Consider the following 113,064-nt stretch of genomic DNA (forward strand, 5'->3'; position numbering starts at 1 on the left):
CGACCCCGCCCAGTCCTCCTGGCCCGACCCCGAAGAGGCGGTCGCGGCGCGCGAGGAGGCGCTCGGCAGCAGGCCGCGCCGCCGCTTCCAGCTGACGGTGAACTACCGCAACCCCGCCGAGATCGCCGAGTTGGCCGCCAAGGTGCTGGCGCGCGCCATGCCCGATATGGAGTCGCCGACCGCGGTCCGCTCCACCGGTGTCGTACCGCGCTTCACGGCCGTGGGCGACGACGACCTCGGCTCCGTCGTGCGCAAGGAGACTGAGCGGCTGCTCGACCGGGTGGACGGCACGGTCGGTGTGGTGGTCGCCATGAACCGCCGCGAAGAGGCCGCGCGCTGGCTGGAGGGGCTGGGGGAACGGGCGGTGGCCCTCGGCTCGCTGGAGGCGAAGGGACTGGAGTACGACGCGACGGTGGTGGTCTCGCCGGCTGAGATCGCGGGGAACACCGCGGCCGGTCTCAGGGTGCTGTACGTCTGTCTCACCCGGGCGACGCAGGAGCTGACGGTGGTGTCGGGGCGGCGCGACGCTCCCGACGGCGAGGGCGTGCCGGAGCTGCTGCGGGACTGAGGGCGGCGGGACTGAGAGCGGCGGGCACGGAGTGCGCGGGCCCCGAGGAGGCGGTCCCGCGTGACCGCCTCCGTACGTCCCGCGTCTTTCTTGGTACGTCTCCTCGTACGGTGCCGTTGCACGGGTTCCCTACGGGCTTCGTAGGGGCCGGCTTCCGGGGCCGCGCGCTCCGGTCCTTCGATGCCGTCCGAGTACGCCACGGTGGACCCGCTCCTCGATTTCGTGCGGGACCCGCTCCTCGATCCCGTGCCGAACGGAGGCATCCTGGTGACTGACACGGAGTCAACGTGCGCGGGGGGAATCACTTACCGGGGTGGTTTGTTAGCCTGGTTGTGACACCGGCCCGATCCAAGCCCCCGGGCCCAACCTTCGTCGCTTCGAGCGACCACTTGCCGCGAGGCGAGCATGGCGGGTCGGTGTCATCTCTTCTTTTGCTCCGCCGTGAGGCCCACATCACCTACCTGGTGACGTGGGCCTTTTCACATATGGGCCGGATGGAGCTCTCATGAGGTCCTCATAACGCCGGGTCCATCACCTGAACGGCCACATCGAGGCCATGAATCTCGTATCGTGGAAGAGTGATTCCGGAAACAAAAGGACCATTATTACCTGCTACCCGCAGGTAGGTGCGACCATCGGAATGCATCCGCCGGGGGCTGCCCCCGCCGCGGAGGCATAGCAATGAAGCTAGGGAAAGCAGAGGAACCCGGTCATGGCAACGGCGCCCAGCGTCTCGTACTCGATGACGGTCCGGCTGGAGGTGCCCGCGAGCGGAACCGCGGTCTCCCAGCTCACCACGGCTGTGGAGTCCTCCGGCGGTTCTGTGACCGGTCTGGACGTGACCGCGTCCGGCCATGAGAAGCTGCGGATCGACGTCACCATCGCCGCAAGCTCCACCGCGCACGCCGAAGAGATCGTCGAGGGTCTGCGCGGCATCGAGGGAGTCATCCTCGGCAAGGTCTCGGACCGTACGTTCCTGATGCACCTCGGCGGCAAGATCGAGATGGCGTCGAAGCACCCCATCCGCAACCGTGACGACCTGTCGATGATCTACACCCCCGGTGTGGCGCGGGTCTGCATGGCGATCGCCGAGAACCCCGAGGACGCCCGTCGCCTCACCATCAAGCGGAATTCCGTCGCCGTGGTCACCGACGGCTCCGCCGTCCTCGGCCTCGGCAACATCGGCCCCAAGGCCGCCCTTCCGGTCATGGAGGGCAAGGCCGCCCTGTTCAAGCGCTTCGCCGGCATCGACGCCTGGCCGCTCTGCCTGGACACCCAGAACACCGATGAGATCGTCGCGATCGTCAAGGCCATCGCCCCCGGTTTCGCCGGCATCAATCTGGAGGACATCTCCGCCCCCCGCTGCTTCGAGATCGAGGCACGGCTGCGCGAGGCCCTGGACATCCCCGTCTTCCACGACGACCAGCACGGCACCGCGATCGTCGTCCTCGCCGCGCTGACCAACGCCCTGCGGGTGGTCAGCAAGGGCATCGGTGACGTCCGGGTGGTCATGTCCGGGGCCGGCGCCGCCGGTACCGCCATCCTGAAGCTGCTGATCGCGGCCGGCGTCAAGCACGCCGTCGTCGCCGACATCCACGGCGTGGTGCACGCGGGCCGCGAGGACCTGCGCGACGCCGCGGCCGACTCCCCGCTGCGCTGGATCGCGGACAACACCAACCCGGAGGGCGTCACCGGCACCCTCAAGCAGGCCGTGGCCGGCGCGGACGTGTTCATCGGTGTCTCAGCGCCGAACCTGCTCGGAGCCGACGACGTCGCCGGCATGGCGAAGGACTCGATCGTCTTCGCCCTCGCCAACCCCGACCCCGAGGTCGACCCGGCAATCGCCCGGCAGACCGCGGCAGTTGTCGCCACGGGCCGTTCCGACTTCCCCAACCAGATCAACAACGTCCTGGTCTTCCCCGGCGTCTTCCGCGGACTGCTGGACGCCCAGTCCCGCACCGTCAACACGGAGATGATGCTCGCGGCGGCGACAGCGCTTGCCGGCGTGGTCACCGAGGACGAGCTGAACCCGAACTACATCATCCCGTCCGTCTTCAACGACAAGGTCGCGGGAGCGGTCGCCGGAGCCGTCCGCACCGCCGCGAAGGCCGCTGGCGCCACTGTGACGGGTCCCACGTCTCCTTGAGCTACGGCGCGTCGCGAGATGCCCGGCCCTGACCGCCGATCTAGGGTGGCGGACCATGGCCCCAGTGGCTCCGAGGAGTTCCCACCCTGTGGACGGAACGTCACCACGACGTGGCAGTGGCGCTTTTCGTGTGACTCTGGTGGGTGCCGGATTGGCGTTCCCGCCGTTGGTGGGGGCAGGATGCGTAACTGGGCGCGAGGGTCTGACGTAGACCCTGGTCCGGGGACTGTCAGTGGGCCCTGGCAGCATCGGCTTCGATCTCACGCCTCATAGGCAAGAAGAAACACGGGAGTAAGAACATGAACCGCAGTGAGCTGGTGGCCGCGCTGGCCGACCGCGCCGAGGTGACCCGCAAGGACGCCGACGCCGTTCTGGCCGCCCTCGCCGAGACCGTCGGCGAGGTCGTCGCCAAGGGCGACGAGAAGGTCACCATCCCCGGCTTCCTGACCTTCGAGCGCACGCACCGTGCGGCTCGTACCGCGCGCAACCCGCAGACCGGCGACCCGATCCAGATCCCCGCCGGCTACAGCGTGAAGGTTTCGGCCGGCTCGAAGCTGAAGGAAGCGGCGAAGGGCAAGTAAGCGGTTACTGCTTACGCCACTTGGCGCTACAAGGGCGGCTCCCCGTGGGGAGCCGCCCTTGTGCATGCCATGCAAGGACCCTGTGTCGCCCGTGGACGCTCTCCCGCGGGACGGCCGACCCGGAGTGGGGCCCTGGGCGGGCCGGGGCTCCGTAGGCCCTGTTGAGCGCTTGGAGTCGATCGCGGCTCCCCGTTGGACCGGCCCTCCCACGGCGTCGGACGGATCGGCCCCCGTGTGCTCCCGTGGCCGGCGGTGGGGTCATGAGGGTGTGGAGGGGCATGGGGGACCGCGCTCCAACCAGCCTTCGAACCGGTTGTCGGGCCTGCCACCGAACGGCCCGTCGAACCGATGGTCGAGGCCCGGGAGGGCGGCGTGGACTCCTCGGCCCGTCCCGCGGGCCATGGGCGTCCGAGTCCCTCGTGCAGCGCGTTGCTGGGGCCTTTCGGGTGGAAACACGGAACGCCGGGTGGGCTGGAAGCTCCAGCCCACCCGGCGTCCGTCACCGTGTGAAGAACCGGTAAGTGCGGCCGGTCGGCCGTGGCGCACACACCACCGACCGCCGCACCGGATACGACCTAGGCCAGGCCCTTGCCCGGCAGTTCGACCTTGGCGCCGAGTTCCATCAACTTCGCCATGAAGTTCTCGTATCCGCGGTTGATCAGATCGATGCCGTGCACCCTGGACGTCCCCTGGGCCGCGAGGGCCGCGATCAGATACGAGAATCCGCCCCGCAGGTCGGGAATGACCAGATCGGCGCCCTGGAGCTTCGTCGGTCCCGAGACCACCGCCGAGTGGAGGAAGTTCCGCTGGCCGAAGCGGCAGTCGGAGCCGCCCAGGCACTCGCGGTACAACTGGATGTGCGCCCCCATCTGGTTGAGCGCCGAGGTGAAGCCCAGCCGCGACTCGTACACCGTCTCATGCACGATGGACAGGCCCGAAGCCTGCGTGAGCGCCACGACCAGCGGCTGCTGCCAGTCCGTCTGGAAGCCCGGGTGGACGTCCGTTTCGAGCGCGATGGCGTTCAGCGACCCACCCGGATGCCAGAAGCGGATGCCCTCGTCATCGATCTCGAAGGCGCCGCCCACCCGACGGAAGGTGTTCAGGAAGGTCATCATCGAGCGCTGCTGGGCGCCCCGCACATAGATGTTGCCCTCGGTCGCCAGCGCTGCGGACGCCCAGGACGCGGCCTCCAGCCGGTCCGGGAGCGCCCGGTGGGCGTAGCCGCCGAGCCGGTCGACACCGGTGATCCGGATCGTCCGGTCGGTGTCCACCGAGATGATCGCGCCCATCTTCTGGAGCACGCAGATCAGATCCTCGATCTCCGGCTCCACCGCGGCGTTCGACAACTCCGTGACGCCCTCGGCGAGGACGGCTGTGAGCAGCACCTGCTCGGTCGAGCCGACCGAGGGGTACGGCAGCCGGATCTTGCAGCCGCGCAGCCGCTGCGGTGCCTCCAGGTACTGGCCGTCCGCCCGCTTCTCGATCTTCGCGCCGAACTGCCGCAGCACGTCGAAGTGGAAGTCGATCGGCCGTCCGCCGATGTCGCAGCCGCCGAGGCCGGGGATGAAGGCGTGGCCCAGTCGGTGCAGCAGCGGGCCGCAGAACAGGATCGGGATGCGCGATGAACCGGCGTGGGCGTCGATGTCGGCGACGTTGGCGCTTTCGACGTACGTCGGGTCAAGCACCAGTTCGCCCGGTTCGTCACCGGGGCGAACGGTCACGCCGTGCAGTTGGAGCAGTCCGCGCACCACCCGCACATCGCGGATGTCTGGCACATTGCGCAGTCTGCTCGGCTCGCTGCCGAGGAGGGCGGCGACCATAGCCTTCGGCACCAGGTTCTTGGCGCCGCGGACGCGGATCTCGCCCTCTAGCGGGGTTCCGCCGTGGACAAGCAGTACATCGTCTGTGCCGGTCATGAATCTCGCGTTCCGGAGGGGGTCCCCCAGTGCAGCGAGGGGGATGGCGGGCAGAGGGTCAGAGAAAAGGGTAAGGGGCCTTCGCCCATGTCCTGTATGGGCGAGGACCCTCAGCGTCGTAATGACTTCGGTACAGCACACTGGGTCCACCAGGGCTTGCACAGTGTCACGCTCTGTACGGGAGCGTGGTGGTTCGGTCTGTCCTGTCCTCGGCCCTGTCCTCGCCGACTGTGCCAACCCTGCCCCCGTGGACGCCGAACATGCGGGATCATGTGTCGCATGACCGAGGTGTCCTCGCTCACAGGCCGACTGCTCGTCGCCACCCCAGCCCTCGCGGATCCGAACTTCGACCGCGCCGTCGTTCTGCTGCTCGACCACGACGACGAGGGTTCCCTCGGCGTGGTCCTCAACCGTCCCACCCCCGTGGGCGTCGGTGACATCCTCGCGTCCTGGGCGGGGTTGGCCGGTGACCCCGGGGTGGTCTTCCAGGGCGGTCCGGTCTCCTTGGACTCGGCGCTCGGCATCGCGGTCATCCCGGGAGACGAAGGCCCCCTCGGCTGGCGCCGGGTGTACGGGGCGATCGGCCTGGTCGACCTGGAAGCGCCTCCCGAACTGCTCGGACCCGCCCTCGGTTCGCTGCGCATCTTCGCGGGGTACGCGGGATGGGGCCCTGGCCAACTGGAGAGCGAACTCGGGGACGGCGCCTGGTACGTCGTCGAGTCGGAGCCCGGGGATGTCTCGTCACCGCGGCCCGAGGGCCTGTGGCGGGAGGTTCTGCGCCGACAGCGCAGCGAACTGGCCATGTTCGCCACGTACCCCGATGACCCTTCGCTCAACTGATCGGTTCCGGTGGTGGCCCGGTCGTACGAGGTTCCCGGGGGTGTCGGGACGGGCGGGGCCGGTGCCGTCGGGAGGGCCGCGTCGGACGGCCAGGGCAGGGGAGCGGTGACGGGTCGGGGCCGCTGCAACCCGGGGGGGGTCGACACCCGGGTATTCTTGGAGTTCATGAGCACTCTTGAGCCCGATCGCGGGACTGGGACGGGAACCCTCGTAGAGCCGACGCCACAGGTGTCGCATGGCGACGGCGATCACGAGCGCTTCGCCCATTACGTCCAGAAGGACAAGATCATGGCGAGTGCCCTCGACGGCACTCCCGTGGTGGCACTGTGCGGCAAGGTCTGGGTACCGGGGCGCGATCCCAAGAAGTACCCGGTCTGTCCCATGTGCAAGGAGATCTACGAGTCGATGGGTCCCGGTGGGGACAAGGGCGGCAAGGGCGGCAAGGGCGGCAAGGACTCCTGACCGGCTGACGGCTCCGCCTCGGTTTTTCGACGTTTCGGCTCCGGGGGCGCGCGATCATCGCGACGCCCCCGGAGCCGTTTCGTATGCGCCGATCGGTTGGTGTGTGCCGACTCGCCGACCGGTTCAGCTCCGCCGATCGGCGGGGGCGCTCGCTCAGCCACCAGCCACCAGCCATCAGCCACCAGCCACCAGCGGGCGGTGGGCAGCCGGCTGGTGGCTCGCGCGATGGCCGTTGGGCTTCTCACGGACTTCAGGTCCTCTTGTCTTCCCCTCGGACGCGTCTCCTGGAGCGGGGTCGGAAGCGCGGTTCACTCCTGTCCCGGTGATATCACCGTGCCCCGGCCGCCACTTTGCGGACTCCGAAGTTCTTTTCCGGCCTGTCTCCGACAATCCGGACTCTGAGATTCCGAGGCGTCGAAGCCCCGAGTCGCGGCTCGATGGGCGGCACACGCGCAGGCCACTCCAGCCCCTGGTGACTCAACTGCCGCGTTGCGGAGGATGCATCTGCACGTCACAGAGTGGTTGAGACCTCTTGTCCCCGTCTTGTCCCCGCTCTAGCCTCCTCTCTGTTGTGGAGAACGAAACGCGCGTTGCGTATTTTGCAACGTCTACTTGTAGGGGACCGCCCAATGAAACTCAGCTCCCGCTTCGCCGCCCCTGTCGCGGCGCTCGTGCTGGCCGGCGTCACGGCCACCGCCTGTGCACCCCAGACCTCCGACAACAGCGCCAAGAAGGACGAGAAGAAGGGCACCCTGCGCGTCTGGCTCTTCCAGGAGGTCAACAACGACCCCAAGAAGAAGGTCGTCGACGAGGCCGTGGCCGCCTTCACCGCCAAGAACAAGGGCTCCAAGGTCGAGGTCGAGTACATCCCCGTCGAGACCAGGGCCCAGCGCATCAAGGCGGCGTTCAACGACCCCAAGAGCGCACCCGACCTCATCGAGTACGGCAACACGGACACCGCCGGCTATGTGAAGGACGGCGGGCTCGCCGACATCAGCAAGGAGTTCAAAGCCTGGGACGAGGCCAAGGACACCGACCCGACCGCCACCCAGTCGGTCACCGTCGACGACAAGGTCTACGGCGCCCCCCTCTTCGTCGGCGTGCGCGCGCTCTACTACCGCACCGACGTCTTCAAGGAGCTGGGCATCCAGCCGCCCAAGACCCAGGACGAGCTGATCTCCACCGCCAAGAAGATCCGCAAGGCGAAGCCCGAGCTGTACGGCATAGCCGTCGGCGGCGCCTACACCTACGGCGCCATGCCGTTCCTGTGGTCCCACGGCGGGGAGTTGGCCACCGGCGACGCCGGGTCCTACAAGTCGGCCATCAACAGCGCCGAGTCCCAGAAGGGCATCAAGGCGTACACCTCGCTCTTCAGCGACGACAACTGCCCGGCCGCCAAGTGCGCCACCATGGGCGGCAACGCGACCGTCACCGCCTTCGCCTCGGGCAAGGCGGCCATGGCCATCGGCGGTGACTTCAGCCACCAGGCGGTCGAGGACGGCGTGGTCAAGGGCAAGTACGCGGTGGTTCCGCTGCCCGGACTGAAGGCGGGCGAAATCGCCCCGGCCTTCGCGGGCGGCAACAACCTGGGCGTCCTCAAGAGCAGCAGCCACCGCACGCTCGCGGTCGACCTGATGAAGGGCATCGCCGGCAAGGACAGCCAGCGCAAGCTCTTCGACGCCATGGGCTTCCTGCCGACCTACACCGACGTGCGTACCGAGGTGGCCCAGAAGGAGCCGTTCGTCGAGCCCTTCGTCAAGACGCTGGGCGCGGGCGCCAAGTTCGTCCCCGCCTCCGCGGGCTGGGGCCAGATCGACGCCTCCCTCGTCCTGCCGACGATGTTCCAGGAGATCGTCAGCGGCAAGAAGGACGTGGCCACCGCCTCGGGCGAAGCGGCCAAGAAGATGGACGCCGCCTTCTCGTCCGCAGGCTGATACGAGCGGCTGACCGAACATGACGCACCAAGCGACAGCCCCCGGGCCGGCCGCGGTCGACAAGACCGCGCCGGCCCCGGAGGGCCGCTCCAAGAAGCGCCGCCCCACGGGTCGGCACGGCAGCCGCTGGACGCCCTGGCTCTATCTGGCGCCCGCGATCGTCGTCCTTGCCGGACTGCTGGTCTACCCGATCTACCAGCTCGGCCTGATCTCCTTCCTCGAATACACCCAAGTCCAGGTCAGCGGTGGTGAACCCACCACTTTCAAGGGACTCGACAACTACCGGGAACTGTTCGCCGACGACCAGTTCTGGCAGGTCCTCCTCGCCACGGTGGTCTTCGCAGCCGCCTGTGTGATCGCCACCCTCGCCGTCGGCTGCACCATGGCCGTCCTGCTCACCCGCATCCGGGCGATCCCCCGACTCGCGCTGATGCTGGCCGCCCTCGGCGCCTGGGCGACTCCCGCGATCACCGGTTCCACCGTGTGGGTCTTCCTCTTCGACCCCGACTACGGACCCGTCAACAAGGTCCTCGGACTCGGCGACTTCTCCTGGACCTACGGCCGCTACAGCGCCTTCGCCCTGGTCCTCTTCGAAGTCGTCTGGTGCTCGTTCCCCTTCGTGATGGTGACCGTGTACGCGGGCATCAAGGCCATCCCCGCCGAGGTCCTGGAAGCGGCCTCGCTGGACGGCGCGTCCCAGTGGCGCATCTGGCGCTCCATCACGGCACCCATGCTGCGTCCCATCCTGGTCGTGGTCACCATCCAGTCGATCATCTGGGACTTCAAGGTCTTCACCCAGATCTATGTGATGACCAACGGCGGAGGCGTCGCGGGCCAGAACCTCGTGCTCAACGTCTACGCGTACCAGAAGGCGTTCGCCTCGTCGCAGTACAGCCTCGGCTCGGCCATCGGCGTCGTCATGCTGCTGATCCTGCTGGCCGTCACCCTTGTCTATCTGCGCCTGCTGCGACGTCAGGGAGAAGAACTGTGAGCCGTATGAGCCGACTGCGCATACGCCGCCCCTGGCGCCTCGCCGCCGAGGCGTCCGCGCTCGTCATCGCCGTCGTGGTGGCCTTCCCGCTGTACTGGATGGTCCTCTCCGCCTTCAAACCGGCGGGGGAGATCCAGTCCACCGACGCCAAGCCCTGGACGCTGTCGCCCTCGCTCGACAGTTTCCGACGGGTCTTCGAGCAGCAGGACTTCGGCCGGTACTTCCTCAACAGCCTCTTCGTGGCGAGTGTCGTGGTCATCGCCTCCGCGCTGATCGCGTTTCTCGCCGCGACGGCGGTCACCCGATTCCGCTTCAAGTTCCGCACGACCCTGCTCATCATGTTCCTGGTGGCGCAGATGGTTCCGATCGAAGCGCTGACGATTCCGCTGTTCTTCCTCATGCGGGACACCGGTCAGCTCAATACGCTCTGGTCGCTGATCATTCCGCACATCGCCTTCTCGTTGCCCTTCGCGATCTGGATGCTGAGGGGATTCGTCAAGGCGGTTCCGGAGGCGCTGGAGGAAGCGGCCTACATCGACGGCGCCAGCCGCACCCGATTCCTGTGGCAGATCCTCTTTCCGCTGGTCTTCCCGGGCCTGGTGGCGACCAGCGTCTTCTCGTTCATCTCCACCTGGAACGACTTCCTGTTCGCCAAGTCGTTCATCATCAGCGACACCTCGCAGTCCACACTGCCGATGGCGTTGCTGGTCTTCTTCAAACCCGATGAGAACGACTGGGGAGGCATCATGGCCGGCTCCACCGTCATGACGGTTCCCGTACTGATCTTCTTCATATTCGTCCAGCGACGCCTTGTCTCCGGACTCGGCGGCGCCGTCAAGGACTGAGCCCCACCCGAGATTCGGGTTGTGTGCCCCACCCGCGACACGATGGAGGACCGACGTCATGCCCCCCGAAACCCCCGCGCAGCTGATCCCCGCGCCGAGTGCCATCGACGGCACCCACCGCGGTGGATTCACCCTCGACGCCCGCACCACCCTGTCCGCGGGGCCGGGCACCGAGACCACCGAACGGTGGTTGCGCTCCACCCTCGCCCCGGCGCTCGGGCTTGCCCTGGCCCCGGGGGACGAGGGGGCAGGGGCGGTGCGCAACACCATCCGGCTCGTCGTGGACGAGACGCTGGAGCCCGAGGGCTACCGGCTTCGGATCCGTGCGGAAGAGGGCGTCGAACTGCGGGGCGGCAGCGGTGCCGGTGTCTTCTGGGGTGCGCAGACCCTGCGTCAACTCCTGGGCCCCGAGGCGTTCAGGCGGGCGCCGCTCATGGGTCACAAGCCCACGGTCATCGCCGAACAGACCATCGAGGACCGACCGCGGTTCTCCTGGCGCGGTCTGATGCTGGACGTCGCCCGCCACTTCACCCACAAGTCCGACGTCCTGCGCTACCTCGACCTGCTGGCCGCACACAAACTGAACGTCTTCCATTTCCATCTCACCGACGATCAGGGCTGGCGCATCGAGATCAAGCGCTATCCCAAGCTCACCGAGATCGGCGCATGGCGATCCCGTACGAAATGGGGCCACCGTTTCTCCGACCTCTGGGACGAGAAACCGTACGGTGGCTACTACACACAGGATGACATTCGGGAAATCGTGGCGTATGCAGCCGCGCGTCACATCACCGTCGTACCCGAAATCGATATCCCCGGACATTCACAGGCGGCCATCGCTGCCTACCCCGAACTGGGAAACTCCGATGTCGTCGACACGGCCGCCCTCGCGCCGTGGGAGACCTGGGGGGTCAATCCGAACGTCCTCGCCCCGACCGAGCACACCATCGAGTTCTATGAAGGCGTGTTGGAAGAGGTCCTGGAACTCTTCCCGGCCGACACCTCTCCGTTCATCCACATGGGCGGTGACGAATGCCCCAAGGACCAGTGGAGGCAGTCCCCGACCGCCCAGGCCCGCATCGAGGAACTCGGTCTCGCCGACGAGGACGAACTCCAGTCCTGGATGATCCGTCACTTCGACGGCTGGCTCACCAGCCGAGGGCGACGGCTGATCGGCTGGGACGAGATCCTGGAGGGCGGCCTCGCTCCCGGCGCGACCGTCTCCTCCTGGCGCGGGTACGCGGGCGGCATCACGGCTGCCGAAGCGGGTCACGACGTCGTCATGTGTCCCGAACAGCAGGTCTACCTCGACCACCGTCAGGGCGGTGGCACCGACGAGCCGATGCCCATCGGCTACGTCCGCACCCTGGAGGACGTCTACCGCTTCGAACCCGTGCCGCCCGGGCTGAGCCAGGAGGCCGCCGCCCATGTGATCGGCACCCAGGCCAATGTATGGACGGAGGTCATGCAGGACCGCTCCCGCATCGACTACCAGGTCTTCCCCCGACTCGTCGCCTTCGCCGAGGTCGCCTGGTCCGCGCTGCCCACCCCCGAGGCACGGGACTTCGAGGACTTCGAGCGACGGATGGTCGAGCACTACCGGCGACTGGACGCCCTCGGTGTCGACTACCGTCCGCCCGGCGGGCCGCTGCCCTGGCAGAAGCGGCCGGGAGTGCAGGGATTCCCGCGTGAGGGAGCACCCCCGACCGTGTGAGCCCCCGGCGCACGCCCCGGATCGAGCCCCCTGCCGCATGTCTCCGTCGGGTTCCGGTCCATCGCCCCGCGGGCACGGGCGGGCGCCCCCGGTACGGTCGGCGATCCGGGGCGCGCCCTCGCCCCGGTCAACTGACCCACCCACGCCACCAGTCAAAAGACCCAAGGCGGGCAAGGCGGGCAAGTTGCATAGGTGTCGTGGAGTTCATCCGCCCCCGGCAGCCCCAAAAGGCCCCACAGCAGCCTCAAAAACGGGTCAACAGCACAACAAAGGTGCATCCGTCATGGATGCATCCTTCGTGGACCCTCTCGCCGGTCGTCTCAGAAGATGTGCCAGAGTTGCCACGTCCGGACCGTGAGCACGTACGGTACGGCAACACAGGCGGGATGGCCGGACACCGGGAAGGGGCAGCTGGGTGACCACGCACGCACCGCAGACACCGCGGTCGGTGACGCTGCCGACCTCGCTCGACGAGGCCGTCGCAGCACTCACCGCCATGCCCGCGGCCGTGCCCGTCGCAGGTGGAACCGACCTGATGGCAGCCGTCAACAAGGGCCAACTCAGGCCCGCGGGACTGGTCGGCCTCGGCCGCATCAGCGAGATCCGCGGCTGGCGCTACCTCGACGGCCACGCCCTGCTCGGCGCAGGTCTCACCCACGCGCGCATGGGCCGCCCCGACTTCGCCGCGCTCATCCCGGGCCTGGCCGCCGCAGCTCGCGCGGCAGGCCCGCCGCAGATCCGCAACGCGGGCACCCTCGGCGGCAACATCGCCTCCATCGCGCCGACGGGCGACACCCTGCCCGTGCTCGCAGCCCTGGAAGCGGACCTGATCATCGCAGGCCCCGACGGCGCACGCCGCGAGGTCCCCGTCGCCCATCTCCTCGCCGGCCGCGACATGCTCGCCCCGGCGGAGCTCATCGGCTACGTACGCGTGCCCCTGCTGCACGCCCCGCAGATCTTCCTCAAGGCGACCGGCCGCACCGGCCCCGGCCGCGCCACCGCGTCCGTCGCGGTCGTCCTCGACCCGGCGCGCCGTGGAGTGCGCTGCGCGGTCGGAGCCATCGCCCCCATGCCGCTGCGCCCCCTGGAGGCGGAGCGCTGGATCGCCTCCCTCATCGACTGGGACGGCAGGCGCGGACTGACCACCGAAGCGTTGACGGCCTTCGGGGACTATGTGGCCGCTGCCTGCATCCCGGACCCGGAACCGGCCCTACCGGGTGAGGAACCGCCACAACACCCGCCCGCCGTACTGCATCTGCGACGCACCGTCGCCGCACTGGCCCGTCGTGCACTGGGGAGGGCGCTGTCATGAGCAACGAGGAGCACCCGCAAGGGCACCCGGCCGCACCCCCGGGGCACCCGTACGAGCACGGCGGATGGCAGCCCACGCCGCACGGGGAGTACGATCCCGAGGGCACGGCCTTCGTCCAACTGCCCGCCGAGGACGTGGCGCACGCCGCACCGCTGGAGGCGCCCGGTCACGGCTATGTGCCGCCGACGATCACGCCGCCCACGCCCAACGGCCCTCCGTCCGCGCCCGCGTGGCCCACGGTCCAGCACACCCAGGGCCACCCCGGTGAGTACGGCTGGCCCGACCCCGCCGGCCATCCGCAGGGCGCCCCCAACGAGGACCCGCACGCGACCGGCCAGTGGAGCATCCCCACCGCCGAGCACCCTCCGCAGGCACCCGAGTCAACCGGTCAGTGGACGATCCCGCTGGCCGGGAACGACGTACCGGACGAGACCGGCGAGTACACCACCGCGATGCTCCAGTCGCAGTGGAGTTCCGCACCCGCCACGCTGCCCGGAGGGGCAACGGCGCCCTGGGCGACCGACCCCTCGGCCACGCTGCCCGGAGGGGCCCCGGCCCCGTGGGCGACCAACCGGCCCGAGCAGCAGGAACCGCCCACCGACACGGCCCAACCGGAGCCCGACCGCCCACGGCAGGCCGCCGCGGGAGAGACACCGGTCGAACACGCACTGGTGGCTGACGGGGCACCGGCGAACACATCCCCGGACTCCGAGGACGCTGCGCTGCCCGAGGTGTCCGCCGAGGGACATCCGTCCGACCCGGCCCCCGCTGACGTCGACGCAGACGAACGCACCGACGACGAGGCCGCCGACGCTCCGACCACCGCAGAAGGTGGCCCACAGCCGACGGCACTGCGGGAGCCCACCGACGAAACCGCTTCGACGGGCGGCCCGGACACCTCGCCCGAACTACGCACCGAGTCGGCCGAAGACCTCGAAGCGGAGGTCGTGCAGGACGCGACGGCCGAGGACCCCGGCCGGGCGAGCGCCGCCGACGAACACCCGCCCACCTCGTATGTCCTGCGTGTCAACGGCACCGACCGTCCGGTCACCGACGCCTGGATCGGCGAATCCCTGCTCTACGTACTGCGCGAGCGCCTCGGTCTCGCCGGAGCCAAGGACGGCTGCTCACAGGGTGAGTGCGGAGCCTGCAACGTCCAAGTGGACGGCCGGCTCGTCGCCTCCTGCCTCGTCCCCGCCGCGACCACCGCGGGCTCCGAGGTCCGTACGGTCGAGGGCCTCGCCACCGACGGCGAACCGTCCGACGTCCAACGCGCCCTCGCCACCTGCGGGGCCGTCCAGTGCGGCTTCTGCATCCCGGGCATGGCGATGACCGTCCATGACCTCCTGGAGGGCAACCACAAGCCCACCGAGTTGGAGACCCGTCGAGCGCTCTGCGGCAACCTCTGCCGGTGTTCCGGCTATCGCGGCGTGCTCGATGCCGTGCGCGAGGTCGTCGCAGGTCGCGAGGCCAGCGCGGCAGCCGCGGCCGAAGCCAGCGAAGCCGCCGCCGACGCGGCTCCAGAAGCCCGCATTCCGCACCAGGCGCCGCCCGGTGCGGGTAGTGTGCAGCCCCACCCGCATGACGGAGGCATGGCGTGAGCAACGACGCGGCCACCACCGCGACGCCCCTGGCGGCCGGTTCGGTCTCCGGCACCGGCGCCGGCTCCTCGGGGGGCCCGCGATCCGAGCCCGCGGCCATGGGCCTGGGCATCTCGCTACCGCCCGCGGACGCCCGGGCGAAGACCGAGGGCACCTTCCCGTACGCCTCCGACCTCTGGGCCGAGGGTCTGCTGTGGGCGGCCATCCTGCGCTCGCCCCACGCCCACGCCCGCATCCTCGCGATCGACACCTCCGGCGCACTCGACATGCCGGGGGTTCGCGCCGTCGTCACCCACCAGGACATTCCGGGTGACGCCTCGTACGGCCGAAAGATCGCCGACCGTCCCGTCTTCGCCTCCGAAATCATCCGCCACCACGGCGAGGCGATCGCCGCAGTCGCCGCCGACCACCCCGACACTGCACGGCTGGCCGCCGCCGCCATCGTCGTCGAGTACGAGGTCCTGGAACCGGTCACCGACCCCGAACGGGCCTTCGAGGCACAGCCCCTGCACCCCGACGGCAACCTGATCCGCCATATCCCGCTGCGATACGGCGACCCGGATGTCGTCGGAGACGTCATCGTCGAGGGCCTCTACCGCATCGGCCGACAGGACCCCGCCCCGATCGGCGCCGAAGCCGGACTGGCCGTACCGCGCCCGGACGGGGGTGTGGAGCTGTACGTCGCCTCCACCGACCCCCACACCGACCGCGATCTCGCCGCCTCCTGCTTCGGGCTGGACCCCGACCGGGTCAAGATCGTCGTCACCGGCGTTCCCGGCGCCACCGGGGACCGCGAGGACCCGGGCTTCCAACTGCCCCTCGGCCTTCTCGCGCTGAAGACCGGATGCCCGGTCAAACTGACCGCCACCCGCGAGGAGTCCTTCCTCGGGCACGCCCACCGCCACCCCACCCTCCTGCGCTACCGCCACCACGCGGACCAGGAAGGCCGACTGGTGAAGGTGGAGGCCCAACTCCTCCTCGACGCCGGCGCCTACGCAGACTCCTCATCCGAGTCCCTCGCGGCGGCCGTGGCCTTCGCCTGCGGGCCCTACGTCGTACCGCACGCCTTCATCGAGGGCTGGGCCGTCCGCACCAACAACCCCCCGTCCGGCCACGTGCGCGGCGAGGGCGCGATGCAGGTGTGCGCCGCCTACGAGGCCCAGATGGACAAGCTGTCCACCAAACTCGGCCTCGACCCGGTCGACGTCCGGCTGCGCAACGCCCTGGCCACCGGAGACATCCTCCCCACCGGCCAGACGGTCACCTGCCCGGCCCCGGTCGCCGAACTCCTCCAGGCCGTACGGGACTACCCGCTGCCGCCCCTGCCCAAGGACACGCCCGAGGACGAATGGCTGCTCCCCGGGGGCCAGGAGGGCGCGGGCGAACCAGGCGCGGTGCGCAGGGGCGTCGGCTACGCCCTGGGCATGGTTCACATGCTCGGCGCCGAAGGCACCGACGAGGTCTCGACGGCGACGGTGAAGGTGCAGGACGGCGTCGCCACGGTCATCTGCTCGGCCGTGGACACCGGCTCGGGCTTCGCGACCCTGGCCCGCCAGATCGTGCAGGAGACCTTGGGCGTCGAAGAGGTCCACGTGGCCTCGGTCGACACCGACCAGCCCCCCGCCGGACCGGCCGCCCACGGGCGTCACACCTGGGTGTCGGGAGGCGCGGTCGAGCGCGCGGCGAAGATGGTCCGTACGCAACTGCTCCAGCCGCTGGCGCACAAGTTCGGGATGTCGACCGAACTCCTTCAGATCACCGACGGCAAGATCACCTCGTACGACGGGGTGCTCTCCACGACGGTGACCGAGGCCCTGGACGGCAAGGAGCTCTGGGCGACCGCCCAGTGCCGCCCGCACCCCACCGAGCCGTTGGACGAGTCCGGTCAGGGCGACGCCTTCGTGGGCATGGCGTTCTGTGCGGTACGCGCGGTGGTGGACGTGGACATCGAGATCGGCTCGGTCCGGGTCGTGGAGATGGCGGTGGCCCAGGACGTGGGCCGTGTGCTCAACCCCGCCCAACTGGCCAGCCGCATCGAGGCCGGAGTGACCCTGGGCGTCGGAACGGCCCTCACCGAGAACCTGCGCACGGCCCGCGGACTGCTCCGCCACCCCGATCTCACCGGGTACGCACTCCCGACATCTCTGGACGCGCCTGACATTCGCATCGTGAAACTGGTGGAGGAACGTGACGTTGTCGCCCCGTTTGGGGCGAAGGCGGCAAGTGCGGTTCCTGTGGTCACTTCTCCTGCCGCGGTGGCCGCCGCGGTACGCGCTGCCACGGGCCGCCCCATCAATCGTCTCCCCATCAGGCCGCAGGCCGCCGTGTCCGCCGTGCCCAACTCATAACCTCAGTAAGGCATTGCAGCTGCAATCCAGAGGTGCGGGCTGTCGGCGGCGCTCGGTAAAGTGATTCCCCTAGACGCAAGTCAACGGGGAGGCGTTCGTGGCAGAGGACGACGGGACGGGGCGGCCGGTACACGGCCGGCCGACGCCGATGCCCAGCAAGGGTGGTAGTGGCAAGGACCTGGATGTCGACGCCGAAGAGCTGCTGAAGTTCAAGGACCGCGTCGACAAGTTGCTGGTCAAGCTGGAGAGTTCACCGGCCGCACCGACGAGGATGACCGACGGCCAGGTCCCCGCGGGTGACCTCGGCGTGGGCTTCGGCGAGGCGACCGCACTGCATGGGATCTATCAGAAGGTCCATGCCGAGCTACAGAACCTGTCGAAGGGTCTGGCGGGCCAGATCGAGGGCCTGAGCATCGCGGTCCATGGCTCGACCAAGGGCTACCAGAACATCGAAGAGGACATCAAGGAGCGGATGCGCACCATCAGCAAGGACGCGCGCGAGGCGTACGACCGGCGCGAGGAAGAACGTCGCGGGTCCGAGCCGGCAGAGCCAGCGGAGCCGGCCGAGCCGAAGCAGCCGGGGGCCGAACAGCCTCCGCAGCCGGGGGCCGGCGACACGAGCGGTGGAGCGTCCTGATGGTGAAAGTTACGGGGACCACGGGGACACGGGGAAGGGTGGGGTGACGTCATGGGCGCTGAGTCGACACCTGGTGTTGGGGGTTTCTTCTCTCCACTGAGGATTCTGGGCAGTCTCTTCGGAACCACGGATTTCGAGGCCCACACGCACGAACAGCTGCTGGCCATGGTGGAGGCGGCCAATCCGAAGTCGCTGGAGACCCTCTCCGCGCAGCTGGTGGATGCGGCGAAGACCATCACCGAGATCGGTGAGGACCTGAAGACGTACATCACCACCGTCCCGTGGGAGGGCGAGGCCGGCAAGGCCATGGAGACCTGGGGCGAGGGCGCCTGGAAGGCCACGCTCCAACTCGGTGAGTACAGCAACGTCGGCGGCAAGTGGATGGGCCTGGCGGCGCAGACACTCCGCGAGGTCAAGCAGAACATGCCCCCGGTGGACGCCACGGCCAAGGGCAACGTCGAGTCGGCGCACAAGTACCGCAACATGCCGGACTACAAGGAACTACTGGGCCCGGCACAGGCCAAACTGCGCGAGGACAAGGCGCAGGCTGTTCAGCAGATGAACAAGCTTGCGCAGTCGTACTCGCTCTCGACGTTCGTGATCAGCGCTGCGGAGGCTCCGACTTTCCCGCCGCCTCCGGACGATTTTGTGCCGGGTGAGCGTCGTGTAGGAATGGACAGGATCGACAGATCTGCGCAGCGCGAGGCCCAGTTTGGCAACCCGAATACGGAACGATCTCGACACGTCGGTCAATCTGCTGATGCCGAGCGCGGCACCATGCAAGACACGTCGAACTCTGCTCTTCCTCCAGGCACTCAGAACTATGTTCGACCTGGCGAACAACCAGTGACTCATCCGACTGGTCAGCCGGTGGGTATGGAGATCGACAGTGTGGATACGCTGCCGCCCGCCACTCCATCGCAGACTCCGGCGGGCACTGGTTCGACGACGCCTTCCAAACCCGACGTAGGCACCACAGCCGTGCCTGGCTCCGTCCCGCCGACGTTCGCCAAGAGCCCTGGCCCCAGCAGGCTGCCTGGATCGGGTGCCGGAGCGGGGTCGGTCAAGGGAATCACAGGTGGCCGTGGTGCGCTTCCGCCTGGACAGGTCGGCCCCGTGGGTCCAATCGGCTCAGTCGGGCAGGTCGGTTCGTCCGGTGTCGCAGGTTCCCGTGTGCCGCTAGCGCGTGAAGGAGGGATCGTCGGTGGCAAGCCCGTCATGCCCACCACCAACAATCCGACCGGCGCGATTCCTCGGGGGACGGTGATTGGTACGGAGAACACGACTGGTTCGCGTGGTGGCGGTGCCATGGGGCGTGGCATGGCCGGTATGCCAGGAGGCATGTACGGCGGCTCAATGGGCGGCGCCGACCAGAGTGGCGTCTCTGGCGGTAGGCGGCTGGCATCCGAGTCCGGAGGAGTTGTCGGAGGTCGGCAACAACAGGGACAAGCGAACGCCCGTCCGTTCACACCTGGTGGATCCGGCTTGGTCCGGGCGCACGGAGATCAGAACCAGCCCGGTCGTGCGGGTACGGGCGCGACTGGGGCGAACAGGTCCGCGTCCTCCCGCGAAGATGAGAGTGGCGAACGGCCGGACTACCTTTCGGAAGACGAAGAGACCTGGCAGCAAAGCAATCGCCGCGTCGTACCGCCTGTCATCGACTGAAAATCGCCCACACAACAAGAAGATGGTCTGAGGAAGCGGATGCCTACCAGCAGCAGTCGGGTCGCTCGATACGGTGGATTGGTGTCGGGTGCAGTCGGTTTGCTGCTGGTAGGCGTTGCAGCGACACCTGCCCATGCCCAGACAATCCGGTCCATGCAGTGGCATCTCGACACCATGCGTGCGGACGCTATGTGGAAGACAAGTACCGGTAATGGGATAACGGTTGCCGTACTAGACACCGGTGTCGGTTCTCTTCCTGAGCTTGAAGGCCGTATTGCTCCTGGCGGAAAAGACTTCACCAACATCGCCGGTGATGAGGGCGATGACTACGACAACCACGGCAGCAGCATGGCGTCCCTCATTGCAGGGACTGGCAAGGGGCCGGGTGGTGACGGAGCCTATGGGCTAGCGCCTGGAGCGAAGATCCTTTCCGTTCGGGTCCCTATGGGTGGCGGAGGGGGCCTCTCGGCAAACGAGGGAATCGCGCAGGCCATCCGACACGCGGCAGACTCCGAAGCTAAGATCATTAGCATCTCCATGGGGAGCCCATCCAGCGGCGAGGAGTTTCTCCCTGATGCTGTGAAATATGCTCTTGGGAAAGGAAAGCTAATCTTTGCCTCGGTCGGCAATGACGGTTCAGATTCTCCAGTTGAGTTTCCAGCTGCCACACCTGGTGTTGTGGGTGTCGCCGCCGTCGACAAAGCGATCAAGGCAACCAAGCAGTCCCACAATGGCTCAGAAGTTGACTTGGCGGCCCCAGGGGAAGGCATCACCTTCGGCTGCATGGGAGATGCAGGGAAGACTGAGTACTGCAAAGGCGACGGCACCAGTGCAGCCACTGCCCTAGCGTCTGCATCTGCCGCGCTCATCTGGGCCAAGTACCCCGAGTGGACCAACAATCAGGTGCTCCGGGTCATGCTCAACACCGCCGGTGGGCCCACCAGTGGTGCCGAGCGCAACGACGTCATCGGCTACGGCATGGTTCGGCCGCGGATCGCGCTGACCGAGCCCGGGGACCCGGGGCCCGCCGATGTGTATCCGCTTCCCGATCTGGCCGCTGCCGCACCCAAGTCCCCCTCTGCGGCGGCCTCCAAGCCCCCGGCCGACGGCAAGCAGGCGGAGCAGCCCACCGAGGCCGCCGCTTCCGCTGCCGATGAGGACGACAGCAACACCGGTCTGTGGATCGCCCTCGGGGTCGGTGCTGCCGTGCTCATCGGGGCGGCCGTGGCCGTTCCCGTCGTTCGGTCACGGCGACGGGCCGCAGCGGAACCGGTGCCCGTCCCGGCCGGGCCTCCCGGCTATTCGCAGCAGCAGTATCAAGGTGGCCAACCGTCCTACGGCCCTGCTCATCCAGGTGCACAACAGCCTCCCGGACAGTCGTATCCGCAGCAGGGAACGTATCCGCCCTACGGTCCACCGGCGGCGGGACAGCAGCAGAACAACCCGCCTTATCCCGGACAGCAGTGACGCATTGCTGGATTGCGGACGTATGGACTGAGTCCTGGCCGACGGGGTTGCCACCGAGCCTGCGGTTTCACAGAATCCCCACCAAACGCCGATCATGTGTGCGGGTCGCCGTCCTACGGTGGGGCCACTCCGTCCCACCGGAAGGCCGACGGGGGCCAACGTCGCTTCCGCCGACGTGCACCATCACAAGACAGCAAACGGGGATTTTCCATGTCGTTCGACCAAGAGTGGGTGTCCACTCGCTCCGCCTCCACAGTGAACGTCAGCATGCGGCTGAACCAGGTCGAGTCGTCGGGGGGCGGTGGCGGCGGCGGAGGGGCGGACCTCGGCGTGAGTCAGGACCAGCTCGGTGCGCTCGGGAGCGCCGCCTTCAAACTGCACGGTCAGCTTTCGGCTGACGGGAAGCATGCCGAAGCCAGCACCACCGAGGCCGGTACGACCATGACGGTGAACGGCTTTCAGACCGGTGCGGCGATCGGCACCGTGCAGAAGACCTGGACCTCGCAACTGAAGACGCTTCTTGACGCCTGCGCCCATATATCGAACCACCTCGACTACACCTCCGCCTCTCACGTCAATGAGGAGAAGGACATCCAGACGGCCTTCCGGACGTCTCAGATCACCGAATTCCTCAAGTAAGGCGGGGGCCGAAGATGCTGACGTTCGACAATGTGTATCAGGCCCCGCTGGGCAAACTGAATGCGGCGGTCGGTGACTGGGCGGCGATGGTGACCAAGCTGGAGAAGCTCGCCGAGGACGCGCGTACGACCATGGCGAGCAAGGCCAAGGACGACTACTGGCGTGGTGTCAACGCCGAGGTCACGAAGCCGTTCATCGACAAGACGGCCAAGGAGTTCGACGACGCCGCCAAGGCCGCCAAGGGCATCAAGCAGATCCTTGAGGACGGCCATCGTGAGTTCAAGAAGTCCCAGGACGAGCTGAAGAAGATCGTTGATGTGGACGCCCCAGCCCAGGGGCTCGTCGTGGGGGCGCACGGAGTGGTTCGTCCGCAGCACGATCTGGCTCAGGACCGCACGTACCGTCGCGATCCCGACTACGAACCCGCACTCAGGGAGCAGCGGGCCAAGGTCGAAGCCATGCAGGCCCGTATAGAAGCGGTGCTTGAGACGTGTACCGACGCCGATGTGGCGACGTCCAACGCGCTCAAGGCGAACATCACGAGCGACCAGCACAACTTCAGCGCGCCCAAGTACACGAGCATCGATGCGGAGGAGGCGGCCCGCGCGGTCGATCTCGCGAACAAGGGCCGCGATCTCACCCACACCGAGCTCCAGGCGCTGAACGAGCTGCTGAAGGACAACCACGGCTCGCGTGAGTTCTCCCGGGCGTTCTACGACACCATGGGGCCGAAGAAGTCGCTGGAGTTCTTCGGTCAGTTGTCCACGGACACCTACAACTACAGCAAGCAGGACAAGGAGCGGTTGAAGGACGTCCAGGAGCTCCAGCGCAATCTGGGCCTCAATCTGGCGACTGCCACCGGTTCCTCCGGAGCGAACGACGCATGGGGTCAGCGCTGGTCCGACGAGATGCGCAAGTTGGGCACCGAGCGCATTCCCCTTGCCAAGTACGACCACAACGGCCCGTTCGGCTATCAGCTCCTCGGCGGCATCATGCGGTACGGGAACTACGACCCCAAGTTCCTGACCCCGATCGCCCAGCATGTGACGCAGCTCCATGCCAAGGACCCGTACATGTTCGCCGAGAACAAGAGCACGTCGAGCTGGGACAAGAACCCGTTCAATCCCTCGGGCAAGAACGGCTCCGGCTATGACCCGATGCTGAGCATGTTGGAGGCACTGGGGCACAGTCCCGAAGCCTCCAAGGAGTTCTTCTCCTCTGATCCGAAGGCGTTCAACGACGACGGCACCGTCAAGGGCGGTCTGCCGAAGGACGAGGACGGCAAGGAGATCAAGAGTTATCTGGACTACTTCGGTGACAAGGACTTCAAGTCCTTCCCCGACATCACGGGCCATGACCCCGATGAGATGGGCAAGTCGCTGAACCACATGCCCGACGCGTTCGGGCATGCCCTGGAGGCCGCCACGCTCGGCCATGCCTACGACGACCCCAACCCCAAGCTGATCCGGGACGAGACCTCCTCGAAGATCATGGAGGAGGTCGTCGAGAAGTACGGGGGCGACGCGGGGCTCCTCAAGCAGCAGGAGGCGATGGCCGACAGCCTCGGACGCATGGGCGCCGGCTATGTCGACGACATCAACTGGGCGCTCAACGAGAACAAGCCGGACAGCCTCTTCGCGCCGGGCAAGGACGCCGAGGCGCACGCAGAGTTCGGTCGTGACAACGCGCGCCAGTTCCTGAGCACGCTCGGCCAGCATCCGGATGCGTACGCCTCCGTCTCGGTGGCCGAGCGCATCTACACCACCAGCATGCTGGAAGCGCAGGTCGGCGAGGGCGGGAAGGTCAACGAAGGCCACGCCCGGGAAGTGGTCCGCACCGGTGCGGAGGTGCAGGGCATGCTCGACCAGTCGCGCGCCGATCAGGTCGACGCGACGAACAAGAAGAAGGACGAGGAGTACAACAAGGCGTTGGAGGAGCGTTCGGCCTGGGTCAACTTCGGCGCCGCGGCGGCGATCGGTGCGGGTGTCGCCTTCCTTCCGGCCACCGTCGCGGGCGCGGGGGCGGCGGCGATCCTCGTACCGCTGGCCGTGGAGACCGGTAGCGGGGCTCTGGAGACCCAGATCGGTCAGGTGATCGGTGACTGGACCAAGACCGAGCAGCAGGACAGTTCCGAGAAGACCCAGGAGACGCGTAACGAGATCTTCCGCGCGGGTGAGATGACGGCCGAGTCTCCGATGGAGAAGTTCATGCAGCAGCACCGGATCGATCCGAACAGCGACTTCGGTCAGGACCTCGAAGAGGCGCTGACCAACGGCTACAGCAAGGGAACGCTGGGGCAGGGCCGACACGGCACGACCCCGCAGACATGAGGGATGTGAAGGTCATCAAGGCGTGGCAGGCGGCGGCATCCGTGCTCCTCGTTGGGGCGCTCGGTCTTTCCCTGGTCTCCTGTTCGGGGAAGGACGGCGACGGCGGTGACGGCTCGGACCAGAAGCTCGTCGGCGCCGGTGAGATCTGTGAGGGGGTCTTCACCGCACCCGCAGCACGTCAGGCCCTGACCAAGGTCACCGATGCGGATCGCTTCGCACAGAACAGCGTTGCGAACGGTCTGGACAAGACGGTCTCCAACATCGTCTTCGACTATGAGTCGTCCGGTCCGAGCAAGGGGAGGGAGTCCAGCGTCTGCCATGTCTACGCAGACGGGCCTTCCGACCTGGAGGACGTGTCGTTGGCGTTCGCCCTGGACGACGGCGAGTTCCTCGACAGCAAGGACATCGCGGCCAGGCTGACCGCATATCAGCTCGGTCGCCGCGCGCTGGCCGGCAACAACTACGCCTCCCAGTATTTTCTTTGTACGAGCCCGAAGCTGGGCAGCACCCAGGATGATCCCGCGGTCGTGCGGGGAGAGTTGCGCGTCAGATCGGAGCCGAGTGGGGACGTGCGTGAACTGAGCGAGGCCAATATGACCTTGCTCAACTCGGCCGCGTTCGCCGTCGCCAAGAAGCTCGGCTGTACGGGAGACGGCGGACTGACCGCTGCGCCCGTTCTGAAGCCGGTGGCTCCCAAGCCGACCGCCGGCTAGTTGGGCCCCTGCGGTGAACGGATCCGAGGGGCGTGACGGAAAACCGGGGTGAGAGTGACGACGAGGATGGTTAGCGTCCTGGGACATGAGCGAACCACTGAAGTCCTCCGTCGTCCTCATCACCGGGATCATGGCCTCCGGTAAATCCACCGTTGCGCAGAGCCTGGCCGAACGTCTCCCGCGGGCCGCTCATGTCCGCGGGGACGTCTTTCGGCGCATGGTCGTCTCGGGGCGGGCGGAGATGGGACCGGACCTCGACCCCGAGGCCGTCGCGCAGCTACGGCTGCGGTACCGGCTCGCCGCCATGACCGCCGACAGCTATGCGGAGGCGGGATTCACCGCTGTCCTCCAGGATGTCGTCATCGGCTCGGAGTTCGCCGGGTACGTCCGCCTCGTCCGTACCCGTCCGCTGTACGTGGTCGTCCTCGCGCCGCGCCCGGATGTCGTCGGTGTCCGGGAGGCGGGTCGACCGAAGAGCGGATACGGCGAGGGGTGGACGGCGGAGTCCTTGGACGCGGAGCTCCGGGAACGGACGCCCAGGGTGGGGCTGTGGCTCGACACCAGTGAGCAGACGCCGGAGCAGACCGTGGACGAGATCATCGCGCGGCTGCCCGAGGCGTCGGTCAGCACCTGTCCGTAGTCGGGCCCGGTCCCCTCACCGCCGCGCGGGGTGATCCCCGTCGTACACAGCGGCCCGTTCACCACGCTCGGAGTGTGAGGTCACTCACCTCGGACTCGGGGCGGGGAGTGGTGGGCCGCTCCGGGAACCGCGGCACCGGGGCGAGGTCCGGGCCCGCAGCCCCATCGCCCGGTACGGAGGTGAGTTCCCCTCTCGCGGATGCCGGATGCCGGATGCCGGATGCCGGGTACGGCATGCGTCTGCGGCTCGGAGCCGACAACGACAACGTCCCGAACTTCGACTGTGGGGAACCCCTCAGCCGAAGTCCGGGACGTCCCGGCCTGGAGACCGCGACCGGATTCGAACCGGTGTAACTCGAGTTGCAGTCGAGTCCCTGAACCACTCGGGCACGCGGTCGTGCGTTGCTACTGATGATGACCGTAGGCCGTCGGTCGTCGCCCGCTCAAGACCACCGGGCACACTGCAATACAGCCGCCACAGGGCGTTCACAGTCGTACGACCAAGGGACCAGGGCAGGTCGGACCCTGCGACAGGGTTCAAGCCGGTCCACGCCCCTTACTCTTGGGTCATGACCGCCCTGGACCCACGTGACGCCGACGTCACGACACCGACCCCTGCGCCCGACGCACCCACCATCGACGAGCAGCCCCAGGGCGGGGTACTCGGCCGGAGCTATCGAGCGCTCAGCGTGGGCATCGTCTCCGTCGTCCTGCTGATCGCCTTCGAGGCGACGGCCGTCGGCACCGCGATGCCGGTGGCTGCCCGTGAGCTGAACGGCATCGGGCTGTACGCCTTCGCCTTCTCCTCGTACTTCACCACCAGCCTCTTCGCGATGGTCCTGTCCGGGCAGTGGGCCGACCGGGACGGTCCGCTGAGGCCGCTGGCGACCGGCATATCCGCCTTCGGCGTCGGACTGCTGCTCTCCGGCACCGCGAGCACGATGTGGCTGTTCATCCTGGGGCGCGCGGTACAGGGCCTCGGCGGCGGCATGGTGATCGTCGCGCTCTACGTGGTCATCGGGCGCGCCTACCCGGAGCGGCTGCGGCCGGCGATACTCGCCGCCTTCGCCGCGAGTTGGGTGATCCCCTCCGTGGTCGGACCGCTGGCCTCCGGAACGGTCACCGAGCAGCTGGGTTGGCGCTGGGTCTTCGTCGGCATCCCCGTGCTCGTGGTCTTCCCGCTCGCCCTGGCCCTGCCGCAGATTCGGCGCATGGCGTCCGGGCCCGCCGATCCTTCAGCGCCCCGATTGAGCTTCGACGCCCAGCGCATCCGACTGGCCCTCGGCATCTCCCTCGGCGCCGCGCTCCTCCAGTACGCGGCACAGGACCTGCGGTGGCTCTCCCTGCTGCCGGCGGCCGTCGGCGCGGCGCTGCTGGTGCCCGCGGTCCTCGGGCTGCTGCCGAAGGGCACCTACAGGGCCGCCCGGGGGCTGCCGTCCGTGGTGCTGCTGCGCGGTATCTCTGCGGGCTCCTTCATCGCCGCCGAGTCCTTCGTCCCCCTGATGCTGGTCACCCAGCGCGGGCTGTCCCCGACCATGGCCGGCTTCTCGCTCGCCGCGGGCGGGGTGACCTGGGCGCTCGGGTCGTTCATCCAGTCCCGGCCGCGGATGGAGCCGCACCGGGAACGGCTGATGGTGTTCGGGATGGTGCTGGTGGCCGTGGCGATCGCCGGTGCTCCGACCGTACTGATCGAGTGGGTGCCGGTGTGGATCGTGGCCGTCTCGTGGGCCATCGGCTGCTTCGGTATGGGCATGGTGATCGCGTCGACGAGCGTGATGTTGCTCAAGCTCTCGGAGCCCGAGGAGGCCGGGTCGAACTCGGCGGCGCTCCAGATCTCGGACGGGTTGTCGAACGTCATCCTGCTCGCCGGCGGCGGCGCGGCCTTCGCGGCGCTCGGCGGCGCCTCGGTGGCCGGCCACGGCGCGATCACCGAGGCCGGTGCCTCGCACCCGGCCGCCTTCGTGGTGGTCTTCCTGCCCATGGCGCTGGTCGCCCTGGTCGGAGCATGGGTGTCGACGCGGGTCCGGGTCCAAGAACCCGTGTGACGCGGCGCGAACCGGCCGGTACCGTCCGGGCATGGCCGGTCTGCACATACAACTCACCGAAGAAGAGTCCCGGGCACTGCGCGCGTGCGCCGATGCGGACGGCAAGAGTCCGCAGTCGTTCGCGTACGACGCGATCGTCCGGGCGGTCCAGGAGCACTCGCGGCTGTTCGACGAGGCGGCCGAGCACGTGCTGAAGGTCAGTGCGGAGTTGAACCGGAGGCTCGCCTGATGCGCCATCCGACCCGCCCCGAGCTGCTGGACCTCACCGAGCGGCTCGGCACCCGAGAGGTGCGCGACCACGGACTGATCGACTCGGCTCTCGCCCGTCCGCGGTCGAGTGCATTCGGCCAGGACGCGTATCCGGACGTCTGGCACAAGGCGGCAGCGCTGATGGAGTCGCTCGCCCGCAACCATGCGCTGGTCGACGGCAACAAGCGCATCGCCTGGTATGCGACCTGGGTCTTCCTCCAGTTGAACGGCCACCGGCTGTCCACGACCTTCGACGTGGACAGTGCGGAATCGTTTGTGCTGGAGGTGTGCCAGGGCGCGCTGGATGTGCCCGGGATCGCTGCCCGGCTGCCCGAATTCGCTCACTGACCCCGAATCCGCTCACTAAGCCCGAATCCGCCCATCGACACGGATCCACGACCCTCGGTGTCCAAGCCTCTCCCCGTGGTGGTCTTCGCCACCCGGGGGAGTGGTCGACACCCGGGAGGAATCCCCCGATGAGGGTGAAGTGGGCCGTCGTGGCGGATGCCCGTGAGGTCCATCTCACCGTCCGCGGGGGCGTCGTCCGGAGCGGACCGGCGTGGTCACACAGGTAGGGTGGCCCGGTTGTCATACCCGTACACCACCCGTGGCACCCCCCGCCGCGTCGTGCCCTGGACGAGCGTCGAACCGGAGACCGTGACTACTACCGCCTCCCACTCCCACCACCTCTCGCCCGCCTTCCCAGGCCGGGCCCCCTGGGGTACCGCCAGCAAGCTGCGTGCCTGGCAGCAAGGGGCGATGGAGAGATATCTCCAGGAACAGCCCCGCGACTTCCTGGCCGTCGCCACCCCCGGCGCGGGGAAGACCACCTTCGCGCTCACCCTCGCCTCCTGGCTGCTGCACCACCACGTGGTCCAGCAGGTGACCGTCGTCGCGCCCACCGAGCACCTGAAGAAGCAGTGGGCCGCGGCAGCCGCGCGGATAGGGATCAAGCTGGACCCCGACTACAGCGCGGGCCCGCTCAGCAAGGAGTACCACGGCGTCGCGATCACCTACGCGGGTGTCGGCGTACGCCCCATGCTCCACCGCAACCGCTGCGAGCAGCGCAAGACCCTCGTCATCCTGGACGAGATCCATCACGCCGGTGATTCCAAGTCCTGGGGCGAGGCGTGCCTCGAAGCCTTCGACCCGGCGACGCGTCGGCTCGCACTGACCGGTACGCCCTTCAGGTCGGACACCAACCCGATCCCCTTCGTGACCTACGAGGAGGGCAACGACGGCATCCGACGATCCGCCGCCGACTACACCTACGGCTACGGCAACGCCCTCGGGGACGGCGTCGTGCGGCCCGTCATCTTCCTCAGCTACAGCGGCAACATGCGCTGGCGCACCAAGGCCGGGGACGAGATCGCCGCCCGCCTCGGCGAGCCCATGACCAAGGACGCCATCTCGCAGGCGTGGCGCACCGCGCTCGACCCGCGCGGCGAGTGGATGCCCAATGTGCTGCGGGCCGCCGATCAACGGCTCACCGAGGTCCGCAAGTCCATCCCGGACGCGGGCGGTCTGGTGATCGCCTCCGACCAGGACTCGGCCCGCGCCTATGCCAAGCTCATCCGTGAGATCACCGGGTCCAAGGCGACCGTCGTCCTCTCCGACGACACCGGTGCCTCAAAACGCATCGACGAGTTCAGCGAGAACGAGGACCGCTGGATGGTCGCGGTCCGGATGGTCTCCGAGGGCGTGGACGTGCCCCGGCTGGCCGTCGGCGTGTACGCCACCACCATTTCGACCCCCCTGTTCTTCGCCCAGGCGGTGGGCCGTTTCGTACGGTCCAGAAGGCGGGGCGAGACCGCATCGGTCTTCGTGCCCACCATCCCCATGCTGCTCACCTTCGCCAATGAGATGGAGGTCGAGCGTGATCATGTGCTCGACCGGCCGAAGAAGAACGGCGATGAGGACCCGTACGCCGAGTCCGAGAAGGAGATGGACGAAGCCAACCGGGAGCAGGACGAGGACACCGGCGATCAGGACATGCTGCCCTTCGAGGCGCTGGAGTCGGACGCCGTCTTCGACCGGGTGATGTACAACGGGGCCGAGTTCGGGATGCAGGCCCATCCGGGCAGCGCGGAGGAGCAGGACTACCTCGGCATCCCAGGGCTGCTGGAGCCCGATCAGGTCCAGATGTTGTTGCAGAAGCGTCAGGCGCGGCAGATCGCCCACAGCCGTAAGAAGCCCGATACCGAGGCCGATCTGCTGGAGCTGCCTGCCGAGCGCCGTCCGGTGGTCTCGCACAAGGAACTGCTGGAACTGCGGAAGCAGTTGAACACGATGGTGGGCGCCTACGTCCATCAGAGCGGCAAGCCCCACGGTGTGATCCACACCGAGTTGCGCCGGGTGTGCGGCGGGCCGCCGAGCGCGGAGGCGACGGCCGGACAGATCCGTGAGCGGATCAAGAAGGTCCAGGAGTGGGCCACGCGGATGCGTTGATGTGACCGTCCGTCCGGGACCGCTGAGGCGCTCCCGGCGGACGCTCGACGGGCGTGCGGTGCATGCCGTACGTCAGGGCAGATGTGCCGTACCCGCGGAGGCAGGTCTACTGATCTCGGCCGGTGCGGACATCTGCCGCCGTCTGCGGATATCCGCCGACGGTCGGGATTCGGTACCGGTGTGCGTACCGGGCGTGGCGGCGACGGCTGCCCGTGCGAGGCGCCCGTCCGGCCAGGACCCACCGCGACCGTCCGCCCAGGACCCACCGCGACCGTCCGCCCAGGACCCACCGCCACCGCCTGGTCCGGCCCGCCGCACAGACCACGATCGACTGGCACACGGCCGCGATCGACCTCTTCCCGGGGCGGTGGTTCGCCCCTTCGAGCCCACTTGCCCAGGCCCTCGACCCGGTGCCACTCCCACTTCTCCCGAGCACAGGGGGCGATGAGCCGTGCTCAGGTACTTGTTGGCGCAATCCGGTATGAGCGGGTCGGGGGCGGATGTACTGTTCGAACGGTTGCCAACCCACCCAATATCACGGGTGGGCATCCGGATTCTGGACGAGGTCTTCCGCTGAGCGGACCGGATCGCTACTGTCCGGGCAATACAACCGCTCCCGTGGCAGCACGAGCCGCGGAGCCCAGCCGGTGTGCCATGGCCTGCCGGCGGCCTCTGGGTGCGGTGCCGACGCGACCGGCACCGCGGACACGACCGCGAGGATCCGCCGTCACTCACTCCGAAGGAGAGGGCGTCGTGACCGCGGAGACCTCCCAGACGCTCGACCGAGGACTGCGCGTCCTCAAGCTGCTCGCCGACACCGATCACGGGTTGACCGTCACCGAGCTGTCCAACAAGCTCGGTGTCAACCGGACCGTGGTCTACCGTCTGCTGGCCACCCTGGAACAACACGCCCTGGTCCGGAGGGACTTGGGCGGGCGGGCCAGGGTCGGCCTCGGTGTGCTCAGGCTCGGTCGACAAGTCCACCCGTTGGTGCGCGAGGCGGCGATGCCCGCGCTGCGGGCCCTCGCCGAAGACATCGGTGCGACCGCGCACCTCACCCTGGTGGACGGCGCGGAGGCCCTCGCGGTCGCCGTCGTCGAGCCCACCTGGACGGACTACCACGTCGCCTATCGGGCCGGTTTCCGTCATCCGCTGGACCGGGGTGCGGCGGGCAAGGCGATACTGGCCGCGCGACTCGGCCACGCCGACGACCCCGGCTACACCCTCACCCACGGCGAGTTGGAGGCCGGTGCCAGCGGCGCGGCTGCACCGCTCGTGGGAGTCACCGGGATAGAGGGGAGCGTGGGTGTGGTGATGCTCGCCGACTCGGTTCCCGAGCGAGTGGGCCCACGGGTGGTCGACGCCGCCCGCGAGGTCGCCGACGCCCTGCGCTGACCCTTCCCCCGCCCGTGGGGCCATGAGCTCGGCGGGTGCGGGCTGCGCCCCCGTGCGGTCCCGGCACCCCGCCCGGCCCGGATAGATTGGGTCGGTGCTCTCCCGTCTCTCGCGCCCGCGGGCGCTCATCCTCAGTGCCGTTCCCCTCGTGGCCCTCTTCGGCGTCGTCGGTTTCGCACCGCTGCCGTACGTCATCGCGCAGCCCGGGGACACCGCGAATGTGCTGGGCACGCACAAGGGCACGCCCGTGATCTCCATCAGTGGCGCCCCCGTCCGTACCCCCGAGGGCGCCCTGCGGATGACCACGATCCTCGCCACGGGTCCGGCCGCCGACATCCGCGTCGGAGAGGTGGTCGACGGTTGGTTCCGCACCGACCGTTCGGTGCTGCCGCGAGATTCCGTCTACCCCAGCGGCAAGTCCACCGGGGAGGTCGCCGAGCGGAATCTCAAGGACATGACGGAATCGCAGCACGATGCCACCTTGGCCGCGCTCGCCTACCTGGACGAGGACCCCGCGAAGGTCAAGGTCACCCTGCGGCTCGCCGATATCGGTGGTCCCAGTGCCGGACTGCTGTTCTCGCTCGGCATCGTCGACAAACTCGACGGCAACGGCGAGGGGGGCGATCTCACCGGTGGCCGCAGCATCGCGGGTACGGGCACGATCTCCCCGACCGGCAAGGTCGGTCAGGTCGGCGGGGTGTCGCTGAAGACGCAGGCCGCGGCCCGGGACGGCGCAACGGTCTTCCTGGTGCCGGAGGGGGAGTGTTCGGACGCTCTCGCCGAGGCGCCCAAGGAGCTGCGACTGATCCCGGTCACCTCGCTCCAGGGCGCCGTGGAGTCCCTTCGCGCGCTGGACGCCGGGGGGAAGGTGCCGTCTTGCTGAGTGCGTTCACGGGGGGTGCGTTCAGCTCCCGCCAACAGGGGAAGACCGCGGGCGCCAGGTTCGCCGCGAAGTAGATCCCTCCGAGGACCCACAGGGTCGTCCACAGCCCCACCTGTTCGATGAGGAAGCCGGCCGCGAGTCCGCCCAGGGGCGTGGTCAGCAGCGCTCCGGCCACCGTGACGCCCGCGACCCTGCTGCGCAGCGCGTCCGGGACCCGCTCGTACACGACGGTGGTGAGGATCGGGTTGATCATTCCGGCGCCGATCCCGCCGGCCGCCAGGATCAGGGCCAGGGGTACGGTCCCGTCGGTCAGCGCGGCCCCCACGTACTTCGGTGCTCCGGCGATCATGAACGCCACCGTGAACACCACCCGCCGTGGGAACCGCTCGCCCATCGCTCCGTACAGCAGTGCTCCGAGCAGGGCGCAGCCGGCGAAGAGCGCGACGAGCATGCCCAGTTCACCGGCCCCGCCGAGGTTCTCCTTGGCGTGCACGGGCAGGAGTACGGCGCTCCATGCCTGGTCGAGGCCGTTGGTGAGCATGATCATCAGGGTGATGCCGAACAGCAGGGGGTCGCGCAGCAGGAAGGAGTACCCCTCGCGGAGTTCGCCCGTGTAGGTGCGCAGTGAGACGGGTTGGGTGTTCTTGCTGGGTTCGGCCGCGGCGACGTTCCGTACGCCGAAGTAGATCAGCAGGGCCGAGCCGGCGAAGGTCAGGGCGTCCAGGAGCAGGACGGTCTCCGCGCCGGTGAGGGCGATCAGTACGCCCGCGAGGGCGGCGCCGGCCATGCGAGCACCGCGTGACACCGCGTCGAAGATACTCGCGGCCCGGGGGATCGGGGTGCCCGCGACCATGGCGAGTTGGGGCAGCAGGACATAGCGCGCGGTTTCGCCGGGGGCGTGGAAGAGGCCCGTCACCGCCATCAGGGCGCACAGCATCCAGAAGTGGAGGAGGTCCGCGTAGTGGAGTAAGGGGATCGTCGCGACGGAGACTGCGCAGACGGTGTCCGAGATGATGCTGATCCGGCGGCGGCCCGTGCGGTCGATGATGGGGCCGCCCGCGATCGCCGCCACGACGACGGGCAGGGTGGCGCAGAAGGCGACCAGACCAGCTTTGGCGGGGCTGCCGGTGGTCTCCAGGGCGAACCAGGGCACGGCGACCAGGGTGAGCGAATTACCGGTGATGGAAACGGCGTTGGCCGCCAGCACATGGGCGAGCGGGCCGCGTCGATGAGGGCCGCCCGGGGTCGCGTCGTTCGTGGCCGGGCCGGGCCCTTCTGGTGTTTCAGCTGCTTCGGTCGGGGTCTCTCCGGTGGTCAAGGCGGGGTCCCTTCGGTTGCTGACCCGGGGGCGCGAGGTGCCCGGGCCGTGCGAGGGGTGCGGGGGAAGGCATGGAGGTGGATGCGCACCTGGGCGGCTCGATCGGCGTCCGTTCGTGCGGTGGCCGGGGCAGAGCGGGCGGAGCCTTCGGGGTTGCTGGACATTTCGGGGTGCTGGGGGTTCGCGCGGCGCTCGAAATCGAGTTCGTCCGTGTCCTCGGGCGCGGGCTCACGGTCCCGGTAGCTCTCGATCAGTGCATGGACCTCCCGGTTCAGCTCCCTGGCCGCTTCCGGGGTCAGGCGTAGCGTGAAGTCGCTGAGGTCCGATGCCCGACGCCACTGTTCGGGCCACTCGTCGGCGGTGTCGAGCCAGCCGCTGACCTCCTCCGCGTGCTGGGCCGCGACCTCCTGGATGAACAGGCCGGCGGCTCCACGGACGGCCGGGTCCTCGCTGTGGAACATCGAGTGGTCGATGCTCGTGCCCTCGGTGGAAGCCCGCCACCAGCGCTCGCGCCCCTTGTTGAGGTCCGGGGCGTCTTCGACGAAGCCGTGCGCCGCGAGTTGGCGCAGGTGGTAGCTCGTGGCACCGCTGGACTCACCCAGGGACTCCGCCAGTTGTGATGCGGTCGCCGGTCCGTCGTGGCGCAATGCGGTGAGCAGTCGCAGCCGCAGGGGGTGGGCGATGCCCCGCAGCGACCGCGGGTCCAGAGGGCGGTAGCGGGAATCCGGCTGATGCTCGTGCATGGTGCAAAGGTAAGGTTGCAAACAAAGCTTTGCAAGCATTGCTTTGCGTCACGCGCCACCGTGAGAGCGGCAGAAGGCTCCTCAGGCGGACGGCTCCTCGGGCCGCCCGGGCCCCGGCCGGCCCCCCTCCCGGGCCGCCTGTTCCACCAGCGGGATGATCCGCAGCGGCACCGGGTTCTCCATCACGATCGCCGTGGAAGCGCGCATGATCCCCTCGAACCCGACCACACGGTCGATCACCCGCTGGAGGTCGGCGTTGGACCGTGCCACCAGTCGGCACAACATGTCCCCCTGCCCGGTGGTGGTGTGCAACTCCAGCACCTCCGGAACAGTGGCCAGATGTGCCCTGACGTCCGCCCCCTGCCCCTGCTTGATCTCCAAGGTGGCGAAGGCCGTGACCGGGTACCCCAGCGCGGCCGGGTCCACATCGGGCCCGAAGCCGCGCAGCACACCATGGGTGCGCAGCCGGTCGAGCCGCGCCTGTACGGTCCCCCGCGCGACTCCGAGCCGGCGCGATGCCTCCAGTACGCCGATCCTCGGTTCACGTGCCAACAGCTCGATCAGCCGGCCGTCCAAATGATCGATCGCCACACTGCACTCCCATGGGGCCTTTGGGTGGTCATCCTGTACAGAAAGCCGGACCATCGTGGACCCTGATAGTGCAGATTGCCTAGCGTTGTGACGAACTATTGCGCACCTTGTGGAGCGAGAGGAGTCTGTCGCTATGACTGAGACCATCGATCACCACCCCACAACCGCGAGCAAGGTCGACCCCTTCCCGGTGAAGGGCATGGACGCGGTCGTCTTCGCCGTGGGCAACGCCAAGCAGGCCGCCCACTACTACTCCACGGCCTTCGGCATGAAGCTCGTCGCCTACTCCGGACCGGAGAACGGCAGCCGGGAGACAGCGAGTTACGTGCTGGAGAACGGTGGGGCGCGGTTCGTCCTCACCTCCGTCATCAAGGAGGCGACCGAGTGGGGCCGCTTCCTGTCCGAGCACGTCGCCGAACACGGTGACGGCGTCGTCGACCTCGCGATCGAGGTACCGGACGCCCGAGCCGCGTACGCGTACGCCACCGAGCACGGCGCCCGTGGCGTCACCGAGCCGTACGAGGTGACGGACGAGCACGGCACGGTCGTGCTCGCCGCCATCGCCACCTACGGCCAGACCCGGCACACCCTGGTCGAGCGCTCCCGCTACGACGGCCCCTACCTCCCCGGCTTCGCCGCCGCCGCGCCCATCGTGGAGCCCCCGGCGAAGCGGACCTTCCAGGCCATCGACCACTGCGTCGGCAATGTCGAACTCGGTCGGATGAACGACTGGGTGGCGTTCTACAACAAGGTGATGGGCTTCACCAACATGAAGGAGTTCGTGGGCGACGACATCGCCACCGAGTACTCCGCACTGATGTCGAAGGTCGTCGCCGACGGCACGCTGAAGGTGAAGTTCCCCATCAACGAGCCGGCGATCGCGAAGAAGAAGTCGCAGATCGACGAGTACCTGGAGTTCTACGGCGGCGCCGGTGTCCAGCACATCGCGCTGGCCACCAACGACATCGTGGCGACCGTCCGCTCCATGCGCGCCGCCGGCGTCCAGTTCCTCGACACCCCCGACTCGTACTACGACACCCTCGGCGAGTGGGCCGGTGAGACCAGGGTCCCCGTGGAGACCCTGCGCGAGCTGAAGATCCTCGTCGACCGGGACGAGGACGGCTATCTGCTCCAGATCTTCACCAAGCCGGTCCAGGACCGACCGACGGTCTTCTTCGAGATGATCGAGCGCCATGGCTCGATGGGCTTCGGCAAGGGCAACTTCAAAGCGCTCTTCGAGGCCATCGAGCGCGAGCAGGAGAAGCGCGGCAATCTCTGACGGCCCAGCGGGGGCGCACGCCTCAGCGGCGGGCGCACGGCGCCTTCGGGCCGTACGGCACCGGTGGGCGGGACCAGTGAGGGTCCCGCCCACCGTCCCGTTCGACGCGGGTGCATACGATCGGCCGTGTGTGCGCACATGTGACGATCGCTGAGGACGACGAGAAGCAGGCCGAGCTGGTCCGCCGCTATCTCGAACGGGAAGGGCACACCGCCACGGTCGTACGCGACGGGCGCGCCGCCGTCGACCTGGTGCGCCGACAGCCGCCCGACCTGCTCATCCTCGATGTGATGATGCCCAAGTGCGACGGTCTCGACGTGCTGCGCATCCTGCGCGCCGAGGGGTTCGACCTCCTGGTCCTGATGCTCACCGCCCGTTCCACCGAGGATGATCTCCTGCTGGGACTGGACCTCGGGGCGGACGACTACATGACCAAGCCGTACAGCCCCCGTGAGCTGATGGCCCGGGTGAGGACGCTGCTGCGCCGCAACCGAGTGGCGGACCCGGCCGAGCCGAAGACCGGAACGGCGCTGACCGTGGGCGCCCTGGCGGTCGATCCGGAGCGCCACGAAGTCACCGTCGACGGCGAGTACGTGGAGTGCACCCCGGGGGAGTTCCGCATCCTGGCGGCGATGGCGGCCGAGCCGGGCCGCGTCTTCACCCGACAGCAACTGCTGGAGGAGCTGCACGGGTTCACCCGGTACATCGGGGACCGGACGGTCGACGTCCACATCATGAACCTCAGAAAGAAGATCGAACCCGAGCCCCGACGGCCCCAGCGGCTGGTGACCGTCTTCGGGGTGGGCTACAAACTGTCCGCCCCCAAGCCGTCCGCGGTCTCGCACGGCGGCCGAGCCGCAGCGCCCGAGCGGCCGATACGACCGGTTTCGGGCGTGCGCGATGCGCGGTCCTAAAGCCCCCTCGCGCGAGGGCCGCACCAGACTGCCCCTGCGCAAGAGCCTCCTCGGCAGGCTGCTCGCCGTCTCCACCCTGGTCGCCGCCTGCTCGGTGGCCGCCACCGCCTGGCTCGCCGTCCAGAGCACCTCCGGTGCCATCAAGGAGCAGCAGGGCCAGAACCTCACCGACGACACCGACATCTACGACACCCTTCTCGCCTACGCCGCCACCCATCCGCGGTGGGACGGTGTCCAGAACACCGTGCAGACCCTCGCGGGCAAGTACGACCGCCGGATCGTGCTCACCACCCAGAACCGGCAGCCCATCGCCGACTCCGCCGAAGCCGCCGCCCAGCCGGCCGAGCTACCCATCCGGAACGCTGCCGTCTTGAACCCGCTCGCCGCCGACACCGGGCTCGCCACCAGCAGGACCGGAGCGGGCACGACCGACGGCATCGACCCCAGGGCCGTCGGCCCCTTCCGGTTGACGGCGGCTGAGAGCACCAAGTTGGAGAAGATCGCCAAGCGGATCGTCAGCTGTCTGTCCGACAACGGTGTCGCCGCGGATGTGGTCCCCACCCCCAGCGGACGCCCGAGCATCGAGGTCGTGGGCCAGGACGGTGAACGCGTGCACGGCGTTCGCTGCGCCGTCATCGGGCTCGACGAGTTGGACGCCCCCACCCGTACGGAACGCACGGCACTCGCCGCACTCAACGAACTGGCCACGCAGTGCCTCAAGGACAAGGGCCACGCACCGGTCAACGTCGACCTCGACCTCTCCTGGCAGCGCGGCCCCAAGGACATCCTGTCCAAATCACGCATGCCCGTGATCACCATCGCATCACCCATGCCGAGTCCACCAGGACACATGGAGAGCGCCGCGGACCGTGACACCGCCACGTGTGTGAACACCGCTCGCAAAGCGCAGCTCCGCGCCCATGTCTCGCCGCCCGCGCTTCTGTTCATCGACGATCCGGTGGGAGCCGAGCCGCCCGGCTTTGACCTCTCACCGGCGAACACCGTCCAGATCGCGGGTGTCGCCGCGCTGGTGCTCGCCCTGACCGTGGGCGCCTCCGTGCTCGCCGCCACCCGACTGGTCCGGCCCCTTCTCGCGCTCACCGGAGCCGCCCAGCGGATGAAGGACGGCGAGCGGACCGCTCCCGTACCCGTCACCACGGACAACGAGATCGGACGGCTGGCCGTCGCCTTCAACGACATGGCAGCCCATCGCGCCCTCCTCGAAGCCCAGCGCCGGGCGATGGTGAGCGACGTCGCCCATGAACTGCGCACCCCGCTGAGCAACATCCGCGGCTGGCTGGAGGGCGCCCAGGACGGAATCGCCGACCTTGACCCGGCGTTCGTCTCCTCGCTCCTCGAAGAGGCGGTACAGCTCCAACACATCATCGACGACCTCCAGGACCTGGCCGAAGCCGACGCGGGGGCGCTGCGGCTCCATCCCGAACCGGTACGGATCGATGAACTCCTCGGCCAGGTCGCCGCCGCCCACCAGGCGCGGGCCGAATCGGAAGGCGTCGCCCTGCACGTCCGCGTGGACCCGGACGTTCCGACGCTGCTCGCCGATCCGGTGCGATTGCGTCAGGCCATCGGCAACCTGGTCTCCAACGCCGTGCGCCACACCCCGCGCGGTGGCTCGGTCACCCTCCGGGCGCAGGGGTCCGCCGGCCGGCTGGACGTGGCGGTCAGCGACACCGGGGCCGGCATCCCCGCCGCAGACCTGCCGCATGTCTTCGACCGGTTCTGGCGGGCGGAGAAGTCCCGCAACCGCAGGACCGGAGGCAGCGGTCTGGGGCTGGCGATCGTACGGAAGTTGGCCGAGGCCCACGGCGGCACGGTCGATGCCCGCAGTCGGGTGGGGGAGGGCTCCACGTTCACCCTGCGACTTCCGACGGCCGCCGCCGACCCGGTGGAAGGCCCTGATCCCCGGATCACAACGATCTGACAGGTTCTTCATATCTCCAGTCCAGCCTTACGGGCATACGGAGCACTTCCGCAGCACGGCACGGCCGGCCGGGCTGCACGGGCGCCGCCTTCGAGCGGCCCGGGTGCTCACGCAATGAACTGGAATGGAGCCATCTCTATGTCGTCCCCTCGCCTGTCCCTGCGTGCTCTCGCCGTCGTCGTCACGGCGGCCGGCGCCCTGCTGGCCCCCGCCGCCGTGGCCGTGGCCGACTCCAGCCCCACGCCGGTCGTCTCCTTGGACGCCACCGTCAAGCCGTCGCCTTCGGAGAAGGTCAAGCGCGTCATCATCGACGGGTCCGGCACATCCGAGAGCCGCCCCGGAGCCGACAAGGCCACGCGCCCCGCGGTCATGCCGCGGGGCGGGGTGGCCGCCGGTGAGCAGCCCACAGCAGCCGCCAGCGACGACAGCAGTGTGAGCATGCCGCTGCTGGCGGCCTCCACGGGCCTGCTCCTGGCCGGTGCGGGCGTCCTCGTGATCCGCCGCCGCAATGCCGTCGACGGCCAGGTCTGACACCACTGAAACAGCCTCCTCCCGCAGTGGCACCGGCCGACCGGTGCCACTGCGGTCCCACGTCCCCCCAGGAGCCGTCATGATCACTGCACCCGTCCGGCGCCGCGACGCCCCCGCCCTCACGGCCCTCGCCGTCTGCCTCACGCTCGCGCTCTCCGGCTGCTCGGGCGAGCAGGGCCCGGAGCGCAAGGAAGGGACGAAGGCCGCTCCGAACACTCCGGCCGGCGCCGCCGCCGCACCAGCGGCTGACACCAAGGTCCAGGACCCGGTACATGTCTCGATCCCCTCGATCGGCGTCGACAGCGAACTGATGCGGCTGGGGCTCAACGGCGACGGCACGGTCGAGGTCCCACCAGCGGAGAAAGGGATGACGGCGGGCTGGTACACGGGGGCCGCCATCCCGGGCGAACCCGGCGCATCGGTGATCATCGGCCACAATGAGACCAAGTCGGGCCCCGCGGTCTTCCAGGACCTCGGAAAGCTCCGCAAAGGGGCGGAGATCGCCGTGCGCAGCGCCTCGGGCGCCACCAACCGCTTCACCGTCACCGGGACCGAGTCGGTGAAGAAGAAGGCGTTCCCGACGAAGAAGGTCTACGGCCCGACCAACGGCCGCGAGCTACGGTTGGTCACCTGCTCCGGCGCCTACGACGCCGAAGGCCACACGGTCGACAACCTCATCGTCTACGCGACCCTGGGCTGAGCCCTCGGCCCTGTACAGGCAGGACCAAGAAAGCCCGTGCACCGGCTCTGGACACCCCGGCCCTGGCCCGCGCGCCGCTTCACTCCCGACCCGCACCCCCGCCCGTCGACGTGCCCACCCCGCCGGATCCCGCCGGCTGACCGGACGCCGCGGGACGCACCGGCCGGGGCTGCGCTTGCGGCTCCGCGGGCTTGGCGGGCTTGACCGGTTCCGCCGGTTCCGTAGGTGCAGCCGGTCTGGCGGGCGGAGCGCCCACGGCCCCCGACCCCGCGCCGCGCCCCTGCCCCGTACCCGACGGTGTTCCGCCACCGCCCGGGTTCACCGCGCCCCCGCCCGCTTTAGGCTTCACCACCATCCCCTCCCTCCCCGTCACCTTCCGCGGTCCACCGGGCGGCGGCTGCCCCAGGGCATCGAGCGCGTCCCGTGCAGCCGGCGCCAGCAGCGGGGAGAAGTGCGGATTGATCCGCAGCGCCTGACCGAGGTACCGACGGGCCGGCCCATACCGCTGCGAAGCGCGCTCGATCTCGCCCCGGTGATACGCGAACAGCGGACTGCGCAGCCCCTCGCCCGTCGCCTTCTTCGCGTACGGCAGGGCCTCCTTCACCCGGCCCGCCCGGAACAGCGCCCACCCCAGTGCGTCCGCGATCTGGATGCTGCGCCGACCCCCGTCCCATTCGGCCTGCAACAGTTCGACCGCGTCCTGCGGATCGCCGTGGTCGGCCTCGTACCGCCCCACCACCAGCTCCTCGTTCCGGCCGCCCGCCGTCGCCTTCCGCGCCAGCTCGCCCACCAACGCGTACTGGGTTTCGGCATCGCCGTCGAGCCCCAGCGACTCGTTCAACTCGCCCGCCTCCAAGGCGTACTCCGCCAGGGGCCGCTTGGCCAGCGCCGACTGGTAGTCGCGCAGCGCCGCCTCCGTTCGCCCCAGCGCGGTCAGTGCCCTCCCGCGCGCCGCGAGCGAAGGATGGTGGTCGGGGGCGAGCCGTAGCGCCAGGTCGTACCGCTTGATCGCCTCCTGCGGCTCACCCCGCTCCCAGGCCAGCTCCCCGAGCGCGTACAGCGCCGCCGCCTTCTCCGCTGCGCCCTCCGCGCTGCCCACCGCGTCCTCCGCATTGGCGGACGCGTCCTCCCGCCAGCCCCGGTCCCGGTAGACCCGGGCGGTGACGACCCGCGCCTGCGACCCCGCGTACAGCTTGTGCAACGTCTCCAACGCCTTGCCGACGGACGTGTAGTCGCCCAATCCGGTGTACGCCTCGATCAGCACCGGGTAGACCGTCCAGCGCCGCGGTTTCTGCTTCTGCGCCTGCCGGGCCCAATCGCGTGCCGTGGTGTGGTCCTGCCGGGCGTTCGCGAGGGCCGCCAGCCCGAGGAGCGCCTCGGTGTTGCCCGCGTCCGCCGACACGATCTCCAACGAACGCTCCAGCGCGCCCTCCGCCTCGGACAGCGCGTCCCAGTCGGCGAGCCGGAGGGCTCTTTCGACCTGTGCGGTTCCCAGGACCGCCCAGGACTCCTCGTCCCGGGGGTGCTTGCGCAGCCACCCGGAACGATCGGCGATCAAGGCGTCGAGGTCGCTCAGCGCGGCCGGCGCTCCCAGGGCCGCTGCGCTCTGTGCCCGGGCGACCGGGCCCGGAGCCGGGGGTGGGGCTTCGCCCCCGCCGACCGCCATGGCGCACACTCCGCCGACCAGGGCGGCGGCGACCAACGCACCGATCGTCGCGTTCAGCCGACGCCCACCAGCGACCCCGTCCATGCCGCTGCCAGTGAGGCCACTGCTCCCACTGAGTTCAGTGTCTCGACCGTTCGTACCGCTTCTACCGCTCATACCGCTTCTACCGGACGCACCGCTCATGGCGTTCACTCTGCGTCAGCGGTCGGTCTATACGAAGAACGCTCCCCGCCGTGTGAGTCGGAAGGCGTACGGGTTCACACCGATGGCCCCGGGTGCGACGCTGGCAGCATGGACGATCTCCTAGAACGGCTGCGCGCCGGGCTCCCCGCCGAGGCCCTGATCAGCGACCCGGACATCATGGTCTCCTACGGCCGGGACATGGCGAGCTTCTGCGACGCGGGCCTGCCCGCCGTCGTCGTCCTGCCGCGCACGGTCGAACAGGTCCAGCACGTGATGCGCACGGCCACCGCCCTGCGCGTCCCCGTCGTTCCGCAGGGCGCCCGCACCGGTCTGTCCGGCGCCGCCAACGCCTCCGACGGCTGCATCGTCCTCTCGCTCATCAAAATGGACCGCATCCTGGAGATCAGCCCCGTCGACCGGATCGCCGTCGTCGAACCAGGAGTGATCAACGCCGTGCTCTCCCGCGAGGTGAACAAGCACGGACTGCACTATCCGCCCGACCCCTCCAGCTGGGAGACCTGCACCATCGGCGGGAACATCGGCACCGCATCCGGTGGGCTGTGCTGCGTCAAGTACGGAGTGACCGCCGAGTACGTGCTGGGCCTCGATGTCGTCCTCGCCGACGGACGCCTCCTCACCACTGGCCGCCGCACCGCGAAGGGAGTCGCCGGCTACGACCTGACGCGATTGTTCGTCGGCTCCGAAGGCAGCCTCGGTGTCGTCGTCCGGGCCGTGCTCGCCCTGAAGCCCAAGCCGCCCCAACAGTTGGTGCTCGCCGCCGAGTTCGATTCGGCAGCGGCGGCCTGTGCCGCAGTGTGCGCGATCATGGAGGGCGGCCACACCCCCTCGCTGCTGGAACTCATGGACGGCACGACCGTACGGGCCGTCAACGCCCTCGCCCAGATGGGTTTGCCCGAGTCCACGGAAGCCCTGCTGCTCGCGGCCTTCGACACCCCCGATCCGGCCGCCGATCTGGCCCTGGTCGCCGAGGTGTGCCGGGCCCACGGCGCCACCGAGGTCGTCCCCGCCGACACCCCCGCCGAATCGGAACTGCTCCTCCAGGCCCGCAGGATCTCCCTCAACGCCCTGGAGGCCGTCAGGACGGCCACGATGATCGATGACGTCTGCGTCCCGCGCTCCCGACTGGGCGCCATGCTCGACGGCACGGCCGCCATCGCGAAGAAGTACGACCTGACGATCGGCGTCTGCGCCCATGCCGGCGACGGGAACACCCACCCCGTGGTCTGCTTCGACCACGCCGACCCGGACGAGTCCCGCCGCGCCCGTGAGTCCTTCGACGAGATCATGGCGCTCGGCCTCTCCCTCGGCGGCACGATCACCGGAGAACACGGCGTCGGAGTGCTGAAGAAGGAATGGCTCGCACGGGAACTGGGCCCGGTGGGGGTGGAGTTGCAGCAAGGCATCAAGCGGACGTTCGATCCCCTGGGCATCCTCAACCCCGGCAAGGTCTTCTGAGCCAACTGGCTCGAACGCGACTCGTCCGTCGGACCGGTGCGGTGCCGACCGGGGTCCTACGACGGATGCCCCCGGTTCTAGGGCCTTCGCCCGATGCCCGGCCGCGGCCTCCCTTCCTAGGGTGAACTCACCACGCACTGCGGTGCTTTCGAGCAATCTCCCGGGAGGAACCATGCCCGCCCGTCTCGACCACACCATCGTCCACGTGTCCGACCGCTTCGCCGGAGCCCGATTCCTCTCCGAACTCCTCGGCGGACCCGAACCCGTGCCGAACGGCCCCTTCGTCGCCCTCACCCTGGACGGCGATGTCACCCTCGACTACCTCGATGAGCGCGAGGGCCCCCAGCCCTCGCAGCACCTGGCCTTCCGGGTCTCCGATGAGGAGTTCGACGGCATCTTCGCCAGGATCGTCGAGCGGAAGATCACCTACTGGGCCGACCCGGCCCGCCAGACATCGGGGGAGATCTTCCGCCGCCCCGGAAGCCACGGGGTGTACATCGACGACCCCGATGGACATCTGCTGGAGTTTCTGACCGCGGACGCCCCGTAGGCCGTGTCGTCGAAGCCCCGTCCGTCCGTTGCCGGTCCTCCGGTCGGGCGACGGGACTTCGACGACACTCTTCGGCGCGGGACCGATCGTCAGCAGCCATCGCCATCCTGGGCATCATCCAGCGGTCCCGGCGTGTCCTTGCCGCCCGCGGGGTGGTGCCCCCGGGCCCACAGACCGTCCGCACGGCGAGGTGCGAGCAGGTCCGCCAGTGCGGTGTCGATGCCCAGTTGTCCCGACTCCGTCCCGGGCGGCACCAGCCGAAGGGTCCGCTCCACCCAGGCGCAGACGATCGCGGCCGACGCCTCCAGCAGGGCGTCTCCATCGGGAGAACTCAACGCGATCAGCACGACGTTGCGACCGTCCACCTTGGTCGGCCAGATCCGCACGTCACCCTGCCCACACGGCCGGAACACCCCTTCCACCAGCAGCTCACGGGCGAAGGTCCACTTCACCGGGTTCTCCGACCCGATGTGAAAGGTGACGTGGACGGCAAAAGGATCATCCGAACGGTAGGTCAGCAGGGCGGGCACCAGGATGCTCCGCTCCGGCGACAGCACCAGTTTCAACTCAAGCTCGCGTTCCACCATCGAGTGCATAGCAACGGCCCTCTTCTCTTCTGTGTCCCGTCCGTACGACTCCGTGTGTGCACGTATACGTACGGGCGACCCTGTTTTGAGGCCCTTGGGTGAGCCCTGTGAGAAGAGAGCGACAGGTCACACGACTATGACGCGACTTTCGGTAAGAACTTTCTGCATTTATTCAGTAGCACAGAGTGATTATTGCCTCGTGGGCGGCCCGGTGCCGCCCGACGCACCGGTTGCCGCTCCCGAACTCGCTTGCAGAGTCACCTCGTAGAGGCTGCGACCCGGTGGGTGCTTCCGGTACCGGACCATGAGCCATGGTCTGGGGAATGTGGGTACCTTCGGTCATGGATCAGGAGGTCTCCCCCATGACACCGTCCCTCAACGACCACGCAGGCTCGCGAATCGCCCACAATCGCAAGGCGCGGATGCTGACCCAGCGCGAGTTGGCCGATCTGTCGCACGTCTCCTACAGCACCCTGACCAAGGTTGAGCAGGGTGCGATCCCCGCCAGTCCGTCGGTGCTCGGTGCCCTCGCCCGGGCGCTTGCGGTCCCGGTGACGCAGCTGACCGGGCAGCCCTATCTGGAGGAACTGCGGCGGGATCAACTCGACGGCCTCATCCAGCCGATCCGTGAGGCCCTCAACCTCTATGACCTCGGCGCCGATCCCGAACTCACCCCGCGACCGACGGAACAGCTCGAAGCGCAGTCCGAGCGACTGTGTGCGCTCGTGCGGGAGAGCAACATCAAGCAGGTTGCGATCGAGTTGCCCGCGCTGATCGCCGAAGCGACCACCGTGGCGCACCGCCGACCGGAGGACCGCAATTGGCGGCTGCTCGCAGGTGCCTACCGCACGGCCTATGACGTGACCACGAAGCTGGGATTCCAGGATCTGTGCATGGTTGCCCTCGATCGTATGGATTGGGCGGCTCAACGGGCGTCGGACCCGGTCATAGGAGGAATGCGCCAGTATTTGCGGGCGCTTGCGTATCTGCGAGCCAGTGACTACCGAACGGGGGCGCGGCTGGTTCAGATCGGACTTCAGCAACTCGGGCTGGCCGTTGCCGGGCAGGAACGCGATGTCGTCACCGGTCAAATTCATCTGGGCGCGGCGGTATTGGCGGCACGAAGCAAGAGCGAGGCCCTGGCCATGGACCACCTTGACGAGGCGCAGCGACTGGCCGAGTCGACCGGACCTGCCGAAAAGGTGCATTGGCTCTCCTTCGGCCCGGCGAACGTGGGAGCCCACCGGATGAGCGTCCTCGCGGAATTGGACAGGTACCCGGAGGCGGTCCAGACCGCAGCCGGCCTGCAATTCCCGAGTGACTGGCCGCCATCCCGACTAGCTCATCACCACGCCGAACTAGCACAGGCGCAACTGTGGACCGGCAACACCGGAGAAGCCTTCGCGAACCTCCGCCGTGCTCGCAAGCTCGCACCGCAACAGACCCGCTACAGCCCCACCGTGCGGGAGACCTACATCGCTCTTGAATCTGCGAAGCGACGGATGCCCGAGACGCTCAACAGTTTTGGTGCCTGGCTCGGAATGTGACTGCCCGTGAATTCCTGGCCCGCGCTATCAATGACCTCTGATACTTCCGGTCTCTGTTCATCGGCACGATGCAGTTCAGACGCACTGCCGCGATCGCTTGGTCGATCGCGGCCTTTCTCCTGCGCAGCTGAAGAGGTGCCGATATGGCAGATGTTTTCGCTCGTTTTTTCGAACCATTGAGAGAAGGGAATTTAACTCCACCGCGAACGACGGGTGCGGTTCGATGACGCAATCGTGCAGCAACGGGCCCGTGGTGTACCGGTGGCCGCAGAGCCCTCGGAGCGTGGGGCTGGCCCGTGCCGAACTGCGCAAGGCTCTCGACGGCTGGGGCCTGGCCCCCATGGAGGCGTCCGCGTTGATCGTGCTGTCCGAACTGTTCACCAACGCCGTACGGCACGCCAAGGTGCCCGGACGGGAGATCGAGACCCGGTACGCGCCGCTGTGGCGCGGTGTGCGGATCGAGGTGCACGACGCCTCCCACCTCCTGCCCCGGGTCGTACCCACCGGCCTCGACTCCACCGGTGGACGCGGACTGCCGCTGGTCGAAGAACTGTCCGACGCCTGGGGTGTCACCCCTCGCCATGGCCCGGGCAAGGCCGTCTGGGCCGAACTGACCCTCCCCAGACCGAGCTAGGTCGGATCTTCGAAGTCCCGTCCCGCTCCCGGCCGTCAACCCCGAGGCCGGGGCGGACTACGTGCGAAGCGATCCGGCTCGACCCGACCGGACCTCCTGCCTCCGTGCTCTCCCCCGCCGCCGTCGACGGCCTGCGACTGCCGGGCGCGCCGGCGACACGGCCACGGCCGGAGCCCAGGACTTTCGCCCGTGCCTCCAAACCGCCGTACTCCGTCCCTCGAACGCGCCCAATCTCGCGGTCTCCTTCTTCAGTGCCTCTCGTTCTTCGTTACTGTCCTCCTTGGACAGCCGGAGGACAGCCGGGAGCATCCGCTCCCATGCCGGGTGTCGTAGGTCGCACGGCCCGTGCACGTGTCCGGCATCGCGGGCGGCCCACAGAGGCAGTGAACGAACGGAGTTGGGGGCATTGGCTACTCCTCCAGGTGACGGCAGCCCGGCGCAGGGCTTCTACCCGGACCCCTCCATTCCCGGCTACGTCCGGTACTGGAACGGCGCCGCCTGGGTGCCCGGTACGAGTCGGCCCGCGCCCAAGGACGGCGAGGCGATGCCCGCAGGGCCGGGGCAGGGCGGGTCCGGTACCGCAGCGGTTCCGCCGCAGCAACGCCACGCACCTTCCCCCGAGACCCGCGTGGAGGAGACCGGTCCGGTCTTCCTCGACGAGGACCCGCCCGCCGAGCCCGTGCGCCAGGAACCCGCGAGCGTCTGGCAGGCCGACACCTCCCGGCAGACCGGATTCGGCGGCGAACGCGACAACCTGGTCTCGTGGGGCGGTGAGCAGGGCCAGCGCCCGCCCGCCCAGGACCAGTCCCCGGCCGCCGATCCCGCCCAGGGTGATCCCTCCGGTGGCGCCCTGCCCGGGGTGCGATCCAGTAGTCCGGCTCCGGATGCTGCACCGGCCACGGGTCTGCCAGTCAGGCAGCGCAGGAACACCGAGGGCCCGGAGCCCCAGCCCTCCGCCGAGAGCACCATGGCCATCCGCGCGCTGCGCGCCCGGGTCGCCCAGAAGAAGGCCGACGCAAGTCCGGGCCGACAGGCTTCCCCCTCACCCCAGGGTCAGCAGCCCCCGCACTCCCAAGGACGACCCGGGCAGCAGGTGCCGCAGGGCCGACAGACGGCACCCACGAGTGCCCAGCAGTCGGCGCCGCAGGCCGAGCAGCCCCTGACCTCCCGCTCGATGAACCCACCCGCCCAGTCGCGAGGCTCCGACTTCCCACAGCAGACGACAGTCGCGTCCGGGGCCGGTGGCGGTTCCGCCTCCTGGCCGCAGCAGGTCCACCAACTCGCCCAGGGCAGCACCGTCGGTGACCCTCCGGTCGTCCCGTGGAAGCCCCCGGTCGACGACCCCTTCCTCCAGGCCGCCCAAGCACACGCCGCCGCCCGGCCCGCTCCGCTCGGCAAGCGACTGATCGCCCGGCTGATCGACACCGTGGTGCTCGGAGCCCTCGTCGGCGCGGTCGCCGTACCGGTGGGCACCCAGGCTCTCGCCCACATCGACGACAAGATCGAGGCGGCGAAGCAGTCCGGGCAGACCGTCACCGTCTGGCTGCTGGACGGCACCACAGGGGTGCATCTGGCCATCGTGCTCGGCGCGCTCCTCCTGCTGGGCGTGGTCTACGAGGCCGTTCCCACGGCCAAGTGGGGTCGCACGCTCGGCAAGAAGGTCTGTGGGCTGGCCGTGGTCGACATCGAGTCTCACGGCCCGCCGACCTTCGGCGGCGCCCTGCGCCGCTGGCTCCTCTACAGCGGACTCGGGCTGCTCGCCATCGGCTTGCTCAATGTGCTGTGGTGCCTGTTCGACCGTCCGTGGCGGCAGTGCTGGCACGACAAGGCGGCGCACACCTTCGTCACCCGGGCCTGACCGGCTGACCCGTCATCAGCAACGGGTCCCCCGAACGGCGTGTCAGCTTTTGCGGACTTCTCCGGGGCACGATGCACTGCCCTCATGAGTAACGATCAGCCTCCGCCCCCCGGCCCGGGAAGCCCCGACGACGATCCCTTCCTGAAGAAGCCGCAGCAGCCTCCGCAGGACGGCGCGGGCAGTGGTGATCAGCCGCCTCCGCCTCCGCCGCCCCCGCCTCCACCCGGGGGTTCTCCGTACGGCGGGCAGGGGGGTGCCGGCCAGGGTTCCCCCTACGGCGGACAGGGCCCGGGTCAGGGCGGCGGCCCCTACGGCGGCGGGGGCGGGACCCCGCCCCCGTACGACCCCAACGCCTACGGCGGGCCCTATGGCGGCGGACCCGATCCGCTCGCCGGAATGCCGCCGCTCGCCGAGTTCGGCAAGCGGTTCAGTGCCCGGATCATCGATGCCCTGATCATCTTCATTCCGCTGTTCCTGCTGTCGCTGATCTTCGGCGGCTGGAACGTGAACGGTGACAGCGGTGACGGTTGGGACGACATCGCCAACGACGTGAACACCGGTCGGCAGTGGATCTGGTCCGCGATCTCCCTCATCGCCTATGTCGGCTACGACACCTGGATGGTGAAGAAGTCCGGCCAGACCATCGGCAAGCGGCTGTTGAAGATCCGGGTGGCGATGCTGAACGACGGCAGCACCCCGGACACCCGCTCCTCGCTGCTTCGGGCCGCGGTGCTCTGGGTGCCGGCGCTGGTGTGTTGCTTCTGCGTCTGGTGGATCGTCATCATCGCCACGATCCTCGCCGACAAGCCCTACAAACAGGGGCTGCACGACAAGGCCGGCAAGACGGTGGTGGTCGCGGTGCCCCCGGTGACCGCGGGGTGAGCCCGGTCCGGGGCGCTCAAGGCCGCGGCCACGGCGATGGGTCGGGCGCGTCAGCGGCGCAGCGAGTGCTCGCGCGAGGAGCGGACCCGGGTGGTCAGACCGTCAGCGGAGGGCGCCGACGTGGTGCGGCCGGCTGCGGCGCGGTAGCTCGCGGAGAGCGAGCGGGCCGTCCCGGCGGCCTTGGCCGCCCGTGCTGCCCGGCCGATGGGTACCGCCACCGCGACGGTCAGTCCCAGCACCATCGAACCGAGGCCGATGGCCGCGATCGCGAGGAGGCCGGTGGCTTCGGTGAGCAGCAGCAGGGCCAGTGCACAGAGCACGACGGTGGCCGAACCGGAGGCGAGCTGTGCGGCAGTCGGACGAGGCATGACGGTATCCGTCCTGGGGCTATGCCGGGAGGCATGGTGGTCGGGAAACGGTCGAGGGTCTGACACAACGCAATCGCACTGACAGAAGACTCTACGGTGCTCGATGCCCGGACGGAACCTGGGGTAAGCGTCACCTGACCCGGCGCAGGTCAGGGGTCGGTGCATAGGGGGCGCACGGATTCATACAGGGCAAGACTTGGCCTGTTCCATGCGCCGGTTTTGCGCAGCCGTCCTGTCCGAAAATCGGAACTGGGCTTCTGCATAGTGCAGTTGGAATGTCCGTGTCAAGGTCTGTCTTTTCTTCCTCCACTACGGTCGAATGCCGTCACTTGTGACGCGACGCCTCCCGCGGACAACAACCCCACATCGGTCCGCGGCGAAGGAACGCAGGGGAGGACACCACCAAGTGACCACCAGACGACGGACGATCAGAGCGTCCGCGGTGCTCGTTGCGCTTGCCGCGGCCACCGCAACGGCCTCGGCGTTCAGCACCGCGCAGGCGGGGGATCAGGGGTCCCACGCCAAGGCGGCGCCGACAGCCATTGAGCGCCACGACCCGGCTCCGCAGAAGGGTCATGTCGAGCACGATCTCGACGGCCCGTTCAGCAAGCAACAGGAGATGGAGCGCCAGGCGGCGCTGGAGCAGGTCATAGCCGGGGACGCGACCGTGCAGCAGCGCGGTGCGTCCAAGGTCGTCAAGCTCGACGACAAGAAGTACGTCGAGCTGGGCCGGGAGAAGACCGACAAGATCTTCACCATCCTGGTCGAGTTCGGCGACAAGGTCGACGACACCACGATGTACGACCCGGACGGCCCCGGAGGCCCTCAGCCCCCGGTCAAGAAGTACGGCGGCACCCCGGGTCCGCTGCACAACACGATCGCCAAGCCCGATCGCGCAGTCGACAACTCCACGGCCTGGCAGGCCGACTACAACCGTCAGCACTTCCAGGACCTCTACTTCGGCTCCGGCAAGGACACCGCCGGCAAGCCCAAGGAGTCCCTGAAGACCTACTACGAGAAGACCTCATCGGGCCGCTACTCGGTCGCCGGCACGGTCTCCGACTGGGTCAAGGTCGAGCACAACGAGGCCCGCTACGGCTCCAACTACTGTGGCGACTCCAACTGCGACAACGTCTGGGACACCGTCCGCGACGGAGTCACCGCCTGGGTCGCCGACCAGCGCGCCAAGGGCCGCACGGACGCCCAGATCAAGGCCGACATCGCCCAGTACGACCTCTGGGACCGCTACGACTTCGACGGCGACGGCAACTTCAACGAGTCCGACGGCTACATCGATCACTTCCAGATCGTGCACGCCGGTGAGGACGAGTCCGCGGGCGGCGGCGCCCAGGGCCCGGACGCCCTGTGGGCGCACCGCTGGTACGCGTACGGCACCGACGCCGGGCAGACCGGACCGGCCCACAACAGGGCCGGCGGCACCCAGATCGGTGACACCGGCATCTGGGTCGGCGACTACACGATGCAGCCCGAGAACGGCGGCCTCGGCGTCTTCGCCCATGAGTACGGCCACGACCTCGGTCTGCCCGACCACTACGACACCTCGGGCCGCGGCGAGAACTCGACCGGCTTCTGGACCCTGATGTCGTCCGGCTCCTGGCTCGGCAACGGCAAGGACTCCATCGGCGACCTCCCCGGCGACATGACCGCCTGGGACAAGCTCCAGCTCGGCTGGCTCAACTACACCAAGGGCAAGGCGGCGACCAAGTCGACGCACACCCTCGGCGTGGCCGCCTACAACACCACCCGGCCGCAGGCGCTGATCGTCGAACTGCCGAAGAAGCCCGTCACGCGGACGATCGTCAAGCCCGCCCAGGGCACCGGCCAGTGGTGGAGCAACCAGGGCGACAACCTGAAGAACACGCTCTCCCGCCAGGTCGATCTGACCGGCAAGTCCAGCGCCTCCCTCGAACTCTCCGGCTGGTGGGAGATCGAGAAGGGGTACGACTACCTCTACACCGAGGTGTCGACGGACGGCGGAGCCAACTGGACCGCGCTCGACGGCACGGCCGACGGCGCGCCCCTGACCCGCGACGCCAGCAACGCACCCGCGCTGACCGACGTGTCGGGCGCTTACAAGAAGCTCGTCTACCCGCTCGACGCTTACGCGGGCAAGAAGGTCGACGTCCGCTTCCGCTACCAGACGGACGGTGGCGCCGGCGGCAAGGGCTTCGCGGCCGACGAGATCACGGTCAAGGCGGACGGCGCCGCGCTGTTCACGGACAACGCCGAGACGACCGACGCGGCCTGGACCGCGAAGGGCTTCTCACGCATAGGCGAGTCCTTCACCCAGGAGTACGAGCAGTACTACCTCGCGGAGAACCGCCAGTACGTCTCGTACGACAAGACCCTCAAGGTCGGCCCGTACAACTTCGGGTTCAAGGCGCCGAAGGACTCCTGGGTCGAGCACTACCCGTACCAGAACGGTCTGCTGGTCTGGCTGTGGGACACCTCGCAGCGCGACAACAACACCAGCGCCCACCCGGGATCGGGCCGCGTGCTGCCGATCGACGCCAAAGCCACCCCGCTGAAGTGGGCGGACGGCACCTTGATGCGCAACCGCATCCAGGCGTTCGACTCCACCTTCAGCACCTTCCGTACCGATGCGCTCACGCTGCACCGTGCGGACGTCCCGACGACGATCAAGGCGAAGGCGGGCAACCCGGTCTTCGACGACCGCAAGGGCGTCTACTGGTACCCGGAGACCCCGACCGCCGGGGTGAAGGTAACTGACACCAACACCAAGATCTCGATCGTCAAGGAGTCGCGGACTGGCTCGACGATCACGGTGAAGGTCGGTCCCTCCACCAAGTAGAAGATAATAAGTCCAGGTCAGAGCATGATCGGCCGTTGCCCCCTGGCGGGCGGCGGCCGATCGTGTTTAGGTGCGTGGTGCCAGACCGTTATTGACACGCCATCTCACGGGGGAGTGGTTCGCCATGCCAGGCGGAGGTTTCAGCAAGCTGCCGAGCGGCAGCGTGGTCGTCGCGCTCAGTCTGCCCAGTCCGCTGGGCGACGGGAGCCCGGCCCGCTTCCTGGTGCACGCGCCGAACCGGGCGCGGGCGCTGACCCGGCTACGGAACCTGGGGCTGCGGGCGGTGTATCTGCGGGGGAACGCGGAACCCCCCACCCCGGACGAGATCACCGCGGTGCTGCACCACCCGGACGGTCTGCTGTGGCGCACCCAGCCCGGGAGCGGAGCAGAGCTCTGGCACCCGATACGCACCCGCCTGAGGGAGCGGGCCCACTGGGCGCCGTTGCCGGGCGGAGAGGCAGTCCCGGCCCCCACGTCGGCCTAGAAGCCGCCTGGGGCGCACCCGGGGCCGGGCCCGCAGAGGGGCCCGGCCCCCGGGTGCGCTCGGGGCGGACTCAGCCCACGTCCACCGGCTTGCCCGACAGCTCGACTCCGGCGGCGCGCAGGTCCTTCAGCGCCTGTACCGTCGTCGCGGGGGAGACCGCCGCCGTCAGATCCAGCAGCACCTGGGTGGTGAAGCCCTCGCGGGCGGCGTCCAGCGCGGTCGCCTTCACACAGTGGTCGGTCGCGATGCCCACGACGTCCACCTCGGTGACGTCGTGGTCACGCAGCCACTGCGCCAGCGTCATGCCGTTCTCGTCGGCGCCCTCGAAGCCGCTGTAGGCCGCCTCGTACGCGCCCTTGTCGAAGACCGCGTCGATCGCTCCGGACGCCACAGCGGGCGCGAAGTTCGGGTGGAAGCCGACGCCCTCGGTGCCGGCGACGCAGTGCCGCGGCCAACTCGTCACGAAGTTGGGGGTCTCGGAGAAGTGGTCGCCCGGGTCGATGTGGTGGTCCCGGGTGGCGACGACATGGCGGTAGCCCGCGGGCACGGTCTGGCCGATGAGGTCGGTGATGGCTGCGGCGACGTCGGCACCTCCCTTCACCGCGAGGCTGCCGCCTTCGCAGAAGTCGTTCTGAACGTCGACGACGATCAAGGCGCGGTGCATGGCGGCTGTCCTTAGGGAGTGCTGGGCGTGCTGCTCGGCGGACGGGTGATGGCGGGGTTCCTGCGGCGCAGCCGAGCCCCGTCACCCGGTCCGCCGCATGGGAAGAGGCTCCCCACCGACAAGCAGTTCATACGTACGTCATACATACTCCGTCGGGAGGACGGGCTCACCCCGGGAGAGCTGGATGGCCGACATCGGCAGCCCGGTCCGGGCCGTGATGTGCCGCTGTCGAGCCGCTTCCAGCGGCTCCCGGCCGATGACCTCGCCGCCCTTGACCAGCTCGACGAGCAGTTGGCGCTCGACGAGGTCGGCGGGCACCGGACCGAGGCCCACCACCTCCGCCTCCGCGACGCCCTCGTCGTCCACCCGGCGCGCCGCCCACTTGCGACCGCCGATCGAGGACTTCGCACCGAGGGACTTCTTCGCCACCGGCTCCAGCGGCGCGTCCGGCTCGGCGGACCGGGCGCGGGCGACCAGCTTGTAGACCATGGAGCAGGTCGGATGACCACTGCCGGTGACCAGCTGCGTACCGACGCCGTAGGCGTCGACCGGTGCGGCTGCCAGCGATGCGATGGCGTACTCGTCCAGGTCGGAGGTGACCACGATCTTGGTGTTCTGCGCCCCGAGCTCGTCGAGCTGCTGGCGCACCCGATGGGCGACGAGCAGCAGATCACCGGAGTCGATCCGGACCGCGCCGAGCTCCGGTCCGGCGATCTCGACCGCCGTACGGACCGCCTCGGCCACGTCGTAGGTGTCGACCAGCAAGGTGGTGCCGCGGCCCAGCGAGTCGACCTGGGCCCGGAAGGCGTCCCGCTCGCTGTCGTGGAGCAGGGTGAAGGCGTGGGCGCTGGTCCCGACGGTCGGAATCGCATAACGGAAGCCCGCCGCGAGGTCGGAGGTGGAGTCGAAGCCCCCGACGTAGGCAGCGCGCGCCGAGGCCACTGCGGACAGTTCGTGGGTGCGCCTGGCGCCCATCTCGATCAGTCGCCGCCCGCCCGCGGCTGCGGACATCCGTGAGGCGGCTGCGGCGATCGCCGAGTCGTGGTTGAGGATGGAGAGGATCACGGTCTCCAGCAGCACGCACTCGGCGAACGACCCCTCCACGCGCATCAGCGGAGAGCCGGGGAAGTACACCTCGCCCTCGGGATAGCCCCAGATGTCGCCGCTGAAGCGGTAGGAGGCCAGCCACTCCAAGGTGGGCTCATCGACGATCCGCTGCTCGCGCAGGAAGCCGAGCACTCCCGCGTCGAAGCGGAAGTTCTCCACGGCGTCCAGCACCCGGCCCGTACCGGCCACCACTCCGTAGCGCCGCCCGCCGGGCAGTCGGCGGGTGAAGACCTCGAAGACCGAGCGGCGGTCGGCGGTGCCGGCCTTGAGGGCCGCCTGGACCATCGTGTACTCGTACTGATCGGTAAAGAGGGCCGTCGAGGGGACATCCACCGGGAGCCCCAGGTCCGCAGTGTTCACGGCACTCAACCTCGCTCTGTCATCGTCGGAGCCCGGAAGACCCCGGGCGATCCAGCCATGGCCAGGATGCTACCCCACATTTCGTCAATCTGACGAGATGGCCCCTCGGTCAGCTTCCGTGACCTGCTGGATTCCCGCCGTGACCCCCTGTCCCCCTCAGGCCCGGGAGGCGCCTCCGAGGCCGAGAGCCTGGCTGGGACGCGGGGGCCGTTTGTGCGTCGAGGCCCCGTGAGTGGCAGCATGGACCAGGTGAGTGTTGCTCCCACTGAGATCGAACGCACCGAGTCCGCGGAGAAGCCTTTCGCTGTCCCCGAGCCGGACGTGCCGTGGGTGACGCTCGTCCACAACGACCCGGTCAATCTGATGAGCTATGTCACCTATGTCTTCCAGGCATACTTCGGCTATTCCAAGGACAAGGCGCGCAAACTGATGCTCGACGTCCATCACAAGGGCCGGGCCGTGGTCTCCAGCGGCAGTCGCGAGGAGATGGAGCGCGACGTCCAGGCCATGCACGGCTACGGCCTGTGGGCGACCCTCTCCCAGGACCGCAACTGATGGCGGGACAGTTCGAAGCCATCGGCGGCGGCGGGGCCGCGGTCGCCCTCGACGAGGTCGAGATCTCCATCCTGCGCTCCCTGGCCGTACAGCTCCTGGAGCTGATCGGGCCCGGCGAAGAGCCGGTGGAGGGCGAGGACCCGCTCGCGGCGCTGTTCACCAACGGACCGTCCGAGCCGCCCAGTGACCCGGCGCTCGCCCGGCTCTTCCCCGAGGCGTACACCGGCCCCGACGTCACCGACCAGACCGACGAGCTACAAGCCGCCTCCGCCGAGTTCAGACGGTTCACCGAGAACGACCTGCGCTCCCGCAAGCGCACCGACGCCCTCTGCGTCGTCCGCACCCTCGACGGGCTCACGGTCGGCGGCGAAGGCGGGGCGGTCCTCAAACTGACCGCCGACGAGTGCCTCAACTGGCTCGGCGCCCTCAATGACCTGCGCATCACCATCGGCACCCGGCTCGATGTCTCCGACGACGACGAGAGCGACGACCTGTACCACCTCCCCGACGACGATCCGCGCAAGCCGATGGTGATGGCCTACCTCTGGCTCGGCGCGCTTCAGGAGACGCTCGTCGAGACCCTGATGCCCGACGCCTGACGCCTGATGCCTGACGTCTGAATGCCCGACGCCTGGTCGGACCGGCAGCCCCGCTCCGACCTGGCAGACCCATCGACGCACGACCGGCCCCGCGCCCCTCCCACCGGAGGGGCGCGGGGCCGGTCCGCGTTCAAGGGCCTTCGGTCCCAGGAGTCGTCGTTGGCCCCCAAGGCCCCCAAGGCCCCCAAGGCCCCCGAGGCCCCCGAGGTCATCGATGCCTCCGCAACAGCCGGACCGCCGTCCGAGGCGGCGGCCCGCGCACCCCCCGTACGCTCAGCGCACCCTCAAATCCGAATAACGATCACGTCACCTGAACGGTCCCGTTTGCCGCGCCAAGGGACCTTTCTCCCCTTCTGCTTGTGGTGTGCCCCACACTCGCCGTCGACGATCGTCAAAACGGCCGTGATAGATCTTCACGACCGCCAGGGACCCCACCCACGGCCCCTTGCGGCGCTTGAGCCGGCCGACCGCCGGTGGCACTCCATCCACATCCGGGGGGATCAGGACCTGATCCGCGCCCGCGCGCCAGCCGCAGCGGGGCGGATCAGATGGAGAAAGGGCGCAAATCACATGACTTCAGTGCAGGTAGGCGACGAGAACGGGCCGGGCGGCCCCAACGCCGTCGTCACCCCACCGGACACCGGAACACCCCACCGGGACGAGTCGGACCAGGGATACCACCGCGGACTCGGGGCCCGACAGATCCAGATGATCGCCATCGGCGGCGCCATCGGGACCGGACTCTTCCTCGGCGCGGGCAAGGCCATCTCCAAGGCCGGCCCCAGCCTCATCCTCGCGTACGCCATCGCGGGCCTGGTCATCTTCTTCATCATGCGGGCCCTGGGCGAACTGCTGATGTACCGCCCCGTGGCCGGTTCCTTCTCGGAGTACGCCCGCGAGTTCATCGGCCCCTTCGCCGGCTTCGCCACCGGCTGGACGTACTGGCTGTTCTGGGTCGTCACCGGCATGACCGAGGTGACCGCCGCTGCCCAGTACATGACCTACTGGTTCGACGTGCCCCAGTGGATCTCCGCACTGGTCTTCACCCTCGTGCTGTACGGGGCCAATCTGATCTCCGTGAAGCTCTTCGGTGAGCTGGAGTTCTGGTTTTCGATGATCAAGGTCACCGCCATCGTCGGCATGATCCTCATCTGCCTCGGCATCCTCACCCTCGGCTTCTCCGACGCCGGTGACTCCGCGTCCGTCTCCCTGCTGTGGAGCGACGGCGGATTCTTCCCCAAGGGCATCGGCGGCACCTTGATGACCCTTCAGATCGTGATGTTCGCCTTCCTCGCCGTCGAGTTGGTCGGCGTCACCGCGGGCGAGTCCAAGGACCCCGAGAAGACCCTGCCCAAGGCCATCAACACCGTGCCCTGGCGGATCGCCGTCTTCTACATCGGCGCCCTCATCATGATCCTCTCCGTGGTGTCCTGGACGAACTTCCAGCCCGGTGTCTCCCCCTTCGTCGCCGCCTTCGACAAGATGGGCCTCGCCGTCGGCGCGGGCATCGTGAACTTCGTCGTCCTCACCGCAGCCCTGTCGTCCTGCAACTCGGGCATGTACTCCACCGGCCGGATGCTGCGCGACCTCGCCCTCAACAACCAGGGCCCCGCCCTCTTCACCCGGCTCACCAAGAACGGCACCCCGCTCATCGGCACCACCTTCTCGGCCGGACTGATGATGATCGGCGTCTGGATCAACTACCAGTGGCCGGGGGAGGCGTTCAACAAGGTCGTCTCCTTCGCCACCATCTCCGGCATGTGGGCCTGGATCATGATCCTCATCAGCCAGCTCCGCTACCGGGCCAAGGCCGACCGCGGCGAAGTGCCGCAATCGTCCTTCAAGGCCCCCGGTGCACCCTGGACCAGCTGGTTCGCGCTCGCCTTCATCGGCATGGTCATCGTGATGATGGGCATCGACGAGGAAGCGCGGATCTCCCTCTACTGCGCTCCCCTGTGGGCGCTCGGACTGCTCGTCAGCTATCGCTCACTCAAGAAGCGCAATCCGCAGGGCAGCGCCTTCGCCAAACGCTGACGGCGTTCCACGGCACCGTCGCACGATCAAGCGCTTGACCGGACATGAGCGGACTGGCCAGGAGCTCGACCGGACGGGAACTGACCGGACGGGAACTGACCGGACAGGAAGTGCCTGGACAGGAAGTGACCGGCCGGGAGCGGACGATCGCTCCCGGCCGGCCGTGCGACCGGTTCGCCGGAGCGTGCCCGTGTCTGGACCGGTTCTGCCGTGTTCGTGTCCGTGTCCGTGCCCGGGCCGTGTACGGGCCCACCAGAGCCGCCACCCCGAGCCGGTCGGGACGGGCTGCTTATCCTGATCGGCATGCTGACTATCACCCAGGCCCTCTACGACCAGATCGTCGCCCACTCCCGCGCCGATCACCCCGATGAGGCGTGCGGCGTCGTTGCCGGACCCGTCGGCGAGGGCCGCCCCGAGCGGTTCATCCCCATGCTCAACGCCGCCCGATCGCCCACCTTCTACGAGTTCGACTCCGCGGACCTCCTCAAGCTGTACCGGGAGATGGACGACAACGACGAAGAGCCGGTCATCATCTACCACTCGCACACCGCGACCGAGGCGTACCCCTCGCGCACCGACGTCTCCTACGCCAACGAGCCCGGCGCCCACTACGTGCTGGTCTCCACCGCCGACAAGGACGAGGAGGGGCCCTTCCAGTTCCGCTCGTACCGCATCGTGGACGGCGTGATCACCGAGGAGGAGATCAAGGTCGTGGAGAGCTACTGAGCCGGTCCTCCGGCACCCCGCAACAGGGCCGAAACACTGTCCCGCACCGGGCAATGCCCGCACTGTGAGCAGAATGCATCCATCATCTGAGATCACACTCCAGAATCCGGACCGGGAATCGATACGATGACCGCATGGTTCCCCATGACGTGAGCGACAAGACGCCGAGCACAGTCCTGCTCGTGGCGCGGCTGCACGTCGACCTGTGCCGCCTCGCAAGCGCGATGTGTACGGCCCGGACCGCGCCCTGACCCAGGCCCGAACCGCACCGCCAGGCCGAGCGCGACCGTACGAGCACCACCCCCTCGCGCGGGGGTCAGACGCGCGCCCTGAGCCACCGTCCCGACAGGAGCCCACACCATGGCCATCGAGGTCCGCATCCCGACCATCCTCCGCACGTACACCGACGGGGAGAAGGCCGTCGAAGGCAGCGGAGGCACCATCGCCGAACTCCTCGCCGACCTCGACTCCCGCCACAACGGCATCCAGGAGCGCATCGTCGAAGGCGGTGAACTCCGCCGCTTCGTCAACGTCTACCTCAACGACGAGGACGTTCGATTCCTCGCCGGCATCGCCACCGAACTCTCCGACGGCGACAGCGTCACGATCCTCCCGGCCGTCGCCGGTGGATCGACCGCGACGCACCCCCGTTCCGCCCGGTGGCGTGCGGGAATGCGCTGATGCGCTACGACTCCCCCCTCGCCGCGGTCGGCAACACCCCCCTGGTGCGCCTACCGCGGCTCTCGCCGTCCGACGACGTCCGCATCTGGGCCAAGCTGGAAGACCGCAACCCGACCGGCTCCATCAAGGACCGTCCCGCGCTCTTCATGATCGAGCAGGCCGAGAAGGACGGCAGGCTCACACCCGGCTGCACCATCCTGGAACCGACCTCGGGCAACACCGGTATCTCCCTCGCCATGGCCGCCAGGCTCAAGGGCTACCGCATCGTCTGCGTCATGCCGGAGAACACCAGCGAGGAGCGCCGCCAACTGCTCGCCATGTGGGGAGCCGAGATCATCTCCTCACCGGCCGCGGGAGGCTCCAACACCGCCGTCCGCGTCGCCAAGGAACTCTCCGCCGAGAACCCCTCCTGGGTAATGCTCTACCAGTACGGCAACCCCGCCAACGCCGGAGCGCACTACGCCGGCACCGGGCCGGAGATCCTCGCGGACCTGCCGTCCATCACCCACTTCGTCGCCGGCCTCGGCACCACCGGCACCCTGATGGGCGTGGGCCGCTACTTGCGCGAACACGTACCCGACGTCAAGATCGTCGCCGCTGAGCCGCGCTACGACGACCTGGTCTACGGGCTGCGCAACCTCGACGAGGGTTTCGTCCCCGAGCTCTACGACTCGACCGTCCTCACCACCCGCTTCTCCGTCGGCTCGGCGGACGCCGTGACCCGCACCCGGGAACTGCTCCAGCAAGAGGGCATCTTCGCCGGAGTCTCCACCGGCGCCGCACTCCATGCGGCCATCGGCGTGGGCAGGAAGGCGCTCAACGCCGGCGAGGCGGCCGACATCGTCTTCGTCGTCGCCGACGGTGGCTGGAAGTACCTCTCCACCGGTGTGTACACGGCCAAGACCACGGAAGAGGCCATCGACCTCCTCCAAGGACAGCTCTGGGCCTGACCCCCTGGCCGACCCCTGCCCCGGCCGACCGAGCCCCGGCCCTCCACTCGTCGCAGTCGACCCGTCGCCGTCCGTCCGAACCACCGGCCGAGCCGCCCGATCACAGCAGCCCAGTTGCCAGACGGACGGCGACAACCGCCCGGATCATCGCGGCACCGTACCCTCACCGAAGACGAGGGCCGGGGCACCGAAGCAGCCGGACCCCGCACCACAGCTCGAACGCTCCCGGGTAACCCCCGAGCAAGCGGAACCCGCCGATCGACCGTCAAAGAGCCCCGGTCCCTTTACCAAGGGATCGGGGCTTTTCGCCACCCTCACGCCCCGTGCGCTCCCACCCTCACGCCCCACGCGCCCTCCGAATCGGTGACAGCGCAGGTGAGTTCCCCCACACCCCCCCTCCCCGAAGGAGCGGTGCCCCCTTTTGCGCTTTACGCTCGATCCACCGCACGCCCCCCACCCCAGCCCTCCCCGTCAACGGAGGTTCAGGCTCCATGAAGCTCACCGTCGTCGGCTGCTCGGGCTCGTTCCCGTCCGCGGAATCGGCCTGTTCGAGCTACCTCGTAGAGGCCGACGGCTTCCGGCTGCTCCTCGACATGGGCAACGGCGCCCTCGGCGAGTTGCAGCGCCACGTCGGTCTCTATGACCTCGACGCCATCTTCCTCAGCCATCTCCACGCCGATCACTGCATCGACATGTGCGCGTACTTCGTCGCGCGCTACTACCGGCACGACGGCGGTCGCTGCCCAGCGCTGCCCGTGTACGGTCCCGAAGGCACCGAGCAGCGATTGACCACGGCGTACGCGGACACCCCGTCGCCGTCCTCGATGAGTGAGGTCTTCGATTTCCACACCCTGAAGTCCGGAAGCTTCGACATCGGCCCCTTCTCCGTGCGAACGGAACGGGTGGCGCATCCCGTCGAGGCGTTCGGCATCAGGCTGGAGCACGGCGGCAGGACACTGACGTACTCGGGCGATACGGGCGTCTGCGATGCGCTGGACGAGTTGGCCGAAGGGGCGGACCTCTTCCTGTGCGAGGCGTCCTTCACCTACGGCAAGGAAGACGTGCCCGATCTCCATCTCAACGGCAGGGAAGCGGGTGCCCACGCACAGCGGGCGGGGGCCGGTCGGCTGGTGCTGACGCACGTACCGCCGTGGACGGACGGGCAGCGCAATCTCGCCGATGCCCGCGCCGAGTACCGGGGACCTGCGGAGATCGCCGTACCGGGCGCCGTGTACGAGGTCTGAGCCGGCGGCCCCCTGCCAGCTGCCCGCTGCCTGCGGACAGCCGCCGGCCGAGGTCGATCTGCCGGCCCGCGGAGGCCGCACCCCGTTGCCGGACATGCTTCCGGGGCCGGCCGCGGCTGTTCATGACAGGTGGTCACACAGGGCCGAAGCCCCCGGTTCCAGCGCGGCAACCAGGGGCACGGGCGGAGGTGGTGAGCGGCCTATTTGGCCTCCGCCTTCATGAGGTCAGCCAGTTCCTCGTCCGACTCCCGCCCCGGAGTCGGCAGATTGAACCGAGTGATGGCCCAGCGGAACACCACGTAATAGACGACTGCGAAGCACAGCCCCACGAGTGCCAGGCCCCAGGGGTTGGACGCGATCCCCAGATTCAGCAGGAAGTCGACCGCACCGGCCGAGAAGCCGAAACCGTCCTTCATCCCCAGGCCCCAGGTGAGCGCCATGGAGACCCCGGTGAGTACCGCGTGCACGGCGTAGAGCACCGGCGCGATGAACATGAAGGTGAATTCGATCGGCTCGGTCACACCGGTCACGAACGACGTCAGCGCCAGCGAGAACATCATTCCGCCCACCACCTTGCGCCGCTCCGGGCGGGCACAGTGGACGATCGCCAGACAGGCCGCGGGCAGTGCGAACATCATGATCGGGAAGAAGCCGGTCATGAACTGCCCGGCCGTCGGGTCACCGGCCAGGAACCGGGCGATGTCGCCGCTCTTGCCGTCGTAGGAACCCGCCTGGAACCAGGGGAACGAGTTCAGGAGATGGTGCATGCCGACCGGGATGAGCGCGCGGTTGGCGACGCCGAAGATGCCCGCGCCCACCGCGCCGGAGCCGACCAGCCATTCACCGCTGTTGTGCAGGGCCGTGCCGAGTACCGGCCAGAGGAATCCGAAGGCGATGCCGATCAGCAGTCCGGCGAAGGCGGACAGTATGGGAACCAGCCGTCGACCGCCGAAGAAGCCGGCCCAGTCGGGCAGTTTGGTGCGGTAGAAGCGCTGGTAGAGCAGGGCGACGACCAGTCCCATCACCACACCGCCGAGGACTTTGGCGTCCACGGGTGCTTCCCGCATCACGATGGCGCCGTCCACGACTTCGGCGACCTTCGGCAGGTTCTTGTCGGTGAACGTACCGAGCACGCTCTTGAAGACCAGATAGCCGGTGACGGCCGCCAGCGCGGTCGAGCCGTCGGATTTCCTGGCGAAGCCGATGGCGATGCCGACGGCGAACAACAACGCCATATTGTCGAGGATCGCGTTGCCGCCGGCGTGCATATAGCCGGCTATCTCGGTGAGGAAGGACGGGAACGACTCACGGCCGAGCATGTCGTCATTGCCGAGTCGAACGAGGAGCGCGGCAGCGGGGAGGACGGCGACGGGGAGCATCAGGCTGCGGCCAATGCGCTGCATGACGGCCATCGCGCCCGCGCCCCACTTTTTCCGATCCGCCGGGGCGGTGCTGGCGGTGGACATCAACTTCCTCCAGGGGAGCAAGGCGCCGCGAGGACGAGAAGCGGGGAGGCGGCGTCTACAAGGGGGTGCGGCGATCCGCATGGTCTACACCACTAAGTGGTGTAGACCTTTTTAACATGGGGGGAGTCGATGAGGAACAGGGGAAAAGCGTCGAATGTGACGTGCGATATGTGAATTCCAACACCGCGGAGCGAGCTCCGCGGGTGAATGGATTCGATCATGGATGCGGGGCCGGAACACATCGGGAACGCATGGGAACGCATGGGAACGCATCGGAAAGGCGAGAGCCTGACATCGCGGCGATCGGAACTCGCACCCACGCTGAGCGGTCGGTGAGGCTACTCGAAGCCGCCCATGGCACTGGGAAAAGGGCAGCACTACGACCGGACGCCGGAAATCGCCAGCGGGCAACGGCAGGCAGTGCGAGACACGACGAACCCGGCACCGACCGCGCGGCCAGGACAAGAGAAGAAGGCGGCCAGGGCAAGAGAAGAAGAGCGGGAAGCCGTCGAGGCTTCCCGCCCTCAAACTCGCCCTTCTACCACCGGCATCGCCGGAACACACGCGGACCAGCCCGCCACGGAAACCGTCTGATGCCGGGAATTCAACCTCCCGGCCAACCTGAATCGGCCCGGGAAACACGCCCCATTCCCTGTGCCCGCACCGGAAGAATGCCGTCGCGGATGTGCTGCTACTTCACATTCTCGCGTTCCATCTCATCGCCAACTTCCTCCGGTTCACGCCCCGGCGTCTGGATGTTGAATTTGATGATCGCGAACCGGAACACCACGTAGTACACCAAGGCGAAACCGAGCCCGATCGGAATGATCAGCCAAGGTTTCGTCGCCAAGGACCAGTTGATGACGTAGTCGATCAGACCGGCGGAGAAACTGAAACCGTCCTTCACCCCCAACGCCCATGTCACCGCCATCGAGACACCCGTCAACACCGCATGCACCGCATACAGCGCCGGCGCCACGAAGAGGAACGAATACTCCAGCGGCTCCGTGATCCCCGTGACGAACGATGTCAGGGCGACCGACAGCATCAACCCGCCGATCTCCTTGCGCCGATGAGGTCGCGCGCAATGGGTGATGGCCAGAGCAGCCGCGGGCAGGGCGAACATCATGATGGGGAAGAACCCCGTCGTGAACTGACCCGCATCGGGGTCACCCGCCAGGAACATTGAAATGTCACCGTGCACCACCGTGCCGTCCGGCTTGGTGTAACTGCCCAGCTGGAACCAGATCGGCACGTTCAGGAACTGATGCAGACCGATCACCAGCAAGGCCCGGTTGGTGACCCCGAAGATGCCCGAACCCCACGGGCCCAACTCCACCAACCAGTCGCTGAAGCTCTCCAGGCCCCGGCCCACCGGCGGCCAGACCCACAGGGAGATCACCGCGATTGCGATACCGACGAACGACATGATGATCGGCACCAGCCGGCGGCCATTGAAGAAGCCCAACCAGTCCACCAGCTTCGTCCGGTGGAAACGCTGCCAGAAGTACGCCGCCAGCAGGCCCATCACGATGCCACCGAAGACCCCGGGGTTCTGATAGGTGAAGGCCGCCACCGAATTGTCCGGCGCCTGACACCCCGTCGCCACGGCCTGCGCCTGATCGGGGCAGTCCTCCGGGAACTGCCTCAGCACGTTGTAGTAGACGAGGAAGCCCGCCACCGCCGCCAGCGCCGTCGAGCCGTCCGACTTCTTCGCCATGCCGATGGCGACACCCACACAGAACAGCAGCGGCAGACCGATGTTGGAGTCCAACAGGGCGCCACCCGCGCCCGCCATCACCTTCGCCACGTCGTTCCAGCCCAGCCCGTCCGAACCGAAGACATCGGGCTGGCCGAGGCGATTGAGAATGCCGGCCGCAGGCAGCACAGCGATGGGGAGCTGAAGGCTGCGCCCCATCTTCTGTAGTCCCTGGAACAGTTTGCTGCCCCAGGACGGCTGCGATCTGGCGGCGGCGGCGCTCTCGGAGCTCATCGACGTCCCTCCTGGAACTGGCCCGGTTGGCAGGTGTTGCAGACTGGTGTAGACCAGTTGCGGCAAGGCTCCGGGTCACCCATGACTGATGTCGCGCCCTCGGTCGGGCCCGTGCCCTCGGTCATCTACGGAACGCCGGTGATCGTTATCTTCAGCGATGAACCGGTCACTCGCCCGTGAAGTTGGGCCAACCGTGCGTTAACGTGACAAAGCGGGCCATTGGTGGGCCGACGCAGCACCGGGCGACCACTCAAGGCGCCCTAGGAACGCAGGGAGAGAACATGGCCAGCAAGGCTGAGAAGATCGTCGCCGGCCTCGGCGGCATCGAGAACATCGAGGAGATCGAAGGCTGCATCACCCGCCTCCGCACCGAAGTCATCGACCCGGCCAAGGTCGACGAAGCCGCCCTCAAGGCCGCCGGCGCCCACGGAGTCGTCAAGATGGGCACCGCGATCCAGGTCGTCATCGGCACCGACGCCGACCCCATCGCCGCCGACATCGAAGACATGATGTGAGCTGACCGCCCCTCAGCCCAACCCTGGCACAGACATGCGAAAGGGCCTCATCCCCACGGTGAAAACCAGGGGACGGGGCCCTTCCGCACAGCCGATAGGCTCACCCCCATGTCTCGCATCGACGGCCGCACCCCCGAACAGCTCCGCCCGGTCACCCTTGAGCGCGGATGGAGCAAGCACGCAGAGGGCTCCGTCCTCATCTCCTTCGGCGACACCAAAGTCTTCTGCACCGCGTCGGTCACCGAAGGCGTACCGCGCTGGCGCAAGGGCACCGGCGAAGGCTGGGTCACCGGCGAGTACTCGATGCTGCCCCGCTCCACCAACACCCGCGGCGACCGCGAATCCGTCCGCGGCAAGATCGGCGGACGCACCCACGAGATCAGCCGACTCATCGGCCGGTCCCTCCGAGCCGTCATCGACTACAAAGCACTGGGCGAGAACACGATCGTCCTCGACTGCGATGTACTCCAGGCCGACGGCGGCACCCGCACCGCCGCCATCACCGGCGCCTACGTCGCACTGGCCGACGCCGTGAACTGGGCCCAACAGAAGAAGCTCATCCGCGCCGGACGCAAGCCGCTCACCGGCACCGTGTCCGCCGTATCGGTCGGCATCGTCGACGGCGAACCCCTCCTCGACCTCTGCTACGAGGAAGACGTCCGGGCCGACACCGACATGAACGTCGTCTGCACCGGAGACGGGCGCTTCGTCGAGGTCCAGGGCACCGCCGAAGCCGAGCCCTTCGACCGCAAGGAGCTCAACGCACTCCTCGACCTGGCGACCGCCGGCTGCACCGACCTCGCAGCCCTCCAGCTCGAAGCACTCGGCCGCACGGACACCACGGGCTGACCCGCACCCGCTGCGCGGCCGTCGCGGCGGCGAACACATCGGTCATGACCCCACCCAGCGACGGACACCGGCCGAAACCGCCCCGCCGTACCCCGGCGCACGGGCGGCTCGCTTCCTCGCTCCTCTTCACCCCTCTTCAGCAGGGGGGAAGCCTCCACCGGACCGGCACCCCACTGCCCGGCACGCCGACTGGGTAAAGAAGCAACCAAGAACGCCCCAGCGGGCGTCGTTAAGGACACGGGCGCACGGGCCAAACCGTGCGCCCGGCCGTATCCGGGAGGGACCGTTCCATGTCTGCGCGCCGCCGTATCGCACTCACGCTCGCTGCCACCGCCCTGATCATCCCGATCACCGTGGGCTGTAGCGCCATCGACAAGGCCCTCGACTGTGTGGAGACCGCCGAGGCCATCGCGACCAGCGTCGACAAGCTCACCGAAGCCGCCTCCAACGCGACCGAGAACCCCGCCCAGGCCCGCCAGGCCCTCGACGACATCGACAAAGAGCTCGACAGCCTCAGCGACAAGACCGACAACGCCGACCTCACCAAGGCCGTCGACGATCTGAACGCCGGCGTCGACAACGTCCGCAAGGCCATCGAAGGCGGCGACGCCACCCCCGACCTCAAGCCCGTCACCGACGCGGCCTCCGAGATCGGCAAGGTCTGCAGCCCCTGATCTGACCACCCGGGTCCACCCCCACACGGCACTCGCCGATAATCGGTGCATGACCCGACTCATCCTTGCCACCCGCAACGCCGGGAAGATCACCGAACTGAGGGCCATCCTCGCCGACGCGGAACTGCCGCTCGAACTCGTCGGCGCGGATGCCTACCCCCAGATCCCCGACGTCAAGGAAACCGGCGTCACCTTCGCCCAGAACGCCCTGCTCAAAGCACACGCGCTCGCACAAGCGACCGGACTACCAGCCGTCGCCGACGACTCCGGCCTCTGCGTCGACGTCCTCGGCGGCGCACCCGGAATCTTCTCCGCCCGCTGGGCCGGAACACACGGCGACGACACCGCCAACCTCAATCTGCTCCTCGCCCAGCTGTCCGACATCGCACCGGAGCACCGGGGAGCCCACTTCTTCTGCGCTGCGGCTCTCGCGCTCCCCGACGGCACGGAACGGGTCGTCGAGGGGCGAATGCTCGGCACCCTGCGCGACCGCCCGGCCGGCACCAACGGCTTCGGCTACGACCCGATCCTCCAGCCGGAGGGCGAGACCCGTACGGCGGCGGAGCTGAGCCCGGCGGAGAAGAACGCGATCAGCCACCGCGGCAAGGCATTCCGGGCCCTGGTCCCGGCCATCGGGGAACTGCTGGGCTGAGAGCCCTCGGATGGAAAGAACGAAGGCACGCCCTCGATTGCCGAGAAGCGTGCCTTCGTTTCCAAGGTGTGCGGCCGGAGGGACTCGAACCCTCAAGGGATTTCTCCCACGACATCCTAAATGTCGCGCGTAGGCCAATTCCGCCACGGCCGCCAGCCCTCCGTTATGGTAGCGGCTGCTCTGGAGTTTCGCCGCCCTCGTTTGCCCGTGCGTCTCGGGGTCTACCGCCCCGGCACCATGTGCTGGTGACCGCATGGCAGTTGGGGCACAGCAGTCGAAGGTTCTCCGCACGGTCGTCCAGTCGGTCGCCGTTGATGTGGTCGATCTCCAGCGTCATCGTCCGACCCTGCCACGCAGGTCCAGTGCCACAGTCGGCACATTGCTCCGGCAACCCGAGATCACGCAGGGCCTGACGCAACCGGGCCGTCTTCGTTCGGTGGCCGCCCCTACGCTTCGTGAGTACGTGCACCGCGCTCGCCCTTGGCGTGGTGGATGGCCTTCCTCGCCCCTGTGCCTGGCCCAGGAAATGAGAGGTCGAGAGGGCTTCTTCCGCTATCCAGTTGCGCAAAGCCGCTCGTTGAACACCGTTGTCCCGCCGATCGAGTCGTCTCAGCGCTTCAGCCAAGGAGTGTGAGGCTGCCACCGCCGTGCGCAGTTCGGCGCTTGAGGGCCGCGGTCCGCTGTGTCGGCGTCGCGGAAAATGTGAGACGTCGATGCCGTTCTGTTCGAAGCAGCGGAGCAGATGGCGCTTCAGTCCTTCGTAGGGGGAGGTGCCGAAGAATGCGATGACCTCGTCCAGGTTCGTGCACTGCTTCGCTGCCGTCCTCAGTTCTGCGGGCGTATAGCGCCTGGCGGCAGAAGTCATTCGGTCCCCCTGGCCTCAGCGCGGTGGGCGACGGCTGTTCGCCCGCCCTTTCCTCGGCCTCGGTAATTGTCCGTGGCCGAATGACAGTTGGGGCAGAGAATTCGTAGATTGTCGATCCGGTTGTTGCGCCAGTCACCATCGATGTGATCGACCTCCAGCGGAAGAGGGCGCCCGCGCCACAACGGGCCAGTGCCGCACAGAGCGCATCGGTTGGGCACACCGGTGGTCGCGAGGGCCCGTTTGAGACGCTCGCCCCGGATGCGCCGAGCGCTCTGAGAGGGCTGTTTCACCAGCAGCGATGCCGGTGCGCGTCGTCGAGTCCTTCCGTTGGGCGGCGGGGGCCGGAAGTGGGAAGTGTCGATTCCATAGGCTTTGATACGGCGGCTGATGTTCGTGTGGTGACCTCCCACCGCCTCGATGCCCAGCCGCCGCAGTACCTCGTACACGCTGGTCGAAGCCGCCACAGCCGGTTCAAGGACGTCTCGCGTCCACCGTGCCCCTTCACGTTCGAAATGGTCCGTGGATATTCCGAGCCGCTTCATCCGCTCGCTGATGTACTTGCGCGTTGGACTCTTCGGGTCGATTCCAAGGCGGACCAGTGCCTCGGTCAGCGTTCGCGAGGATTGTGCCGCCGCGGCGAGGCGATCCTCCGTATAGGGGCTCTTGCCCATGGCTCCTCCGTCCGGATCGCGGTTCTGCGACCCGAACGGACTAACGAACCGATATTCGAAGCGGTTACGTGCGAAATGTGGAGTTGCCGCTCCCGCTTTGGTCGAAGGAGTGAGGCCCCCTCGGGCGCCGTCGGATGGTCGAACCCGAACCGGTCAGCGAAAAGGAGGCCCCGGGCCAGGGGTGGGGTTTAGATGCCCAGATCCTTGATGATCTTTGCGACATGCCCGGTCGCCTTCACGTTGTAGAGCGCACGCTCCACCTTGCCCTCCTCGTCCACCACCACCGTGGACCGGATGACCCCCGTGACGACCTTTCCGTACAACTTCTTCTCGCCGTACGCCCCGTACGCGGTCAGGACTTCCTTGTCCGGGTCCGCGACCAGGGTGACCTTGAGGTCCTCCTTGTCCCGGAACTTGGCCAGCTTCTCCGGCTTGTCCGGCGACACGCCGATCACGTCGTAACCCGCGCCGGCCAGCAGCTCAAGGTTGTCCGTGAAGTCGCACGCCTGCTTGGTGCACCCGGGGGTCAGGGCCGCCGGGTAGAAGTACACGATCACCTTGCGGCCCTTGTGGGACGCGAGCGACACCTCGTTGCCGTCCGCGTCGGGGAGGGTGAAGTCAGGGGCCGGATCGCCGGGCTTAAGTCGCTCGCTCATGGTTCTCCTCGTCAAGCCGTGCGGGTGTACGCCGTCGAGCGTAATAGGGGTGCCGGCGGGTAGGTGCGCGGCAGAGCTGACAGACTGTCGACGAAGAACACACTGGACACGACCACGGAGGCAGCGCGGTGTCGGACGCGAGGACCCCTGCGCAGATCGAGGCGGACATCGTCCGCAGGCGCGACCAGCTTGCCGAGACGCTCGACGAGATCGGGGTGCGGGTGCACCCCAAGACGATCATCGGCGATGCGAAGGCCAAGGCGGCTTCCACGGTCGATCGGACCGCGGGCCGGGCCTTCGCCACGGTCAACCGCAAGGTGGTGGACGTACGGTCGGTGTTCGTCTCGGCCGACGGCGCACCGCGATTGGAACGGCTGGTGCCGCTGGCGGTTGCCGTGGTCGGTTTGGTGGGACTGATGGCCGTTTCCACCGGACGCAAGCGCCGTCGGTGACCCGTGGGCGGGTGAACCGCCCGGGGGCAGGTAAGTTCATCGGGTGAGCCCCAACAGTCATGAGCACGGCACCCAGCACGACAAGCTGCCCATTCGCATGCTGCACGACCGCGTGTTGGTGCGCACCGACGGTCCGGAGGGTGAGCGTCGTTCCACGGGCGGCATTGTGATCCCGGCGACCGCGGCGGTCGGCCGGCGCCTCGCATGGGCCGAGGTGGTTGCGGTCGGACAGAATGTGCGGACGGTGGAGACCGGTGACCGGGTGTTGTACGACCCTGAGGACCGGGCCGAGGTCGAGGTCCGGGGCGTGGCGTACGTGCTGATGCGGGAGCGCGATCTGCACGCGGTGGCCGCTGATCGGTTCCAGGGTTCTGAGGATTCCACCGGGCTCTACCTCTGACCTGGGCTGGACCCCCGTAGATCCCGGCCTGCCTGCACTGTAGATCCGGGCCTGGCTGCACTGTGCCTTTCGCTGGCTTGCCGCCGCGCTCCTCGCTGACCTGCTCTTTTCTGAACCGCCTTCTGATCCGCTGCGGCTTGGGTTCCGGTGGCCCATGGGGCCGGTGACTGATCTCACCAGCCCTTTCGCCGTTGATTTGCTACGGTGGAAGCAACCCCGACGAGACGCGCCGTACCGGGCTGGCAAAGACGACGCACCCCGTTGAAATCGTGTCTCTCGGAGGTGCCGTCATGGCCTGGGTTCTTTTGATCATCGCCGGTGTGCTTGAGGTCGGCTGGTCGATCGGTATGAAGTTCACCGATGGTTTCACCAAGCTCTGGCCCAGTGTGTTCACGGGCGCGGGCATTGTCGCGAGCATGTTCTTGCTGGCGCAGGCGGCGAAGACGCTGCCGATCGGTACGGCGTACGGCGTGTGGGTCGGTATCGGTGCTGCCGGTGCGGCGATCGTGGGCATGGTGGCCCTGAACGAGCCGGTGACGGCCGCCCGGATCTTCTTCGTCTCGCTGCTGCTGGTCGCCGTGGTCGGGCTGAAGGTGACATCCGGCCACTGAGGTCGTGCTGGTGAGTGGGGGTGGCGGCGCCGAGGGCGTTCGTCACCCCTTCTCGTTGGCCCGGCCCTGGGGCATCGGCGCGTTGTGGTGGTTCGGTGCCGGTGCGCCCAGCTGTTCTTCTCCTGTGTGGCCGTCGGGCCTTCGCGGGCCCGGGCCGGTGTCCTGGAATCTGCTGTGGTCGCCGGGGCCGTCGCGACGGCTGCCGGGGCGCGGGTCGTAGCCGGGGCCTGCCGGTCCGGTTCCCTGGGGTGCGCTGCTGTCGCCCCCGTCCGTGTCGCCGTCCCCGGTGTCCGCGGTGCCCGTGTCGTCTGCGGAGGGGTTCTCGCTTGGTGCGAGGCTCTCGTCTGGGCTTTCTTCGCTGGGTTCGGGCGAAGCGCTGTCCTCGTCGGGCTCGGACGGGGGTGGGGACGATTCCTCGTCGGGTGATTCGGGCATGGGTTCCGGTTCGTTGGCGCCGGGTTCCAGTTCCAGGTCGAACTCGGTGATCTCCGTGCCTTCCAGTGCCATTCCGGTGAACTGTCCCCAGATGCGTGCGGGTGCCCCGCCGCCGTTGATCCGGGGGAGGCCGAGCGCCCCGTACAGGGGTTTTTGCGCACCGGTTTCCGGGTCCTGGCCCATGACGGCGACGACGGTGGCGAGCTGGGGGGTGTAGCCGGCGAACCAGGCGGCCTTGTCCTCTTCGGCGGTTCCGGTCTTGCCTGCCGCCGGGCGTCCCGCGGACTGGGCGGCGGTGCCGGTGCCGTCGTCGACGACGCTCTGGAGGATGGAGGTGGTGGTGTCGGCGGCCTCTCGGCTGACGGCCTGTCGGGTGTTCGTCGGGGGGAGTCGTACGGCCGTGCCGTCTTTGGTGATCTTGCTGACGAGGGCATAGGTGCCGTGACGGCCGTGGTTGGCGAGGGTGGCGTACGCCTCGGCCATGTCGAGCACACTGGCGGTCGCGGGTCCCAGGGCGATGGAGGGGCTGGCGGTCAGGTCCGGGGTGGTGGCCGGGATGCCCAGGTCGATCGCGGTCTGGCGGACCCTGGTGGGGCCCACGTCGACTGCCATCTGGGCGTACACGGAGTTCACGGAACGGTCGGTGGCCTCGCGGACGGTGATGGGTCCGTAGGAGACGCCGTCCTCGTTCTCGGGGGCGTAGCGGCCTCCGCTCCAGCCGCGGACGGGTCGTCGGTCGGTGCCGTCGTAGATGGTTTCGGGGGTGATGCGGCGGCCGTTCTGGGTTCGTGAGTCGTTCTCCACCGCGGAGGTGAAGACGAAGGGCTTGAACGTGGAGCCGACCTGGTAGTCGCGGCGGGTCGCGTTGTTGACGTACTGGCGGGTGTAGTCGATGCCGCCGTACAGGGCGACGACCCTGCCGGATTCGGGGTCGATGGCCGCACCGCCGACGCGTACGTTGCGGTCGGCCTTGCGGTCCTGGTCGAGTCGGGATGTCACCTGGTCGTCGACCGCTTCGACGAACGCGTCCTGCTTGGCGCGTTGGAGGGTGGTGGTGAGGCGGTAGCCGCCGGCGGCCAAAGTGTTCTCGTCGATGATGTCGTGGCTGGTCACGTACTCCTCGACGGCTTGGACGACATAGCCGCGCTGTCCGGAGAGCCCGATGGCGGGCTTGGCCTCCTGCGGTGCGGGGAAGGTCATCGCCGCCCGTTCGCCCTCGCTGAGCCAGCCTTCCTTGACCATGCCGTCGAGGGTGTAGTTCCAGCGGCCGAGGGCTGCGCTCCGGTTCTCGGGGTGGGTGGTGACGTCGTAGGCGCTGGGCGCGTTCAGGAGCGAGGCGAGGTAGGCGCCTTCGGCGGTGTCGATGTCCTCGATGTCCTTGCCGTAGTACGCCTGGGCCGCGGCCTGGATTCCATAGGCGTTGCGTCCGAAGTAGCTGGTGTTGAGGTATCCCTGGAGGATTTCGGTCTTGCTCTGCTCACGGCTGAGCTTGATCGAGATGAAGAATTCCTTCCATTTCCGGGAGAGGGTCTGCTCCTGGCCGAGGTAGTAGTTCTTCACGTACTGCTGGGTGATGGTGGAGCCGGATTGTTTGCCCTTTCCGGTGAGGGTGTTCCAGGCGGCGCGGACCATGGCTTTGGGGTCGACGGCCCGTTCGGAGTAGAAGTTGCGGTCTTCTGCGGCCAGGACGGCGCGTTGCACCGTCAGGGGGACCTGGGCGAGTTGGACGTTCTCCCGGTTGACTTCGCCGTCCCGGGCGATCTGGGTGCCGTCCGCGTAGAGGTACACGTTGGACTGGGCGGTCGCGGTGGCGTTGGCGGGCGGGATGTCGACGAGCAGGTATCCGGCCGCGAATCCGCCGATCAGGAGGAGTGCGATCAGCAGGATCGCGCCGATGACGGCCCGCCAGGTGGGTACGAGACGCCGCCAGCCGGTGCGTCGGGGCCGGTTCCCGCGCGGTTGCGGCTGCCCGGGTGCCGAGACGGTCTCGTCCCGGGGGGTCCAACCCTGCTGGGGCTCCTGACTCATATGCCCATAGTGCACTTTCAGTCGGATATCTCCCGGACCGTCGTCATTATTGCGTCGCGGTGGTCGGCCCGATTGGGCTACGGTCTTGCGCTTTGGTGTCGTGCGCTGAGGCCGTACGGAAGAGGGGTGAGGGCGTGCGACTCTACGGGGTCGTTCTGGTCGGTTGGTTTCGGCGATATGCGACCTATCGCATGGCGACGGCCGCGGGGGTGTTCACCAATACCGTCTTCGGATTCATCATGGCGTACGCCTACATCGCCCTGTGGGACGAGCGTCCCCAGTTGGGCGGGTACGACGTGTCGCAGGCGGTGACCTATGTCTGGTTGGGGCAGGCCCTCCTGGCGGCGGGTGCCCTGATGGGCGGCGGGTTCGAGGTTGAGCTGATCGAGCGCATCCGTACGGGTGACATCGCCATCGATCTGTACCGGCCCGCCGACCTCCAGCTGTGGTGGTTGGCGTGCGACCTCGGTCGGGGGCTGTTCCAGCTGGTGGGTCGGGGTGTCGTTCCGATGGCGATCGGCGCTCTGGCGTTCGATCTGGCGCTTCCCGGTTCGGTGTTGACCTGGGTGGCGTTCTCGGGGTGCGTGGCCCTGGCTCTGGTGGTCAGTTTCGCCCTTCGGTTCCTGGTGGCGCTGTCGGCTTTCTGGCTGCTTGACGGGGCGGGCGTGGCCCAGCTCAGTTGGCTCGCGGGCATGTTCTTCTCCGGGATGCTGCTGCCGCTGACCCTCTTTCCCGGGGTGTTGGGCGAACTGGCGCGCGCATTGCCCTGGTCGGCGCTGTTGCAGGTGCCGGCCGATGTGTTCCTCGGCCAGCGCACCGGTTGGGGCGTGGTGGAGGCGTACGCGTTCCAGGCGGGTTGGGCGTTGGCCCTGCTGGCGCTCGGGCGGTTGGTGCAGACGGCGGCGACGCGCAGGGTGGTGGTGCAGGGTGGTTGAGTCCTCGCGGACGTCGGTCGTCCTCGGCCCGGAGGACGAGGACGTACGGGCGCCCCTGGTGCCCTTGGATCCGTGGGAGCGACGGGGACGGTGGGCTGGTGCGGTCGATGGGCTGCGCGCCTACTGGTTGATCGTGGCGATGTGGGTGCGTTCGACGATGGCGTACCGGGCGTCCTTCGTGATGACGGTGATCACCAGCTTCGCGATCACCGGCTTTGACTTCCTCGCCATCCTGCTGATGTTCGTGCACATCGATTCCCTCGGCGGCTACCGGTTGCCGGAGATCGCCTTCCTCTACGGTGCCGCGGCGACGTCCTTCGGTCTGTCTGACCTGTTCATGGGGTCGACCGAGCGCCTCGGGCGGCGGGTGCGGGACGGCACGCTGGACACGTTGCTGGTGCGGCCCGCGCCCGTGCTCGCGCAGGTGGCGGCCGACCGGTTCGCGCTGCGCAGGATCGGTCGGATCACCCAGGGGTTGGTGGTCCTCGGCTACGGCCTGGCGTCGGTGGAGGTGGACTGGTCCCCGTTGAAGGTGCTGATGGTTCCGATGATGGTGCTCAGCGGGGCGGTGATCTTCTCCGCCGTGTTCGTCGCCGGTGCGGCCTTCCAGTTCTGGGCGCAGGACGCGTCCGAAGTACAGAACGCCGTCACGTACGGCGGCAACACCGTCCTCCAGTACCCGCCGACGGTCTTCGGTAAGGACCTGGTGCGCGGGGTGACCTTCGTGGTGCCGCTCGCCTTCGTCAACTGGTTGCCCGCTCTGGCGGTGCTGGAGCGGCCGTATCCGCTCGATGTGCCGCACTGGATGGCCTATCTGCCGCCGCTGGTCGCGGCCATCTGCTGCTGGCTCGCCCTGTTGGCGTGGCGGGCCGGCCTTCGTTCGTACCGCAGTACAGGGAGCTGATGCCGAGCATGGACGCTTTGATCGAGTTGGACGGGGTGGAGAAGGTCTTCGACACCTTCCGCCGTGCCGGTCTGCTGCGCAGGGAGAAGAAGCAGGTGCGCGCGGTGGACGGGATCAGCTTCACGGTGGCCCGGGGGGAGATGGTGGGCTACATCGGACCCAATGGTGCGGGGAAGTCGACGACGATCAAGATGCTGACCGGGATCCTCACCCCGAGCGGTGGGCGGCTGCGGGTGGCGGGCATCGACCCGGCGCGGGAGCGCACCCGCTTGGCCCGACGGATCGGGGTGGTGTTCGGGCAGCGGACGACGCTGTGGTGGGACCTTCCGCTGAAGGACTCCTACCGGTTGATGCACCGGATGTATCGGATCGAGGACCAGCGGTTCAAGGAGAACATGGACCGCTGTGTGGAGCTGCTGGACCTGGGGGAGTTGCTGGACGTTCCGGTGCGGCAGCTGTCGCTCGGGCAGCGGATGCGCGGTGACATCGCGGCGGCGCTGCTGCACGATCCGGAGGTGCTGTACCTCGACGAGCCGACGATCGGGCTCGATGTGGTCTCCAAGGCGAAGGTCCGGGACTTCCTGCGGGATCTCAATGCCGAGCGCGGTACGACGGTGCTGCTGACCACCCATGACCTCACCGACATCGAGCAGCTGTGCCGACGGGTGATGGTGATCGATCATGGGCGGCTGATGTACGACGGGGCTCTCGCGGGTCTGCACGAGGTGGGTGAGAGCGAACGGACGCTGGTGGTCGATCTGGAGCGGGAGTTGCCCCCGGTGGTGATCGAGTCGGCCCGTACGGTGCGGGTGGAGGGGCCCCGGCAGTGGTTGGCGTTTCCGGCTGCCCAGTCGGCGGCACCGTTGGTGGCCGCGCTCGCCGACCGGTATCCGGTGGTGGACCTGTCGATCCGCGAGCCGGACATCGAGGCCGTGATCGCCAAGATGTACTCGGAACGTACGGTGCGTTGACCGGGGCCGGGACCCCGTCGCACGGGCGCGGTTCGCTCGGAGGCCGTACGGGGCCTGGCCTCTAAACTGGTGCATATGAGTGAACTCCCTGAGATGCGGGCCTCGGACAGTGAGCGCGAGCGGGTCGCCGAGCGGTTGCGTGAGGCGGTCGCGGAAGGGCGTCTCACGATGGAGGAGTTCGAGGAGCGTCTGGACGCGGCCTATCGGGCGCGTACCCATGGCAAGTTGGAGCCGTTGGTCAGCGATCTGCCATCTGTGTCAGGCGCGGTGGTGGCCCCGGTAGCGTCGTCGGGTGCCCTGTCCTGGTCCGAGCGGATTGGCGGTACGGTCGACCCGTCGAGGTTCGCGTTCGCGCTCTGGGGCGGGTTCGGGCGGCGCGGGGCGTGGACGGTGCCGCGGCTGTTCACCACCTTCACCTTGATGGGGGGCGGTGAGCTCGATCTGCGCGAAGCGCATTTCGAGGACCGCGATGTCGTGATCCGCTGCTTCGCGATCATGGGCGGGGTCAGTGTCGTCGTGCCGCCGGACCTCAATGTCGAGGTCAACGGCTTCGGCTTCATGGGTGGTTTTGGTGAGCACGGCGGTGATCAGGCTCCCGATCCCTCGGCGCCGCGGGTGCGGATCACCGGGTTCGCGCTGATGGGCGGGGTCGGTGTGGAGCGGAAGCGGACGAAGGCCGAGAAACAGCGGCTGAAGGCGGAGCGCGCCGCCGAGCGCGAGCGGCTGGAGCAGGGCGGCGACGAGGACCGCCCCCGCAAGGAGCTGGGCTGAGGTTCCGTCGTCACCGGTGGTGGGGCGGTGTCGTTGTTCGGCCGGTGGGTCGCGGGAACTCAGGATGCGCTCCGGGAGTACCTCAGGTAGGGACAATGCGTACCGGGTACGCGCGGACGGGTGGAGCGGATGAACAGCACAGATCGGGAAGAACCGGAGCCGGATCCGGCTTCGGCGTCGGAGGGGGCGGCTCACTCGCCCGGGGCGGGTGAGAGCTCCGGCCGGCGGGGGCGCGACGGGGGCGACCCGGCGCAGTCCGGTCCGGGCCCATCTGCGGACTCCGGTCCTGGTTCTGGTTCCGGTCAAGAATCCGTGGCGGTTCCCGGTCGGCCGGGTGAGCCCCGGGCAGCCGAGGGTTCCGCTTCGGACGCCGATCGGGGTACGGGCGGTGAACCGCGGCCTGGTCCTCTGGGAGCGTCTGGCCCTTCGGCGCCATCCGGGCCCTCTGAACCGTCCGGGCCCTCTGAACCGTCTGGGACTTCAGGGTCGACAGCGACAGCGGCGCCACCTACCGCGAACAAGGCCACCGGGGGTGCGCCGCGTCGAAGCGGTCTGCCCTCCTTCGCGTACACCGAGGCCGACGAGGAGAAGCAGCGCGGAGTGCGGCGGATGAAGCTGACCGCCACCGGTCTGCTGGTCCTCGTCGCCGTCGTCTTCGCGCTCGCCACCTGGGCGAAGAACTCGGGCGCCGGCCCCTGGGCGGGCTATGTCGCAGCCGCCGCGGAGGCCGGCATGGTCGGTGCGCTCGCCGACTGGTTCGCGGTCACGGCGCTCTTCCGTCATCCCCTGGGCATCCCCATTCCGCACACGGCGATCATCCCGAACAAGAAGGACCAGCTCGGGGCCTCGCTCGGCTCCTTCGTCGGGGAGAACTTCCTCTCGGAGGACGTGGTGCGCACCCGGCTGCGGGCCGTCGGTATCGGCGCCAGGCTCGGTGCCTGGCTCGCCGAGCCCGCCCACGCGGACCGGGTGACGGCCGAGGTCTCCACCGCCCTGCGCGGCGCGCTGACGGTCCTTCGCGACTCCGATGTACAGGCGGTGGTCGGCGAGGCCATCACCAGGCGAGCCAACAGCGTCGAGGTCGCCCCCGGCGTCGGCAAGACCCTGGAGAAGGTCGTCGCCGACGGTGCCCATCACCGTGCGGTGGACCTGATCTGCGCCCGCGCCCATGACTGGCTGGTTACCCACTCGGACTCGGTGATGGACGCGGTGGAGGGCGGGGCCCCCGGTTGGACACCGCGCTTCGTCGACCGCAAGGTGGGCGAGCGGGTCTACCGGGAGTTGCTGCGCTTTGTGACCGAGATGCGTGACATGCCGGGCCATCCGGCCCGTGGTGCGATCGACCGTTTCCTGACGGACTTCGCCTCGGACCTCCAGTCGGACACGGACACCCGCGCCCGCGTGGAGCGGATGAAGTCGGATCTGCTCGCCCGCTCCGAGGTGCAGGACGTGATCGCCTCCGCGTGGTCCTCCGTACGCGCCATGATCATCTCGGCTGCGGAGGACGACCGCAGCGAGTTGCGGCTGAGGGCACGGGCCTCGCTGCTCTCACTGGGCGCCCGGCTGGCGACGGACGAGCGGCTCCAGCGCAAGGTGGACGGATGGGTCGAGGACGCCGCGGTGTACGTGGTGACGACCTACCGCGGCGAGATCACCTCGTTGATCTCCGACACCGTCGCCGGTTGGGACGCCGAGCACACCTCCCGGAAGATCGAGGCCCACATCGGCCGGGACCTCCAGTTCATCCGCATCAACGGCACGGTGGTGGGCGCCCTGGCCGGGCTGGTGATCTATTCGGTCGCGCACGCACTGGGCGGCTGAGGGCCGCCGCGTGCGTGACCGAAGTTCGTCGGTCGTCCCGACATCGATCACGCACCCGGCTACCAGGGGAGGTGCCTCGGAGTACGCAAGGGCGCCCGGCCGTGTTCAGCGCCGGCGCCCGGCCCCCCGAACCAGCCGCTGCGTTGAGCGCTGATGGCGGGCATTCCGAAAGAGCCGCTGCCCATCGCCCGGCCGCGGTGTGAGGACCCGCCCGCCACCGCTCGATCGCGGTCGCCTCGGAGCGCAGGGCTACTGCGCGCCGTGACACTCCCGGTACGCCACGGTCGAGCCGCACCAGCAGGAGGCGCCCTTCGCGGGCGGCCAGGCCACCGCGCGCCCCCGGGCGGCCAGCGTCGTCGCGTACTGCGGCAGCAGGTCCGCATGGGCCGGCGACGACTGTTCGGATGCGGCGAACGCCTCGTACGAGGGGACCGTGCCCGTCACGATGCCGAGATTGCCTGTGCCCGTCGACGCCAAGTCGCGCAGCGACGCCTCGATGCCCGTCAGATGGTCCGCGTGCGTCGGATACTCCACCGTCAGGACCGGGTAGCCCGTCAGCAGCTCCCGCAACTCCGCCTCTGGCCAGTGCAGCACCGCCACCGGGAAGGGCCGCGAGAGCGCCGACCGGAAGGAGCCGAGCTCCGAGCGGAGTCGGGCGATCTCGGCGCGCAGCTCGGCGGGGTTCTCCGAGCCCAGGGACCACAGGCGTTTGGGATCGTGGAGCTCGTCGAGGGAGATGGGCGCCTGGGCCGTGTGCACCCGGTCCGCGAGCAGGTCCCATGCGTCATGGGGGCGACCCAGCAGCCGGCGCACTCGATGACGGCCGTTGAGCAGGGCCTGCATCTCGTACGGCACCTCCTCCTCGTCCGGGGTGAGGAGCAGGGTCAGAGCTGTGGTGAAGCAGTCGTGCGACGCTTCGAGTTCATCGTGGGTCTCCAGCGTCTCCGCCACGATCTCCCACGGTGCCGGATCGGTGGGAGCGGCGGCGCGGATGCCCGCGATCAGGGCCCGGGCCTCGGCCTCGTGCCCGTACTCCCACAGGTTCGCCGCCTGGAACGCCTTCACCAGCAGGGGGTGCTCGGTCCCGGACGCCAGGAGGCTGTCGTAGAGGGTGGAGGCACGTTCGCGGTCCCCGGCCAGTTCCAAATGGGCTGCGGCATGGAGGAGGAGCGGTTCGTTGTCCTGCGGGTACTGCGTCGCGGTACGCAGCAGGCGCTCGGCTTCGGCAGTGTGATCGGCGGGCGTGTCGGGGCGCATGCTGAACACCGTACTGCCGTACGGGGGTGGGGAGGAGTGGCGTAGGGCACTCCCCCGAGGAGGTGCACGGGTGTTGACTTCAGTGCTATCACCCCCGTCCCATACGTTGCAGGGGACACCATTCCCGGCGGGCCGGGCGGATGGGCCCACCTCCTTACACACCGGGCGGAGGCCACGGTGTGCACTCCGAACGCGGAACCACCGCGTCCACACCGGCTCTCCGTGGTGAACTGCCTCACCGTTCGCGGCACCAACGATGACCTCGGCGAAGGCGACGGCAGTCGGGCAACCTGCCCGCCCTCATCGGGGTCCTGTATAACGGGCAGTACGACGAGCAGCGGAGGAGGCAGGTGTGAACGGTGTCATCCGTCGTTCCGCACGCCAACTCCAGCCCGCGGTACTGGCCCTCCTGTTCGTCCTGGAGTTCTTGATCGCGGACGGCAGCAGCCTCTCCGCCGCCGTCGCCCTGGCCGCGACCGCCACCGCAGCGGCCGGCTCGGCTCTCGTCGTGTGCGCCGTCATCAGCGCACGTTGCGCCCCGGTCGTCCCCCGTACTCGGGTGCGGACGGCCCTGCGCGATCGAGAGCAGCGGACCGCCTTCCTGCCGCAGCGTGATCCCGACGCCAAGGGGCGCACCAGGCCCCGGGCCCCGGGGTACGCCCTCCCGACGGCCGCGTAGCAGCTCCACGGTTCCTCTCTTTCTCCCTACGCGGTTCGTCCTGCCGACAGTCATCACTTCCGGCACGACGAGACCCCTCGGAGGGCTCCCCCATGTCCGTTTTCGCCAGTTTGGTCGAGCGCTTGGCCGACCTGCTGCAACCGTTGTTCCACACCTCGGCCACGGCCGCCGCGATCATCCTCTTCACGGCTCTGGTGCGGCTCGCGGTCCATCCCCTGTCCCGCGCCGCCGCCCGTGGCCAGCAGGCCAAGGTCAAACTCGCCCCGCGCATCGCCGAACTGCGCACCCGGCACGCGAAGAACCCGGAGCGGCTGCAAGAGGCCCTGACCAAGCTGTACGCGCAGGAGGGGACCTCTCCACTGGCGGGCTGCCTGCCCAGCCTGCTCCAACTGCCCGCGTTCTTCCTGATGTACTACCTGTTCTCCAGCTCCCACATCGGCGGCGAACCCAATGGGCTGCTGAGTCACACGCTGCTGGCCGCACCGCTCGCCGACCGCTGGAGCGACGCCCTGGGGCAGGGCGGTCCCTGGGGGGACGCCGGGCTGGTCTATCTCGTCCTCTTCGCGATCGTCACCGCGGTCTCCGTGTTCAACTACCGCCGCACCAAGCAGCAGTTGGCGGCGGCCCCCGCGCAACAGGACGTGCTGCCCGGGATGGGCGCCATGACCTCGGTGCTGCCCCTGCTGTCCTTCGCGACGCTGATCACGGTGGCGGTGGTGCCGTTGGCCGCCGCGCTGTACGTCGTCACCTCCACCCTGTGGTCGGCGGTGGAACGCGCCGTGCTCTACCGGGACGCCCCGGTGGCGGGCGCCGTGAACTCCGTCCTGTGAGGCGGGCACCGGGCGGGTCCCCGGCGACCTGTGCTGTGAACGGACGGATGCGCCCGGTTGCTCGCCCGTGATCGTTCAGGGTCGTCGCCGGGTCGCGGTACGGTCTCGCCATGTCCCCATCAGCTGCGATCGGCCCTGTCCGGCACCCCGTCACCGCGGACGATCTCGACCGTGCGGTTCAGCTAGCGGTGGCCGTCCTTCGTGAGGCGCCCCCGCTGGCGTGGGGCGGCAGGGCCGGTTCACTGGAATGGGACTGCTGGGAGACCGTCGAGCACCTCAGCGACGACCTCTTCGCGTACGCCGCCCAGATGGGCCCCAGAACACCTCCCTTGGAGGGCGAGGTGCCCTTCGTGTGGGAGAGACGACGGCCCGGTGGCCCGGCGAATGTCGTTCACGCGGACCGTACGGCAGGGCCCGCCGGGCTGCTACAGGTGCTGGAGGCCAGTGGGGCGCTGCTGGTCGCGATGGTGCGCACCGCGTCACCGCAGGTACGCGCCTACCACGTCCACGGCGTCTCGGACGCCGAGGGCTTCGCCGCTATGGGGATCGTGGAGACCCTGGTGCACACGCACGACCTGGCGCAAGGACTCGGGCTGGCCTGGAGCCCACCCGCCGATCTGTGCTCGCGGGTGCTCGACCGGCTGTTCCCGCACGCCCCTGGGGCCACGGATCGGTGGCCCACCCTGTTGTGGGCCACCGGACGCGCCGATCTGCCCGGGCGTCCTCGTCCGACCGCATGGCGCTGGGACAGCACACCCCGAGCGTAGGTCTCGGATCTCTGCCCCGGTGAGTGCGATGCGACGGGGTGTCCGAGCGGACCGCCGCTGATGGCGCTCGGCGACGGCGACGAATGCCCCGTGTCTCTTGCCGACACCAAGACCAGAAGCAACGCTCGTCCGTCAACCGGGCGACCCCCGGCGACGCTAGCTGCGCAGGGTGACGGTGACCCCTTCGCGGGCGGAGTGCGCTGCCGCCTCCAGTACGTCGAGCGTGGCAGCCGCTTCGGTCGCGGTCACCGGGGGAGCGGTGCCGTCCCGCAGGGCGCGGGCGATCGCCGTGTAGTAGGCGGGATAGTCGCCCGGGACCGTCTCCACCGGGGTGCCGCCGCCGGTCAGCGGTGACTCGCCGGCGCCCGTGCGCCCCCAGTGGGCGGTGTCCTCCACTCCCCAGGGGGTTCCGAAGACGGGACGCCTGCCCGCGCGAAGTTCGCCCTCCTGCGGGTCGAGCCCGTACTTCACGAAGCCCGCGGTGCTGCCGAGCACGCGAAAGCGCGGGCCGAGTTGGGCGGCTGTGGCGCTCATGGACAGATGCGAACGGACCCCCGAGGCATGGGTGAGGGCGATGAAGGTGTCGTCGTCGGCCTCGGCGCCCGGTCGACGGACGTCCGTCTCCGCGTACACCTGCGTCGCCGGACCGAAGAGGGTGAGCACCTGGTCGACGAGATGACTGCCGAGGTCGAAGAGGAGACCGCCGATCTCCTGCGGATCCCCGGACTCCCGCCATCCGCCCTTGGGCTGAGGGCGCCAGCGCTCGAACCGGGACTCACAGCGCTGTACGTCTCCGAGGGCGCCGTCCTCGATCAGCTTGCGCAGCGTCAGGAAGTCGGCGTCCCACCTCCGGTTCTGGAAGACCGAGAGCAGTAGGCCGCGTTCGTCGGCGAGGGCGGCGAGCGCCCTGGCCTCGGCCGCCGTGCCGGCGAGCGGCTTGTCGACGACGACCGGGAGTCCTCGACCGAGGGCTTCGGTCGCGAGGGGCACATGGGTCTTGTTGGGGGAGGCGATCACCAGGAGGTCGAGGGTGTCAGGGCGGTCCCACAACTCGTCGGCGCCGGCGGCGAAGCGCACACCGGGGAATTCCGCGGCGGCTCGCTCGCGCCGTTCCGGGTCCGAGGTCACGATCGTGTCCAGGGTCAGGTCCGGTGTGGCCGCGATCAGGGGCGCGTGGAAGAAGGAGCCCGCGACTCCGTAGCCGATCAGTCCGACGCGCAGGGGGCTGGCCGTGGCTGTCATGCCTCCCACTTAAGCAGGGACGGGCCCGTGGTGCGTGGCGGCTGCGACGTGCAAGGCGCCCTTCGCCCGCCGTGGGCGCCGGGGCTGGTCGTCGACCGCCGCTCCACCTACGGACCGGCACGGGCCTGCACGGGCCTGCACGGTGCATTCGCGCTCGCAGGGGGCGGAGACGGTCGGCATCTGGGTCCCAGCGGGTGCACCCTCCTCCCATTGATCAGAAAATACGCTAATAGGGGGGATTTCCGAGCTTCTTCGGACACATCACGGACGTGGCACCCCCACCGCCGCGTCCACCCGTGCCAGCGTCTCGTCCACCCATCCAGCCCCGACCGCCCCATCCAGCCCCATCCAGTCCCGGACGTCCCACCCGACCCCGGGCACCCCGCCACCACCTGCCCGCAGCAGTACGAGCAGCAAAGGCCGCCCCATGCGCACGCGCACTGTCCTCACCAGCGGCGGCGTCGCCGCAGCCGCCATCCTGCTCCCCCTCGGAGCGGTCGAGAGCGCCACCGCCGACTCCGCGTCCGCTGCCCGGCAACCCCGCTGCGGCACACCGTCCGGCAAGGACTTCCCCATCGGAACCCGCATCCACGGCGGCCCGATGGTCCACCACCCGGGCGGCGGTTTCGAACAGTGGTCGGTCGATCTGACCAACAGCACCGCCCGGGCCTGCCGGAACATCCACCCGGTGATCGTCTTCGCCGCGCGGGACCGCGGACTGAACCCCGCCCGACTTATGCTGGAGTTCTACGACGACAGACGAGCCCGGTGGCAGCCCGCACCCCTGGAGTCGACCTCCGAGGACGAGTTGATCGGTGTGCTCGACAGCGACGGGGCCCGCGGTGACCAGGGCGGCTTCACCGTCCCCGCAAAGGCCACCCTGACCGTACGGGTGCGACTCTCGGTGACCACCGACACCCCGCCCAACCAGGTCACGGTCAGAGCCGCCGTCGTCCAGCGCCGCGGCGGCGACGGCGACTGGGTGGGGGAGTCCGACGACTATCGCTTCGCGGTCCTGGACGACCCCGGCGACGGCGCCACGATCACCCGCGAAGAACTCGCCACCACCGGCTCCACCTCGCTGACGCGCCTCGCGGTGGCGCTGGGGACCGTCCTGCTCGGCGGGGCGGTCCTGGCGCTCGTGGCCCGCCGGCTGCGCCCGCGCCGCCGCTGACCCGGCCATGCCCCGATGGCACCGGTTTCGGCCACTGATCGGCGTAGTGGGTCGCTGTCCAAAAGGGCCGCCGCGGCTCGGGCGGACCCCTTCCCCGCGTCCCCCGCCGCAGCCCAGGACCGTTGTGCCGCCGAGTCGGCGACCATGGCCCGGGGTCGCCCCGCCGACCGTGCTGGGTCAAGATCAGGACTTCCTGACTAGGCTATTGGTGTCGGGGTGACACAGAGCCGTGCCTCCGGCACCAGTACCCGCGTAGTTCGCGTATTTCCGTACGCCGCAGCACGGCAGGAGCCCCGTTGATGGCAGAGCGCAAGCCGATTGAATCCTGGCTGACCGACATGGACGGTGTCCTGATCCACGAGGGTGTGCCGATCCCGGGCGCGGACGCCTTCATCAGGAAGCTGAGGGAGACCGAGCGGCCCTTCCTCGTCCTCACCAACAACTCCATCTACACCGCCCGTGACCTGCACGCCCGCCTCGCCCGCATGGGCCTCGACGTTCCCGTGCAGAACATCTGGACCTCCGCGCTCGCCACCGCCCGGTTCCTGGACGATCAGCGACCCGGTGGCACCGCGTACGTCATCGGAGAGGCCGGCCTCACCACCGCACTCCACGACATCGGCTATGTGCTCACCGACCACGACCCCGATTACGTGGTGCTCGGCGAGACCCGCACCTACAGCTTCGAAGCCCTCACCAAGGCGATCCGTCTGATCAACGGCGGGGCGCGGTTCATCTGCACCAACCCGGACGAGACCGGACCGTCCACCGAGGGCCCGCTGCCCGCCGCGGGATCGGTCGCCGCCCTGATCACCAAGGCCACCGGCAAGGACCCTTACTTCGCCGGCAAGCCCAACCCGCTGATGATGCGCACCGGACTGAACGCGATCGGCGCCCACTCCGAGACCAGCGCCATGATCGGCGACCGGATGGACACCGATGTCCTCGCCGGTCTGGAGGCCGGGATGGAGACCTTCCTGGTGCTGACCGGTGTGACCACCCCGGCGGGCATCGACCGCTACCCGTTCCGTCCGTCCAGCGTCGTCGACTCCATCGCGGATCTCGTCGACCGGATCTGACGCCATCCGGTCGCCACTCGGCCGCCATCCATCCGGTCGCCGAGTGGGCGTCACCCGATGACCCCACTGAGGATGCGTGATCGACCACCACGCGTGAACCTTGCGGTACCAGGAGGTTCACGATGCGTACCAGGTCGATCGCTTTCCGTGCGGCAGGTGCCGCGGGTGCCGCAGGGGTGGTCGCCACCCTGCTGCTGGCTCCCGCGGCAGGCCCTGCCCACGCCGATGACTCCGTGACCGCCACCGTCTCCCCGGCCCGGGTCGAAGCGGGGGACCGGGTGGACATCCGGGTGCACGGCTGTCGAAGCGGTACGGGCCTGGCGACCTCGCGGGCGTTCAGCGGCCCCGCGCAGTTGCGGCGATCGGACTCCGATGACCCGGGGCGAGCCGAGGCACGGGACACCGGAGGCGTCTGGAGACAACCCGACGCGGTGTCCGCGGACCGGGGCGCAGGCCCCGGAGGCACCACGGACGGCGTCCCGGACACCGCGTCCCACGGGCAGACTGACGGTTCGGGCTCCCCCGGCAGCCGTGGTGGCTCCGTGCTCCGTGGCCACACCGTCATCAAGGCGCGACTGGGTCCTGGGAGCCATGTCGTCACCGTCCGCTGCGACGGCCACGACCACCGGGCGGCCGGCACGGTCCACGTCGTCGGGGGAGCAGAGGAGCAGGCGCGGCCCTCACCTGTGGCCCCCGTCCGGGCCGGTGGGGGCGGCACTGCCGTACTGGCCGCCGAAGAGCGCCGACAGCAGGACACGGACGGCCCCGGCACCCCGCACACCATCATCGGACTCGTCCTCGCCGGAGTGGCGGCCGTCGCGGTGGCCGTCCGCAGCTCCCGTCGTCGCCGTCCCGGCTCCGACTGAGATGCCCACCTCCGACCGACCGGCGAGTTCCGGCCGACTGCTGATGGGGGTGGCCTGGGCGGTGCTGCTGCTCGGGCTCTGGCTGTGGGGGCGCGAGGACACCGGCGGTCTCGGTGCCGCATCGGGCCCCACCACCGGTGATGTCGCGGCCGTCGGCCGGCCCCGGGTCGTTCCGCTGCCGCCGGCCCATCCCCCGCTGGAGCCGGCCAGGCCGCAGCGGGTGGAGATCCCCTCGATCGGTGTCGCCGCCCCGATCGTCCCCCGCGGCCTGGATGCGGCTGGGGCGATCGACCCGCCCCCGTACACGAGCGCGCAGACCGTCGGCTGGTACGGGGCCGGTACCCGGCCGGGCGCTCCGGGGGCGTCCCTGCTGGTCGGTCATGTGGACACCCGGACCGCGCCGGCCGTCTTCTACGGTCTCAGCGCGGCCCGTCCCGGCCAGAAGGTGCGGGTCACCAGGGCCGATGGATCGGTGGCCGAGTTCACCATCGACGACGTACAGGTCTTCGGGCGGGACCGGTTCGACGCCCGCAAGGCGTACGGTCAGCGACGGGACGGCCGGGCGGAGTTGCGGCTGATCACCTGTGGCGGCGCCTTCGACCGGGCGACGGACAGCTATCCGGCCAACGTCGTCGTCTCCGCCTATCTCACCGCCGTTCGTCGCGCGGGCTGACGCCTGGCCCGGGCCCAACCGCCGTACGCAGGCGCCACCACGGGTTCGTACGGCCGTCGGTCGCATCCGGTCCCGGTCCGGTCCCGGTCCGGTCGGGCAGAGTCGGGCAAGTCTCGTGGCCCGTTGATCGGTTGTGTCAGGATGGCCGGTACCGGTCTTGTCCAACGGCGGGGAGGCCATGGACGACCGGTGAACCGTGCGGCCGAGGGGGAGTGGAATGTTCGGGAGTCTGGGCCGTCGTGCCGGTGTGCGGCTTGCGGTGGCGGGTGCGGTGCTGCTGGTCGCGGGATGTTCGTCCGACAGCGGCGACGATACGGCGGACGTGACCCAACGCCCCAAGGAGTCCGTACCGTACTGGGTCAATCCGGAGGGGAACGCGGCCCGTCAGGTCGGTGCTTACCGCAAGGAGGGCACGGACAGCAGCAAGAAGTCCGCCGATCTGATCATGAAGATAGCCGGCCAGCCCGTGGCCGAATGGATCGGTCTCGACCGGCCCGAGGAACGGACCGAGGAGCTCACCAAGAAGGCCACCAAGGCCGATAGGGAAGCCCTCCTGGTGCTCTACAACATTCCGCACCGGGACTGCGGACAGTTCTCCAAGGGCGGCGCCGCCGACGGCGACGCCTACCGGGCCTGGGTCGACAAGGTGGCCAAGGGCATCGGGGACCGCAAGGCCACGGTGATCCTGGAACCGGACGCCGTACTCCACCTCGTGGACAGCTGCACCCCGCAAGAGTTCCACGACGAGCGCTACCGCCTACTCAAGGAAGCCGTCCAGCGGCTCAAGCAGCAGCCCGGAACCAAGGTCTATCTCGACGCGGGGAACGCGGCCTGGTCACAGCCCGACGCCCTGCACGAGCCGTTGCGCCGGGCCGGTATCGACCACGCCGACGGCTTCTCCGTGAACGTCTCCAACTTCTATCCCACCGCCGCCAGCAAGGACTTCGGCAAGCGGCTCTCCGCGAAGGTCGGCGGCAAGCCGTTCGTCATCGACACCAGCAGGAACGGCAACGGCCCCTTCACCGGCGGCGACCCCAAGGAGAACTGGTGCAACCCGCCAGGGCGGGCGCTCGGTGACGCACCGACGGTCAAGACCGGCGATCCCCAGGTGGACGCCTATCTGTGGATCAAGCGCCCGGGGGAGTCGGACGGCGACTGCAAGGGCGGGCCGAAGGCGGGCGACTGGTGGGCGGAGTACGCGCTCGGTCTGGCCAGTGGCCGATAGCCGACCGTCGCTGGTCGCGCCCTCGCTGTTTGCGCCGCCGCTGGTCGGCCGCGGTGAGGGAGCCGTCCCCGCGAAGAGCGCACGAAGGGCCCCGGCCGAACCGGCCGGGACCCTTCGTGTCCGCCTTTCCTACGGCACCTCGACCCACACCGCCTCCGACGGCGTCCCCTGGTCGTCGGTGACGAAGAGCATGTACCAGCCGGCCGGGACCAGCGCCCGGTTCGTGGGGACGGTGACCTCGATGCCACCCTCCGTCCGCGTGGTCTTCAGCGCGATCGTGCGCTGGTCGACGTCCGTGACGTGGGTGACCGCGCTCGGCCGCATCAGCTTCGCCGTCTTCAGCGGCTTCTCACTGGTGACCTCGAACGTTCCCGTGCCACCCCGGGCGATCCTCTTCGGCCCCCCGGTCACCTTGGGCCGGGAGTCGGCGAAGAGGTACGCGGGCTTGTAGATCTCGATCCGCTGCTCGAAGACGCCCGGCTTGGTGTTGGCCTTGTCCCCGTACAGCGAGTCCGAACCGAAGATCATCACCCGTCCGTCGGGCAGCAGCACCGAACCGGAGTGGTAGTTGCGGCCCACGTGCGGGTCCGCGACCCGCTTGTAGGTGCCGCTGCTCGGGTCGTAGGTGCGCGCCTGGAGGATGTTGGTGCCGCCGCGCCCGCGGTAGTCCTCGGAGCCGCCGGTGACGAGGACGGTGTCGTCGGGCAGCAGCGAAGCGCTCGGGTAGCGGGTGCCCTTCTCCAGCGTCGCACCGTCCTTGAAGCGCGGCTTGGCCTCCTTGAGGTCGATGAGCCGGGACTTCTCGCTCGACTCCTCGGACTCGCCGATCCCACCGCCACCGATGACCATGAACCGCTGGTCCTGGGCGGGCGGCAGCATCACCGACGCAGAGGTCTCCAACTGGTCGGGGTCGCTCATCCCGGGCACCTTCTGGAAGGCGTCGGTCTCCACGTCCCAGATGCCCGGCTCGCGCCCCTCGTCGGCGAGGCCGTACCCGGAGTTGGAGCCGGTGAAGAACAGCTTGCCGTTGTCCATCAGGAACAGCGCGGGGTACGTGGGGAACTTCCGCAGCTTCTTCGCGTACTCCCACTTCTTGGTCGCCGGGTCGAAGATCTCGTTCTTGCCGGGGACCAGTTCGCCGATGTCGTTCAGCCCGGAGACCGCGAGCACCTTGCCGTCCTCCAGGGTGGCGAGCGTCGGGTACCAGCGGGCCTCGTTCATGGGGTCGACCGGGATGTACTTCTCCGCGACCGGGTCGAACTCGTAGGTGTCCTTGATCCCCTGGAAGTCCTTCTTGTCCAGGGCGAGCTTCTGCGCCATGCCGTACACATTGCGGGCGTCGGCTCCGGTGAGGCCCTGGACCCGGAAGTTCTCCTGGGCACCCGTCTCGAACTTCTTCCCCGCCTTCTCCGCCTCGACGTAGACCCGACCGCGCCCGCTCTCGGTGCGCAGGACCTTGCCCGTCTTGGGGTCGAAGACCTTCTTCGCCTTCTCCACCAGCAGCGAGTCCATCGAGACGAAGGTCTTGCCGCTCTTCTTGGAGGTGAACTTGGTGCCAGCGGGGAGCGTCTTGGGTTCGTCCGGGTCCTCGTTGTGGACGATCATCAGCCCACCGGCCTTGGTGACGTCACCCTGGAGCTTCTCGTACCGCTTGGTTCCCCCCGCCACCAGCAACTTGCCGTCGGGCAGTTGGGTGTGACCCGAGCAGAACAGGTCCTTGGGCGTGGGTATGTGCTTGAAGTCCTCGGTCTTCGGATCCCACAGGACGGTCTCGAACTTCTTGGCGTCGAAGTTCTTCTGGTTGTTTCCGGAGCCCGCGATGATCAGGACCTTGCCGGTGTGCAGCACCGCGGCGTGCACCCCGTTGACCCGGTACTGGGAGGGGATGTCGAGGAAGGACCAGTGGCCCTTGTCCGCCTTGTACTCCGGCTGGTTGATCTCGTAGTCGTGGTACTTCTCCGCACCGAAGCGCCAGAGCGCGGGTCCGTTCATCCCGGCCACCGCGACGACCACCGCCGCACCGATCGCGATGCGACGGGCGCGTCTCTTGCGGTAGTTCGTCACAGCGGGCTGCCTACTCATTTCTTCTGTCCCCCAAGGGCGATCTGCATGGTCTCTTCAGGATTGCCGGAGCCTTCGCCCGGACGGGGGCCGGGGATCTGCGGCGCAGGGCCGTCGGGCGACGGCTGCTTCTGCCCACCCGCATGGCGCCGCCTGCGCTTCTTCTTCGCCTCGTAGATGCCGTGCTGCCAGACGAGGATCGGTGCGGCGGTGATCAGCAGCGCCAGGAGGGCCCAGGTGATCATCGCCGGATGGTCGTGCCCGAGGAAGAAGGAGGAGATCAGGGAGGCGCCGAAGACGAAGATGAAGAAGAGGTGGATGCGGAAGGTGCCGAAGAGGGTGTCGGGGCTGGAGGAGTCGCCCTTGGGGGTCACCACGAAGCTGCTCTTGCGACGTAGTGCGGCGTCCATCAGGGAGCGTGCGTAGATGGGCGCGGACAGCGCGGACATCATCATCCCGGCGAGACCGCCGGAGCCTTCGGGTTCATGGGGGGAGACGTTGTGCCGTCGGTTCCAGATGTAGAGGCCGATCTGGAGCGCTGAGGCGTTGCCGTAGAGCATCATCCAGATCAGCGGGTCGATCTGTACGCCCGATGCGCCCATGCCGAGGAACAGCGCACAGCTGAGCGCCGCGAGTATCCAGTTCAGGGCGGACATCGGATAGAAGATGATCATCATCGTGTAGTTGAAGAGCTTGCCGGCCGGCAGGCTGCCGAAGCCCTTCCAGTACTGCTTGAGGATCGTCTCGTACGTTCCGCGTGACCACCGCAGCTGCTGGGTGAAGAAGTCGGTCCAGGCGGTGGGCCCCTCGCCGACCGCGAGCACGTCGGGTGTGTAGACCGAGCGCCAGAGCTGGCCGGAGACCGGGTTCTTGGCCCGGTGCATCTCAAAGCCGGTCGCCATGTCCTCGGTGATCGAGTCGTACAGGCCGCCGATCTGCTTGATGGCCTTGATGCGCACGGCGTTGGACGTGCCCACGAACATGGGTGCGCCGTAGCGGTTGCCGGCCCGTTGGATCAGGGCGTGGAAGAGGAACTGCTGGGACTCGGCGGCCTTGGTGACGAAGGTGTCGTAGTTGCCGTAGACCTGGGGGCCGATGACGAAGCCCACGTCCGGGTCGCGGAAGTAGCCGAGCATCCGTTCCAGGTAGTTCGGCAGCGGGATGTGATCGGTGTCGACGGAGGCGAAGAAGTCGTAGTCGTCGCCGTGTTCCTGGAGCCAGGCGTTGTAGTTGCCGTGCTTGGTCTTGGCGCGGTGGGGGCCCTTCGCCTGGTTCCACTTGGCGACGCCCTTGCGGGAGAAGTGGTGGACGCCGAGACGCTCGCAGACCTCCTTGACGTCGGGGTCGTCGCCCTCGTCGAGCAGCCAGACGTGCATCAGCCCGCGATGGCGGATGCGTACGGCCGCCTCCAGGGTCTTCGTCACCATCTCCAGCGGCTCTTTGCCGGGCACGAAGGAGGTGAGGAAAGCGACTTTGGTGCCGCTCTCGGGGACGACGGGGACGGGGTCGCGGGCCACGAGCGTCGCATGGGCGTTGGAGAGCACGTTCATCGTCCGGAACAGCTCGATCAGACCGATGGACACGAGCATGACGATGTCGAGAACGAGGAGGAGGTCGTTCTTGAGGTTGGGGTCGCGGTCGGTCCAGTGCGAGGGCTGCATCAGCCAGAGGAACAGCCCGAGGGAGACGAGGGGTGCGGAGCCCAGCAGCAGGGCCGCGCGTATCCGATGGGGCTCCTGGGACAGCAGGGAGCGGTACTGCACGGTGTACGGCTTGGCGGGGTCCGGTTGGGTGAGGGGGCCGGCGAGCCTGCTGTAGTGCTCGTAGTCGTACCGGGGCAGGGCCTTCTTGGGGCGCGGCCGGTGACCGCCGGTGCGCAGGTTGGCGGGCAGGCGGAGCTGGGTCGTTCGAGAAGGGTCTTCGGGCTTCCCGGCGCCGTTGGGCGTCGACGTCATTGGTCATCCCCCCGCACGCAGCAGAGCTGCGTGTGTTCTGGTGTGTCATTGAATTCCGGCCATGGGGCCCCCGACCCATGCGCCTGGACCAATCGATGGTGGGCTGCTGTCAGCACAGACATGAGACAGCCGCCCGCCGGTTGCATCATGCCCGTCACGTGCCGGAGCGGTGTAGGGGACCCCCATCCCGAACCCCACCCACATATCCGCACGAACCCTGCCCTTCAGGTGCCCCAACTGCGCTGATGCGGACGCCTGGTCCTGGGCGTTGACATCGATTCAGCATAGGGTCCATGACCCGAGTCATGATCGCAAGGATCAAATGTACGATCAACCAACCATATGTACGATTTCGGAAAACCTGAGGTCGGGGCGGTCTTGGTAGATCGACTGCATCAAGCCGTTTTGGGCATGACGAAGGCCCCCTCGCATGATCGCGAGGGGGCCTTCGTGAAGCGTGCGCCGCCAGGGACTCGAACCCCGGACCCGCTGATTAAGAGTCAGCTGCTCTAACCAACTGAGCTAGCGGCGCGTGCTGACGGCCCAACTCTACCGGACCGCGGAGGGTGCATCGGACGTTTTCGGACCGGCTGCTTCCGGTCGGCGGGCATTAGTGGTCGACTCCGGCCTGTCGGATGGTCGTTTTTTACCTTTTGCACCTCAAGATAGGAGAAGTCCGGGCCGGCGGAGTGCGGTTCTCCCACACCGTTCGGCCCCTGAGAACGATCTCCACGGAGTGCGGAGGGGACGCGGATGACGGTGCCGGTGTTCGAGGAGTACGAGCCTGCTCCCGACTGCGACTGTCCGGGATGCGTAGGGCAACGACGAACGCTCGCGGCCGGTGGCCATCCCGCGGCCCACGGGTGCCGACGCGCCCTGGTGCTGTTCACCGCCGCGGGCGTGGTGCTCGGCGGCCCCGGGGTCGCGGGAGCCGCACAGAGCCCCGAGCCGCCCGAACCCACCGGGCGCGGTCGGACCGCCGTCGACTCCGATCACGAACAGGGCCGAAGGGGGCCGCTGTACGGCGGGCCGCTCGCGGGGCCGGCGGGCGTTCCCGCCGCGCCGCTGCCGCAGACCACCCGGGCGGACATCATCAACCGGGCCAAGAAGTGGGTCACGGCGAAGGTCCCGTACAGCATGGCAGCCTACTGGTCGGACGGGTACCGCCAGGACTGCTCGGGCTATGTCTCGATGGCGTGGAACCTGGCGCGCAACGAGTGGACCGGCTCCCTCGCCCAGTACGGCATCAAGATCACCCGTGAGGAGCTCCAACCCGGCGACATCCTGCTCTTCCACAATCCCGCGAACCCCACCAACGGCTCCCACGTCACGATCTTCGGCGGCTGGACCGACGGCACCCACACCTCCTACGTGGCCTACGAGCAGGCCAAGCCCCACACCCGCAAGCAGTCCACGCCCATGGCGTACTGGAACAACTCCGACCAGTACATCCCCTACCGCTACCGAGGCGTGGCCACCGCGACCTCCGGAGCGGTCCCCGCCGATGCCTACCCCGGCGCCGGTTCCTTCGGTCCCGGCGCGGAGAACGCCTACGTCACCCGGCTCGGCGAGATGCTCATCGCCCGGGGCGGCAAGCGGTTCTACCAGGAGGGGCCGGGACCGCGCTGGGGAGAGGCCGACCGCAAGGCCACCGAGGCGTTCCAGTTGGCCCAGGGGTGGACGAGCGCCGAGGCCGACGGTCTGCCCGGGCCCGACACCTGGGAACTCCTGGTCACCGGCACGGGCAAGGACATCCCCGCGGCAGAGTCCGCGGCGCCCGCACCTGCGGCGGGCCCCGGCGGTGTCAGCGCGGCGATCCCCCCGTACCCCGGACCCGGGTACTTCCGGCCCGGCCAGTCGAGCGAGCACGTCACCCGGCTCGGTCGTCGACTGGTCGAACGCGGCTACGGCCGCCACTACACCTCAGGACCCGGGCCGCGGTGGGGCGAGGCGGACCGGCGCAACGTGGAGGCGTTCCAGCGCGCCCAGGGCTGGCGGGGTGCGGCAGCGGACGGCTATCCGGGGCGCGAGACCTGGCGCCGGCTCTTCGCACCCACCCCATGACGGAGCTCTGACGACTCCCGGCCCCGGGCGGTCGTCAGCACTCCGAGCGGGGCGGACAGCGGCCCCGCACCGGACCGGGGCTCTTTTGGCGGTGGGGGTACGCGACGAAACAGCGGAGGCAGCGGCAGTCATGACCACCACGACATCGGAGCCGGAAGGCGACGGACCACCCCCCGGTACGGCCCGGCACACCCCGGTCATCGCCCAGGAGGCGACCACCGAGATCCCGGTGCACCTGCTCTTCCGCGACGACGCCACCGGTGATGACTCGGGGCCCGAGGACTTCACGCACGGCTGGTCCCCGCCGATCGCACTGCGGCCCGCCGTGGTCGCACGACGGCTCGGCACCGGGGAACAGCCGAGGATCGCCCGCCCACCGGTGTCACCCGCACCTTCGGGACGCCCTGGTCCACCCGAGGACCCGACCCTCTTCGAACGGCCGGCCGCGGTGCTCTCCGGCTGGACGGGTGTGGTCGCGGGCCTGTGCGCGCTCGCGGGGATCGGCGCGGTCCTCTGGGGGGCCGGGGCGATCCCCGCACGGCTGATCGCGCTGCTCGGGCTGCCCGTGTACCCCTACCGGGGGCTGAGCATCGATCTGTGGTGCCTGTTGACGCTCGGGGTGGTCATCGCCCTCTTCGCGCTCGGCGGCATCGGGCGAGGACAGGTGGGCCACGCCTGGGTGCTGACCCTCTTCGGCGAGTACCGGGGGAGCGTGCGGCGCACGGGGCTGCTGTGGATGAGCCCGCTGGTGCTGCGCCGTCGGATCGAGGTCCGACTGCGGCACTGGCGCAGTGAACCGATGCCGGCCGTGGATGCGGAAGGCGCACCTCTGCTCGTGGTGGTGCAGGTGGTGTGGCGGGTGCGCGACACAGCCCGGGCGGTGCTGGGTGTCGAGGACCACGAGGAGTATCTGAGCGAACAGGTGGAGGCGGCGATGGCCCGGGTCGTCTCGCAACTTCCCGCCGATGCCTTCACGGACCCGGTCCGGGGGGCCGCTGCCGCTCCGATGGCCGTCGGCCGCACGTTGCGTGACGCCGAGTCGGTGGGCGGGACACTGACGCGGATGCTCCAAGCGGAATGTTCCGCGGTGGGCATCGAGGTGTTCTCCGCACAACCGGTGGCCATCGAATATGCGCCAGAGATCGCTGCCGCGATGCGACGGCACCGGATCGCCGCGCTCGACGCCAGACACCGCGACACGGTGCTCACCTCCGTGGTGGACGCGGTGGAGGAAACCGTGCGGCGACTGACCTCACGTGGGCTTGTGGAGTTGGACGAGTATGAGCGCAAGGCGTTGGTGAAAGATCTGACGGTCGCGTTCTATGCCCATCGTGCGGCAGAAACTGAGAGATAGTTTTGGTCTGGACATGATGAAGTTCGGTCAATACATTGGGTGTTGGTCTAGACCTAAAAGAAGCGCGGAAGGGGCGCTTCCGAACTACATCGCACAGACGTAGTCAACAACACGCACGCGTGCAAGCAAGGCTCACGAACTCCCCCACGTTCTCTGGAGCGAAGCATGCGCAATAGGTTTACCGCCGCCGCCATAGGTCTGTTGGTCCTGGGCGGCACCGTGGTCGCAACCGGCAGTGCAAGCAGCCACGGCTACACCGACTCCCCGGTGACCAGCCGTCAGAAGCACTGTGCCAACCGGACCGTGTCCAACTGCGGCAACATCCAGTGGGAGCCGCAGAGTGTCGAGGGCCTCAAGGGGTTCCCGTCCGCCGGTCCCGCCGACGGTCTGATCTGCGCCGGAGGCAACGGCCAGTTCTCCCAGCTCGATGACCCGCGTGGTGGCGCATGGCCGGCCACCAAGGTGAACTCGGGCTCCAACCAGACCTTCACCTGGCGGTTCACCGCCCGGCACCGCACCACCGACTTCAAGTACTTCATCACCAAGCAGGGTTGGAACTCCAGCCAGAAGCTGACCAGGGCGGCGCTTGAGTCGCAGCCGTTCCTGACCGTTCCCTACGGTGGCAAGCAGCCTCCGGAGAGCCTGTCGCACTCCGGCAACCTGCCGTCGCGCTCGGGCAAGCACGTGGTGCTGGCGGTGTGGACCGTGCACGACACCCCCAACGCCTTCTACGCCTGCTCGGACGTCCAGTTCTGACGTTCCACCGCTGACGCACGATCGGTCACCCGGCACCACCGGCCCCTCGGGTACACCTAGCCCATGGAGCACGGGGAGCGCCGACCGGATGCCGTTACGGGTGTGGAGGACCTGAGCCGGGTCCTCCACACCCTGCACGGCGGTCGGTGCAGCCGCCCGGGCACTGCTCCCCGTGGTCTCCTGCCACGGGGAGCACCGGCATGTCCTGGGTCGGTCGCCCGTGATCGTTTCAGTGCGGACCCTGTGATCGTTTCAGGGAAAGCAACGAGGACGCTCCGGAAACCGGAACGCCCTCGATGATCAATGTGCGCCGCCAGGGACTCGAACCCCGGACCCGCTGATTAAGAGTCAGCTGCTCTAACCAACTGAGCTAGCGGCGCCTGACGACATAAATAATACCTGCTCCAGCGGGGTGCTCCGACACATTTCCCGTGGCCGCCTTCACGGTCGGCACGCGCCCCCGGGGACCGGGGGAAACGCCTCTGGAGCTGGTGGGGACCCTGTGTCGGACGCGGCCTAGAGCACGAGCGACAGCACGACCGGCGCCGCCCTGCGGTTCAGGGTGTCCGCTGCCGAGCGCAGCCGATGGGCGTGCTCGATCGGCAGCGAGAGCGCGAGGCAGCCCACCGTCGATCCGGCCGTCAGGGGCACCGCGGCACAGACCGTGCCCACCGCGTACTCCTGGAGGTCCAGGATCGGGACGGTCGCCGGCTGGCTGTCCAGTTTGGAGAAGAGGAGGCTCTCGCTGGTGATCGTCCGGGAGGTGAACCGGGTGATCTTGTGGCGGGCCAGGTGTTCGCGACGGCCGTCGCCGTCCAGCTGGGTCAGCAGGCACTTGCCGATGGCGCTGGCATGGGCCGCGTACCGGAAGTCCACGTACTCGTTGACCCGGGGCGTGTAGGGGCCGTCCGCGTACTGGGTGATCTTGACTTCGCCGTCGATGTATCTGCTGATGTAGACGGCGGCGCCCACCGAGTCCCGGATCTCCGTCAGGGTGTCCTGGAGTTTGGCCTCCAGCGCCTGCTGGCGGGCGGCACCGGAGCCCAGCAGTACCAGGGAGTCGCCGATCACATAGGTCCCGCTGCCGTCGGCGGCCCGTTCCACATAGCCTTCGCGGCGCAGCATCTCCAGCAGGGGCGCGAGGTGCCCGGTGGGTAGTCCCGTCTCCCGGGCGATCTGGGTGTCGGTCACCCCGCCTGCGTGTCGGGAGACCGTCTCCAGCACTCGAAGGACGTACTGCACCGAGTGGAACGGCGCGGTCGGCTCAGGCTTCAGCGCCACGGTCTCCCCCTACCAGTTCGTCACCGCAAGGTCCTCTACCACACGATAGCGGTCAAGGGGCTCTTGAGGGACGGCTGTTGGCGAGAATACCCGGGCAGGGGACCCCTCCGAACAGGGGAGCATCTCTCAGGCATATGCCATGGTCATGGGCCAGCTGGCGATTCCTACCTCACAGCACGGCGCTGAGGAACTCCTTCGTACGCTTGTTCTCCGGGTCGTTGAACATCTTGTCGGGGTGGCCGAACTCGATGACCTTCCCCTGGTCGAACATCATCACGCAGTCCGAGACGTCCCGGGCGAAGCCCATCTCATGGGTCACGCAGAGCATCGTCACATCGGTGGTGTGCGCGATGTCCCTCAGCAGATCCAGTACGCCCGCGACCAACTCGGGGTCGAGCGCGGACGTCACCTCGTCCAGCAGCAGCACCTTGGGGCGCATGGCCAGTGCCCGGGCGATCGCCACCCGCTGTTGCTGCCCACCGGACAGTTGACTCGGATAGGCGTCGCAGCGGTCCCCGAGTCCCACCAGTTCGAGCAGCTCACGACCCCGCTCGTGCGCCTCGTCCCGGGAGAGCCCGAGCACGTGCATCGGCGCCTCGGTCACATTCCGCAACACCTTCATGTTGGGGAAGAGATTGAACTGCTGGAACACCATCCCGATGTTCTTGCGGACCTCGCGGACGTGCTTCTCGCCCGCCGGCACGAGTCGGCCGTTCTTCTCCTCGTGGTTCAGGTACTCGCCGCCGACCGTGATCGTCCCCTCGTCCGGCTTCAGCAGGGTCATCAACAGCCGCAGGATCGTGGTCTTGCCCGAGCCCGACGGGCCGATCAAGGTCACGTGCTTCTTCGGGAAGACCCGGAAGTCCAGATTGTCCAGTACGACGTTGTCACCGAACCGCTTCGTGACGTGGTCGAACCGGATCAACACCTCCTGTGTCACCTCTGCGGCGGCCGGCTTCTGCGACGCCGGGGTCTTCGGGTCGGTGGCGCTGGTGGGGCTGGTGGGGCTGGGCGGGTCGGTCGGACCGGTCGGGGAAAGAGTGCTGTCAGCGGACAAGACGACGCTCCAGTGCTCGCATAAGGACGGATGCCGGATAGGCGATGAGGATGAAGGCGATGCCAACGACCGTGAACGCCTCCACCGTCAGGAAGGTCTCGGACGCGAACTGGCGCGCCTGTCCGAGCATCTCCATCACTCCGATCACGAAGATCATCGGAGTGTCCTTCAGCATCGCGATGACGTAGTTGCCGAGGGCCGGGGCGACCCGGCGGATCGCCTGCGGCAGGATCACCGAACCCCAGGTGCGGCGCCGTGACAGATTGAGGGCGGTCGCCGCCTCCCACTGCCCCTTGGGGACGCCGTCGATTCCGGCCCGGTAGACCTCGGCGGTGTAGGTCGAGTAGTGCAGACCGAGACCGATGACACCCGTCACCATGGCCGAGAGGGTCAGACCCCACTCCGGCAGCACGTAGTAGAGGAAGAACAGCTGCACCAGCAGCGGTGTGTTGCGGACGAACTCGGTGACCGCGGCCACCGGCCAGCGGACCACCGCCGGACCCGAGCGCTGTGCCACCGCCCACACCAGGCCGAGCGCGAAGGCCAGCAGCGCGCCCAGCACCAGGGCCTGGAGCGTGACCAGCAGCCCTTCGAAGAAACGCGGCAGGAAGTCGTCGACCGCGGACCAGTCCCACTCCATCAGCTCTCACCTCCGACCGCGACCCGCTCCCGGCGACGTAGCGGGAAGGCACGCGCGGGCTGTTTCTGCCCGATACCGGCCTTCGCCCGGCGTTCCAGCACCCGCATGCCGCGGGTGAGGACGAAGGCGAGCACGAAGTACATGAGCAGGATCACCGTGTAGACGGGGGCGCTCTGACCCGTCGCGTTGCGCACCAGCGAGGCGCCGAACGCGATGTCGGCGACTCCCATGATCGAGACCAGCGCGGTTCCCTTCAGCAACTCGACCAGCAGATTGTTGAAGGGCGGAATCATCTCCGGCCATGCCTGCGGCAGCACCACCTTGCGCAGTTGCTGCGCCGGGGTGAAGCTCAGCGCGATCCCGGCCTCCCGCTGGCCCTGGGCGACGGCGGCCACCGCACCCCGCACCACCTCGGAGCCGTACGCCCCGTACGTCAGCCCCAGCGACAGCACCGCGGCCCACATGGGCACCAGCTGCCAGCCGAAGCCCAACGGCAGGACGAAGAAGATCCAGAACATCAGGATCAGGGCCGAGGTGCCGCGGAAGATCTCGAAGTAGGTGCCGGCGACGAAGCGCACGATCCACAACCGGTGGGCGCGGGCCAGACCGACCGTGAAGGCCACGGCCGCGGCGAGCGCGGCGCTGTAGACGGTGAGCTGGACGGTGATCCACACACCCTTGAGGAGGAGTTCCCACAAACCCGGGCTTATTTCGCTCATGGCTTGCACTTCTCCTTGGCGGTGATGGTGGTCATCTGGTCCTTCGTGAATCCGAAGGGCCGCATGATCTCCAGCAGTTCACCGGTTCGCTTGAGCTTGTGCAGTTCGCGGTTGAACGCGTCGCGCAGCGCCGTCTCCGGCGTGCGGAAGGCGAACCCGCCCACGTCGATCACGGGCTTGCCGTCCATGATCGGAGTGACCTCCTCGGTCGCCTCCACCTTGGCGCTCCGGGTCTCCTTGACAACGTTGCGCACGGTCACTGCGGTGCCGATGAAGACATCCACCCGTCCCTGCTCCACGGCGAGCAGCCCCGCCAACTGGTCCGGCAGGGTGGTGACCTTTTTGATTCCGGCCTCTTTGGCGTATTCGATCTGGGCATAGCCCACACCGGTCGCCATGGACGCCCCGGATTCGGCGATGTCCTCATACGTCCGCAGGTTCTTCGGATTGCCCTTCCGTACGAGGAAGGCGTCGAGCATCTGGTACTCGGGGTCGGCGAAGATGACCTGCTCACAGCGGGCCGGATTGATGTACATACCGGCGGCGACCGTGTCGAACTGGAGTGAGTTCAACCCGGTGATCAGCGAACCGAACTCGGTCGGGAAGGGCTGGACGTCCTCGACACCGAGTTCGCGGAAGATGCGTTTGGCGATGGCCGGCGCGGCGCCGGTCATCTTGCCGTCCTTGCCGATGTAGCTGAAGGGCTGCTCGCCCGCGAGTCCGAGGCGTACGGAGCCCTTGGCGCGCAGTTGTTCCAGCAACCGACCGCCGTCCCCCGCGTCGGCGGTCGCCACCCGGCTGCATCCGCTGGTCACGCCGACGGCACCGGCAGCGCCGAGGGCCACGGCCCCCGCGAGCAGTGATCGCCTGGCGAACCCTCGGGGCGGGGACGTGCTGTGTCTCGTTCTCTCCTGTCGTGGAGCCATGGGTGCGCGGCTACCCCGATGTCGTGTGGGCATGCGGATGAATTCCGGTCGCTTTGTCGAAGCTCCCACCAGGCGGTGGTGCGTCTGCTCCCGCCGGGCGGTGGGAACGGTCGGCTGCTGTTGGTGCGGTTCTCGGACGCTTCGAACCCGCTCCGAAGTGGTACCCGACAACCTGGACGGCCCGCACGGGACCGAAAACGAAACCCGAAGGAAGGTTCTCCATGACCACGGTCGGACTACTGATCCCCGGACATTCCGCCGAGGAGGACTACCCCCGGCTGGAGGTGCTGCTCGACAGCGACATCAGGATGCCCGCCGTCCACACCGGGACGGCCGAGCCGTCGGAGGAGAACATCGCGGAGCTACGGCTCGGGGGTGCCGAGTCCGTGCTGTGGGCGAGCACCAGGGGTAGCTTCGGCCGCGGCTGGGAGGGGGCCCACCAGCAGATCCGCGATCTGGCCCGGGCCGGGGGACTGCCCGCGTCGAGCACCTCCCTCGGCTTCGTCAACGCGGTGCGGAAGCTGGGCGCCACCCGGGTCGCCGTCGCAGCCACCTATCCGCAGGACGACACGGACCGCTTCACCGAGTTCCTCCGGGCGGCGGGCGTCGAGGTGACCGCCGCCCATGCGGGTGGTGCGACCGCCGCGGAGGTGGCGGGCTGGGGAGAGGCCGAGGTGCTGGCCCTGGCCCGGGCCGGTGACGACCCCCGGGCGGAGGTGGTGCTGTTGCCGGACACCGCCCTGCACACGGTGGCGCACCTGCCCGAACTGGAGGAGGTGCTGGGCAAGCCGGTGCTGACGGCGACCCAGGTGACGGTCTGGGAAGGGCTGCGGCTCGCGGATCGCAGGACCTGGGCGTTGAAGGTGGGGCGACTCTTCGCCCAGGACGGCCGGGAGTCGGACGCCTGAGGTCGTCACTCGTCATCCGGCGGCGGGTCGATCTGCGTGCGCATCCCACGGGAAGACGTGCCCATCACCAGGGAATGGGCGGGAGTAAAGCGGAGCCATCCTCCTGTTCTCGCATGCTGTACGTTGCCTCATGCTCAGGAGGACAGACCCCGTGGGACGACCTGACGACCTGACGCCGGGACACCCGGCGGAGGCTCCCGGTGACCCCGTTCGCGCCCCTGCGCGCGGCACCGCGCCCGTACCGCTCTCCGTGCTCGACCTGGTCACCGTGGGAGCGGGCAGCACCGCCGCCGATTCGCTGCGGACCAGCGTGCGGCTGGCCCAGCTCGCCGAAGCGAGCGGCTACCACCGCCACTGGGTGGCCGAACACCATTCCATGCCCGGTGTCGCCTCCTCGTCTCCCGCGGTCATCCTGGCGCACCTCGCCGCACACACCCGTCGCATCAGGCTGGGTTCGGGCGGGGTCATGCTCCCCAATCACGCGCCGTTGGTGATCGCCGAACAGTTCGGCACCCTGGAGGCCCTGGCGCCCGGCCGGGTGGACCTCGGGCTCGGCCGGGCCCCGGGTACGGACGGCGGCACGGCCGCGGCGCTGCGCCGCGGCCGTGCGGGGGAGCGCGGGGGCGAGGGCGCCGAGGACTTCCCCCAGCAACTGGCCGAGTTGACCCGCTTCCTGGACGACGACTTCCCCGACGATCATCCCTACGGCCGCATCCACGCGGTTCCGGGGCCGGTGCAAGGGCCGGTGGCCCGCCCGCCGATCTGGCTGCTCGGCTCCTCGGGCTTCAGTGCGCGGTTGGCCGGGGTGCTCGGATTGCCGTTCGCCTTCGCCCATCACTTCTCGGCGCAGAACACGGTTCCGGCGCTGGACCTCTACCGCGAGTCGTTCCGCCCGTCCGCGGTGCTGTCCTCGCCGTACGCGTTGATCGGGGTCTCCGTGCTGGCGGCCGACGAGGAGCGGGAGGCACGTCGTCAGGTGCTGACGGGGGCGCTGTCGATGCTGCGGCTGCGGACCGGCAACCCCGGGCTGATTCCCACGCCCGACCAGGCGCAGGGGTACGCGTTCACGCCGCTGGAGCGTGAGTTCACGGACGGCTGGCTGTCCAACGTTGTCCATGGCACGCCGGACGCGGTCCGGGCGGGCCTCGATGCCCTCCAGAAGCGCACCGGCGCTGATGAGTTGATGCTGACGGCCAACGTCCACGGCGGAGAGCAGCGGCTCCGTTCGTACGAACTGATCGCCTCCGTCTACGAGTTGGCTGGTCAGACGTCTGCGGAAGTGGTTCAGAACTGAACCGTCTTTATGCTTGCTTCAAAGCACGCTTAACCGGTCCTTAAACCCCTTGTCAGTAACATGGCAAGGGGTTTTTCTTGATCTCGCACGGCTCTGACGAGCGGTTTTTCGTTGAGATTGGTCTAGTCCTCGTTTGGTCGAGACCATTGACGCGGGCATGGCTGAATCGCTATCTCTTTGCCAGCACCATCGATCGATCCCCCCACTACCGGAGGCTGTTCGTGCTCTCCCGTAAACCCTTGATCGCGGCCTTGACGACTGCGGCGGTTGCCGCAGGCGTCGCGGCGGGCTTTGCCGTTAACGGCACGGCCAACGCGACCGCTCCTGCCTCCGCCGCCCCCACCGGTGGAGTCAAGATCGCGTACTACGACCAGTGGAGCGTGTACGGCAACGCCTTCTTCCCCAAGCACCTGGACACCCGGGGTATTGCGAGCAAGTTGGACATCATCAACTACTCGTTCGGCAACATCCACCCCACCGACCACACGTGCTTTATGGCGAACAAGGCGGCGGGCGACGACAACAACCCCAACGCCGGTGACGGCGCGGGCGACTCCTTCGCGGACTACACCAAGACCTTCGGCGCCGCCGACAGCGTCGACGGTGTCGCCGACCGTTGGGACCAGCCCATCGCGGGTGCCTTCAACCAGTTCAAGGAGCTGAAGGCGAAGTACCCGCACCTGAAGCTCAACATCTCGCTCGGCGGCTGGACGTACTCCAAGTACTTCCACGACGCGGCCAAGACCGACGCCAGCCGCAAGAAGCTCGTGACATCCTGCATCAACCAGTACATCAAGGGTGACCTGCCGGTCTCCGAAGGCTTCGGAGGCCCGGGCACCGCGGCCGGGATCTTCGACGGCATCGACATCGACTGGGAGTACCCCGGGACGAACACCGGCCACCTCGGCAACAACTACGGACCCGAAGACAAGGCCAACTTCACCCTGCTGCTCGCCGAGTTCCGCAAGCAGCTGGACGCACACGGCGCGGCGAACGGCGGCAAGAAGTACCTGCTGACCGCCGCCATGCCGGCCGGCCAGGACAAGATCAAGCACATCGAGACGGACAAGGTGGGCGCGTACCTCGACTACGCGAACATCATGACGTACGACATGCACGGCTCCTGGGCGGGCAACGGCCCGACGTACCACCAGTCGCCGCTGACCTCGCCGGCGTCCGACCCGACCGACCCGATCGCGCCGGGCACCCAGAAGTACTCGATCAAGAACACAGTCGACGCCTGGCTCGACGGCAACCCGGCCTACGGCATCGCGGGCGGCTTCCCGGCCAACAAGCTCACCCTCGGGTACGAGCTGTACTACCGCGGCTGGAAGGGTGTTCCCGCCGGTACCAAGAACGGCCTCGGCCAGACCGCGACCGGTGGTAGCGCTCCTCGTCCGCTGAGCCAGCAGGCGGGCATCGCGCAGTACAAGGAACTGGCCGGCATCGTCGACAACCCGGCGACGACCTTCTGGGACGCCGAGGCGCAGTCCGCGTACTTCTACAAGGACGGCGAGTTCTTCACCGGGCTCGACAAGCGGACCATCCAGGCCCGTGCCGACTACGGCCGCAGCCGTGGCCTCGGCGGCTCGATGCTCTACTCGCTCCTCGGTCTCGACGTGAACACCACGCTCCTGAACGACATCGTCGCCGCGGTCGGGGCAACCCCCCACAGCCCGAACCCCGGCACCCCGTCCCCCTCGGCCCCGGTGACGAACAGCCCCTCGCCGGGCACCCCGTCCCCGTCGCTGCCGGGAGGCACCTGCTCGGCCACCGCGTGGAGCGCGGGCAGCACGTACAACGCCGGCTCGCTCGTCTCGCACAAGGGCCGGACCTGGAAGGCCGGTTGGTGGAACCAGGGCGAAGAGCCCGGCACCACCGGTGAGTGGGGCGTCTGGCGCGATCAGGGCGCCTGCTGAACCCACTGAATGCGTCCCACGGCTCGCACGGGGACCGTCGAACCAACCGCTCAACAACTGAACAGGGCTGAAGAGCCGAGGAACATCGGATCTGTCCCCCCACACCGCAGATCCGACACCGGACCGCTCTGAGTCCCCCCACAACACCGCCCCCGCCCGGAGGTTCGCCTCCGGCCGGGGGCGGTTTCCATGGACCGCTCCACTGTTCCCACTGCTCTGGCGGGCCGCACCGGACGGGGCCAGGCGGAGAGTACGCACCGGACGGGTTAGGCGGAGAGTGCGCACTGGGCCAGGTGGAGAGTGCGCACCAGGCGGGGTCAGGCGGAGAGCGGATCGACGCCGATCATCTGCCCGATGCGGTCCGCCGACACCGCCCGTGAGTACAGCCAGCCCTGGCCGAGATCACAACCGATCTTGCGGAGCCGGGACGCCTGGCCCGAGGTCTCCACGCACTCCGCGGTGACCGTCAGCCCCAGCCGGTGTGCCAGTTGGGCGAGCGCTTCCACGATCATCTCGTCCGCCGGATTGGGATGGGCCTCGTCCTGGAAGCCCCGGACGAACGCCCCGTCCAGCTTGAGCGCCGACACCGGCAACCGGCTGAGGTAGGCGAGGTTCGAGTACCCGGTGCCGAAGTCGTCGATGGCGATCTGCACGCCCATGTCGCTCAAAGCCTGGAGGGCCTGGAGCGGGCGACCGGCGGAACCCATCACCGCGGACTCCGTCAACTCCAACTGCAACAGTTCCGGAGCCAGCCCGGTCTCGGCCAGGATCTCCGCGACATCGGCCACCAGGTCCGAGTCCCAGACCTGGCGCACGGCGACGTTGACGCTCACGAACAGCGGATCGGCCTCCGGGTGGTCGCACTGCCACTGCCGCGCCTGGCGACAGGCGGTACGCAGGACCCAGCGCCCCAACTGCACGATGGAGCCGTCCTCCTCCGCGATGCCGATGAACCGATTCGGCGCCAGCATGCCGAATTGCGGGTGGTTCCAGCGCACCAGCGCCTCCACCCCTCGGGTGACCCCGTCCGAGAGCCCCACCAGGGGTTGGTACTCCAAGGTGAATTCGCCCCGCTCCACCGCGGGCCGCAGCGTGGACGACAGGGCCTGCCTGGTCACCTGATGGGCGTTGCGTTCGGGGTCGAAGAGGGTCCAGCGGGCCTTCCCGTCGGCCTTCGCCCAGTAGAGGGTGGTGTCCGCTGCCTGCATCAGACCGGTGGCCGTGGTCCCGGTGACGGAACGCTCCACCACCCCGATCGACGCCGACACCGACAACCGCTGACCGTCGAGGTCGAAGGGCTGTTGAAGGGCGAGCAGCACCGACTGGGCGAGCTCGCCCAACTGCTCCGTACCGAGGGAGTCCTCGACCAGCACGGCGAACTCGTCGCCCCCGAGCCGGGCCACTAGATGGCCCCCGCCGTGGGTGTAGCCGTCGTTCTCCACGCATTCGGTGAGCCGGCCGGCAACCGCTGCGAGCAGTCGGTCCCCGACCCGGTGCCCCAGCGTGTCGTTGACCGCCTTGAAACCGTCCAGGTCGAGGTAGCACAGTCCGATGCGGCCCGTGCAGCCGTCGTCGTACGCCGATGAGTCGAGTGCCGCCGTCAATCGCTCGAAGAACAGCGTCCGGTTGGGCAGCCGGGTCACCGCGTCGTGCATCTGGAGGTGCCGCAACCGGGCCCGCAGTTCGCGGCGGTCACTGATATCCGCGACCGACAACAGCAGTCGACGACTCCGCTCGACCGGCGCGAGGGTGATCTCCGCCCACAGCGTGCCCCCATCGGGGTGCTTGAGCCGTCGTGTGCAGCGGAAGCGGGAGCGCCGGCCGTGCAGGACCTCGCGGTAGGCGTGCCGGATGCGGCGGTCGGCCGAGAGCTTGACGAGGTCGTCCGCGGCCCGTCCGATCAGCACGCCGGCCGCGGTGCCGAAGAGTGCGGCGAGGGCGGGATTGGCACAGCGGATCAGCCCGCTGCGGTCGACGAGGGCTAGGGCGAGCGGTGCCGTCTCGAACGCGGCCTGGTACTCGCGCAGTTCGGCGAGGGGCGGCGCGGAGGGGGAGAATACGTGACCCTCCGTGATCTTCTGCTCCGTTTGGTCGGGGGCCGCAGCTCCCTTTCGCCCTGTTCCTTCGGAGGTTCCGCTCACCGCTCACTCCCGCAGTGCAGTTGTGTCGTCCAGGGGCGTACAGATGTGGTCGGGAAGACCGACCAACAGGTCGATGAAGGTCGAAATGGTGCTCAGGCTTGGGAAAAGAGATCGGGAAAGTCTGCCGATCATAGGGGCTGCCCCCAGGGCCGTTCCAGCTCCCCCACGGGGTCGAGCACCCTTCGGAGTGCGCGCCCGATCGTTTCTGCACGGCTCTGTACGGGGCCTGATCCATAGCTGATCAAATGTGACGTTCCGTGATCTCTCATTGCGGTGAACCCCGCTACGCGTGGCTTGACCGTCTCCAGCCCTCCTCCAGACCGTGGCGAACCACGGCCGACCCCGTACCGGGCTGGTCACCCGAGTGGGGCAGCGGAACAGGGCGTACGCCGGCAAACACCGCCAAGGTGGTTGAGGTGTCTCCCATTTCCGTGGTCGGAGGTCTACGTGGAGGGTCAGCAGTCACCCGCGGGAACACCCGGGGGAGTGGAAGGCGACCGTCCGCGTGGCGTGGCGAAGGGTGGGGCCCTCTACGGCGGACGCTTCCGACGGCTCGCCGACACCCGGTTCGGGACCCTTCCGGGGGGCAGATGTGGCCGACCGGGCGGGGACGTCGAACGCTTCGACCCCGGAGATGCGCCCGGAGCCTTCGACGGCGGCGCGGACCAGGGTTCGCCCGGGGGCGGCCCCCCCGACCACGACGGACCCGGCGATACGGGAGGCGGTTCGGGAGGCGGCCCCGGTGGCATGGGAGGCGGCTCCGGTGGCACGGGAGGCGGCCGGCCCCGCGGCGGCGACGGAGGAGAACGCGGCCGGCTGCGCAGCGCGGCAGCGGCCCTCACCTCCCTGATGGCGCTCGCCGCCACCTCGCTGGTCGCCGGACCCGCCGTCGCCAAGACCTCGTCCGCCTCCTGCGCCCTGCCGCGCACGGGCGCCCACCACTCGCTGGGCCTCGACACCTGGAACTCCGCCTACCCCCGACCCACCGGTGTCCTCGACGCGGTGATGGTCTTCCTCTCCTTCCCCGATGCCTCGCCCCAGTACGCGCCGTCCGAACTCGCCGCCGACCACTTCCCCACCACCGGCGACTTCTTCAAGCGCGCGTCCTACGGGCAGTTCTCGCTCCGCACCGAACCCCAGCGCACCTGGGTGCGGATGCCCAAGCCCTCGACCGCCTACGGAGTGAACCGGGACTGGGAGCCCGACAAACGGAACACCTATCTACGGGACGCCCTTGCGGCAGCGGACTCCACGGTCGACTTCTCCCGTTACGACGTCGTCTATCTGGTGGCCGACCCCGAGGCGCCAGGGGTCGACTCCGACGCCACCAAGGTGGTCAACCTCGACCGGCCGCTGCGTGCCGACGACAGCCGGATCAGACGCGTCGTCACCGTCTTCGAGCGTCACCCACCCGACCGCAATGTGCTCGCCCATGAGACGGGACACGTCTTCGACCTCCCCGACCTCTACCACCGCCCCACCGACGGCAAGGGCGACTGGGACACCCACGTCGGGGACTGGGACGTCATGGGCAGCCAGTTCGGCATGGCCCCCGACCTCTTCGGCTGGCACAAGTGGAAGCTCGGCTGGCTACCGGGACGCGCCGTGCGCTGCATCACCCGCCCCGAACTGATCACCCTGGAGCCGATCGCCGCACCGGCTCCCGGCGGAAGCCTCGGCACCCGGCTCGCGGTGGTGCGCACCGGACCGGACACCGCCCTGGCCATCGAGGCCCGCGGCGCCGTGGGCAACGACCGGACCTTGTGCACCGAAGGAGTGCTGCTCTACCGCGTCCGGGCGGACACGGTCTCCGGGGGCGGACCCATCGAGGTCGTGGACGCCCACCCGAACAGCGAGGCGTGCTGGGACCGGTCCGTCTACCCGGAACTGGCCGATGCGCCGCTGGGTGTGGGGGAGACCTTCACCGTGCCGGGAGAGCGCACGCGGGTGGAGGTGGCGGACCGCTCGGCGTCCGGAGCCTGGACCGTCAAGATCACCACGGGGTAGCCGGGATCAGTCATGGCATTTCCCGCGATGGACACGGCCCCCGCGATGGACATAGGCCCCGTGGCGGACACGGCCCCGCGGTGGAGACAGGCCCCGCGGCCGACACAAGAGAAAAGCCCCTCGCGATCGCGAGAGGCTTTTCGTGTCTGTGCGCCGCCAGGGACTCGAACCCCGGACCCGCTGATTAAGAGTCAGCTGCTCTAACCAACTGAGCTAGCGGCGCCTGCTGACGTCGTAGACCTTAGCACCCTGATCGGGGTGGGGAAAAATCGACATCCGGCCGCCGGTCGTGGCCGCCGTGCGAGCCGCCCGCACACAGGCCCACAGCACCACCTCGGGGCCGGGCAGCCAGGGATGCCGGCTGTTCGGGGCGATCAGCCAGCGCGATCCGCAGGCCGCTCGGACGCTCGGTGCCGGCGGCGGAACTGTCACCGCGTCCCCCGGTCCGTGGCAGAACAGCGGCGGCACCCGGTCACCCCATTCCTCCCAGCCCAGCAGCGCCGGCAGCCGGGCGGCCGTACCGGGCGCGGCGAAGATCAACGCCCGCCCGCGATGCATGGCCACCGGCCCGGAACCCGGCCCCTCCTCGCACAGCCGGGCGAGCATCCGGCGACCGAAGACGGCGGGCACGTTGACGACGTCGAACACCCCGCCGCACGGCAGCACGGCCGGCGCAGCCGGGCGCGTCTCCCATAGATCGAGCGTGTCACGCGGATCGGGCCCCGCAGAGGCGAGCCAACCCGCACCGGGGTCGACGCTGCCGGCGGGGTCGTCCATCGGGGCGGGTAAGGGGTCGGGTCGGTACTCGCCGATCGGACTGGTCGAAGCGGCAGAGGGGTTCTGGGTCTCGGGAAGCGATGCGCACATGACTCCATGTCTACCGGGGGTGACGATCCGCTTCCGAAGGGTTGCTGAAAATGGAGACAGAGTCACGCCGGAGGGCGTATCTTTCGCCCGGGCATATGCCGGACTGACCCGTCAGGACTACCGGAACTCCCGCCAGGACCACACGAGAACTACTGCGGCGAACCATCCCGCAGTAGTCCCTGCCCGAATTCGATCATCTTGCGCGCATAGTCCGCGGTCCAGCCCGCACGATCGGCGATCTCCTCCGCGGTCAGCCGATCGAACCTGCGCGGATCGGCCAGCTGAGCTGCGCCGAGGGCCTGGAACTCAACGGCGCGATCCGCTGCGGCCCGAAAGGCCAGAGCCAACTCGGTGGAGCGGGAGAGCAGCTCCCGGGGGTCCTCGATCGATTCCAGATCGAAGAAGTGCTCGGGGTCGGCGGCAGCCTCCGACGGCTCGAACAACAACGGCGCGGGCCGCGGCTTGCGCGCACGCTGATGAGACTCCGCTTCCGGCATCTGCTGCTCCCTCCTCACCCGGGACCCTCCCGGCACACTGTGGACCGCCCCCCATTGTCCAGACGCCCGCAAGGGCGCGCGAGGTACGCGTTTCGGCCCGGAGCCCTCGTATCGCACCGTGGTCGGGGCCTGCACCGGGCAGTCGGCGGCCCCGCCACCCGTCACCCCGGGCGGACAGGCGTCAGGACTCCAGGTGGGACACGTCGTTCCAGTGGTTCAGGGCCGGCTCCCCGTAGGCCCACCCCAGGACCGACAGCGACGCCGGGTCCAGCTTCACGTGCGCCGCGAACGAGGGCTCAAGGGAGAGCCACCGGGCCACCAGCACCCGAAGGATGTGCCCGTGTGCGAACACCAGTACGTCCCGGTCCGCCGACTTGGCCCAGTCGATGACCTCGTCAGCCCGGGCACCCACCTCGGCCAGCGTCTCGCCCGCGGGCACACCTTCGCGCCAGATCAGCCAGTCCGGCCCGGCGACCTCCTTGATCTGGGCGGGGGTCATTCCCTCGTACTGCCCGTAGTCCCACTCCATCAGCGCGTCCCACTCGCTCGCACGCTCTCCAAAACCGGCCAGCTCACAGGTCTCCGCGGCACGCGACAGCGGACTTGTACGGACCTCCACGTCCGGCAATCCCGACCAGGGGGAGCGTGCCAGCCGGTCGCCGAGCAGGGTCGCCCCTCGCTTGCCCTCTTCGATGAGGGGGATGTCGGTCCTGCCGGTATGCCTGCCGAGCAGGGACCATTCGGTCTGGCCATGCCGGACGAACAGGATGCGCGGTGCCATGT

Annotated in this window: 102 protein-coding genes, 5 tRNA genes and 1 riboswitch (1 of these 108 cut by a window edge); of the genes, 73 read left to right on the top strand and 34 right to left on the bottom strand. The window is 68.6% G+C overall.

Translation table 11 applies throughout. The annotated features are described in order from the left end of the window. The 3 genes from ACFXJL_RS08290 to ACFXJL_RS08300 form a co-directional block, all read left to right on the top strand. Positions 1-568, top strand: the 3' end of a protein-coding gene (locus ACFXJL_RS08290; protein WP_358877370.1) for a UvrD-helicase domain-containing protein. Its footprint begins 1,667 nt before the window's first position; only the last 568 of its 2,235 coding nucleotides appear in the window; its start codon lies beyond the left edge, outside the window; the stop codon is at positions 566-568. 712 nt (positions 569-1,280) lie between these two features. Then, a complete protein-coding gene (locus ACFXJL_RS08295) occupies positions 1,281-2,714 on the top strand; it encodes an NAD-dependent malic enzyme (protein WP_358877371.1) in 1,434 nt (477 codons plus the stop codon). A gap of 299 nt (positions 2,715-3,013) precedes the next feature. Further along, positions 3,014-3,295, top strand: coding sequence for an HU family DNA-binding protein (locus ACFXJL_RS08300; RefSeq protein ID WP_004571953.1), 282 nt, complete (start codon positions 3,014-3,016; stop codon positions 3,293-3,295). 575 nt (positions 3,296-3,870) lie between these two features. Here ACFXJL_RS08300 and murA read toward each other — a convergent pair. After that, positions 3,871-5,211, bottom strand: a complete 1,341-nt coding sequence (gene murA, locus ACFXJL_RS08305) for a UDP-N-acetylglucosamine 1-carboxyvinyltransferase (protein WP_358877372.1) — start codon at positions 5,209-5,211, stop codon at positions 3,871-3,873. Positions 5,212-5,490: 279 nt separating this feature from the next. Between murA and ACFXJL_RS08310 the strand changes: the two genes are divergently transcribed. The 16 genes from ACFXJL_RS08310 (at position 5,491) to ACFXJL_RS08385 (ending at position 25,349) form a co-directional block, all read left to right on the top strand. Further along, on the top strand, positions 5,491-6,051 hold the full coding sequence (locus ACFXJL_RS08310) for a YqgE/AlgH family protein (RefSeq protein WP_358877373.1): 561 nt from the start codon (positions 5,491-5,493) through the stop codon (positions 6,049-6,051). A gap of 165 nt (positions 6,052-6,216) precedes the next feature. After that, on the top strand, positions 6,217-6,513 hold the full coding sequence (locus ACFXJL_RS08315) for a DUF3039 domain-containing protein (RefSeq protein ID WP_384690418.1): 297 nt from the start codon (positions 6,217-6,219) through the stop codon (positions 6,511-6,513). Between the two features lie 629 nt (positions 6,514-7,142). Next, positions 7,143-8,447 carry an extracellular solute-binding protein gene (locus ACFXJL_RS08320; protein ID WP_358877374.1) on the top strand — a complete coding sequence of 435 codons (1,305 nt, stop codon included), beginning with the start codon at positions 7,143-7,145 and terminating at the stop codon, positions 8,445-8,447. A gap of 19 nt (positions 8,448-8,466) precedes the next feature. Then, on the top strand, positions 8,467-9,438 hold the full coding sequence (locus tag ACFXJL_RS08325; protein WP_358877375.1) for a sugar ABC transporter permease: 972 nt from the start codon (positions 8,467-8,469) through the stop codon (positions 9,436-9,438). 5 nt (positions 9,439-9,443) lie between these two features. Beyond that, complete coding sequence (locus ACFXJL_RS08330) at positions 9,444-10,283, top strand: carbohydrate ABC transporter permease (RefSeq protein ID WP_358877560.1); 840 nt, start codon at positions 9,444-9,446, stop codon at positions 10,281-10,283. 58 nt (positions 10,284-10,341) lie between these two features. Continuing rightward, on the top strand, positions 10,342-11,997 hold the full coding sequence (locus ACFXJL_RS08335) for a beta-N-acetylhexosaminidase (RefSeq protein ID WP_384690422.1): 1,656 nt from the start codon (positions 10,342-10,344) through the stop codon (positions 11,995-11,997). A gap of 415 nt (positions 11,998-12,412) precedes the next feature. Next, positions 12,413-13,309: an FAD binding domain-containing protein gene (locus tag ACFXJL_RS08340; protein WP_358877377.1), complete on the top strand. Its 897-nt coding sequence runs from the start codon at positions 12,413-12,415 to the stop codon at positions 13,307-13,309. Next, positions 13,306-14,910: a 2Fe-2S iron-sulfur cluster-binding protein gene (locus tag ACFXJL_RS08345; RefSeq protein WP_384690426.1), complete on the top strand. Its 1,605-nt coding sequence runs from the start codon at positions 13,306-13,308 to the stop codon at positions 14,908-14,910. The genes ACFXJL_RS08340 and ACFXJL_RS08345 overlap by 4 nt, the downstream gene beginning before the upstream one ends. Further along, positions 14,907-17,258: a xanthine dehydrogenase family protein molybdopterin-binding subunit gene (locus tag ACFXJL_RS08350; RefSeq protein WP_358877379.1), complete on the top strand. Its 2,352-nt coding sequence runs from the start codon at positions 14,907-14,909 to the stop codon at positions 17,256-17,258. The genes ACFXJL_RS08345 and ACFXJL_RS08350 overlap by 4 nt, the downstream gene beginning before the upstream one ends. 97 nt (positions 17,259-17,355) lie before the next feature. Continuing rightward, on the top strand, positions 17,356-17,895 hold the full coding sequence (locus ACFXJL_RS08355) for a hypothetical protein (RefSeq protein ID WP_384690430.1): 540 nt from the start codon (positions 17,356-17,358) through the stop codon (positions 17,893-17,895). 51 nt (positions 17,896-17,946) lie between these two features. After that, positions 17,947-19,560 (top strand): hypothetical protein, encoded by a 1,614-nt coding sequence (locus tag ACFXJL_RS08360; protein ID WP_384690433.1) that lies wholly within the window; start codon positions 17,947-17,949, stop codon positions 19,558-19,560. 153 nt (positions 19,561-19,713) lie between these two features. Further along, positions 19,714-21,027 carry a type VII secretion-associated serine protease mycosin gene (gene mycP, locus ACFXJL_RS08365; RefSeq protein WP_384690436.1) on the top strand — a complete coding sequence of 438 codons (1,314 nt, stop codon included), beginning with the start codon at positions 19,714-19,716 and terminating at the stop codon, positions 21,025-21,027. 210 nt (positions 21,028-21,237) lie between these two features. Continuing rightward, positions 21,238-21,666: a hypothetical protein gene (locus ACFXJL_RS08370; protein WP_358877382.1), complete on the top strand. Its 429-nt coding sequence runs from the start codon at positions 21,238-21,240 to the stop codon at positions 21,664-21,666. A 14-nt stretch (positions 21,667-21,680) separates the two neighbouring features. Further along, entirely contained in the window at positions 21,681-23,996 is a 2,316-nt protein-coding gene (locus ACFXJL_RS08375; protein WP_384690440.1) for a hypothetical protein, read from the top strand. Further along, complete coding sequence (locus tag ACFXJL_RS08380) at positions 23,993-24,709, top strand: hypothetical protein (protein ID WP_384690442.1); 717 nt, start codon at positions 23,993-23,995, stop codon at positions 24,707-24,709. The genes ACFXJL_RS08375 and ACFXJL_RS08380 overlap by 4 nt, the downstream gene beginning before the upstream one ends. Positions 24,710-24,794: 85 nt before the next feature. Further along, positions 24,795-25,349 carry an AAA family ATPase gene (locus ACFXJL_RS08385; protein ID WP_384641734.1) on the top strand — a complete coding sequence of 185 codons (555 nt, stop codon included), beginning with the start codon at positions 24,795-24,797 and terminating at the stop codon, positions 25,347-25,349. Positions 25,350-25,670: 321 nt separating this feature from the next. On the opposite strand, the gene ACFXJL_RS08390 is transcribed toward ACFXJL_RS08385, so the two are convergent. Beyond that, a tRNA-Cys gene (locus ACFXJL_RS08390) sits at positions 25,671-25,745 on the bottom strand. A 172-nt stretch (positions 25,746-25,917) separates the two neighbouring features. On the opposite strand from ACFXJL_RS08390, the gene ACFXJL_RS08395 reads away from it, so the two are divergent. From ACFXJL_RS08395 to ACFXJL_RS08420, 6 genes are all read left to right on the top strand, one after another. Then, the gene (locus tag ACFXJL_RS08395; protein ID WP_358877386.1) at positions 25,918-27,393 is read left to right on the top strand and encodes an MFS transporter; all 1,476 of its coding nucleotides are present in this window, start codon (positions 25,918-25,920) and stop codon (positions 27,391-27,393) included. 31 nt (positions 27,394-27,424) lie between these two features. After that, complete coding sequence (locus tag ACFXJL_RS08400; protein ID WP_358877387.1) at positions 27,425-27,622, top strand: hypothetical protein; 198 nt, start codon at positions 27,425-27,427, stop codon at positions 27,620-27,622. After that, positions 27,622-27,990 (top strand): Fic family protein, encoded by a 369-nt coding sequence (locus tag ACFXJL_RS08405; protein WP_358877388.1) that lies wholly within the window; start codon positions 27,622-27,624, stop codon positions 27,988-27,990. Before ACFXJL_RS08400 ends, ACFXJL_RS08405 begins: the two co-directional genes overlap by 1 nt. A 309-nt stretch (positions 27,991-28,299) precedes the next feature. After that, a complete protein-coding gene (locus ACFXJL_RS08410) occupies positions 28,300-30,090 on the top strand; it encodes a DEAD/DEAH box helicase (RefSeq protein ID WP_358877562.1) in 1,791 nt (596 codons plus the stop codon). 753 nt (positions 30,091-30,843) lie between these two features. Continuing rightward, positions 30,844-31,485, top strand: a complete 642-nt coding sequence (locus ACFXJL_RS08415) for a helix-turn-helix domain-containing protein (RefSeq protein ID WP_329019606.1) — start codon at positions 30,844-30,846, stop codon at positions 31,483-31,485. 94 nt (positions 31,486-31,579) lie between these two features. Then, a complete protein-coding gene (locus ACFXJL_RS08420; protein ID WP_384641743.1) occupies positions 31,580-32,368 on the top strand; it encodes a S16 family serine protease in 789 nt (262 codons plus the stop codon). Here the strand turns inward: ACFXJL_RS08420 and ACFXJL_RS08425 are convergent. The 3 genes from ACFXJL_RS08425 to ACFXJL_RS08435 form a co-directional block, all read right to left on the bottom strand. After that, positions 32,298-33,575, bottom strand: coding sequence for an MFS transporter (locus tag ACFXJL_RS08425; RefSeq protein WP_384691333.1), 1,278 nt, complete (start codon positions 33,573-33,575; stop codon positions 32,298-32,300). The genes ACFXJL_RS08420 and ACFXJL_RS08425 overlap by 71 nt on opposite strands. 107 nt (positions 33,576-33,682) lie before the next feature. Next, entirely contained in the window at positions 33,683-34,429 is a 747-nt protein-coding gene (locus ACFXJL_RS08430) for a helix-turn-helix domain-containing protein (protein WP_384690448.1), read from the bottom strand. Positions 34,430-34,510: 81 nt separating this feature from the next. Beyond that, positions 34,511-35,020, bottom strand: coding sequence for an Lrp/AsnC family transcriptional regulator (locus ACFXJL_RS08435; protein ID WP_384690451.1), 510 nt, complete (start codon positions 35,018-35,020; stop codon positions 34,511-34,513). Between the two features lie 133 nt (positions 35,021-35,153). Here ACFXJL_RS08435 and hppD point away from each other — a divergent pair, with 133 nt between their 5' ends. From hppD to ACFXJL_RS08460, 5 genes are all read left to right on the top strand, one after another. Beyond that, positions 35,154-36,299: a 4-hydroxyphenylpyruvate dioxygenase gene (gene hppD / locus ACFXJL_RS08440; RefSeq protein WP_358877392.1), complete on the top strand. Its 1,146-nt coding sequence runs from the start codon at positions 35,154-35,156 to the stop codon at positions 36,297-36,299. Positions 36,300-36,427: 128 nt separating this feature from the next. Next, positions 36,428-37,213, top strand: coding sequence for a response regulator transcription factor (locus ACFXJL_RS08445; protein WP_358877393.1), 786 nt, complete (start codon positions 36,428-36,430; stop codon positions 37,211-37,213). After that, the gene (locus ACFXJL_RS08450; protein ID WP_384690454.1) at positions 37,200-39,155 is read left to right on the top strand and encodes a sensor histidine kinase; all 1,956 of its coding nucleotides are present in this window, start codon (positions 37,200-37,202) and stop codon (positions 39,153-39,155) included. The genes ACFXJL_RS08445 and ACFXJL_RS08450 overlap by 14 nt, the downstream gene beginning before the upstream one ends. A 138-nt stretch (positions 39,156-39,293) precedes the next feature. Continuing rightward, entirely contained in the window at positions 39,294-39,686 is a 393-nt protein-coding gene (locus tag ACFXJL_RS08455) for a hypothetical protein (protein WP_358877395.1), read from the top strand. 79 nt (positions 39,687-39,765) lie between these two features. Continuing rightward, on the top strand, positions 39,766-40,386 hold the full coding sequence (locus tag ACFXJL_RS08460) for a class F sortase (RefSeq protein WP_384690457.1): 621 nt from the start codon (positions 39,766-39,768) through the stop codon (positions 40,384-40,386). A 79-nt stretch (positions 40,387-40,465) separates the two neighbouring features. Here the strand turns inward: ACFXJL_RS08460 and ACFXJL_RS08465 are convergent, their stop codons facing one another. Then, a complete protein-coding gene (locus tag ACFXJL_RS08465; protein WP_384690460.1) occupies positions 40,466-42,136 on the bottom strand; it encodes a tetratricopeptide repeat protein in 1,671 nt (556 codons plus the stop codon). Between the two features lie 207 nt (positions 42,137-42,343). On the opposite strand from ACFXJL_RS08465, the gene ACFXJL_RS08470 reads away from it, so the two are divergent. Together ACFXJL_RS08470 and ACFXJL_RS08475 are read left to right on the top strand one after the other, a co-directional pair. Then, positions 42,344-43,711 carry an FAD-linked oxidase C-terminal domain-containing protein gene (locus tag ACFXJL_RS08470; RefSeq protein WP_358877398.1) on the top strand — a complete coding sequence of 456 codons (1,368 nt, stop codon included), beginning with the start codon at positions 42,344-42,346 and terminating at the stop codon, positions 43,709-43,711. A 172-nt stretch (positions 43,712-43,883) separates the two neighbouring features. Continuing rightward, positions 43,884-44,261, top strand: coding sequence for a VOC family protein (locus ACFXJL_RS08475; RefSeq protein WP_358877399.1), 378 nt, complete (start codon positions 43,884-43,886; stop codon positions 44,259-44,261). A gap of 89 nt (positions 44,262-44,350) precedes the next feature. Here the strand turns inward: ACFXJL_RS08475 and ACFXJL_RS08480 are convergent, their stop codons facing one another. Then, positions 44,351-44,857: an SsgA family sporulation/cell division regulator gene (locus tag ACFXJL_RS08480; protein WP_358877400.1), complete on the bottom strand. Its 507-nt coding sequence runs from the start codon at positions 44,855-44,857 to the stop codon at positions 44,351-44,353. A gap of 353 nt (positions 44,858-45,210) precedes the next feature. Here ACFXJL_RS08480 and ACFXJL_RS08485 point away from each other — a divergent pair, with 353 nt between their 5' ends. The 4 genes from ACFXJL_RS08485 to ACFXJL_RS08500 all read left to right on the top strand — a co-directional run bounded on the left by ACFXJL_RS08485 (position 45,211) and on the right by ACFXJL_RS08500 (position 49,769). Beyond that, positions 45,211-46,395, top strand: a complete 1,185-nt coding sequence (locus ACFXJL_RS08485) for a helix-turn-helix domain-containing protein (RefSeq protein ID WP_384690465.1) — start codon at positions 45,211-45,213, stop codon at positions 46,393-46,395. A 223-nt stretch (positions 46,396-46,618) separates the two neighbouring features. Beyond that, positions 46,619-47,029, top strand: coding sequence for an ATP-binding protein (locus ACFXJL_RS08490; RefSeq protein WP_384690468.1), 411 nt, complete (start codon positions 46,619-46,621; stop codon positions 47,027-47,029). Between the two features lie 397 nt (positions 47,030-47,426). Next, positions 47,427-48,887 carry an RDD family protein gene (locus tag ACFXJL_RS08495; protein ID WP_384690471.1) on the top strand — a complete coding sequence of 487 codons (1,461 nt, stop codon included), beginning with the start codon at positions 47,427-47,429 and terminating at the stop codon, positions 48,885-48,887. Positions 48,888-48,971: 84 nt separating this feature from the next. After that, the gene (locus ACFXJL_RS08500; protein WP_384690474.1) at positions 48,972-49,769 is read left to right on the top strand and encodes an RDD family protein; all 798 of its coding nucleotides are present in this window, start codon (positions 48,972-48,974) and stop codon (positions 49,767-49,769) included. A gap of 50 nt (positions 49,770-49,819) precedes the next feature. Here the strand turns inward: ACFXJL_RS08500 and ACFXJL_RS08505 are convergent, their stop codons facing one another. Further along, positions 49,820-50,137 carry a hypothetical protein gene (locus ACFXJL_RS08505; RefSeq protein ID WP_358877407.1) on the bottom strand — a complete coding sequence of 106 codons (318 nt, stop codon included), beginning with the start codon at positions 50,135-50,137 and terminating at the stop codon, positions 49,820-49,822. A gap of 406 nt (positions 50,138-50,543) precedes the next feature. Between ACFXJL_RS08505 and ACFXJL_RS08510 the strand changes: the two genes are divergently transcribed. Continuing rightward, a complete protein-coding gene (locus tag ACFXJL_RS08510) occupies positions 50,544-52,970 on the top strand; it encodes an immune inhibitor A domain-containing protein (RefSeq protein WP_384690477.1) in 2,427 nt (808 codons plus the stop codon). A 124-nt stretch (positions 52,971-53,094) separates the two neighbouring features. Beyond that, a complete protein-coding gene (locus ACFXJL_RS08515; RefSeq protein ID WP_329019550.1) occupies positions 53,095-53,454 on the top strand; it encodes a hypothetical protein in 360 nt (119 codons plus the stop codon). A gap of 70 nt (positions 53,455-53,524) precedes the next feature. Here ACFXJL_RS08515 and ACFXJL_RS08520 read toward each other — a convergent pair whose 3' ends face one another. Next, entirely contained in the window at positions 53,525-54,118 is a 594-nt protein-coding gene (locus ACFXJL_RS08520; RefSeq protein ID WP_358877409.1) for an isochorismatase family protein, read from the bottom strand. A 138-nt stretch (positions 54,119-54,256) separates the two neighbouring features. Further along, positions 54,257-55,585, bottom strand: coding sequence for a nicotinate phosphoribosyltransferase (locus ACFXJL_RS08525; protein WP_384641775.1), 1,329 nt, complete (start codon positions 55,583-55,585; stop codon positions 54,257-54,259). A gap of 240 nt (positions 55,586-55,825) precedes the next feature. Between ACFXJL_RS08525 and clpS the strand changes: the two genes are divergently transcribed. The 8 genes from clpS to ACFXJL_RS08565 all read left to right on the top strand — a co-directional run bounded on the left by clpS (position 55,826) and on the right by ACFXJL_RS08565 (position 62,374). After that, positions 55,826-56,140, top strand: coding sequence for an ATP-dependent Clp protease adapter ClpS (gene clpS, locus ACFXJL_RS08530; protein WP_250922541.1), 315 nt, complete (start codon positions 55,826-55,828; stop codon positions 56,138-56,140). After that, complete coding sequence (locus ACFXJL_RS08535; RefSeq protein ID WP_358877411.1) at positions 56,140-56,739, top strand: DUF2017 domain-containing protein; 600 nt, start codon at positions 56,140-56,142, stop codon at positions 56,737-56,739. Before clpS ends, ACFXJL_RS08535 begins: the two co-directional genes overlap by 1 nt. A gap of 570 nt (positions 56,740-57,309) precedes the next feature. After that, complete coding sequence (locus tag ACFXJL_RS08540; RefSeq protein ID WP_358877412.1) at positions 57,310-58,773, top strand: amino acid permease; 1,464 nt, start codon at positions 57,310-57,312, stop codon at positions 58,771-58,773. A 303-nt stretch (positions 58,774-59,076) separates the two neighbouring features. After that, the gene (locus tag ACFXJL_RS08545) at positions 59,077-59,499 is read left to right on the top strand and encodes a M67 family metallopeptidase (protein ID WP_329019532.1); all 423 of its coding nucleotides are present in this window, start codon (positions 59,077-59,079) and stop codon (positions 59,497-59,499) included. Between the two features lie 134 nt (positions 59,500-59,633). Continuing rightward, positions 59,634-59,750 carry a putative leader peptide gene (locus ACFXJL_RS08550; RefSeq protein ID WP_329019529.1) on the top strand — a complete coding sequence of 39 codons (117 nt, stop codon included), beginning with the start codon at positions 59,634-59,636 and terminating at the stop codon, positions 59,748-59,750. Positions 59,751-59,859: 109 nt separating this feature from the next. Continuing rightward, positions 59,860-60,180 (top strand): MoaD/ThiS family protein, encoded by a 321-nt coding sequence (locus tag ACFXJL_RS08555; protein WP_329019527.1) that lies wholly within the window; start codon positions 59,860-59,862, stop codon positions 60,178-60,180. Continuing rightward, positions 60,180-61,130 carry a cysteine synthase gene (locus ACFXJL_RS08560; RefSeq protein ID WP_358877413.1) on the top strand — a complete coding sequence of 317 codons (951 nt, stop codon included), beginning with the start codon at positions 60,180-60,182 and terminating at the stop codon, positions 61,128-61,130. The genes ACFXJL_RS08555 and ACFXJL_RS08560 overlap by 1 nt, the downstream gene beginning before the upstream one ends. A 491-nt stretch (positions 61,131-61,621) precedes the next feature. After that, a complete protein-coding gene (locus ACFXJL_RS08565) occupies positions 61,622-62,374 on the top strand; it encodes an MBL fold metallo-hydrolase (protein ID WP_384690486.1) in 753 nt (250 codons plus the stop codon). A gap of 200 nt (positions 62,375-62,574) precedes the next feature. On the opposite strand, the gene ACFXJL_RS08570 is transcribed toward ACFXJL_RS08565, so the two are convergent. Together ACFXJL_RS08570 and ACFXJL_RS08575 are read right to left on the bottom strand one after the other, a co-directional pair. Further along, positions 62,575-63,840, bottom strand: a complete 1,266-nt coding sequence (locus tag ACFXJL_RS08570; RefSeq protein WP_384690489.1) for a PTS transporter subunit EIIC — start codon at positions 63,838-63,840, stop codon at positions 62,575-62,577. A 691-nt stretch (positions 63,841-64,531) separates the two neighbouring features. Next, positions 64,532-65,833: a PTS transporter subunit EIIC gene (locus ACFXJL_RS08575; protein WP_358877416.1), complete on the bottom strand. Its 1,302-nt coding sequence runs from the start codon at positions 65,831-65,833 to the stop codon at positions 64,532-64,534. Positions 65,834-66,036: 203 nt separating this feature from the next. On the opposite strand from ACFXJL_RS08575, the gene ACFXJL_RS08580 reads away from it, so the two are divergent. The 4 genes from ACFXJL_RS08580 (at position 66,037) to rdgB (ending at position 68,523) form a co-directional block, all read left to right on the top strand. Further along, positions 66,037-66,348, top strand: coding sequence for a PTS glucose/sucrose transporter subunit IIB (locus ACFXJL_RS08580; protein ID WP_358877417.1), 312 nt, complete (start codon positions 66,037-66,039; stop codon positions 66,346-66,348). A gap of 108 nt (positions 66,349-66,456) precedes the next feature. Then, positions 66,457-67,197: a ribonuclease PH gene (gene rph / locus ACFXJL_RS08585; protein WP_358877418.1), complete on the top strand. Its 741-nt coding sequence runs from the start codon at positions 66,457-66,459 to the stop codon at positions 67,195-67,197. Positions 67,198-67,487: 290 nt separating this feature from the next. Further along, positions 67,488-67,871 (top strand): hypothetical protein, encoded by a 384-nt coding sequence (locus ACFXJL_RS08590; RefSeq protein WP_358877419.1) that lies wholly within the window; start codon positions 67,488-67,490, stop codon positions 67,869-67,871. Positions 67,872-67,920: 49 nt separating this feature from the next. After that, on the top strand, positions 67,921-68,523 hold the full coding sequence (gene rdgB / locus ACFXJL_RS08595; protein ID WP_358877420.1) for an RdgB/HAM1 family non-canonical purine NTP pyrophosphatase: 603 nt from the start codon (positions 67,921-67,923) through the stop codon (positions 68,521-68,523). A 69-nt stretch (positions 68,524-68,592) separates the two neighbouring features. Here the strand turns inward: rdgB and ACFXJL_RS08600 are convergent. From ACFXJL_RS08600 to bcp, 4 genes are all read right to left on the bottom strand, one after another. Next, positions 68,593-68,676 (bottom strand) — tRNA-Leu (locus ACFXJL_RS08600). Between the two features lie 10 nt (positions 68,677-68,686). Further along, on the bottom strand, positions 68,687-69,388 hold the full coding sequence (locus tag ACFXJL_RS08605) for an HNH endonuclease (RefSeq protein ID WP_384690494.1): 702 nt from the start codon (positions 69,386-69,388) through the stop codon (positions 68,687-68,689). Then, positions 69,385-70,059: an HNH endonuclease signature motif containing protein gene (locus ACFXJL_RS08610; protein ID WP_384690497.1), complete on the bottom strand. Its 675-nt coding sequence runs from the start codon at positions 70,057-70,059 to the stop codon at positions 69,385-69,387. The genes ACFXJL_RS08605 and ACFXJL_RS08610 overlap by 4 nt, the downstream gene beginning before the upstream one ends. A 188-nt stretch (positions 70,060-70,247) precedes the next feature. Further along, positions 70,248-70,715 carry a thioredoxin-dependent thiol peroxidase gene (gene bcp, locus ACFXJL_RS08615; protein WP_358877423.1) on the bottom strand — a complete coding sequence of 156 codons (468 nt, stop codon included), beginning with the start codon at positions 70,713-70,715 and terminating at the stop codon, positions 70,248-70,250. A gap of 128 nt (positions 70,716-70,843) precedes the next feature. On the opposite strand from bcp, the gene ACFXJL_RS08620 reads away from it, so the two are divergent. The 3 genes from ACFXJL_RS08620 (at position 70,844) to ACFXJL_RS08630 (ending at position 72,178) form a co-directional block, all read left to right on the top strand. After that, positions 70,844-71,167 carry a DUF3618 domain-containing protein gene (locus ACFXJL_RS08620; RefSeq protein ID WP_358877424.1) on the top strand — a complete coding sequence of 108 codons (324 nt, stop codon included), beginning with the start codon at positions 70,844-70,846 and terminating at the stop codon, positions 71,165-71,167. A 43-nt stretch (positions 71,168-71,210) separates the two neighbouring features. Further along, the gene (locus ACFXJL_RS08625; protein WP_358877425.1) at positions 71,211-71,567 is read left to right on the top strand and encodes a co-chaperone GroES; all 357 of its coding nucleotides are present in this window, start codon (positions 71,211-71,213) and stop codon (positions 71,565-71,567) included. Between the two features lie 193 nt (positions 71,568-71,760). Then, positions 71,761-71,825, top strand: a riboswitch (guanidine-III (ykkC-III) riboswitch). 32 nt (positions 71,826-71,857) lie between these two features. Next, positions 71,858-72,178 carry a multidrug efflux SMR transporter gene (locus tag ACFXJL_RS08630; RefSeq protein WP_358877426.1) on the top strand — a complete coding sequence of 107 codons (321 nt, stop codon included), beginning with the start codon at positions 71,858-71,860 and terminating at the stop codon, positions 72,176-72,178. Positions 72,179-72,220: 42 nt separating this feature from the next. On the opposite strand, the gene ACFXJL_RS08635 is transcribed toward ACFXJL_RS08630, so the two are convergent. Continuing rightward, a complete protein-coding gene (locus ACFXJL_RS08635) occupies positions 72,221-74,641 on the bottom strand; it encodes a transglycosylase domain-containing protein (RefSeq protein WP_384690502.1) in 2,421 nt (806 codons plus the stop codon). Between the two features lie 134 nt (positions 74,642-74,775). Between ACFXJL_RS08635 and ACFXJL_RS08640 the strand changes: the two genes are divergently transcribed. The 5 genes from ACFXJL_RS08640 to ACFXJL_RS08660 all read left to right on the top strand — a co-directional run bounded on the left by ACFXJL_RS08640 (position 74,776) and on the right by ACFXJL_RS08660 (position 80,043). Further along, the gene (locus tag ACFXJL_RS08640) at positions 74,776-75,576 is read left to right on the top strand and encodes an ABC-2 family transporter protein (RefSeq protein ID WP_358877428.1); all 801 of its coding nucleotides are present in this window, start codon (positions 74,776-74,778) and stop codon (positions 75,574-75,576) included. A gap of 55 nt (positions 75,577-75,631) precedes the next feature. Further along, the gene (locus tag ACFXJL_RS08645) at positions 75,632-76,480 is read left to right on the top strand and encodes an ABC transporter permease (protein WP_384691336.1); all 849 of its coding nucleotides are present in this window, start codon (positions 75,632-75,634) and stop codon (positions 76,478-76,480) included. After that, positions 76,480-77,451, top strand: a complete 972-nt coding sequence (locus ACFXJL_RS08650; protein ID WP_358877429.1) for an ATP-binding cassette domain-containing protein — start codon at positions 76,480-76,482, stop codon at positions 77,449-77,451. Before ACFXJL_RS08645 ends, ACFXJL_RS08650 begins: the two co-directional genes overlap by 1 nt. A gap of 93 nt (positions 77,452-77,544) precedes the next feature. Continuing rightward, positions 77,545-78,222, top strand: coding sequence for a DUF1707 domain-containing protein (locus ACFXJL_RS08655; RefSeq protein ID WP_384691339.1), 678 nt, complete (start codon positions 77,545-77,547; stop codon positions 78,220-78,222). A gap of 120 nt (positions 78,223-78,342) precedes the next feature. Continuing rightward, positions 78,343-80,043, top strand: a complete 1,701-nt coding sequence (locus ACFXJL_RS08660) for a DUF445 family protein (protein WP_384690506.1) — start codon at positions 78,343-78,345, stop codon at positions 80,041-80,043. Between the two features lie 249 nt (positions 80,044-80,292). On the opposite strand, the gene ACFXJL_RS08665 is transcribed toward ACFXJL_RS08660, so the two are convergent. After that, the gene (locus ACFXJL_RS08665) at positions 80,293-81,300 is read right to left on the bottom strand and encodes a hypothetical protein (protein ID WP_384631983.1); all 1,008 of its coding nucleotides are present in this window, start codon (positions 81,298-81,300) and stop codon (positions 80,293-80,295) included. A 352-nt stretch (positions 81,301-81,652) separates the two neighbouring features. Here ACFXJL_RS08665 and ACFXJL_RS08670 point away from each other — a divergent pair, with 352 nt between their 5' ends. The 3 genes from ACFXJL_RS08670 to ACFXJL_RS08680 all read left to right on the top strand — a co-directional run bounded on the left by ACFXJL_RS08670 (position 81,653) and on the right by ACFXJL_RS08680 (position 83,576). Next, a complete protein-coding gene (locus tag ACFXJL_RS08670) occupies positions 81,653-81,979 on the top strand; it encodes a DUF6412 domain-containing protein (protein ID WP_358877433.1) in 327 nt (108 codons plus the stop codon). A gap of 92 nt (positions 81,980-82,071) precedes the next feature. Further along, positions 82,072-82,809 carry a YidC/Oxa1 family membrane protein insertase gene (locus ACFXJL_RS08675; RefSeq protein WP_358877434.1) on the top strand — a complete coding sequence of 246 codons (738 nt, stop codon included), beginning with the start codon at positions 82,072-82,074 and terminating at the stop codon, positions 82,807-82,809. 110 nt (positions 82,810-82,919) lie between these two features. Beyond that, entirely contained in the window at positions 82,920-83,576 is a 657-nt protein-coding gene (locus tag ACFXJL_RS08680) for a hypothetical protein (RefSeq protein WP_384690511.1), read from the top strand. Positions 83,577-83,732: 156 nt separating this feature from the next. Here the strand turns inward: ACFXJL_RS08680 and ACFXJL_RS08685 are convergent, their stop codons facing one another. Together ACFXJL_RS08685 and ACFXJL_RS08690 are read right to left on the bottom strand one after the other, a co-directional pair. Continuing rightward, entirely contained in the window at positions 83,733-84,818 is a 1,086-nt protein-coding gene (locus ACFXJL_RS08685) for a Gfo/Idh/MocA family oxidoreductase (protein ID WP_384690514.1), read from the bottom strand. Between the two features lie 261 nt (positions 84,819-85,079). Then, the gene (locus ACFXJL_RS08690) at positions 85,080-85,247 is read right to left on the bottom strand and encodes a hypothetical protein (protein WP_384690516.1); all 168 of its coding nucleotides are present in this window, start codon (positions 85,245-85,247) and stop codon (positions 85,080-85,082) included. On the opposite strand from ACFXJL_RS08690, the gene ACFXJL_RS08695 reads away from it, so the two are divergent. From ACFXJL_RS08695 to ACFXJL_RS08715, 5 genes are all read left to right on the top strand, one after another. Further along, complete coding sequence (locus ACFXJL_RS08695; RefSeq protein WP_384690519.1) at positions 85,246-85,992, top strand: hypothetical protein; 747 nt, start codon at positions 85,246-85,248, stop codon at positions 85,990-85,992. The genes ACFXJL_RS08690 and ACFXJL_RS08695 overlap by 2 nt on opposite strands. 299 nt (positions 85,993-86,291) lie before the next feature. Beyond that, positions 86,292-87,071, top strand: coding sequence for an HAD-IIA family hydrolase (locus ACFXJL_RS08700; RefSeq protein WP_329019457.1), 780 nt, complete (start codon positions 86,292-86,294; stop codon positions 87,069-87,071). A 122-nt stretch (positions 87,072-87,193) separates the two neighbouring features. Beyond that, entirely contained in the window at positions 87,194-87,937 is a 744-nt protein-coding gene (locus ACFXJL_RS08705; RefSeq protein WP_384690523.1) for a hypothetical protein, read from the top strand. A 1-nt stretch (position 87,938) separates the two neighbouring features. Next, on the top strand, positions 87,939-88,610 hold the full coding sequence (locus ACFXJL_RS08710) for a class F sortase (RefSeq protein WP_358877439.1): 672 nt from the start codon (positions 87,939-87,941) through the stop codon (positions 88,608-88,610). A gap of 217 nt (positions 88,611-88,827) precedes the next feature. Further along, positions 88,828-89,835: a glycoside hydrolase family 6 protein gene (locus tag ACFXJL_RS08715; RefSeq protein ID WP_384632002.1), complete on the top strand. Its 1,008-nt coding sequence runs from the start codon at positions 88,828-88,830 to the stop codon at positions 89,833-89,835. Positions 89,836-89,964: 129 nt separating this feature from the next. Here the strand turns inward: ACFXJL_RS08715 and ACFXJL_RS08720 are convergent, their stop codons facing one another. From ACFXJL_RS08720 to ACFXJL_RS08730, 3 genes are all read right to left on the bottom strand, one after another. Next, positions 89,965-91,917 carry a galactose oxidase-like domain-containing protein gene (locus ACFXJL_RS08720; RefSeq protein ID WP_358877441.1) on the bottom strand — a complete coding sequence of 651 codons (1,953 nt, stop codon included), beginning with the start codon at positions 91,915-91,917 and terminating at the stop codon, positions 89,965-89,967. Next, on the bottom strand, positions 91,914-93,851 hold the full coding sequence (locus ACFXJL_RS08725; protein WP_358877442.1) for a glycosyltransferase family 2 protein: 1,938 nt from the start codon (positions 93,849-93,851) through the stop codon (positions 91,914-91,916). The genes ACFXJL_RS08720 and ACFXJL_RS08725 overlap by 4 nt, the downstream gene beginning before the upstream one ends. 458 nt (positions 93,852-94,309) lie before the next feature. Further along, positions 94,310-94,383 (bottom strand) — tRNA-Lys (locus tag ACFXJL_RS08730). A gap of 221 nt (positions 94,384-94,604) precedes the next feature. On the opposite strand from ACFXJL_RS08730, the gene ACFXJL_RS08735 reads away from it, so the two are divergent. From ACFXJL_RS08735 to ACFXJL_RS08745, 3 genes are all read left to right on the top strand, one after another. Then, positions 94,605-95,915, top strand: a complete 1,311-nt coding sequence (locus ACFXJL_RS08735) for a peptidoglycan-binding protein (protein ID WP_384690527.1) — start codon at positions 94,605-94,607, stop codon at positions 95,913-95,915. 130 nt (positions 95,916-96,045) lie between these two features. After that, positions 96,046-97,269 (top strand): SPFH domain-containing protein, encoded by a 1,224-nt coding sequence (locus ACFXJL_RS08740; protein ID WP_384690530.1) that lies wholly within the window; start codon positions 96,046-96,048, stop codon positions 97,267-97,269. 165 nt (positions 97,270-97,434) lie between these two features. Beyond that, a complete protein-coding gene (locus tag ACFXJL_RS08745) occupies positions 97,435-98,025 on the top strand; it encodes a lytic polysaccharide monooxygenase (RefSeq protein ID WP_358877445.1) in 591 nt (196 codons plus the stop codon). A 306-nt stretch (positions 98,026-98,331) separates the two neighbouring features. On the opposite strand, the gene ACFXJL_RS08750 is transcribed toward ACFXJL_RS08745, so the two are convergent. The 6 genes from ACFXJL_RS08750 to ehuB all read right to left on the bottom strand — a co-directional run bounded on the left by ACFXJL_RS08750 (position 98,332) and on the right by ehuB (position 102,648). Next, positions 98,332-98,405 (bottom strand) — tRNA-Lys (locus ACFXJL_RS08750). A 136-nt stretch (positions 98,406-98,541) separates the two neighbouring features. Continuing rightward, complete coding sequence (locus tag ACFXJL_RS08755; RefSeq protein WP_358877446.1) at positions 98,542-99,306, bottom strand: IclR family transcriptional regulator C-terminal domain-containing protein; 765 nt, start codon at positions 99,304-99,306, stop codon at positions 98,542-98,544. A gap of 169 nt (positions 99,307-99,475) precedes the next feature. Beyond that, positions 99,476-100,246 carry an ectoine/hydroxyectoine ABC transporter ATP-binding protein EhuA gene (ehuA, locus tag ACFXJL_RS08760; RefSeq protein ID WP_358877564.1) on the bottom strand — a complete coding sequence of 257 codons (771 nt, stop codon included), beginning with the start codon at positions 100,244-100,246 and terminating at the stop codon, positions 99,476-99,478. A 106-nt stretch (positions 100,247-100,352) separates the two neighbouring features. Then, on the bottom strand, positions 100,353-101,003 hold the full coding sequence (gene ehuD, locus ACFXJL_RS08765; protein WP_329019427.1) for an ectoine/hydroxyectoine ABC transporter permease subunit EhuD: 651 nt from the start codon (positions 101,001-101,003) through the stop codon (positions 100,353-100,355). After that, entirely contained in the window at positions 101,003-101,722 is a 720-nt protein-coding gene (gene ehuC, locus ACFXJL_RS08770) for an ectoine/hydroxyectoine ABC transporter permease subunit EhuC (RefSeq protein ID WP_384690534.1), read from the bottom strand. The genes ehuD and ehuC overlap by 1 nt, the downstream gene beginning before the upstream one ends. Then, positions 101,719-102,648 (bottom strand): ectoine/hydroxyectoine ABC transporter substrate-binding protein EhuB, encoded by a 930-nt coding sequence (gene ehuB / locus ACFXJL_RS08775; RefSeq protein ID WP_358877449.1) that lies wholly within the window; start codon positions 102,646-102,648, stop codon positions 101,719-101,721. Before ehuB ends, ehuC begins: the two co-directional genes overlap by 4 nt. Positions 102,649-102,869: 221 nt before the next feature. Between ehuB and ACFXJL_RS08780 the strand changes: the two genes are divergently transcribed. The 3 genes from ACFXJL_RS08780 (at position 102,870) to ACFXJL_RS08790 (ending at position 106,769) form a co-directional block, all read left to right on the top strand. After that, positions 102,870-103,556: a decarboxylase gene (locus ACFXJL_RS08780; RefSeq protein ID WP_384690537.1), complete on the top strand. Its 687-nt coding sequence runs from the start codon at positions 102,870-102,872 to the stop codon at positions 103,554-103,556. Positions 103,557-103,686: 130 nt separating this feature from the next. Continuing rightward, positions 103,687-104,850, top strand: a complete 1,164-nt coding sequence (locus ACFXJL_RS08785) for an LLM class flavin-dependent oxidoreductase (protein WP_358877451.1) — start codon at positions 103,687-103,689, stop codon at positions 104,848-104,850. A gap of 221 nt (positions 104,851-105,071) precedes the next feature. Then, positions 105,072-106,769, top strand: a complete 1,698-nt coding sequence (locus tag ACFXJL_RS08790; protein ID WP_358877452.1) for a glycosyl hydrolase family 18 protein — start codon at positions 105,072-105,074, stop codon at positions 106,767-106,769. A gap of 317 nt (positions 106,770-107,086) precedes the next feature. On the opposite strand, the gene ACFXJL_RS08795 is transcribed toward ACFXJL_RS08790, so the two are convergent. Next, entirely contained in the window at positions 107,087-108,910 is a 1,824-nt protein-coding gene (locus ACFXJL_RS08795) for a putative bifunctional diguanylate cyclase/phosphodiesterase (RefSeq protein WP_384690540.1), read from the bottom strand. Between the two features lie 747 nt (positions 108,911-109,657). On the opposite strand from ACFXJL_RS08795, the gene ACFXJL_RS08800 reads away from it, so the two are divergent. Continuing rightward, positions 109,658-110,917: a M6 family metalloprotease domain-containing protein gene (locus ACFXJL_RS08800; protein WP_384691342.1), complete on the top strand. Its 1,260-nt coding sequence runs from the start codon at positions 109,658-109,660 to the stop codon at positions 110,915-110,917. A gap of 149 nt (positions 110,918-111,066) precedes the next feature. Here ACFXJL_RS08800 and ACFXJL_RS08805 read toward each other — a convergent pair. The 4 genes from ACFXJL_RS08805 to ACFXJL_RS08820 all read right to left on the bottom strand — a co-directional run bounded on the left by ACFXJL_RS08805 (position 111,067) and on the right by ACFXJL_RS08820 (position 113,062). Continuing rightward, positions 111,067-111,140: transfer RNA gene (locus ACFXJL_RS08805), tRNA-Lys, on the bottom strand. Further along, positions 111,131-111,784, bottom strand: coding sequence for a bifunctional DNA primase/polymerase (locus ACFXJL_RS08810; protein WP_384690543.1), 654 nt, complete (start codon positions 111,782-111,784; stop codon positions 111,131-111,133). Before ACFXJL_RS08810 ends, ACFXJL_RS08805 begins: the two co-directional genes overlap by 10 nt. 149 nt (positions 111,785-111,933) lie before the next feature. Beyond that, the gene (locus ACFXJL_RS08815; protein ID WP_358877454.1) at positions 111,934-112,281 is read right to left on the bottom strand and encodes a hypothetical protein; all 348 of its coding nucleotides are present in this window, start codon (positions 112,279-112,281) and stop codon (positions 111,934-111,936) included. Positions 112,282-112,462: 181 nt separating this feature from the next. Next, a complete protein-coding gene (locus tag ACFXJL_RS08820; RefSeq protein WP_384691345.1) occupies positions 112,463-113,062 on the bottom strand; it encodes a histidine phosphatase family protein in 600 nt (199 codons plus the stop codon). Positions 113,063-113,064 lie beyond the last annotated feature (2 nt).

The sequence above is a fragment of the Streptomyces sp. NPDC059256 genome, assembly GCF_042753785.1.
Lineage (GTDB): Bacteria > Actinomycetota > Actinomycetes > Streptomycetales > Streptomycetaceae > Streptomyces.

Excerpts from the sequence above, each read along its gene's own strand:
- ACFXJL_RS08675 (WP_358877434.1), top strand. The coding sequence starts at position 82,072 with ATGTCCGTTTTCGCCAGTTTGGTCGAGCGCTTGGCCGACCTGCTGCAA.
- ACFXJL_RS08690 (WP_384690516.1), bottom strand. The coding sequence starts at position 85,247 with ATGGGGCGGCCTTTGCTGCTCGTACTGCTGCGGGCAGGTGGTGGCGGG.
- ACFXJL_RS08555 (WP_329019527.1), top strand. The coding sequence starts at position 59,860 with ATGGCCATCGAGGTCCGCATCCCGACCATCCTCCGCACGTACACCGAC.
- ACFXJL_RS08545 (WP_329019532.1), top strand. The coding sequence starts at position 59,077 with ATGCTGACTATCACCCAGGCCCTCTACGACCAGATCGTCGCCCACTCC.
- ACFXJL_RS08535 (WP_358877411.1), top strand. The coding sequence starts at position 56,140 with ATGGCGGGACAGTTCGAAGCCATCGGCGGCGGCGGGGCCGCGGTCGCC.
- ACFXJL_RS08570 (WP_384690489.1), bottom strand. The coding sequence starts at position 63,840 with ATGTCCACCGCCAGCACCGCCCCGGCGGATCGGAAAAAGTGGGGCGCG.
- ACFXJL_RS08465 (WP_384690460.1), bottom strand. The coding sequence starts at position 42,136 with ATGGACGGGGTCGCTGGTGGGCGTCGGCTGAACGCGACGATCGGTGCG.
- ACFXJL_RS08480 (WP_358877400.1), bottom strand. The coding sequence starts at position 44,857 with ATGCACTCGATGGTGGAACGCGAGCTTGAGTTGAAACTGGTGCTGTCG.
- ACFXJL_RS08685 (WP_384690514.1), bottom strand. The coding sequence starts at position 84,818 with ATGACAGCCACGGCCAGCCCCCTGCGCGTCGGACTGATCGGCTACGGA.
- hppD (WP_358877392.1), top strand. The coding sequence starts at position 35,154 with ATGACTGAGACCATCGATCACCACCCCACAACCGCGAGCAAGGTCGAC.
- ACFXJL_RS08515 (WP_329019550.1), top strand. The coding sequence starts at position 53,095 with ATGCCAGGCGGAGGTTTCAGCAAGCTGCCGAGCGGCAGCGTGGTCGTC.
- ACFXJL_RS08575 (WP_358877416.1), bottom strand. The coding sequence starts at position 65,833 with ATGAGCTCCGAGAGCGCCGCCGCCGCCAGATCGCAGCCGTCCTGGGGC.
- ACFXJL_RS08400 (WP_358877387.1), top strand. The coding sequence starts at position 27,425 with ATGGCCGGTCTGCACATACAACTCACCGAAGAAGAGTCCCGGGCACTG.
- murA (WP_358877372.1), bottom strand. The coding sequence starts at position 5,211 with ATGACCGGCACAGACGATGTACTGCTTGTCCACGGCGGAACCCCGCTA.
- ACFXJL_RS08815 (WP_358877454.1), bottom strand. The coding sequence starts at position 112,281 with ATGCCGGAAGCGGAGTCTCATCAGCGTGCGCGCAAGCCGCGGCCCGCG.
- ACFXJL_RS08485 (WP_384690465.1), top strand. The coding sequence starts at position 45,211 with ATGACACCGTCCCTCAACGACCACGCAGGCTCGCGAATCGCCCACAAT.
- ACFXJL_RS08605 (WP_384690494.1), bottom strand. The coding sequence starts at position 69,388 with ATGACTTCTGCCGCCAGGCGCTATACGCCCGCAGAACTGAGGACGGCA.
- ACFXJL_RS08455 (WP_358877395.1), top strand. The coding sequence starts at position 39,294 with ATGTCGTCCCCTCGCCTGTCCCTGCGTGCTCTCGCCGTCGTCGTCACG.
- ACFXJL_RS08405 (WP_358877388.1), top strand. The coding sequence starts at position 27,622 with ATGCGCCATCCGACCCGCCCCGAGCTGCTGGACCTCACCGAGCGGCTC.
- ACFXJL_RS08800 (WP_384691342.1), top strand. The coding sequence starts at position 109,658 with ATGGGAGGCGGCTCCGGTGGCACGGGAGGCGGCCGGCCCCGCGGCGGC.
- ACFXJL_RS08470 (WP_358877398.1), top strand. The coding sequence starts at position 42,344 with ATGGACGATCTCCTAGAACGGCTGCGCGCCGGGCTCCCCGCCGAGGCC.
- ehuD (WP_329019427.1), bottom strand. The coding sequence starts at position 101,003 with ATGGAGTGGGACTGGTCCGCGGTCGACGACTTCCTGCCGCGTTTCTTC.
- ehuB (WP_358877449.1), bottom strand. The coding sequence starts at position 102,648 with ATGGCTCCACGACAGGAGAGAACGAGACACAGCACGTCCCCGCCCCGA.
- ACFXJL_RS08820 (WP_384691345.1), bottom strand. The coding sequence starts at position 113,062 with ATGGCACCGCGCATCCTGTTCGTCCGGCATGGCCAGACCGAATGGTCC.
- ACFXJL_RS08715 (WP_384632002.1), top strand. The coding sequence starts at position 88,828 with ATGTTCGGGAGTCTGGGCCGTCGTGCCGGTGTGCGGCTTGCGGTGGCG.
- ACFXJL_RS08315 (WP_384690418.1), top strand. The coding sequence starts at position 6,217 with ATGAGCACTCTTGAGCCCGATCGCGGGACTGGGACGGGAACCCTCGTA.
- rdgB (WP_358877420.1), top strand. The coding sequence starts at position 67,921 with ATGACCCGACTCATCCTTGCCACCCGCAACGCCGGGAAGATCACCGAA.
- ACFXJL_RS08490 (WP_384690468.1), top strand. The coding sequence starts at position 46,619 with ATGACGCAATCGTGCAGCAACGGGCCCGTGGTGTACCGGTGGCCGCAG.
- bcp (WP_358877423.1), bottom strand. The coding sequence starts at position 70,715 with ATGAGCGAGCGACTTAAGCCCGGCGATCCGGCCCCTGACTTCACCCTC.
- ACFXJL_RS08705 (WP_384690523.1), top strand. The coding sequence starts at position 87,194 with ATGCGTACCAGGTCGATCGCTTTCCGTGCGGCAGGTGCCGCGGGTGCC.
- ACFXJL_RS08710 (WP_358877439.1), top strand. The coding sequence starts at position 87,939 with ATGCCCACCTCCGACCGACCGGCGAGTTCCGGCCGACTGCTGATGGGG.
- ACFXJL_RS08630 (WP_358877426.1), top strand. The coding sequence starts at position 71,858 with ATGGCCTGGGTTCTTTTGATCATCGCCGGTGTGCTTGAGGTCGGCTGG.
- ACFXJL_RS08475 (WP_358877399.1), top strand. The coding sequence starts at position 43,884 with ATGCCCGCCCGTCTCGACCACACCATCGTCCACGTGTCCGACCGCTTC.
- clpS (WP_250922541.1), top strand. The coding sequence starts at position 55,826 with ATGGACCAGGTGAGTGTTGCTCCCACTGAGATCGAACGCACCGAGTCC.
- ACFXJL_RS08385 (WP_384641734.1), top strand. The coding sequence starts at position 24,795 with ATGAGCGAACCACTGAAGTCCTCCGTCGTCCTCATCACCGGGATCATG.
- ACFXJL_RS08375 (WP_384690440.1), top strand. The coding sequence starts at position 21,681 with ATGCTGACGTTCGACAATGTGTATCAGGCCCCGCTGGGCAAACTGAAT.
- ACFXJL_RS08310 (WP_358877373.1), top strand. The coding sequence starts at position 5,491 with ATGACCGAGGTGTCCTCGCTCACAGGCCGACTGCTCGTCGCCACCCCA.
- ACFXJL_RS08725 (WP_358877442.1), bottom strand. The coding sequence starts at position 93,851 with ATGACGTCGACGCCCAACGGCGCCGGGAAGCCCGAAGACCCTTCTCGA.
- ACFXJL_RS08780 (WP_384690537.1), top strand. The coding sequence starts at position 102,870 with ATGACCACGGTCGGACTACTGATCCCCGGACATTCCGCCGAGGAGGAC.
- ACFXJL_RS08450 (WP_384690454.1), top strand. The coding sequence starts at position 37,200 with ATGCGCGGTCCTAAAGCCCCCTCGCGCGAGGGCCGCACCAGACTGCCC.
- ACFXJL_RS08700 (WP_329019457.1), top strand. The coding sequence starts at position 86,292 with ATGGCAGAGCGCAAGCCGATTGAATCCTGGCTGACCGACATGGACGGT.
- ehuC (WP_384690534.1), bottom strand. The coding sequence starts at position 101,722 with ATGAGCGAAATAAGCCCGGGTTTGTGGGAACTCCTCCTCAAGGGTGTG.
- rph (WP_358877418.1), top strand. The coding sequence starts at position 66,457 with ATGTCTCGCATCGACGGCCGCACCCCCGAACAGCTCCGCCCGGTCACC.
- ACFXJL_RS08360 (WP_384690433.1), top strand. The coding sequence starts at position 17,947 with ATGGGCGCTGAGTCGACACCTGGTGTTGGGGGTTTCTTCTCTCCACTG.
- ACFXJL_RS08655 (WP_384691339.1), top strand. The coding sequence starts at position 77,545 with ATGCGGGCCTCGGACAGTGAGCGCGAGCGGGTCGCCGAGCGGTTGCGT.
- ACFXJL_RS08550 (WP_329019529.1), top strand. The coding sequence starts at position 59,634 with ATGGTTCCCCATGACGTGAGCGACAAGACGCCGAGCACAGTCCTGCTC.
- ACFXJL_RS08335 (WP_384690422.1), top strand. The coding sequence starts at position 10,342 with ATGCCCCCCGAAACCCCCGCGCAGCTGATCCCCGCGCCGAGTGCCATC.
- ACFXJL_RS08810 (WP_384690543.1), bottom strand. The coding sequence starts at position 111,784 with ATGTGCGCATCGCTTCCCGAGACCCAGAACCCCTCTGCCGCTTCGACC.
- ACFXJL_RS08590 (WP_358877419.1), top strand. The coding sequence starts at position 67,488 with ATGTCTGCGCGCCGCCGTATCGCACTCACGCTCGCTGCCACCGCCCTG.
- ACFXJL_RS08735 (WP_384690527.1), top strand. The coding sequence starts at position 94,605 with ATGACGGTGCCGGTGTTCGAGGAGTACGAGCCTGCTCCCGACTGCGAC.
- mycP (WP_384690436.1), top strand. The coding sequence starts at position 19,714 with ATGCAGTGGCATCTCGACACCATGCGTGCGGACGCTATGTGGAAGACA.
- ACFXJL_RS08320 (WP_358877374.1), top strand. The coding sequence starts at position 7,143 with ATGAAACTCAGCTCCCGCTTCGCCGCCCCTGTCGCGGCGCTCGTGCTG.
- ACFXJL_RS08695 (WP_384690519.1), top strand. The coding sequence starts at position 85,246 with ATGCGCACGCGCACTGTCCTCACCAGCGGCGGCGTCGCCGCAGCCGCC.
- ACFXJL_RS08330 (WP_358877560.1), top strand. The coding sequence starts at position 9,444 with ATGAGCCGACTGCGCATACGCCGCCCCTGGCGCCTCGCCGCCGAGGCG.
- ACFXJL_RS08460 (WP_384690457.1), top strand. The coding sequence starts at position 39,766 with ATGATCACTGCACCCGTCCGGCGCCGCGACGCCCCCGCCCTCACGGCC.
- ACFXJL_RS08500 (WP_384690474.1), top strand. The coding sequence starts at position 48,972 with ATGAGTAACGATCAGCCTCCGCCCCCCGGCCCGGGAAGCCCCGACGAC.
- ACFXJL_RS08505 (WP_358877407.1), bottom strand. The coding sequence starts at position 50,137 with ATGCCTCGTCCGACTGCCGCACAGCTCGCCTCCGGTTCGGCCACCGTC.
- ACFXJL_RS08785 (WP_358877451.1), top strand. The coding sequence starts at position 103,687 with ATGCTCAGGAGGACAGACCCCGTGGGACGACCTGACGACCTGACGCCG.
- ACFXJL_RS08370 (WP_358877382.1), top strand. The coding sequence starts at position 21,238 with ATGTCGTTCGACCAAGAGTGGGTGTCCACTCGCTCCGCCTCCACAGTG.
- ACFXJL_RS08380 (WP_384690442.1), top strand. The coding sequence starts at position 23,993 with ATGAGGGATGTGAAGGTCATCAAGGCGTGGCAGGCGGCGGCATCCGTG.
- ACFXJL_RS08650 (WP_358877429.1), top strand. The coding sequence starts at position 76,480 with ATGCCGAGCATGGACGCTTTGATCGAGTTGGACGGGGTGGAGAAGGTC.
- ACFXJL_RS08395 (WP_358877386.1), top strand. The coding sequence starts at position 25,918 with ATGACCGCCCTGGACCCACGTGACGCCGACGTCACGACACCGACCCCT.
- ACFXJL_RS08325 (WP_358877375.1), top strand. The coding sequence starts at position 8,467 with ATGACGCACCAAGCGACAGCCCCCGGGCCGGCCGCGGTCGACAAGACC.
- ACFXJL_RS08295 (WP_358877371.1), top strand. The coding sequence starts at position 1,281 with ATGGCAACGGCGCCCAGCGTCTCGTACTCGATGACGGTCCGGCTGGAG.
- ACFXJL_RS08740 (WP_384690530.1), top strand. The coding sequence starts at position 96,046 with ATGACCACCACGACATCGGAGCCGGAAGGCGACGGACCACCCCCCGGT.
- ACFXJL_RS08565 (WP_384690486.1), top strand. The coding sequence starts at position 61,622 with ATGAAGCTCACCGTCGTCGGCTGCTCGGGCTCGTTCCCGTCCGCGGAA.
- ACFXJL_RS08745 (WP_358877445.1), top strand. The coding sequence starts at position 97,435 with ATGCGCAATAGGTTTACCGCCGCCGCCATAGGTCTGTTGGTCCTGGGC.
- ACFXJL_RS08430 (WP_384690448.1), bottom strand. The coding sequence starts at position 34,429 with ATGCACGAGCATCAGCCGGATTCCCGCTACCGCCCTCTGGACCCGCGG.
- ACFXJL_RS08635 (WP_384690502.1), bottom strand. The coding sequence starts at position 74,641 with ATGAGTCAGGAGCCCCAGCAGGGTTGGACCCCCCGGGACGAGACCGTC.
- ACFXJL_RS08540 (WP_358877412.1), top strand. The coding sequence starts at position 57,310 with ATGACTTCAGTGCAGGTAGGCGACGAGAACGGGCCGGGCGGCCCCAAC.
- ACFXJL_RS08520 (WP_358877409.1), bottom strand. The coding sequence starts at position 54,118 with ATGCACCGCGCCTTGATCGTCGTCGACGTTCAGAACGACTTCTGCGAA.
- ACFXJL_RS08665 (WP_384631983.1), bottom strand. The coding sequence starts at position 81,300 with ATGCGCCCCGACACGCCCGCCGATCACACTGCCGAAGCCGAGCGCCTG.
- ACFXJL_RS08345 (WP_384690426.1), top strand. The coding sequence starts at position 13,306 with ATGAGCAACGAGGAGCACCCGCAAGGGCACCCGGCCGCACCCCCGGGG.
- ACFXJL_RS08560 (WP_358877413.1), top strand. The coding sequence starts at position 60,180 with ATGCGCTACGACTCCCCCCTCGCCGCGGTCGGCAACACCCCCCTGGTG.
- ACFXJL_RS08720 (WP_358877441.1), bottom strand. The coding sequence starts at position 91,917 with ATGAGTAGGCAGCCCGCTGTGACGAACTACCGCAAGAGACGCGCCCGT.
- ACFXJL_RS08680 (WP_384690511.1), top strand. The coding sequence starts at position 82,920 with ATGTCCCCATCAGCTGCGATCGGCCCTGTCCGGCACCCCGTCACCGCG.
- ACFXJL_RS08610 (WP_384690497.1), bottom strand. The coding sequence starts at position 70,059 with ATGGGCAAGAGCCCCTATACGGAGGATCGCCTCGCCGCGGCGGCACAA.
- ACFXJL_RS08300 (WP_004571953.1), top strand. The coding sequence starts at position 3,014 with ATGAACCGCAGTGAGCTGGTGGCCGCGCTGGCCGACCGCGCCGAGGTG.